The organism is Enterobacter nematophilus (assembly GCF_026344075.1).
GTDB classification, from domain to species: Bacteria; Pseudomonadota; Gammaproteobacteria; order Enterobacterales; family Enterobacteriaceae; genus Enterobacter; species Enterobacter nematophilus.
In genome coordinates this window covers 172579-287258 of record NZ_JAPKNE010000004.1, presented here as the reverse complement: position 1 = coordinate 287258, position 114680 = coordinate 172579, and the positions used below count along the sequence as shown (strand labels likewise).

The window sequence follows — 114680 nt, the reverse complement described above, 5'->3', positions numbered from 1 at the left end:
AACGCTCGCCCGCCGCGCGTTCTATGGCGGGCAGAGCGGCAACGTCGTCGCTGGTGGTAGGGCGGATGTAAATGTTCATGGCGGGAAGTATAGCCTGACCTCCCGGCATTATTCCGAACAGACCAGCACCGGCGAGTAAAAGTTGCTAATCACCAGCGCATCCTGCGGCGTGCGCTCTATCGTCAGGAGCCTTTTTTTCCCCAGCGTCAGGCCGGCCACGTATTTTTCAAATACGCCGGGCGGCATCGCGTCGTGGCTAAAACGCTCCACTTTTTGAATGACGATCTCATACAGTTCCCCCTCCACGTGCCGCCATTTAAACATCTCCTGCCGGGACACTTCCCATTTTTGCGGGGCGTTCTCGACGTTGCCGTTCAGCGTGATGTAACCGGTTTTGTCGGGGTGAAACCGCATGATGATCTCCCCATCAAAGGTGAAATCGTGATTGTCGCGCCTGTCGGAGAAGGTAAGGTTACCGTCGCACGCCACCGACAGCGGCGGCGTGTAGAAGTACCACGCCAGCGCGGCGCCGGCCAGCATCAGGTTAAAGATCAGAATGAGCCAAATTTTTATCTGTCGCATATCACCACTCGTAATAGTAAAGCGTACGACAGGCGCTCGCTTTGCCCTGCGTGAGGGAACACTGGGAAAGCACCAGCCGCCCTTCGTGGCCGTAGAAAAGTGTTCTCTGGATGTGCATATAGAAAATGGAATTTTTCAGACACGGGAGATGACCGTCCTGCTGAAGGGTTTGCGCCAGGGTAATCGCCTTTTCATGAAACACATCCGCCAGCGGCGTAAAGGTGTAGACCGGACAGGTGCCGATATGGGTCAGCAGATGGATTTCCCGCTGCGGGTTTTCCGGCTTGATCGCCGTTATCCAGAGGCACAGCGTCACTATCGCCAGGGTAAGCGCGCCGCAGAACAGCAGTTCCGATCGAACGCGCCATGCCGGTTTCGCCGTTTTGGCGGCCGGGGGCGATTCCTCCAGAGGAGTTACCGTGACGTCGGCGCTGAGCATAAAGCCCGTCTTAGGGACGGTAACGATAAACAGCGCGTCGGGAAGCAGGCTTGCCAGCATTTTGCGCAAAATACTGATGTACTGGTTTAACGAATTGTTCGAACCCTGGAGCCCACGCCGATCCCAGACCTCATGGAGAAAGGTGTCCCGTTCAACCACGTTCCCATGATGCTGGACCAGCAGCTTTAAGAGGGTATTGGCCGTACAGGTGAGGATCTGCGCATCCTCATCCGGCGCATTGATAAGTGAAACAGAACCGTCCTCGTCGTTGTAGACGATGGCGTCAGCAAGCAGGTATTTCATAAGTTGTTGTAAAACAGACAGAGATAATGAAAAAAGAGAAGGTGTTTACATCTTCTAAGCAGAGCTGCTGGCTATTTTAACGCCATTGTTACCGATAACATTGATCCAGACGGGATTTTGAGTGGTTTAATAAGTCAGCGTAATTATCACGTCGTCAATAAATTCCCCGGTTCCACTCAGCGGCTGCGCCGGGACTTCTCCGTAAACGGTGAAGCTCTGAGTGCCGCCTGTGGGGTTGGTGACGTGCAGCGAATCGCCGCTGCGCCAGTCGCCCCAGCGTTGCGTGGCAGCGGCATCCTGCCAGAGCCCGTAGCGCAGGCACTGGCCTTCATCGTTGCAAAGCTGCCGCTGAGTGCCGCTGGCATGGTTGCCGTTGCCCATGGCAAGGGTAAACGCCGTGCCGGCCGGACAGCGCGTGGTGAGCGTTGCCGTGGAACGCGTCGGGCGCAGCGTGGCGGTGCTGTTCAGCGTGCCAAAGTTAAGCGGGGTGACGCGTTCTATGAAGCAACCCTGGCCGATCTCGGCCTGCGCATTGGTGCCACCCTGCACCTGCTCGCCCTCCGCGGATCCGTCCGAGCAGTTTTGCAGCGCCTCCTGACGGGTGGCGCTGTGCCAGGCAATGCGCAGATTCATGTTGTAGTTGTAGTAGTGGTACGCCGGCAGCTGGTTTTGCCCTGCCGGGAGGATGGCGATAAGCGGAAAGCTACCGCTGACGCTGGCATTGCTTTCCGCAGTCAGGGTCTGCTGGATGAGGTCCCCTCTGCTGGCGGGGCCCAGCTCCTGAGAACGCGCGACGCCGTTAAGCAGGCGAAAGAGCAGGGTGTACTGTTTCCCCTCCTGGTCCCCGTTCGAGAGCATCTGAAAGGGCGGCGTATCTATGCTGCTCAGGCAGACGTTGAGATATTCCATCGTGCCGTTATTGTCGGCCTGACAGCTAAATTTTACCTCGGTGTTGGTCGAGGCGGCATTGCCCGCCACGACGCTGCCAAAATTGATAACGGCGGGTGAGGTTATCCAGCATGCTGCCGCCATCGCCTTCATGGACAGCACGAGCAGCAGCAATAACGGTGCTCTTAATGACACAGTTGTTCTCCGATATTCTGAATTGATGACGCGGTGCGCGGGGCCGGAAGCGTGACCCGGCACTCCCCCTCGCCGGTTTTTACCACCAGCTCACCCGGCAGGGGCGGATCTTCAAGCCAGATAAAGCCGTCGCGTCCGACGATGGTCGCGCCGCGTGGCGTTGAAACGATGCTGCCCAGCGGGAGCGGCTTGTGGCGGCTGTCGACCAGCCGGGCCTGAACCGTCACGGCGTGATGGACGTTAAAATCGACCTTTACCGCGCTGCCGTTGCCCGGTCTGGCATTCATGTCGGTGACGGGGGCCATCACGTCGGCCGGAAGATCCAGCGGATTGATGCTGACTTTGCTGCTGTGGTATTGCGGCAGGTCGGTCAGCAGCAGATAACCGTTTTCATCGGTTTCGCCTGCCGGGCGGTTTTCCAGCATCACCGGCACGTGTCCAATGCCTTGAGTGGAGACCAGCGCCAGCCCCTGCTGGCTATAGCGGAGGGCGTGAAGGCTGCCGTCCAGCAGCGTCAGGCTGCCTTCGGCGGAGGCGTACTGGTTGCCCAGCTTAGCGCCTTGCTCCAGCCCGACGTGCCACTCGCCTGCATGGCCCAGATAGCCCACGTCCGCATAGGTATCCCGGCGCTCGCCAACGCTTTGCCCCAGCTGCCATGACCAGCCGCCGAGCCGATCGTCCGGCTGGTGGCGATAATCCATGCGCGACGTCTCGCGGCTGGTCTGAACGGAGAGGGTATCCGCACGACCTAACGGGACCGAGAGCATAAGCTGAACGTTACTCGACGAATCCGTAAACGAACGGGTATAGCTCAGCGTGGTGGAGAGGTGGGCCGGCAGCGAGACGGACCAGGAGGCGTTGAGGTAGCGCTGCCTGCTGCCCTGAATGTTTTGCTGCACCCAGCCTGCGCCTACGGTACCGAAATGGGGAACGGAGCGGCTTAGCCAGACGCTATCGCTGCGTCTGACCGGCAGGGCACCGATCGTGCGGGCGTTATCGGCAAAGTCGGCATCGGTACGGACGGTGCTGGCAGAGATGCCCGTTCCGCCGCCGTTCCATTGCCAGCCAAGGCCCCACTGTTTTCCCAGACCGTAGGGGCTGTCGCTGAAAGCGACATGCTGGCTAACAATCCCTATGTCGGGCGAGATCAGCCAGTCGACGCCTGTCCCGACATTGTGCAGTTTGCTCTGCTGTTCCGTATGCAGCGTCAGCGTCAGCCGGTTATTCACCCCATAGCGCCAGCCCGCGTCGAGCACGGGCGAGGGTGCATAGTCATTGGAGCGCAGGGCGTAGTTTTGCCGCATCCAGCCGATATCCAGCGAGCCGCTGCTGAGCCCTTCCGCCAGCATCCCCGGCGCGCCGTAGAGATCGAGCTGTACGGTACGACGCTGACCGTTGATGTCGGTAATGACTACCTGCGCCTGTCCGCTTCCGGTGAAGGAGGGCAGGGTATCCAGCAGAAAATCCCCCGGCGTCACGCGCTGGCTGCTCTGCTTCAGCCCGTCGATGTAAAGATCGACCGTTGAAGGCAGGACGGCAGTGTCGCTGTAGCGGCTGCGCGGTTCGGTGTTGAGCTGCGGGTTAAGCTCAAAATTCCGCGCCCAGTGCAGGCCGCCAAAACGTACCTGCCGGCTCCAGCGGGTGCCCGTGGTGATGCTGTCGCCCAGCGCCAGGCTGGTCAGCGAGTCTACGTTGTCCCACTGCCAGCGGGTTTCAAGACGCGTGTGGCTGGGGCGACCCGCGCTGTTTTCCTCTCCGACATGGCTTGAAAAGCTGCTGCTGAAGGTGCCGGGAAGCGCCCCGGATGCGGTCAGCGAGGTCTGCGCGTTAAGCTGGCGGTTTCCCTGGGAATTGCTGGCATAGAGGGCATACCCGAGCGTAAACGCGCTGATGGGCTGCGCCTCGGGATAGCGGTACTGCGCGGTCGGCCTCTCAATAGTCAGGTGCTGCTGGCCGTCGAGCGCCTTTGCGTCGGCGGTCAGGGAGACCTGCTGGGCATGTAAATCAAGACTAACCTTCAGGCCCGGCAGGGACGTCAGCTCAACCCACTCGCTGTGGTCATCCGGGGCGTGAAGCCCCAGCTTTTTGAGATCGCCCCGGTCAATCCACAGCGCCTCACCCACTACCCGGCAGGCCCACAGCTCTCCTCGGGGAGCGTGATTCACCGTGATGGCCAGCCATTGTACGGTGTCTGCGGCGGGTTCAGCCCGGGCTGACAGCATGAGCGGTAGCCAAAGCAGGAGCGCGAGTAGCGAGCGGGCGCAGGGGGATCTGGCTGGCATGGTGGTCATCATTGAGAAAGGCGCGCAGCGCGCTGAGCGTGTGGTGTGAGGCCTGCTTAAGTGTCACAAGCGCGGTCTGTCCCGGCAGCACGTAGCCCGCCAGCCCTTTCACCGATCCCACAACCTGCCCGCTGGCCGTCAGGGCCTGCAGGTGGCTCAGGCGAATATGGCTGTTTCCGGCGTTAAAGCAGCGGATCGTTCCCGGGGTTTCCGCCTGTTCGCAGTTCAGGGCATCGCGGCTGACGGGCGTATTCTGGTTTCCGGCAATAAAGACGGGAATCGAGTAGCGCAGCAGAAAGTGCACCCCGTTGGGATTGGCCGCACGGGCCGCTGCATCCGGCAGCTCATCAATGACCAGCCGGTAACTTTGCTCCTGTTCACGGATGCCGGGCTCCATAACGATGATGCGCACCAGCTGCTGCTGGCCCGGCGCCAGGGAGGTCATCGCCGGGCTGCTGACCACCTCGTCGGTGGTCGTTAACACATCTTTGCCGTTTTGCTGGGTCCATTCGTAAACCCGAATCTGGGCATGGATGGCCGCTTTACCGCTGTTAGTGAGGTAGACCGCGGATGCTCTTTGGCCGCTCTGGAGATCGAGCGTCACGGGGGCCACCTGAAGCGTGGCGGCCAGCGCGTAGCGCGACAGCAGCGTTAGCATCAGGAGCCACAGAATGAAGCAGGGAAGACAGCGTCGCATGATCAATACACCAGATTTAAGGTGACATCATCGCTGTAGGCGCCCGCCTGCGCGGTCGTCAGCGCCCCTGCGTCAATCACGCCATACAGCGTCTCTTCCTGCTCCATACCGTTGCCGGTATCGGTCAGCCCATCGGTGCTGGTGATCTGCGTCTGTTTGCCCTCATCGGCGAAAAGTTTCCACGCAATCTTCTGTGCGCCCGTTTCACCGTTTTCAGGCTTCAGCCAGAAGGTGCCGTTTTCGCTGCTATCGTTGCTGGTGGCGGAGAGGGTGAACGGCGTACCGTTGGTACAGACAATATCGACCTGCGTTTTGGCCTGAATTTCGCTTGATTCATCCGAGCCGTGGCGTGAGAAATTAAGGTCGTTGGCTTTGAGGGTGCAGGATTTTACCACCTCAAGTGAAACGTGCATCGTCGCGCTTGCGGTGCTGTCTGCGGCGATCGCAGCGGCAGGAAGCAGGAGAGCGGAGCAACATACGATAGTTGAGATAATTTTCATAAGCTTATTTCCTGACGTGAATAACAGTGCAATTACAAAGAAGTGGCCAGAGCGTCCAGCAGGCAGAGTTTTCGATGGAATTCCGCAAGGCTATGGCAGCAAAATTTGTTCATCGCGTTACGCTTGTGGGTGTAGATCGTTTTCGGTGACTTATTGAGGATTTGTGCGATACGCACCGGGCTGAAACCTTTGTGAAACAGCATGCAAACCCGCATTTCCTGGTACGTGAGCGTGGCGGTATTGTCGAAAGAGAAGGTCATGTCGCTAAAGCAGTGGCTCAGCTGGGAGAGGGAAACATTGCCCGGGACCACTCTGACCCGCTCACTGCCCGGCAAGGCGTTAACGTCGTTGACCCAGGCGGTGTCCGTAAATAGCAGCCAGCTCTGCCCGACGTGCGCGTTGAGCAGCTCCTGCAGGCGCAGCAGCCCTTCTGGCGTGACGTTGTTGATCCAGTACGCTTCAGGACGTGGGGACACGGCCGTCGCTATTATCGAATGGAGGCCGAGCCACAAAAACGCGTTGCTGCTCAGGACGATGACCTGATAGCCCGCATTCCGGATGAAAGGCGTCATTTCATACCCCACAGATAACCCTGGCCGTAGTCGGCCACGCTGGCGCGGGCCAGCGCGAAATCGCCCGCGGTTTCGATGCCCTCTATGAGTACCTTACTGGCGACACGCTTGTACTGACGGGTGAGGTGCAGGAACTTCGCCTGCTCGGTACGTCCGCTCCAGAAGGTATGTTTGTCTATCTTGACGCCGCAGAAGCGGATCTGGCTGGCAAGCAGCTCGGGGAGAATATCTTCGCAGACGTCGTCGGCCCACACTTCTATGCCCCACTGATGGAGCATCGCGATGCTTGTTCGCAGGGATCGGCTTTGCATATCGTCGAGTTGTACCATCGTATGGAGATCGGTAACTTCGATAGCCAGCCTCTCCGGGCAGGAGGTTTCTTCTTTCAGCCTGTCGAGGAAGTCCGGTTCCTGCAGTAAATCCGATGTCGCGTTGAGGTAATACTTGTCGCCTTCTTCGCAAGACAGGGTATGACGAAGCTGCGCAAAGAAGTGTTCTTTACGCTGCGTAGAGGGCATTGAGCTAAAGTAGTCTTCAAGATTGACGTGGGGCTTTGCCGTGGACAATACCTCCCAGGCAATCACATTTTCACTGCGCAATGCCCGGATGGACTCGAACTTATAGCCGGTTAGCATGATAAAAGTGTGTAACGCTCCGTGGTGATTTCAGGAGCTGTGAATTTTATATGGTGGGCTTTTGGCGGAATATTTATAAATAAAAATGCATGATATAAAGCGTTTTTATCTAATTTATAATCTTTATATAGCATTTTTTATTTTCATAACCGCCCGGCAGAACGCCGGGCGGGAAATGCGTCAGCCTTGTTTGCCGACGATTTTAATTTCAACCATACCTATCCCGAGCTGGCGCGGTGAATGGCCGAGAATATTTCCTTCATTGGTGGACTGCGGGTCAGGCGGCACAATCACCAGGGTATTGCTGCGCGATGGATTGGTGAAATGCAGCGTGTGAGTGCTTACGTCATTTCCAAGCGTCAGCGTCTGCTCCTCATCGCCCACGCGTACCGGCACGGGCTTATTCGCGTTGGGTCCGTATGCTCTTGCTGTGATTACCAGATCAAATTGCTCTGGCAGCGGATGGGTGTACTCAATTTTCACCTCGTTGCCCAGCTGCGCGTTTGACCAGCGTCCCCAGGACTCCGGACGGGAGATGCCGCTAAACTGCTTCACTTCTTCAGGCGCGCCGGCCACGTTAAAGATGAAGCTGTCCGCTTTATAGCGAATGTCGTTGTCGACGACTTTCAGCATGTCGATGTTGTGCTGATAGCGAGCCGTATCAATCACCGTATCTTTAAAGGCGGTTTTGCCTTTCCACTGGGCTTTGTCGACATGCTGCACGGTTTGCTCCCCGCCAAGCTGTCCCTGAGAGACGCACCAGTCTGTAGAGAGCGCCAGCGGCTGCGACCAGAGTTGACCCATTTTGTAACACCGGTCAATCCAGACGAAGTTATCGCGAGGGGCGAAATCGGCCAGCTGGAAGCGCAGCGGCGCGGAATATTCGCTCTCCGGCAGCGGTTCGACGCGGCTATCCGACACCCGCACCAGCAGCGGCAGGCGGAAGTTGCTGCCGGAGAAGGCAACGGTGTTTTTATCCCGATCGACGGTGAAGTCTTTCATCTCTTTCGGGAAGTTCCACAGGCGGATGATGTCGGGCTTCCAGGCGAGGATTTTCTCCTTCATGTTGAGGAACACTTCCGACAGGGATTGCCCGGACAGCGTGCTGCGCCCCAGGCCAATAAAGTTGTCGCCGCCCAGAATATCCAGCACGGTTGCACCGTTATCCATGGAGTTGCGTTTGGTGGCGATTAACTCCTGCTGCGGCTGGTCGCCGCGCAGAACGAAGAACAGATTGCTGCGGTCCTGCTTGTTGAGCCGATCCCACGCGCTGTTTTTCATCGCCAGGTGATCGGACGAGACCACGATGACGGTGTTTTTAAACCAGGGCGAGGCTTTGATTTTTTCGACCAGCGCGGCGATATGCTCCTGGCTACAGGTTACGGCGCTGAAAGACTTGTTGTTTTTGCCGTCCACGTCATAGCTTTTGCGCTTACAGGTGCGCGAGACGAACCCGTCCGGATGGTGCGTATCTACCGTCAGCGCAAAGAGAGAAAAACGCTTCCCGGCGCGGGAAAGCTCCTCGAATTTCTTCCAGGTTTCGTCCAGCACAGTATCGTCATAGAAGCCCCAGTCGTTGCGGTAGGTCGGATCGGCAACCGTGGTTTTTAACTCTTCCGAGCCGTACAGGTGGTCAAAACCGTGGGATTTCAGGAACACGTCTTTTCCGGCAAAGCGCAGGTTTGCTCCCTGCATAAAGTAGTTTTCATAGCCGGAGTTTTTCAGGATATCGCCCAGGCAAATATTCTGCGGGAAGAACGTCGACATCGAGGCGGAGGCGTTGCCCTCAAAAGGCGCAAACAGCGGGATACCGCACTGGGAGGCCACCATTCCGGCGATAGTGTAATCCGTGCCGGGCAGCTGCATGGTGTGGCTGAAATCGAGACCTTCGTTTTTCAGCGCGCCCAGTTCCGGCGTGAGGTCCGGAAACGCATCGTTATCAAAGTAGGTGCGCTCCAGGCTTTCACCGTAAATGTAGACAAGATTGAGCTTCGGGTTGGCGATCGTTTTCGACGGCTCTTTGTAGTAGGCCACGAAGTCCGGATCGCCGTCGCGCGACTGGGATTTTACAAGCTCGGTGATCTGATGAAACGCGGGGCTGGCGTCGACGGAGGCCAGCGCCAGGAAAAGCGCCAGCAGGCTGTAGCCATGATGGTGAGGAAGATGTCGGCGGCGGCGCAGCACCCAGGCGAGCGCGCCGAAAATCGTCACCAGCGCCACGATCAGTCCCAGCCCCGGCAGGATGTATTTACCCACCCCCGCGCCCGTCAGGCTGTTCGTCAGGGTGTAGAGCACAGCATCGTTAATGCCGTCGCCGGTGAAGTAATCGCTGGCGTATAAGGTAATGTTTAAAATGATAAAAATGCCGAGTACCACCAGCGTGGCGATAAACCACCAGGTGTTGCGGCCGGCTTTCCAGGCATAAACGCCGATGGAAGCCAGAAAAAGGATAAGAGAGATGAATTCTGACAACAGCATATCCTCATGACGCCAGGTGCTTCGCTGGCTAACTGTTTATTTTTGGTAAGACAATGTAATGGCGATGTCGTTTAGCTGCAATTTTAGTGTCACGAAAGTGTGCTGTTGTTAGGATTTGGTTTATAAAATCGTTTTTATGAGGGTGGTCGCATCCTGACAAACGGACGCTGAGACGGTGGCAGGTAGGAAAAACGCTCGTTTAACGCCGCGATGCAAGCCTATCGCATTAAACGCGGCGTGTTGTGGCAGAAAATGGGGCGGATCAGGAGATGAAATTAACGCCTTGTTTCAGCACCAGATCGCAGGCTTTGGTTTTCACCTGTTTTGCCAGAGAAGAGTTGCCGAGGGTGCTCAGGTTAAGCTGTTGGCCGTTTTGCGCGTTAAGCAGGCCCTGAATGCCGTCCATATAGCTGGTATCCGCTTTTTGCTCCTGCGTATCGAGTCCCAGTTTACCCAGCACCTGATTTTTCACGTTTTGCGCGTCGGTCACCGAGGCCAGCTTTTGCTTCGCGCAATATTCCAGAATCCCCGCCGCGTTGTTCATCGTGCCCGCGCTCAGGCTCTGGGAGCTGTTGCTCAGCAGGCTGGTGAGAGAAGAGGCCGAGAGCCCGCCCTGGGCGCTGCCGCTCTCTTTGGTCAGCTCATTTGCTGCGCTTGACAGGGACTCCTGCCACGAAGCCGCTTGCGCTGCGCCGGTAACCAGCAGCGCGCCTAAAAAGGTGCTGATAAGAATCTGTTTTTTCATAATGGCTTTCTCAAAAAGGTCCGTTTCGGGCCGGAAGGGGTTCCAGTATATACCTGCGCCCTGCTGGCGATTCCTGGAACTGTCTTAATACTCTTTGCCGGTAACGCGGCTGCGGTAACTGTCCCAGTCGAAGATGACATACAGACTGTTGCCCAGCTTCATGCGGTCCATGACGCGTTCGCCCAGTAGGCGGGTCATCTCGTCAATGTTGTGGTTCGTCAGCATGCCGGTGGGACGTTTGGACGAAGAGCGGCGATCGACAATCTGGTTAATGATGACCTTTTCATAACGGGATTCCGTCTGAACGCCAATCTCGTCGATGACCAGGAGATCTACATTGCTCAGATCGTTAAGCAGCTGCTCTTCGCTGGTTTCACGGTTGCTGAAGGTGTCTTTCATGGCGGACATGATGTCGGCCACGGTGATGATGAGAACTGATTTACCGCGCAGAAGCAGCTCGTTGCAGATGGCGGCTGCGAGGTGGTTTTTTCCGGTGCCGGGCTTGCCGCTAAAAATGAAGCTCGCGATATTGCCGTCGAATTCATCCACGTACTGACGCGCGGCGGCAAGCGCGTTCATCTGCCCGCTGGTCTCAATTTTATAGTTATCAAACGAGCAGTTCTGGTGCAGGGGACGAATACCGGAGCGGTTAAAGGTGCGCTGCATTTTCATCGCCCGGTTTTCGCGGGCGAGCGCGGCGGCACGAATTTCACCTTGCTCCTTTTGCCACGCCAGCAGCTCTGCACCCGTAGTGAAAGCGGGCTTCACGTTGGCTGGCATCATTTTTTGCAGACGTTTCATCAGGTCGCCGACGTTCTTCATTTCGCACCTCGGAATCCGCTGGGGATCTGTTTATCCGGTTCTGAAAACGCGTTGATGTCGCGCTTTGGCTGCCCATTGTTGCTGGCGCGGGTAATTTGAAGATGACGCGCGAGCTTTTGCTGCCACTGAACGTGGGTGAACACTTTGCCTTCCGCCTGCCACCAGGCGATAAACGCGGCGAGCTCTTCCGCGGTGGCTGGCTGGGTTAACGCAATGCCCCACAATGCAGCCTGCCGCTGGAAATCCACATCAGGCTGCCAGCCCGCGTAAAGGGCAAATTTGCCCATCGGAACGGTCAGTGGGGTATTAACCGGTTCTTCAAAGAACTGGTTATCCAGCGTGACGTCGCTTGCCGGGCGTGACAACTGCGCTTCGATCTCCAGAAGCTGCGCCAGACGTTCCGGCGTGATTGCGTAAAACGCCGGCGCGTTGTCGGCAAAAACCGCAACCGTGCCGCCTTCGGCGTGGGTCAACACACCGCGTGGGTCGCGCATAAAGGCATCAATGCCAGCAATGCTGGTGGTCAGAATTCTGGAGGACATAACGCTTACTCAACTGATTACTACGGGCGTGATATGGGCTTATGGTAGCACAGAGAGGGGGAGGGGATGGAGGGGATTTCCCCGGTGGCGCTGCGCTTACCGGGACTACAGTCGTAGACCTGAAAAGCGCAGCGCCATCAGGCAGTTATCACGCGATGATATTCAGGGTCACGTCGATGTTGCCGCGGGTCGCGTTAGAGTAAGGGCAAACGATATGCGCCGCGTCGACCAGCTTTTTGGCTTCCGCAGGATCCATACCTTCAACGTGGATATTCAGTTTTGCTTCGATACCAAAACCGGTTGGCAGCGGGCCGATACCCACTTCGCCTTCAATAAATGCCTCTTTTGGCAGGGTAAATTTGTCGCGCGCCGCCACAAATTTCATCGCGCCCAGGAAGCAGGCAGAGTAACCCGCAGCAAACAGCTGCTCAGGGTTCGTGACTTCTCCACCCATGCCGCCCATCTCTTTCGGCACGCCCAGTTTAACGTCCAGTACGCCATCGGAAGAGGTTGCGCGGCCGTCACGGCCTCCGGTGGCTTTTGCTTTGGCGGTATAAACAACTTTTTCTAAAGACATGGCAGGTTCCTCATCTTACTTTTGTATGTGCTATTAAATAGCGTGCGATATATATGGCTAAATAAAGACGCGTAAAGTATAGCCTTACGCGCGTTGAATCTGTTGTCGCAAAAGTTCCAGCTGCTGCTTGAGCGCCAGCATGGTGTCGGTGTCACACTGTGCGGCGCACCCCACCGCATGTGGGATACCCAACGCCTGCTGCTGAAGTTCACGTCCGGCTTCAGTCAGCGTGACGGCGACCTGACGTTCATCTTTACGCGAGCGGTGGCGGTTGATTAGCCCTGCGCTTTCCAGACGCTTCAGCAGCGGCGTCAGCGTTGCGGAGTCAAGGAAAAGCCGTTCACCGATGTCCGACACCGTCACGTCATCCTGCTCCCACAGCACCAGCATCACCAGATATTGCGGGTAAGTCAGGTTTAGCGGCGCCAGCAGTTGCCGGTACAGCTTATTAAGCGCCAGATTTGCCGAATAGAGGGCAAAACAGAGCTGGTTATCCAGCAGGAGCGCAGCGGTCGTGTCGTTCGTTTTTGCGTTCATGAAATGAATATAGATTGTGCGCTATTTAATTGCAAGCAATTTTATGGGCAGGTATAACGCAGCGCCACCTGAACGGCCATTTTACGGTAGTGCTGGCGCTGGGCCTGCTCGTCTGCACCCTCTTCAAACAGCAGGGTGAAGGTGTAGCTGTTGGCAACGTAGTGAAAGCTGAAGCTGCTGATCAGACGGTGAAGGTCGCGGGCGTCAACCGTCTGGCTGAATAGCTGTTTTTCTTTGCCCCGGCGCAGGATCCCTTCCAGCAGGTCGAGCGCGCTGCGGTTGACCTGACGCAGATAGTTTGACTGCTGCATAAAACGGCCGCGCTGCATGTTTTCCATGCAGATAATGCGGATGTAATCCGGGTGGTCGGCGTGATAGTCAAAGGTGGCTTCAACCAGATGGACCAGCGCTTCGACGGGAGGCATATCCGCCAGGCTAAGCGCCTTTTCACTGGCGCGAATTTGGGTGTAAACGTATTCCAGGACGAGCAGGTAGAGGTTTTCTTTGTTTTTAAAATGGTAAACCACCATGCGTTTGGTGGTACCCGCTTTCTCGGCGATCTGCTCCATGCGGGCGCCGTTCAGTCCAAATTCGGCAAACAGCGCGATAGCGCTCTGAAAAATTTTCTCCTTCAGGCTCGATTCTTCACTGTGTTCTGGGTTTTCGCTGCCAGGGTTAGCCACATCCTTTCCTTATTTTTACCAAACGGACCAGAAAGATTATCTCCACGGCAGCGAAATAACACAAATATCAAACGCGCGGGCGTTTGCGGTAGAGCCATAGCCCGGGTATCGACAGGCCGATAGAGAGCGCGCCGACGATTGAGGATGCCTTAAGAAAGTTGCTCAGAAGAAGAATCATCTGCGGCTCGGTGTAGCCAAAATGGCTGATTTTCACCGCGGAAATCATTGCCGTATAGGCAGATATGCCGGGGAACATCGGGATAACGGCGGCGACGGTGAAGACTTTCGGATGCGCCAGATACCAGCGCGACCACTGAATACCGATGCTGCCGACCAGCATAGAGGCCATAAACGTCGACCATTCGATGTTAAAGCCCGCCGTCATCATCACCATTCGCGAGCCGTGGCCAATTGCGCCCAGCAGCGCACACCACGGCAGAGCGCGTTGCGGAACGTTAAATACCATCGCAAAGCCGACGGCAGGAATGGCGGCCAGGAGCATGTCCTGTGCCAGCCCCAGCAGAAAATCTATCACGCCCATCCGCGTAGCCCCCATAGCGTCATCGCCATCACCACGCCGATGCAGGTCGCCAGCGTCAGCAGGCTGGCGATAGCCCAGCGTGCCAGCCCGGTATTGATGTGCCCTTTAAACATGTCTGCGACGGCGTTAATCAGCGGGAAGCCCGGCACCAGCAGAAGCACGCTGGCGGCCATCGCAATCGTCGGGGTCGCGGCAAACTGCGGCAGGCGCAGCAGCAGGCCGGACACCGTGGTGGCAACAAACGCGGTGATGCAGAAGTTAATTTGCGGGTGCAGCTGCCGGTGCGTCAGCAGCTGGCGCACGTACATGGCGATGCTGCTGGCGAAAAAGGTGACGATCGCGCCGTCCCAGCCGCCTTTATTGAGCTTACAAAAACAGGCGCACGACAGCCCCACCATGAGCACGACCAGCCAGCGTGGATAACGTAATGGCTTGATTTGGTTGAAACGTTTTTCAATCTCCTTGAGATCGAGAAGTTTATGCTCAGCCAGGATGACGATGTGCTGGACCTCGGTTACAACGTGCATGTTAATGCCTCGGTCGTGGTTTTTACGGGTGGACGTAAGACACTGCCCGTCTTTAATGGTGGTCAGCACAATGGCGTTGGATGAGATAGCGCTCTCAACGCTGTCCATCCCCAGCGCCAGCCCCAGCCGGGTTGAAAGCTCCTCGACCAGCGCGCTTTCCGCGCCGTGCTGGAGCAGGAAAAGACCGCACTGAATACAGAGCCGCGTGATAGCACGCTGCGTTGACCGATCTGACTGCATGTATTGTCCCGAAGATATGGTGGATGGTTGCCGGTTGGCCCGTAATGCCTACTTTTAGCACAAAGTGCGGTGACCTTTGCTGTGGACCAGATCAAGGTTTGTGCAAACAGTGGCAAACCCCGTCACGAAAGACTTTTGGTTTAATTTATTAATTCCGTGAATTATTAATCTAGAAATATAAAATATTTATATTAAGTTATTCTAACTTTATATTGTCGTTATTTTAATGGCTGCGGAATTAAATTTATTTGCGCTTTGTGAGATATTAGCGCTGTTTTAGGCGTTTCTTAAACTAAGAAAATATCTCATCTTCTGCTTGTATTAATCCGTTTTACACTCAGGGACGAAAATACTTCTACATTGATGCGTTTTAAGGTTACTCATCAAATGAAAAATGGACACGGAGGGTCTATGTTATCACTGCCTGGTAAGCATGGCGTTGTCATTAGCCGGATACCCGTAATGCAAAATGGGCTAGGGGACGTAATGGCACGTCATTTCCCCGATTTTGAATTGACCTACTGCCGCTCACTGCAGGAATTAACCCTGCTTCAGCTGCGCCGCGCAGACGTGATTATCGCTGATGTTTCAGGCGAATACAGAAACCCACGGGGTACGCTCGAAGAGTATTACCGCTTACTGAACCAATACCGGGATATCCACTGGATCTTTTTGGTTTCCCGGCCGTTTTACCCTATTGCCGTTGAGCTGCTTATGCGGCCGGAAAGCACGCTGCTTTCTGATATGGAACCTATCGAAGGTGTCGTTAACGCTATCCGGGCAGGGAGTGAACGCGCAGAGCGGATAAGCCAGACGTTATTAACCCCAGAACCCGAGGAAAGTGAGGATGACGACGAACACTTTATTGCGCTCACGCACTCAGAACGTAAGGTGCTTCGCCTGTTAGGCAAAGGGTGGGGGATTAACCAAATCGCTACGTTGCTTAAAAAGAGCAATAAAACGATCAGTGCGCAGAAAAACAGTGCGATGCGAAGGCTGTCATTGCGGAGTAATGCCGACATGTACGCCTGGATCAACAGTACACAGGGAATGAGAGAGCTGAGTTTAATGTCAGCCTATGGAGAGTTCGAGGAATGGAAAAAACCGATTCAACAAGACATATCGCCATCATCGAAAATTGCTCGATGAGTGCGGTCGGGCTGCAGCATCTTTTTACGCAGTCTGAACTCAGCCAATATCAACTGCACCTGTTTAATGATTTTGATGGCTTTAAGAAAGCTCTGCATCACGTGAATTTTTTCTCGCTGATCTATTCGCTTTCCGATGCGCGAGAAGAACGACGTAACTGCCTGGCGCATCTGCGGGATCTCGCGTTTACGCATAGCCATATTCAGCGCATTATCCTGGTCTCGGATGAGATGGAGGCGCGGTTGATTAGCCATCTTTCGCCTTCACGTCTCCATGGTGTGGTCAGTAAATCCGTGACCCTTGAACACCTGCTGAAGGAGCTAGTGGTATTGTTGAGCGAAACGCTGCGCATTAATGACAATATGCTTAACCACTGGTACTGCAGTCAGAACCGAATGTTAAGCCCAACGGAAAGAGCAATTTTACGTTATATGTCATGCGGATATTCCATCCCTGAAATCGCGGCGCAGCTCGAACGCAATATCAAGACTATTCGCGCGCATAAGTTTAATGCGATGGTGAAGCTGGGGGTGAATTCTGACGTAGGGTTGCTTGATGCAGCGGATATTCTTACCCATCTCCCGGTTAGAGAACCGCGAACTGCCGGGCTAAGCAAACCGACATTTTTGTAACCTGCCTTTTGCGCGCCAGATACGCTCTGGCGCATCATTCAGATGCACACATCAACCCACTTTGCGGATGTCAGCTCTGCCATTCTGTCTGGAGAAATACGTACGGCACTGTGGATTGCGCCAGCGGCGGGGAGCACTTCAGCGTATTGTTTTAACGAGATATCGCAGTAAACAGCAAGTGGGTTTTCAAGCCCAAACGGGCAGACGCCACCAACGGGATGACCAGTAACGGTAACCACTTCATCACTGCTGAGCATGCGTGCTTTCGCGCCAAACGTGTCTTTCAGTTTTTTGTTATCCAGGCGCGCATCACCCTTCGCCACGACCAGAATCACCTCATTTTTAACCTTCAACGATAGGGTTTTGGCGATTTGTCCCGGCTCTACGCGGTGGGCGGCAGCAGCCAGCGCAACGGTAGCCGTACTCTGGCTAAGCTCTATTACCTCTATCTCCGGCGCGTTGTCGGCAAAAAACTGCTGTACGGACTGCAAACTCATTGTTTCCTCCTGACAAATATCCTGCGTAATCTGTCATAAGAATTTATGCTCTGTAAATATCTCTTAAGTAACAAATATCCAGGATGGCTGATTTATGGATCCTCTTCACAATCACGGAAACCGGTTACAGTAACCGGTTGCAGAGCGTGATGCGTAGATTAATACTGAGTATGTAACGTCCCCTGTATCCAATAATAAGAGCCAATTATGAAACCATTTCGTCTGAGCAGTACCGCTGGTACGCAAGCCAGCAAGGTTGTGAAGCTGATTTATGGAACAACGTGCGGCGCGAGTGCGCCCGTAATAAACGTCTGACAGGAGATCAACCATGTCTGCCAACCATGCTGCGTTTAATCTGATATTCCGTTTCGTTGAAAATTACGTGAGCCCGATTGCCGGGCGGATCTCGTCCCAGCGTCATGTCATGGCTATCCGTGATGGGTTTATCTCCGCGATGCCGTTCATGATTGTGGGTTCATTTTTATTAGTGTTTGCTTACCCACCGTTTTCGCCAGATACCACCTGGGGTTTTGCGCGCGCCTGGCTGGATATGGCGAAGCAGTTTGAAGGCCAGATCCTGACGCCGTTTGATATGACCATGGGCATTATGTCCATTTATATCTGCGCGGCCATCGCCTATAACCTCGGCAAACATTATGTCAAAACGCACCAGCTGGATCCGTTCATGTGCGCCATGCTGTCGCTGATGGCGTTTCTGCTGGTTGCGGCCCCTAAAACTAAAGGCACGCTTCCCGTCGACAGCCTGGGTGGAACGGGTATTTTTACCGCCATTCTGGTGGCGATTTACTGCGTTGAGATGATGCGTTTCCTGAAAGCGCACAACATCGGTATTCGCCTGCCAGACCAGGTGCCGCCGATGATCAAAAACTCCTTTGACCTGCTGATCCCGGTGCTGGTGGTGGTGTTAACGCTTTATCCGCTGAGCCTGGTGATTCAGTCTCAGTTTGACATGCTGATCCCACAGGCAATTATGTCCATCTTCAAGCCCCTGGTTTCCGCGGCGGATTCACTGCCCGCGATTCTGCTGGCGGTGTTGATTGGGCATCTGCTGTGGTTCGCCGGGATCCACGGGGCGGCCATTGTCTCCGGCATGCTGCAGATGTTCTGGTTAACTAACCTTGGTGCTAACCAGACCGCGCTGGCCGCCGGTCAGCCTCTGCCACATATTTTTATGGAAGCCTTCTGGACGTTCTTTATCGTGATCGGCGGGTCGGGTGCGACGATGGGGCTGGTGATTTGCTATCTGCGCAGTCGCTCAGCGCATTTACGCTCTATCGGCCGGTTGAGCGTGGTGCCCAGCTTCTTCAACATCAACGAACCCGTTATCTTCGGTACGCCGATTGTGATGAACCCGGTGTTCTTTATTCCGTTCCTGCTGGCCCCGATGGTTAACGCCGTGCTGGCCTGGGCGGCGATGACGTTTGATCTGATTGGCCGTGTTATTTCCGTCGTACCCTGGACGGCACCGGCGCCAATAGGCGCAGCATGGGCCCTGGGCTGGGATTTCCGCGCCGCTATTCTGGTGGTCGTTCTGGCCTGCGTATCGGCAATCATCTACTTCCCGTTCTTTAAAGTGTACGAGAAACAGCTGCTGGAGCAGGAAGCGGAAGAAGCGCAGCGTAACGCGGAAGAGGACAATCAGCAGGTGGCCTAGGTAAAAGCAAAACGGCAACTTTCAGGTTGCCGTTTTTAGTGTTTGTTCCCTCTCCCCGTGGGAGAGGGGCAGGGTGAGGGCATCGGGCCGCACCCTACTACTTCAGCGTGCAATCCCCGCACTGCTTAACGTCCGGCAGGCGATAGCGCTGGCAGCAGGTGCGACGCACCAGAAGCCCGTCACGGAGCACAACGGTACGGAATAATGGGTTATCGCGGCCATCGGAAAGCTGTTTGGCAAAGAAGCAGGACTGGCGCAGGGCCTCCACTTTCTCATCGCCAAGCAGTGGCTTCATTTCCGTTAAATACCAGTGAATTAAATACCCGGTATTACTCCAGATAAGCTTCCCGTTGATCTCGCCCGTTGTTTCAAGTGCCTCTACCACTGGGATCAGGGCCTGGATGATAAGCTGTTCCAGACGTTCCTGAGCAGAGAACTGCTCTGCGCCGCGATCTTCGTGCAGATCAATCCAGAAACAGGCTGCTCGGCCGGTTTCGTGGAACTCGACGTGAAAATGATCTGGGGAGAGCGCCAGCATGCTCTTTTGGGTTAACACCGCCAGCATGAGCGGGGGAACCATCAGCCCGATATACCACTGTGCCCACAGGGAAAGCAGAGGTTTATTTTCCCGCGTTAGGGTCGGCTGATTGCGATAGATATGGTCGGAATAGGTTGCAAGCAGCGACTGCAGCGTAGAGGGCTGCTGCCACTCAGCGAGCGTCATGGCGTGGTGCGGGGGCGCTTCATCAAGCCTGATAAAGTCCAGCAGGTGGGCGCGCGTCTTAGCAATCTTATCCCGTATGGCATCCGCAAGCGACGCATTCCCGCTGGTGAGCGGCGCTCGCCAGAGGAGTGGTTCAACGATGTGTGCGGTATGCGTAGCCATAGTTGAGATAGAAATCTAAATGATAATGATTGCCAATCCTAACTATTGCTCATACCAATGGCAAGACTTTTGTCCTGATTAACCGACGACGCGCTTAAGCGGTTTGTAGCTCTTCACTCAGCAGAATGTTATTGCGACCTAAATGCTTTGCTTCATAGAGGGCTCTGTCCGCTCTCTCCAGCGCGCCTTCCACGTCCTCATTTTCAAAAATGGCAATACCGATGCTGATGGTGACATTGGTGGCGACGCTTTCGTTGAACAGATGGGGGATTTTCAAATCATAGACTTTCTGACGGATCCGCTCTGCCGTATGGCGGGCGTGTTCAAGTGAAATATTCGTCAGCAGCACCATGAACTCTTCCCCACCGAAACGCGCCACAATATCGCGCGAACGGACGGCATCACGAATTGCCGCAGAGACGCGTTTCAGAGCCTGGTCACCCATCATATGGCCGTAATGGTCGTTATAGGCTTTGAAGTGGTCGATATCCATCAAAAGGACAAAGTGTTCGCCGTTTTCTACCGCCGGCAGGTTTTCCAGACGGCTTTGCAGGCCGCGACGATTATAGAGCCCCGTTAGCGGGTCCATCATGCTGAGATCGGTCAACGTTTCCCGTTCTTCCAGCAGGCGAGAGAGCAGCTCCTGGGCGAAGCGATCGTTGCGCCGTTGCAAAATGTTATGAATGGCAATAGCCACCACAGGAAGTGCGAAAGAATAGGACATTCTTAGCCATATATCCTGGTCACTTAACCACAGGCAGACAATAAAGGCGGGGAGCGAGTGCAGCGTAAATGCTTTGATATTACTGGCGAAGGCCAGCGTTCCGATAAAAAGCACCGTGAGTAAAGCTATTATCAAATACATCGCCTGGTCATGGGTAATTAGCGAAAATTTCGAATCAATTTGCCAGGCCCACAAAATACCGAAGATTGCTGAAACGGCAGGAATATTTATCTTCCGCGCGCGCTTTTTCCAGTGCCAGACGAACAGGCCAGTACTGATCGCGAAAATAGCAATCAGAGGGGCAGAAAACACGCGTACAGAATAGAGCGGGTTTGTTACCGAGAACACGGCTGAAGTTGCGTTCAGAAATAAAAATAAACGTAACGATAATTGATATTTTCTTTGAACCAAAGACCGCCAGGATTGTGATGTCATAGTCGTGCGTTTTTATTAAAATTTAATTAAAACAGATGAATAGGTGTGGTTTCGCACTAAAATATGCAAAAAACTCAAAGCGTAATTATAAGAAAAACTTTATGTGTAGTTAACAGGTGAGCAATTTATCACCTTAGGAAATTTCTGTCATTCTACATAAGGGTAAAGGGCGATCTTTTTTGCTTCACTGCGCTGACAAATGATAATTTTTATCATATGATATTGTTTATCATTATCGTTATGAAAGGGCGATGTATGTTGAACAGGGCGCTGGGAAGTGCATGGGGAGTATTGCTGCCGGGCATAATCCTGGGCGGTTTGATGTTTGCCGATCTCTCCATCGAAAGCTGGAAGGCCATCATTGTGTCAGGGCTGCTGATGACGTCAGGCATGATCTGGCATAAGCACCTGCGCCACTATGTTTTACTGCCATCATGCGTCGCATTAGTCAGCGCAATTCTGGTGATAATGATGAGTTTGAAATAACAGGGAAAATAAGAGGCATTACAGAAGGGAAGCAAGATAATTGGTGCGAGGGGGGGGACTCGAACCCCCACATCCGTAAGGACACTAACACCTGAAGCTAGCGCGTCTACCAATTCCGCCACCTTCGCACAGTCATCTTACTAATTTTGATATCGCCTCGTTGGTGCGAGGGGGGGGACTCGAACCCCCACATCCGTAAGGACACTAACACCTGAAGCTAGCGCGTCTACCAATTCCGCCACCTTCGCCCAGTGCGAGCAATATCAACGTGATTTATGGTGCGAGGGGGGGGACTCGAACCCCCACATCCGTAAGGACACTAACACCTGAAGCTAGCGCGTCTACCAATTCCGCCACCTTCGCATACCATCGATACTGTAAAAGTATCGTAACCACGGAGGCGCATTCTAGATGTTTTCAGCTTTACGTCAACAGAAAAGTGCGCGCCTTTTATTGATTGCTGCAAAAATGGACGGAATTGAGACGCCTGCTTGCCGGATGGCGCTGGCGCTTATCCGGCCTGGATTGTATAGCGAATTATTTCTTTGCCTGACGCGTCATCACGGTGCGGTAGACCTTAAAGCGTCCCGTCTGGGCGATCACCTCGTGGAAGCCGAAGGTTTCGTCCAGCACTTTCGGGTACGACAGGAAGGCGTTCGCGACGATGCGCAGCTCGCCGCCGCTGTTGAGGTGGCGAGTCGCGCCACGGATCAGGGTTTGCGCAGCTTCGAGGCTGGTTTCCATCCCGTCGTGGAACGGCGGGTTGGAGATAATCATGTCAAAGCGGCCGGTGACGTCAGAGAAGACGTTGCTGGCAATCACCTCGCCTTCAATGCCGTTGGCCGCAAGCGTTGCGCGGCTGGCTTCTACCGCCGGGGCGCTCACGTCGCACAGGGTTAAACGCACTTTTGGTGAATGGCTGGCAAGCACCGTTGAAAGCACGCCCGCGCCGCAGCCCACGTCCAGCACTTTGCCTTTGGTGTGCGGCGTCAGGGTGGAGAGCAGCAGCTTGCTGCCCGTATCCAGCGCGTCACGGCTGAAGACGCCCGGCAGGGTTTTGATGGTCAGGCCGTCAAGCTGATATTCGTCCCAGTAAGCCTGAGCATCAAAGGTTGTCTGCTTTTCCAGACGGCCATGATACAGGCCGCAGCGACGCGCGCTGTCAACTTTGGTCAGCGGCGCGTAGGCTTCCAGCATCTGTTCGGCGCTACGGACACCGCTGCGGTTTTCACCGACCACGAAAATATCGCAGCCAACCGGCAGCAGGGAGAGCAGGTTCATCAGCTGGAACTGGGCTTCCGGCTTGTTCTTCGGCCAGTAGTAGATCAGGGTATCGCAGTCGGCAATATCGCTCTGCTCCGCCACCAGGCTGAAGCGCGCGCGCTCGCCCATCTGGCGGCTCAGCACCTGCCAGTGGTGGTAGTATTGGGTGTGGGCACGGCTTTCAGCACAGTCGAAACGCGCGGGCAGGTCATCCTGCATATCTCCGGCAAACAGAATACGGCTTTCTTCGAAATCATCACTGTGACGCAGCAAGACTTCACTTGCCGGGGTAAATGCAGACATGAATTGTTCCTCAATAAACTCAGGCGGGGATTATAGTAGGTAGATGGCGCAGTTTCGACACATTTGCTATATTTGCGCGCCTGAGAGACAGGAGTTATCCCTATGACATCCCGACGAGACTGGCAGTTGCAGCAGCTGGGCATTACCCAGTGGGCTTTGCGTCGCCCGACGGCGTTGCAGGGCGAAATCGCCATCTCCATCCCTGCCCACGTTCGGCTGGTGATGGTGGCGGAAGAACTGCCTGCCCTGAATGAACCCCTGATCGGTGATGTCCTTCGCAGCCTGAAGCTGACGCCCGACCAGGTCTTACAGCTGACGCCAGAGCGTGTCGCGATGCTTCCTCCTGATAGCCGTTGTAACAGCTGGCGCATCGGAGAGACAAACGACCTCTCTCTTCAGGGGAGTCAAATCAGCTCGCCAGCGCTGGACGAGCTGAAAGCCAATCCGAAGGCGCGCAGCACGCTATGGCAACAAATCTGCGAATATGAACACGATTTCTTCCCTCACGACGCCTGACCTGACCGCAGCGTTCGCGATTGAAACACGCGCCCACGCCTTTCCGTGGAGCGAAAAAACGTTTGCCAGCAATCAGGGCGAGCGCTATCTGAACTACCGTCTGGACGTTGACGGCACCATGGCCGCGTTTGCCATCACGCAGGTGGTTCTTGACGAGGCGACGCTGTTTAACATCGCCGTCGACCCGGCGTTTCAGCGCCGTGGGCTGGGCAGAGAACTGCTTGAGCATCTCATTCGTGAGCTCGAAACCCGTGACGTTTTCACCCTGTGGCTGGAGGTGCGCGCGTCGAATGTCGCCGCCATCGCGCTCTATGAAAGCTTAGGCTTTAACGAGGCGACAGTCCGCCGTAACTACTACCCCACCGCAGAGGGACGTGAAGACGCCATTATCATGGCTCTGCCGATTGGATAACGAATATAAGGTTGTAACGATGAAATGGGACTGGATTTTCTTTGATGCCGACGAAACGCTGTTTACGTTTGACTCGTTCGGCGGCCTACAGCGGATGTTTCTCGACTATAGCGTGACCTTCACCGCTGAAGATTTTCAGGACTATCAGGCGGTGAATAAGCCGCTGTGGGTGGATTACCAGAACGGTGCCATCACTGCGTTACAGCTTCAGCACCAGCGATTTGACGTCTGGGCGGAGCGCTTAAACGTGAGCCCAGGCTTGCTGAACGAGGCTTTTCTCAATGCGATGGCGGATATTTGCGCGCCGCTGCCGGGTGCGGTTTCTCTGTTGAATGCGTTGAAAGGGAAAGTGAAACTGGGAATCATCACTAACGGCTTCACCGCGCTACAGCAAATCCGCCTGGAGCGCACTGGCCTGCGCGATCATTTCGACGCGCTGGTGATCTCCGAAGAGGTTGGGGTGCCGAAACCGGATCCGCGAATCTTCGATTATGCGCTGGCGCAGGCCGGTAATCCCGACCGCGATCGCGTGCTGATGGTGGGTGATACCGCAGAGTCTGATATTCTTGGCGGTATGAAGTCTGGTTTGTCGACCGTCTGGCTGAATGCGCATGGCCGCGTGAAGCCTGAAGGCATCGAGCCAACCTGGACCGTCACGTCATTGACCGAACTGGAGCAACTCCTGTGTAAACAATGATTGCCTGCCCCCCGTTGATGGGTAAAATAGCCGCAATTTTGTATTCCATGATGCGTGGCGTGCTGCCGCGCTTATAAAAGAAGATTTAATTATGACGTTGTCTCCTTATCTGCAAGAGGTGGCCAAGCGCCGTACTTTTGCCATTATCTCGCACCCGGATGCCGGTAAAACGACCATCACCGAGAAGGTGTTGCTGTTCGGACAGGCGATCCAGACTGCGGGTACCGTGAAAGGCCGTGGCTCCAGCCAGCATGCAAAATCTGACTGGATGGAGATGGAAAAGCAGCGTGGTATTTCGATTACCACTTCCGTGATGCAGTTCCCGTATCACGACTGCCTGGTGAACCTGCTGGACACCCCGGGCCACGAAGATTTCTCCGAAGATACCTACCGTACCCTGACGGCGGTGGACTGCTGTCTGATGGTGATCGACGCCGCGAAAGGTGTAGAAGATCGTACCCGCAAGCTGATGGAAGTTACCCGCCTGCGCGATACGCCGATCCTCACCTTTATGAACAAACTCGACCGTGACATCCGTGACCCGATGGAGCTGATGGATGAAGTGGAAAACGAGCTGAAGATCGCCTGTGCGCCAATCACCTGGCCAATTGGCTGCGGTAAGCTGTTCAAAGGCGTTTACCACCTCTATAAAGACGAAACCTATCTGTACCAGACCGGTAAAGGCCACACCATTCAGGAAGTGCGCATTGTCAAAGGTCTGGACAACCCGGATCTGGACGCCGCAGTTGGCGAAGAGCTGGCCGCGCAGCTGCGCGACGAGCTGGAGCTGGTGAAGGGGGCGTCTCACGAGTTCGACAAAGAGCTGTTCCTGAGCGGCGAAATTACTCCGGTCTTCTTCGGTACCGCGCTGGGTAACTTCGGCGTAGACCACATGCTGGACGGTCTGGTGGAGTGGGCTCCGCAGCCGATGCCGCGCAAAACCGACACCCGCGAAGTGGAAGCAAAAGAAGAGAAGTTCACCGGCTTCGTCTTTAAAATTCAGGCCAACATGGACCCGAAACACCGCGACCGCGTGGCCTTCATGCGCGTGGTGTCCGGTAAGTATGAGAAGGGCATGAAGCTGCGCCAGGTGCGTATCGGCAAAGACGTGGTGATCTCCGACGCGCTGACCTTTATGGCGGGCGATCGCTCGCACGTTGAGGAAGCGTATCCGGGCGACATCATCGGCCTGCACAACCACGGTACGATCCAGATTGGCGATACCTTCACCCAGGGCGAGATGATGAAGTTCACGGGTATTCCGAACTTCGCACCGGAGCTGTTCCGTCGCATTCGCCTGCGCGATCCGCTTAAGCAGAAACAGCTGCTGAAAGGCCTGGTCCAGCTCTCCGAAGAGGGCGCCGTGCAGGTGTTCCGTCCAATCGCCAACAACGATCTGATCGTCGGCGCGGTGGGCGTGCTGCAGTTCGACGTGGTGGTTGCGCGCCTGAAGAGCGAGTACAACGTGGAAGCGATTTACGAATCGGTCAACGTGGCGACCGCGCGCTGGGTTGAGTGTTCTGACGTGAAGAAATTCGAAGAATTTAAGCGTAAGAACGAAATTCAGCTGGCGCTGGATGGCGGCGACAACCTGACCTATATCGCGCCAACGATGGTCAACCTGAACCTGACGCAGGAACGTTATCCAGACGTTCAGTTCCGCAAAACGCGCGAACACTAATCCCCTCTCAGAGCACGGCAATCGCCGTGCTCTTTTTTTATTCCTGTCTTATTAGTCCCTTGCGGAATGTTCTTAATTCACCGCAAATTCACGCTATTCGCGCGTTTTTTACTCAATTCTGAAAGCGGCATTGTGAGAGTGATCTATATTTAACTCAGTGTTTAGCACCGGGCGTGGATGAATTAACTGTTCAATGCATGTCGATTGGTTCTCCATTTCACCCGTGTGTTTATTCGCGATATATAAAACTACTAAGGAAGTATTTAGCCCGAATAACGGGTAAAACACAGGAATACATCGATGAATATGACAAGACTGAAGATTTCTAAAACTCTGCTGGCTGTAACACTGGGTAGCGTTCTGGTTAGCGGTTCCGCCCTGGCGGAAAGCAGCACCATGGATAAAGCACAGTCCACGGCCGATACCGCAGGGCAAAAAATCGATAGCTCTATGAATAAAGTCGGTAATTTCATGGACGACAGCTCTATCACAGCAAAAGTGAAAGCCGCACTGGTGGATGATGAAGCCATCAAGAGCACCGATATTTCCGTTAAGACCGACAAAAAGGTCGTTACCCTGAGTGGCTTCGTTGAAAGCCAGGCCCAGGCCGAACAGGCCGTGAAGGTGGCGAAGGGTGTCGAGGGTGTCGCATCCGTGAGCGATAAACTCCACGTTCGCGACGGTAAAAACGCGTCGGTGAAAGGTTATGCCGGTGATGCCGCTACTACCAGCGAAATCAAAGCTAAACTTTTAGCAGATGACATCGTGCCGTCTCGTAAGGTGAAAGTGGAAACCACCGATGGCGTGGTTCAGCTTTCCGGTACGGTTGATTCACAGGCGCAAAGTGAACGTGCCGAGTCAATTGCGAAAGCCATTGATGGTGTGAAAAGCGTTAAAAACGATCTGAAAACGAAGTAATTCTGGACCATTCGCCCGACAGGCTAAATCCTGCGGGCGAAATAAGAACGACTCTGGAAAAACGCCGGTGAGTGACCTGAGCGCTCACGTTTAGCGGCCGACATTAACTATGGTAAAGGAGAAGCTTATGTTTCGTTGGGGCATTATATTTCTGGTTATCGCGTTAATTGCCGCCGCATTGGGCTTTGGTGGACTGGCAGGTACAGCGGCATGGGCAGCTAAAATTGTCTTCGTCGTCGGTATTATTCTGTTCCTGGTCAGCCTGTTTACGGGTCGTAGACGTCCGTAGCAAACGCAATATTCCTTCAACAAAATAAAGCCAGTCACTGCGACTGGCTTTTTCTTATTTGCGTTACAGGTCGGGTGCGTTACTGTGGAGTGATAAAATAATCAAAACAGGAAAGCAGAGGTGGGGCAACGAATTCCCGTTACGCTCGGCAATATTGCGCCGCTGACGTTAAAACCGTTTCGCGCGGGTCAACTCGCACTGGTCTGCGAGGGGGGTGGGCAGCGCGGCATTTTCACCGCCGGCGTGCTGGATGAATTTATGCGCGCGCAGTTCAACCCGTTTGACCTCTACTTCGGCACGTCCGCCGGGGCGCAGAATCTCTCTGCCTACGTCTGTAACCAGCCCGGCTACGCGCGAAAAGTGATCATGCGCTACACCACGGCGAAAGAATTTTTTAACCCGGTGCGCTTCGTGCGCGGCGGCAACCTGATCGATCTCGACTGGCTGCTGGAGTCGACCTCCAGCCAGATGCCGCTGGCCATGGATACTGCCGCCCGCCTGTTTGATAGCGGCAAAGAATTCTGGATGTGCGCCAGCCGGGGCGATGACTATTCGCCGGGCTATTTCTCACCGCAGAAGGAGAACTGGCTGGACATCATCCGCGCCTCCAGCGCCATTCCCGGTTTTTATCGTACCGGCGCGCTGCTGGATGGCATCAGCTATCTGGACGGCGGCATCAGCGACGCGGTGCCGGTGCAGGAAGCCGCGCTTCGCGGGGCGAAAACCATCGTGGTGATCCGTACCGTTCCGTCGCAAATGTATTACACCCCCCAGTGGTTTAAGCGGATGGAGCGCTGGCTGGGCGACAGCAGCCTGCAGCCGCTGGTGAACATCGCGAAGCAGCATGAAACCACCTACGGCGCGATGCAGCGTTTCATTGAGAAACCGCCGGGTAAGCTGCGTATTTTCGAGATCTACCCGCCTAAGCCGCTGGTCAGCATGGCGCTGGGCAGCCGCGTCCCTGCGCTGCGCATGGATTACAAAACGGGTCGGCTGTGCGGGCGTTACTTCCTGGCGACGGTCGGCAAAATGCTGGCGGAGCAACCGCCTCTGTATCGGCATAAACGCATTATTACGCCACCTGCGATTGTCGCCAACGACGCCCTGACCATGCCGCTGGTGGATATCCCACAGGCGAATGACGCTTTACTGGATAACGAGGATCTGGCGTGACGCACCGCTTTGTTGATACCCATTGCCACTTTGATTTTCCGCCGTTTACGGGGGATGAAGCGCAAAGCATTGCGAAAGCTGCTGAAGCCGGCGTGCAGTCCATCATTGTGCCGTCGGTTGAGGCGGCCTATTTTTCCCGCGTGCTGGATCTTTCCACGCGATACCCCGCGCTTTATGCCGCGCTCGGCCTGCATCCGATTGTCATTGAGCGCCATCGTGATGAGCATCTTGAAGAGCTGGATCGGGCGCTGCAAAGTGCGGGAGAGAAACTTGTCGCCATCGGCGAGATCGGCCTCGATCTCTATCGCGAAGATCCGCAGTTTGAACGCCAGCAGACGATCCTCGACGCACAGCTTCGGCTGGCAAAGCGCCACGATCTGCCGGTGATCCTCCACTCCCGACGCACCCACGACAAACTGGCGATGCACCTGAAGCGCATCGACCTGCCGCGAAGAGGCGTAGTGCACGGTTTTTCCGGCAGCCTGCAGCAGGCGCAGCGTTTTATTGAGCTGGGCTATAAAATTGGCGTCGGTGGTACCATCACCTATCCACGCGCCAGTAAAACCCGTGACGTGATGGCGCAGCTGCCGCTGTCGGCGCTCCTGCTGGAAACCGATGCGCCGGATATGCCGCTGAATGGTTTTCAGGGGCAGCCGAATCGCCCGGAACAGGCGGTACGGGTGTTTGACGTACTGTGCGAACTGCGTCAGGAACCTGAAGAGGTCATTGCCGGCGCGCTGCTCGAAAATACCCGTTCGGTTTTTGGCATCACGCTATAGATAAAGCGCCGGACGAATCACCGTTATCTTCTGTTTTTCCAGCGCCCGCGCCAGCGGCTCAATATCCTCCGGCGTGGCGCTGCGCCATGACGCCGCCTCGCCGTAAACCCCGTGCGCATGAAACGCATTCCCCAGCCCGTGGATGAACGCGATCAACGGTTTGATATGTTCCAGATAATCACACTGTTCCGGGATGACCAACAGGCGGAGCTCCGTCAAACGGTGACGGTCTGCCAGCCAGCGAATGCTCTCCTTAATCTGCGGGTTATCGCGTCCGGTCAGAAAGCGGTGATGTTCATTCCCCCACGCTTTGAGATCCAGCATTGCGCCATCCAGCACCGGCAGCAGTTTTTGCCAGCCGGTTGCGCTTAGCAGACCGTTGCTGTCTACCAGGCAGGTGAGGTGACGCAAGGAGGGATCGGCTTTAATCGCGGTGAACAGGGCGATCAAAAACGGCAGCTGCGTGGTGGCCTCGCCGCCGCTCACGGTGATCCCTTCGATAAAGGGCGCGGATTTACGGACCTGAACGAGGATCTCGTCGACGCTCAGTCGGTGCGCCATGGGCGTGGCCTGCTGCTGGCACAGGCGCAGGCAGGTGTCGCACTGCCGGCAGTGACTCTCCTGCCACCAGACGCGCCCGGCCTGAATGGTCAGCGCGTCGTGCGGGCAGCGGGGGACGCAGTCCCCGCAGTCGTTGCAGCGCCCGATGGTCCACGGGTTGTGGCAGGTTTTGCAGCGCAGGTTGCAGCCCTGAAGAAACAGCGCCAGGCGGCTGCCCGGCCCGTCTACGCAGGAAAAAGGGATGACCTGACTAACTAAAGCGCATCTGCTGTTCATGGCTTATCACGCGCGGCTGACGTTCCAGAATACGGGTATTGCGCGCGGCCTCTTCCCCCAGCCACGTGGTGTTCGTTCTCGAACCCGCTTCCCGGTATTTCTCCAGATCCGACAAGCGAACCATATACCCGGTCACGCGCACCAGATCGTTACCTGCCACATTCGCGGTGAATTCACGCATACCGGCCCTGAACGCGCCCAGGCAAAGCTGAACCACCGCCTGCGGATTGCGTTTTACCGTCTCATCCAGCGTTAAAATATCGCTGATCCCGGAGTGATAGTGTTTATGGTGCGGCGCTACGGCCAGCAGATGACTGATGGGATCCGGCTCGTCGCCGTAGGGAAGGCGAGCGCCCGGCGTGGTGCCCGAATCGGAGCTGATGCCTGACTGGGCGTGCAGCATCGCGCGATGCTTCCAGCCGTGCTTCACCGGCGTATTTTCAACAAACGCCGCAAGCTGTTCGCTGATGCGATAGCCCAGCGCGTTGGCCTGCTCGTATTTACCGTAACGCCCCGCGATGCCTGCTTTCTCACACAGTATGTTCACCGCTTCGGCAAGACCGTACATGCCAAACATGGGCACAAACCGATCGGCATCAATCAGCCCCTCTTTCACCAGGAAGCTATTCTCAAAGAAGCCGGATTGCTCATACAGGAACTCACAGCGGGCATCGATGATGGCGATTTGCTGCTGGCAGTAGTGCGGAAGCGTGCGGGTAAAGAAATCGTCAATGGATGTGCTGTGTTCGGCGATTGCCTTGAGGTTAAGGCGCACCAGGGTGCTGCCACCGCCCGCCAGCGGCAGAGAGTTGTAACAGCTCACCACCCCAAAACGGCCTTTTGTGAAAATTTTATCATTCACCGGACCGTTTGAAATATGCGGCTTGCTGCATTCACAAATATTTTTTGCCACCTCAAGCAGCAGATCGTCCGGGGTGATCTCAGGATCGTAGATAAAGGTCAGATTGGGCGCAACCTGCTTCAGTTCGGCATCTGCACGCAGAATGGCACGGGTGACAGGGCCGTCGGCGGGCCCGATGTTGGCGTGCATAAACGCATCGGGCAGCGTTCTGTCGAGATAGCGCCAGAAACGTTTTATTCGGCTATCGATCTCTTCCTGTGTTAGAATTCTAACATACGGGTTCAGAATCGCGTCGAGCTGGCCGAGATAGACCGGCATTGATGTCACTGAAGGAACATGGTGGTAGAGAATGGTTAACAGCGAGAGGGCGTTATCAAGATCTTTCGCGCCTTCCAGCTCCAGCCATTCCGAACCGTTAGCCAGGAATTTTTCATAATCCGGCAGCACGTAGCGCGGTTTGTAGGGTGCATGGCCTTCGAACATGTCGCAGATAAACCCCTCGTCCAGCGCGGCGCGTGCCGACTCTGGCAGAGCGGGATAGGGCAGATTGTTTTCCGCCTCCAGCGCCAGAAAATGACGTTTTTGCTCCGGGGTTAACACCGGGCTTGTCACAATATGCTGGCAACGTTGTTGCAGGGCGTCGGGCATGTTCACTTCCTTGAATGTTCTGCGGATGATGAACGAATTGTAGAAAGCCAGCCTGCCGGCGCTTTTGATCCAACAAGGGGTATCGCTGCTTTAGCCAGCAATTTGCACGCTAAAGTTTGAAGAAGATCTCATTACAGTAATGCAAATTTGTACGCAGTTTTCATTAACTGTGATGAATGTCGAAGTGTGGATGCGGGTGAATGTTAGAATACTCACAGACCCGCAAGTTAAAATTGATACGGCACTGCCGTTGGAGAATGTTATGACCGATTTAACTGCAAGCAGCCTGCGCGCGTTGAAGCTGATGGACCTGACCACCCTGAACGATGACGACACCAATGAAAAAGTCATCGCCCTGTGCCATCAGGCGAAAACGCCAGTGGGCAACACCGCCGCTGTCTGCATCTACCCGCGCTTTATCCCGATTGCCCGCAAGACTCTGAAAGAGCAGGGCACCCCGGACGTGCGCATTGCAACCGTCACTAACTTCCCGCACGGCAACGACGATATCGAGATCGCGCTGGCTGAAACCCGCGCGGCCATTGCCTACGGTGCAGACGAAGTTGACGTGGTGTTCCCTTACCGCGCGCTGATCGCCGGCAACGAGCAGGTCGGTTTTGACCTGGTGAAAGCCTGTAAAGACGCGTGTGCGGCGGCAAACGTTTGGCTTAAAGTGATCATCGAAACCGGCGAGCTGAAAGAAGAGGCGCTGATTCGTAAGGCGTCTGAAATCTCCATCAAAGCCGGTGCGGATTTCATCAAAACCTCTACCGGTAAAGTGCCGGTCAATGCGACCCCGGAAAGCGCGCGCATCATGATGGAAGTTATCCGCGATATGGGCGTGTCCAAAACCGTTGGCTTCAAGCCTGCGGGCGGCGTGCGTACCGCGGAAGACGCGCAGCAGTTCCTGGCGATTGCCGACGAGCTGTTTGGCGCAGAGTGGGCGGACTCCCGCCACTACCGCTTCGGTGCGTCCAGCCTGCTGGCAAGCCTGCTGAAGGCGCTGGGTCACGGCGACGGTAAGAGCGCAAGCAGCTACTGATGGCCAGACAATGCCGGATGACGCTTCGCTTATTCGGCCTACAGGATCGCAGGGCGGGTAAGCGTAGCGCCACCCGCCACAACTCCCCCGATTCCGCATGGAGGTTACCGTGTTTCTTGCACAAGAAATTATTCGTAAAAAACGTGATGGTCATGCATTAAGCGACGAAGAAATTCGCTTCTTTATCAATGGTATTCGTGATAACACCATCTCTGAAGGGCAGATTGCGGCTCTGGCGATGACCATTTTCTTCCACGATATGTCGATGCCCGAGCGCGTGTCGCTGACCATGGCGATGCGAGATTCAGGAACCGTTCTGGACTGGAAAAGCCTCAACCTCAACGGCCCGATCGTTGACAAACACTCCACCGGCGGCGTGGGCGACGTGACCTCCCTGATGCTTGGCCCAATGGTGGCAGCCTGCGGCGGCTACATTCCAATGATCTCCGGGCGCGGACTGGGGCACACCGGCGGTACGCTCGACAAACTGGAAGCCATTCCGGGCTTCGATATCTTCCCGGATGACAACCGCTTCCGTGACATTATTAAAGACGTTGGCGTGGCGATTATCGGCCAGACCAGCTCTCTTGCGCCGGCCGACAAGCGTTTTTACGCGACGCGCGATATCACCGCAACCGTCGATTCTATCCCACTGATCACCGCCTCGATCCTCGCTAAAAAGCTGGCAGAAGGGCTGGACGCGCTGGTGATGGATGTGAAGGTAGGCAGCGGCGCGTTTATGCCGACCTATGAACTCTCTGCTCAGCTTGCCGAAGCGATCGTTGGCGTCTCCAACGGCGCGGGCGTGCGCACCACCGCGCTGCTGACCGACATGAACCAGGTGCTGGCCTCCAGCGCCGGTAACGCGGTCGAAGTCCGCGAAGCCGTTCAGTTCCTCACGGGCGAATACCGCAACCCGCGTCTGTTCGACGTCACCATGGCGCTGTGCGTGGAGATGCTCATCTCCGGCAAGCTGGCCAAAGACGATGCGGAAGCCCGAGCGAAGCTGCAGGCGGTGCTGGACAACGGCAAAGCGGCGGAGATCTTTGGCCGCATGGTAGCGGCTCAGAAAGGCCCGACCGATTTCGTCGAAAATTACGCGAAGTACCTGCCAACCGCGATGCTCAGCAAAGCGGTCTATGCGGATAGCGAAGGCTTTGTCTCCGCCATGGACACCCGCGCGCTCGGCATGGCTGTCGTGTCTATGGGCGGCGGTCGTCGTCAGGCATCGGACACCATTGATTACAGCGTCGGCTTTACCGATATGGCCCGTCTGGGCGACAGCGTGGACGGACAACGTCCGCTGGCGGTGATCCACGCCAAAGATGAAGCCAGCTGGCAGGACGCGGCGAAAGCGGTGAAAGCAGCCATTACGCTTGATGATAAAGCGCCGGAAAGCACTCCAACGGTCTATCGCCGTATCACCGAATAGCGGTATACTGATCTGATCGCATTTTTATGAAGCACTAAGTACGGAGAACAATTATGAAACGTGCATTTATTATGGTGCTGGACTCATTCGGCATCGGCGCAACCGAAGATGCAGAACGTTTTGGTGACGTGGGTTCCGATACCATGGGTCACATCGCGGAAGCCTGTGCCAAAGGCGAAGCGGACAACGGTCGTAAAGGCCCTCTGACTCTGCCAAACCTGACCCGCCTCGGTCTGGTGAAAGCGCATGAAGGTTCTACCGGTAAAATCGCAGCCGGTATGGACGGCAACGCGGAAGTGGTAGGCGCCTATGCCTGGGCGCACGAGCTCTCTTCCGGTAAAGATACGCCGTCTGGCCACTGGGAAATTGCCGGCGTGCCGGTGCTGTTCGACTGGGGTTACTTCTCCGATCACGAGAACAGCTTCCCGCAGGAGCTGCTTGATAAGCTGGTGAAGCGTGCCAATCTGCCGGGCTACCTCGGTAACTGCCACTCTTCCGGGACCGTGATTCTGGATCAGCTCGGCGAAGAGCACATGAAAACCGGCAAGCCGATTTTCTACACCTCCGCTGACTCCGTGTTCCAGATTGCGTGCCACGAAGAGACGTTTGGTCTGGATAAACTCTACGAGCTGTGCGAAATCGCCCGTGAAGAGCTGACCGAAGGCGGCTATAACATTGGCCGCGTGATCGCGCGTCCGTTTATCGGCGACAAAGCGGGTAACTTCCAGCGTACCGGTAACCGTCACGACCTGGCCGTTGAGCCACCGGCGCCAACCGTGCTGCAGAAGCTGGTCGACGAGAAGGGCGGCCACGTGGTTTCCGTGGGCAAAATCGCGGATATCTACGCCAACTGCGGCATCACTAAAAAAGTGAAAGCCACCGGTCTGGATGCGCTGTTCGATGCAACCATCAAAGAGATGAAAGAAGCGGGCGACAAGACCATCGTCTTCACCAATTTCGTGGACTTCGACTCCTCCTGGGGCCACCGTCGCGACGTTGCGGGTTACGCGGCCGGTCTGGAACTGTTCGACCGCCGTCTGCCTGAGCTGATGGAGCTGGTGGGTGAAGATGACATTCTGATCCTGACCGCCGACCACGGCTGTGACCCAACCTGGACCGGTACCGACCACACCCGTGAGCACATTCCGGTGCTGGTGTACGGCCCGAAAGTGAAGCCGGGCTCGCTGGGACACCGTGAAACCTTCGCGGACATCGGCCAGACCATTGCGAAATACTTTGGCACGTCTGACATGGAATATGGCAAGGCTATGTTCTAAACGGATTGGGTGCGGCCTGATGCCCTCACCTCGGCCCTCTCCCACGAGAAACACGGGTGCGGCCTGATGCCCTCACCCCAACCCTCTCCCACAGGGAGAGGGAGAATTTAAATGAAAAGGAACTGAAGATGGCAACTCCTCACATTAACGCAGAAATGGGTGATTTCGCTGACGTCGTATTGATGCCGGGCGACCCGCTGCGCGCGAAGCACATTGCAGAAACCTTCCTCGAAGACGTGCGTGAAGTGAACAACGTTCGCGGCATGCTGGGCTTCACCGGTACCTATAAAGGCCGCAAAATCTCCGTCATGGGCCACGGCATGGGTATCCCATCCTGCTCCATCTACACCAAAGAGCTGATCACCGACTTCGGCGTGAAGAAAATCATCCGCGTGGGCTCATGCGGCGCGGTGCGTATGGACGTTAAGCTGCGCGATATCGTTATCGGCATGGGTGCCTGCACCGATTCCAAAGTTAACCGTATGCGTTTCAAAGACCACGACTTCGCGGCAATTGCTGACTTCGGCATGGTGCGTGACGCGGTTGACGCGGCAAAAGCGCTGGGCGTTGAAGCGCGCGTGGGTAACATCTTCTCTGCCGATCTGTTCTATGCACCGGACGGCGGCGAGATGTTCGACGTGATGGAAAAATACGGCATTCTGGGCGTGGAAATGGAAGCGGCGGGTATCTACGGCGTCGCGGCTGAGTTTGGTGCGAAAGCGCTGACCATCTGCACCGTTTCTGACCACATCCGTACCCACGAGCAGACCACCGCTGCCGAGCGTCAGACCACCTTCAACGACATGATCAAAATCGCGCTGGAATCCGTTCTGCTGGGCGATAAAGAGTAATGTTGTCTGCCGGGCTGAGTTCGCAGCCCGGCATTTCTTCCCTTACAGATACACCACGCTAATGGTCGCCTGACCATCAAACTCGGTATCTTCCGTCAGTGACAGGTTCTTCAGGTTTTCAACCGCCAGCGAGACGTTCAGCGGGAAAGAGACGCTGGTCACCGCCATTGGCTCCGTTTTGCCCGTGGACGCTACGCTCATCAGGCCCAGGTTTTTATTCGCGATGGTGCCACCATTGGCTTTCTGCCAGCGACTCATTCCCACGCCTGCGGTCACCGCGGTACGAATGGGCTCAACCGCGGACCCGTTGGCCGTTACCTCTCCCGTGCTGGTGTAAATGGAATAGGCACCGATGTTTTTGCCATCATGGGTTTTACCGAGGCCAAAGGTAGCCATGCTGCCCCGCAGTTCGCCGCCGTTTGACGTGGCGTTCATCACCTTCAGATTTGAGCTGCTGCCCGTGCTGGCGTTAGAGTCAGTGCGGTTATCCGCAATGCTCCAGCCCACTTTCGTTGGCGTTGGGCAGGTGATGGTTAACGTCAGCCCCTTTTCACCCAGCTGCGTTGTCTGAGTCTGAGAGAGATCGCCAACCTGCACGGTGCCAAAATCGATCGTCCCATCGTTGCTGAGTTCTGGGGTACAGGAGTTGCTGGTCAGCGAGGCTTTCACCTTCAGCACCGCCGTATCCCCCGCATGAGCGCAGGTCGTGACCAGCGCCAGTGCGGCGACCAGGAGATTTTTTTTCATGGTTAATCCTTAACATAGATAAAATGAATATTAAACTGCATGGACGGAACCACGCGTTTTAATGGTTATTTTTTCTTTCTATTCACCTGGATAATTAATCCAGCAATGAATTCTTTTAGTCTGCCGTTAATAATTCCCATGCAAGGATGCTCTCCAGCTCCGTATTATCGGAGACCCGGCGCAGCAAAGTATCATTAAGGACAGGGGTAATTTTTATCGTCACGCTCATCTGCTTGCCGCGCACCGGTGCGGCATTCTGCCGGGCTACCAGGCCTTCGTTGCTTTTCAAAAAGACCTTTTCTTTGGGACTATCCGTTGAGGTGAATCCCACCCGGTCAGTGGTTTTCACAACATCGTAGCGCTGACCATCAACCGTCATTTTGTCCGCCACAAGCGCCAGCCGGCCCTCATCACCAAACAGAACGCCGCCGTGGAGCCCTGACGTCGACTGCATGAAAAGCGCCATCACGCGGGGCCGTGGGCAAAACACGTTCACCATGACCTCCCTGGCGGGCATGCGGTTCCAGTTTTTCCGCGAGGCGGCAATATCATCCTGCTTAAACCGCCCAAACGAGACCGTAGGCTGGGAGAGGGCAATCTGGCATTCCTCGCTCAATGCTCCGGAGGAAAAGAGTAATGCCAGACCGCAGAGCATCACGTTGATTATTTTCACTGGCACGTTCCTTCTGCTTTTTCGTAATAGGCGTCTTTGTCTTTCTCTTCATTCAGTGAATAGCTGATTTGGCAGATTCGGGTCATATTGTCGTCCACGACATAGAGCGCGGGCGTCTCTGACGCATCGGGAATAAATACGCTGCCGTTATCCATTACGCTGACAATATAATTGCTCTCCTTATCCACGATACTCAGCCCTCTTTCGAGCCAGCTCCCGCCGGGACGTTTAACCTGCAGCATGACGCGACGGGTGTTCAGCACCTGGAAATCGACCTGCGCGAAGGAGCCATACGCCGCGGAAACGGTCTGAATGCCGTTGGATAAATCCATGCCCTGCGGCAGCGAGCTGGCGTTGATAACGATCTGCGATTTTTGCCACTCCCGCAGGCCGGGGACCACCGCCTGCCCCCAGTAGTTGGTCCAGACGGTACCGTCTGGCGTGGCGATCTCAATCCCGCTCTCCGGCTCGCTCAAACGCGCAATGCCGAAGGTCTCTTTGATCGGATAGGGCGCAAAGGTGACGCCATGACGATGCAGCGCGATACCGCCACTCAGGGAGGCGCTGTAGTTATGCTGATTTCCGTCGCTGAGACCGGCAGACAAGCCAAGCTGGGTGTAGTGCAGGTTGGTACTAATGTTGCCGTTGAAGGCGTTGCTCTTATCGTCGTTATCGCGATCGGCAGAGATGTTGTAATTGAAGTTCGAGCCGATGGCGCCGCTGTCCTGAACCCCATAGTTCTGTTTTTTGTCCTGCCTGCGCATATACGTGCTGACGCGATCTTCACCCAGCGGGACGATCAGGCTGACATAAAAGAGATCGTCATTATTGCCGGCGTTGTTCTCAGCATCGCTGCTGTTCATGGCGTGCTGCCAGTTTACGGACAGTGAGCTTCGCCCCAGGCTCTTACTCCACGAGGCCATCAGATAACGGGTGTCGCTGCTGCTTTCGTCACCCGAATTCGCGCTGTACTGCAACGATAAAGAACCGATGTACTCGTTATTCCAGCTCAGGCTCGCGTTCCAGGAATTCTCATAGCTTTGCGCCTCTTCATCCATGGCTTCAGTAAGCTCGCGAAAGCCGCCGTTGAACTGGGATGCACTCAGCCCCAGCGTAAGCTGTGCGGGGAGGAGAAGGTTGCTGCTGAGCTCAACCTTACTGCCCTTTTGCGGGTCGTAGAATTGGGACTGGCTCAGCAATACGCTCGGCGAAATAAGCCAATTTTCGTTTACCGTCCAGTCAATCTTTGCGCCTGTCGCCTGATATTTCTCAGCCAGAACGCCTGCGGCCAGCGCCGTCAGATAGGGGGTTATGCTCGTCCCGTCGGAAATATTGAACACCCACGGCGAGCTATTTTCATCACCGCTGTCGCGAACCTGCCCAAAGGACAGGCTTAACCCCTCGGCGCGGTTGCTGCCGGTGACGTTAAGCGAGGAGGAGGGCACGGTAAATTGCGTTGTCGTCCCATCGGTTTCAACGACGCTGACGTTCAGGTCAACGTTACCGCGCACAATGGGTACGTCCGAGAGGGTAAACGGCCCCGCGTTGACCAGCGACGAGTAGATCACCTGGCCCGACTGGCGCACCTCAACGCGGGCCTGATGCGTACGGGCAATGCCCGAAACCTGAGTAACCTGAAAATTAGGTTGAAGGCTCGTCTCCGGCATAAGCTGCGCCCCGGTGATTTGTGCGCCGCTAAAGAGTGCTGAACTGGCGTTAATTTGCCCTACCTGAACGCGCATCTTCCGCTCTTCAAAAACGTGCTCTGCGTAGGTATAGAGATTCTCGGCAGTGCGGGTGCCGTTATCATCCGTGAGGATGTAATTGCTGCGCAGCGTCCAGTTCGCAAGGTTGATGCCGGTGCCAATATTTCCCTGTGAAAAGGTACTGTTTGCGCCGCTACCGTATTCGTTGTAGTTGCTGAAAACGCTGTAGTTAATTAAGCCCGCGGTACCGCCGTGGGCGTAGTATTTGGCGGCATAGAATCCGGTATCCATCGCTTCCGCCGGGACAAAAATTTCCAGCGACTCGGTATTTGGTAATAAGGTGACCGTGGCGGTGGGGTAGTCCGTACGCAGATCGTGGCACTTTTCTTTTTCGCTGACGTTCAACGGTAAAAGACCCGCTGCGCTGGTGAAATCATTATCTACGCAAAGCTGCCCCTCGTCGCCAATCCGAACGGCCAGACTGCCTTTTTCAATACCGTTGATGCTGACCCGCACGGCATGTTTTCCCGGCAGATAGCGCTGAGCCTCAGAAAAATAGTGGGCGAGGTTGGTACTGATACCGCGCGTCGCCAGAATATCGGTATTGAAATCTAAATCGGACGCATAGAGCGCCGAAGACGGCAGTAATGCTGCTACGACTACCGTTTGGCGCATCCTGTTGCGCAAAGAGTGCTCCATCACTGCTGCATCCCTGACGTATCAGCGGGTGAGAGGGGCGGTGTAGTCGTCCACCTCAATCCCATAGCGGCTTGCAGGGCTGAACTTCACGGCGTTATCGGTACCTGCAATCGGCTTGTCCGTTTGCACTTTCATCGTTTCGCCCGGCAGGATAAAGGTCTTGTTGACCAGCCCCGCGGTTTGCGACGGCAGCAGCGTAATGGCGGTAGAGAAGCGCACCACGTAGGCCGAAGTATTACGCACCTGCACCTCTTTCCCTTCTACTTTCCAGGTCAGCAGTTTCCAGGCATCTGTGACAACCGGCAGGTTTTTCGGATGGATCAGTACCGGCAGGTCCTGACGGAGGTTAATACCAACTTTGACGTTTTTATCTTTGCTCCTGGGAGGAATACCCTCAAATACCACGCGCTTATAGTGCTCAACGGTAAGGGGTTCTGTGGTTTCAAGAATAAAACGGACCTGCTGTTCCTGACCCGGTTCAAGTCGTACAACAGGCTGCGTCACGTTGAGCTTCACCCCGTTGTCTCCTTCAATATCATTGATGGAGGTGTAGAGCAGCGCCGGAGTGGCGTCGGTATTTTTCACGCTCATTACGCCGCCGTGGTTTGCTTCATCAATCATCAGCAGGGTGGTTTCAGGCACCATGCCAGCAGCGAACAGTGTGGTTGGGACGGCGAGCGCAAGAATGGAAAAGAGAAAGGGGTTTTTCATTATTCTGGTCATGATTTTATATGCGTTATGAAAATGAATTAAAACTCTCCATTTCCATGGAGAGTTTCGGATGGGGCGTCTGAATTACAGATACACCAGCGTAATGGTGGACTGGCCGTCGAGGTCGGTCTTGTCAGTCAGCGTCAGGTTTTGGCTTGGCGCAATCGCCAGCGCGATTTTCAGCGGGAATGCCGCAGTGGTGAATGCCAGTGGAGCACGTTCACCGGTTTTAGACACGGTCATCACGTCGGTTCCATCATTCATGATGATGCCGCTAGTCCATAGGTTTACCCAACTTCTGCTGCTGATGGTGCCGCCAGTGTACATGGATGCTGCGATAGGCTGAGCAGTTGCACCGTCAGCGGTAACCGCATTCATATAAGTTGAGACGGAATAACCACCGATGTTTTCACCCGCGCTGGTTTTACCTACACCGTTAAGCTGATATGAACCATATGCCTGTGAGCCGCTGGCAGTGCCGTTGTCCACATGGAACTCGCTTGAAGACTTATTGGCACCTGCGTTGGAATCCGCGCGGTCGTCTTTGATGGTCCAGCCAACACGTGTAGCGGACTGGCATTTAATAGTCAGAGTGACATCTTTATGACCCGCCTGGTACGCCACGCTGGAAGAGAGAGAATCCAGACCCACTTCACCGAAATCTGCCAGTCCGCCATTGGTGATTTCCGGCACGCAGCCAGCGCTGGTCAGCGTACCCTGAACTTTCAGCATCGCGGTTGGTTCAGCATACACGGCGGTCACCGCCATGGATAAAACGGTAGCAAGAAGAAGCTTTTTCATTGTTTTTCCTTAACCATATAAAGAACGAAAAACGGAGATTTTTTTAATCTAATTACAGCTTGCTGATTGATAAGTATCAGATTTACAAGCGCTGCCGATTCTAGTAATGATTGATGTAATTAAATAATTAGTTTTTCTTACACCGATTTTGAGATTAATTCATGTTTGTATTAACGCTTCTGGCTACATGTAATAATAAAGAAACGGCGGAAAGATCCGCCGTTAAATACAATGCTTGTTACTCTTAGAGATAAACCAGAGTGATAGTTGTTTCACCGCTCAGCTGTGCTTCGTCGGTAGTGGTCAGACGGTCGGTATTGACGATTGCCAGCGAAACTTTGAATGGGAAGACCACGTTGGTGATGGCCAGCGGGGAGTTATAACCCGGTTTGGTGACGGTCTGAATTTCGGCGTTACCGTTAGCAATCACGCCTGAACTCAGGTTACGCCACATATATTCGCCGTTGCTGTTGGTGTAGGCCGGTGCATAAATAGCCTGAACCGGCATACCGTTGGCGGTGATGTCGTTGATGCGGGTGCTGATGGCATACGCTCCGATTTTATCGCCTGCCGCCGTGGTGCCCACGCCGTACGTTGTCCCTGCACCAAACACATCACCGCCGTTGTCTTTGGCATCGCGAATGTAAAACTCGCTAGAGCTCAGGTCGTTAGCCGCATTAGAGTCTTCTTTATTATCCGCAATACTCCACGCTACTTTTGTCGCTGACGGGCAGTTAATGGTCAGAGACATGTCTTTGTGGCCCATCTGGTTGGTCTGGGTAGGAGACAGCTGGTCGAGAGCAATCGTTCCGAAATCAATTGATCCGCCGTTGCTTAACTGCGGCGTACATGAGGGGTTGTTCATTTTGCCCTGAACTTTCATTACCACGCTGGAGTCTGCCAGGGCTGCCGACGAGGCCATGGCAATTAGCGTTGCGAGAAGAATTTTTTTCATTGTTATTCCTTAACCAATAATAGATAAATTGTATAAATTATCGAGAAGTCATTAACTTGCGTGTCTGCAAGTGCACGAATTCTATTAAGGGTTGTTGTTATTTCCGCAATGAGAATTTCTAATCTTTGTTTTGAGTTTTATTAAAGGCTGTAAATACATTTATGAATGTATTTACATTTTGAGCGGCGAAATGAAAAAAGGCGGTAGACTATTACCGCCTGCAAATATAATTACTTCACTGCCTGCGCAATCCACGCCGATAATTCCCGTAATTCTTTTTCCTGCCCGGGAAAATCGCCAATTAACGCGTCGCACTCCTGCTGCAGCATATCCGCCCGATACAAACAGCCCTGCAAGCGAGCCGCCAGCGCCTCTAACGGTGCCGGATTCAGGCTGTCCGTAAACACCTGCGTGCGGGTGATATGGCCTTTCTCGACGTCAAAATGCAGCTCCACGCCGCCCCAGGTAAAACGTTCGTCCAGCAGGTGAGAAAACGCCGGTGCCTGGCCGAAGTTCCACTCCCAGCTGCTCTGGCGGGCAAAGGTTTCGGCGAAGTTGGGCAGATCCGGGGTCTTATCCGGCGAAATCACTTCCGCATCCACGCGCTCGCCGTAATGTTCAAAGAACGCTACACGGATCGCCTCGCAAATCTGCTCGTGCGTAATCCCCGGCAGCAGCTCCACCAGATTCGCCACGCGTCCACGCACGGAGGTGATCCCTTTGGCCTGCAGCTTTTTCTTGTCCGGGTTCAGGTAGTTAGCGAGACGGCTGAGATCGGCGTTCAGCAGCAGGGTGCCGTGGTGGAACCCGCGATCCATGGTTTCGCGGTAGGCGGAGCCGGAGACCTTTCGGTCGCCCTCGGGGGTTTTCACCACCAGGTCGTTCCGTCCGGACGCCTCCGCCGTTACGCCGAGCGAATTCAGCGCGTTGAGCACAATCGAGGTGGAGATGGTTTTGTCGTATTCAGGTTTGCCCGCCATAAAGGTAAAGCAGGTATTGCCCAGATCGTGAAACACCGCGCCGCCGCCGCTGCTGCGGCGCGCCAGACGGACGTTGTCCTCTTCCATACGCCGCGTATTGCACTCTTTCCACGGGTTTTGCGCGCGGCCAATGACCACCGTATCGGCGTTGCGCCAGAGAAACAGCACGCGCTGGGTGGCGGGCATCTGGCGGAAGATGCACTCTTCCACCGCGAGATTAAACCAGGGATCGTAGGAGTCAGAGATAAGCAGGCGTAACGTCGTCATGGCAGAGTTCCTTTTCCGAATCGTTCGCCTACTTTATCACTATTCCTTCTTCTCGCTCTCTTCGTCTTCGGGAACCGACCTGCTGGCGGTCAGCAGGAACGGCGACTGCTGCCAGCGGGTGCGCTTGCCCTGCAGCAACGTGCGCGCCAGCACGACGCCAATCGCCAGCGAGAGCAACAGCATCAGGCGCAGAATATTGGTGGTGTTATCCACCTGCTTGGCTTCGGTCGGCAGGGTGTGAGTATCCAGCGTCAGGCGCAGATAGCCCAGCGGGCCGTTTTTGCCCTGAACAGGTTCGACGATCTGCTGGTTGAAGTAGCCACCGGCTTTTTTGCCGTCCAGCGCCAGCCTGTCGCGCACGTCGACGTGCTCACCGGCGCGGGCAATCAGGTCACCTTTTTCATCGTACACGCCCGCATCCAGAATGCGGCTGTTTTCCGTGAGCTGACGTAAGACCTGGCCTATCCGCTTATCGTCCGGCGTCTCGGTGCGCATCAGGGGCGCAACGTTAAGCGTCACCTGACGCGCCAGCGTGCGGGCCAGCTCTTCAAACTGCGGGTTGCGCTGCCGCTGATGGTTCTGACTAAACCACGATGCCCCCTGCATCAACGCCACTAACAGTGCGAGACAGGAAAGGACAATCACGGCGCGATGAAGCCGGAATTTCAGTTTTGCGCGAGCCATATTCCACCTGCTGAAAATTTAGGGCTTAATGTTGCCAGAAGTGATGGTTACAGGGTAGCCTCATGCGTTATTTTCCCTCTGGAACCTTCCGGCGCGAACGAATTTACAGGAGCTTTAATGCCGAACATTACCTGGTGTGACCTGCCAACGGATGTCTCTTTATGGCCAGGATTGCCGCTCTCGTTAAGTGGCGATGAGGTGATGCCTCTGGATTACCACGCTGGCCGTAGCGGCTGGCTGCTGTACGGACGCGGCCTGGATAAGCAACGCCTGACCCAGTATCAAGCGCGGCTGGGGGCGGCGATGGTCATCGTCGCGGCCTGGTGCGTGGAAGATTACCAGGTCATCCGCCTGGCGGGTTCCCTGACGCAGCGCGCAATGCGTCTGGCGCATGACGCCGGGCTGGACGTTGCGCCTCTCGGCAAAATTCCGCACCTGAAAACGCCTGGTCTGCTGGTGATGGACATGGACTCCACCGCTATCCAGATCGAATGTATTGACGAGATTGCTAAACTGGCAGGCAGCGGCGAGCTGGTGGCGGAAGTCACCGAGCGCGCGATGCGCGGCGAGCTGGACTTCACCGCCAGCCTGCGCCAGCGCGTGGCGACCCTGAAAGGGGCTGATGCCAACATCCTGCGCCAGGTGCGCGACGTGCTGCCGCTGATGCCGGGGCTGACGCAGCTGGTGCTGAAGCTCCAGTCCCTCGGCTGGAAAGTGGCAATCGCCTCCGGCGGCTTCACCTTCTTCGCGGATTATCTGCGCGAGAAACTGCATCTGACCACAGTGGTGGCTAACGAGCTGGAAATCATGGACGGCAAGCTGACCGGCCAGGTCATAGGCGACATCGTGGATGCCCAGTACAAAGCCAACACCCTGACACGCCTGGCGGAAAAGTATGAGATCCCGGTCGAACAGACCGTCGGCATTGGCGATGGCGCAAACGATCTGCCGATGATCAAAGTTGCTGGCCTTGGCATTGCCTACCATGCCAAACCAAAAGTGAATGAAAAGACGGAAGTCACTATCCGTCACGCTGACCTGATGGGGGTGTTCTGCATTCTCTCCGGCAGCCTTAATCAGAAATAACGAGGTAAACCGTGGCGAAAGCTCCAAAACGCGCATTTGTCTGTAATGAATGTGGTGCGGATTATCCGCGCTGGCAGGGGCAATGCAGCGCCTGTCATGCATGGAACACCATCACCGAAGTGCGTGGTGTGGCGGCTTCGCCGAGCGTGGCCCGCAATGAGCGCCTGAGTGGCTATGCGGGCAATGCAGGCGTGTCGAAGGTCCAAAAACTTTCTGATATCAGCCTGGAAGCGCTGCCGCGCTTTTCCACCGGCTTCAAGGAGTTTGACCGCGTGCTCGGCGGCGGCGTGGTGCCGGGCAGCGCGATCCTGATCGGCGGTAACCCCGGCGCGGGGAAATCGACCCTGCTGCTGCAAACGCTTTGCAAGCTCGCCGAGCAGATGAAAACCCTCTACGTCACGGGGGAAGAGTCACTCCAGCAGGTGGCGATGCGCGCGCACCGTCTTGGCCTGCCGACGGGCAACCTGAACATGCTGTCGGAAACCAGCATCGAGCAGATCTGCATGATCGCCGAAGAAGAGCAGCCGAAGCTGATGGTGATCGACTCCATCCAGGTGATGCACATGGCGGACATTCAGTCCTCGCCGGGCAGCGTGGCGCAGGTGCGTGAAACCGCCGCTTACCTGACGCGCTTTGCCAAAACGCGCGGCGTGGCGATTGTGATGGTCGGCCACGTGACCAAAGACGGCTCGCTGGCGGGACCGAAGGTGCTCGAACACTGTATCGACTGCTCCGTGATGCTCGACGGCGACGCGGATTCCCGCTTCCGCACCCTGCGCAGCCACAAGAACCGCTTTGGGGCGGTGAACGAACTGGGCGTGTTTGCCATGACCGAGCAGGGGCTGCGCGAGGTCAGCAACCCGTCGGCCATCTTCCTGAGCCGCGGCGATGAGATCACCTCCGGCAGTTCGGTAATGGTACTGTGGGAAGGGACGCGTCCGCTGCTCGTCGAAATTCAGGCGCTGGTGGATCACTCGATGATGGGCAACCCGCGGCGCGTGGCGGTCGGTCTGGAGCAGAACCGACTGGCGATCCTGCTGGCGGTGCTGCACCGTCACGGCGGCCTGCAGATGGCGGATCAGGATGTGTTCGTCAACGTGGTTGGCGGGGTGAAAGTCACTGAGACCAGCGCAGACCTGGCGCTGCTGCTGGCGATGGTCTCCAGCCTGCGCGACAGGCCGCTGCCGCAGGATCTGGTTGTGTTTGGCGAAGTGGGTCTGGCCGGGGAAATCCGTCCGGTGCCGAGCGGCCAGGAGCGCATCTCCGAGGCGGCAAAACACGGCTTCCGCCGGGCTATCGTTCCGGCAGCTAACGTGCCGAAAAAAATCCCGGAAGGGATGCAGGTCTTTGGCGTTAAGAAACTCGCAGATGCGTTAAATGTCTTTGACGACTTATAATTACGTATTCGATTTTGCAGGAGGCACCGTAATTTATGTCATCATTTGACTACATCAAAACCGCCATTCGTCAGAAGGGCTGCACGCTGCAGCAGGTGGCTGACGCCAGCGGCATGACCAAAGGCTACCTGAGCCAACTGCTGAACGCCAAAATCAAAAGCCCCAGCGCGCAGAAGCTCGAAGCGCTGCACCGTTTTCTGGGGCTCGAATTCCCGCGTATGCAAAAGAACATCGGCGTGGTGTTCGGCAAGTTTTACCCGCTGCATACCGGGCATATCTATCTTATTCAGCGCGCCTGTAGCCAGGTGGACGAACTGCACATCATCATGGGTTACGATGAAACCCGCGATCGCCAGCTGTTTGAAGACAGCGCCATGTCGCAGCAGCCCACCGTGCCGGACCGCCTGCGCTGGCTGCTGCAGACCTTTAAGTACCAGAAAAACATTCGCATTCATGCCTTTAACGAAGAGGGTATGGAGCCGTACCCGCACGGCTGGGACGTGTGGAGCAACGGCATCAAAGCGTTTATGGAAGAGAAGGGCATTACCCCTAACTGGATCTACACCTCTGAAGAGTCCGACGCGCCGCAGTTCCGCGAGCATCTGGGCATCGAGACGGTGCTGATCGATCCGAAACGCACCTTCATGAACATCAGCGGGGCGCAGATCCGCGAGAACCCGTTCCGCTACTGGGATTATATCCCGACCGAAGTGAAGCCGTTCTTCGTGCGCACGGTGGCTATTCTGGGCGGCGAGTCGAGCGGTAAATCAACGCTGGTCAACAAGCTGGCGAACATCTTCAACACCACCAGCGCGTGGGAGTATGGACGCGATTACGTCTTCTCTCACCTCGGCGGCGACGAGATGGCGTTGCAGTATTCTGACTACGATAAAATTGCCCTCGGACACGCCCAGTATATTGATTTTGCGGTGAAATATGCCAACAAAGTGGCGTTTATCGATACCGATTTCGTCACCACCCAGGCGTTCTGTAAAAAGTACGAGGGGCGCGAGCACCCTTTCGTGCAGGCGCTGATTGACGAATACCGCTTTGACCTGGTGATCCTGCTGGAAAACAACACGCCGTGGGTAGCGGACGGCATGCGCAGCCTCGGCAGCTCGGTGGACAGGAGAGAGTTCCAGACCATGCTGGTGGAGATGCTCAATGAGAACAACGTTGAGTTTGTGCATGTGGAAGAGTCGGATTACGACACCCGCTTCCTGCGCTGCGTCGAGCTGGTGAAGGAGATGATGGGGGAGCAGGGTTAACACTTGCCCCTCACCCTAACCCTCTCCCCAGAGGGGAGAGGGAACGATTACACCCTCGCCCCTTTGGGGAGAGGGCCGGGGTGAGGGGGAACAAACCACTCAAAACTCAACCACCAGTTTCCCTCGCATATGCCCCTCCAGCACTTTACGGTGCGCCTCGGTAATGCTTTCCACACTCAGTCCGTGTAGCGTTTCGCTAAGCGAGCTTTCGACCACGCCGTTATCTATTAGCTTCGCCACCTCGTCTAAGATCTCACCCTGACGCGCCATATCCGCCGTCTGGTACATGCTGCGGGTGTACATAAATTCCCAGTGCAGGGCGGCAGATTTCGATTTCAGCTTGTCCTGGTTCAATGGATGTTCATTCTCAACGATGGAACAGATATGCCCCTGCGGCGCAATCAGTTCGCTGACCGCATCCCAGTGCCCGTCGGTGTCGTTGAGGATGAAAATGTAATCCACAAAGGTGATGTCCTGTTTTGCCAGCTCGCCTTTCAGATCGCGGTAGTTCACCACCGCGTCAGCCCCACGATCGCGGCACCACCGGGCGGAATCTTCTCGTGAAGCGGTTGCAATAATCTTCACCTTGCTCTTGTGCTTCGCAAAGGGGATCGCCAGCGATCCCACGCCGCCCGCGCCGCCTATGATCAGCAGCGTTTTGTCCGCGTCGGCATTCTGAATGTTCAGCCTTTCAAACAGGCCTTCCCACGCGGTGAGCGCGGTTAAGGGCAATGCAGCGGCAGCCGCCCAGCCGAGGCTGGCAGGCTTGTGCCCGACAATGCGCGCATCTATAAGCTGATGCGTGGTATTGCTGCCCGGGCGGGTGATGTCGCCCGCGTACCACACCTCGTCACCCGGTTTGAAGCCGGTCACGCCAGCCCCCACGGCTTTGACGACCCCGCTGGCATCCCACCCCAGAATTCGCGGCTCGTTCAGCCCATTTTTGGCGATGCCTGCATGCACTTTGGTATCAACCGGGTTAATAGATACGGCTTTCACCTCTACCAGCAGATCGTGTTCACCAGGGGTCGGCATCGGCGGGGTGATTTCAATGAAGCTGGAAGGATTTTCTGGGTTAACGGCAATGGCTTTAACAGACATGGTGTGCTCCTCATGGAATGCGTTTTGTTGAGGCTAGTCTATAAAGTGGCCAGCTGCATGATAAGATGGACAATCATGAACTCAGCGTTCGTAAAGGGTGAACAATCATGTTTAAGCAGCTTCAGGATATGGCGCTGTTCGCGCTGGTGGCGGAGATGGGCAGCTTTACCGCGGCGGCGCAGAAGGCCGAACTGCCGAAATCCAGCGTTAGCCAGCGAATTAGCCAGCTGGAGCAGCAGGTGGGGATCCGCCTGCTAAACCGCACCACGCGCAGGATCAGCCTGACGTTTGCGGGCGAGCACTATCTGGTGCACTGTCGCGAGATGCTGGCGGCCAGCGAGCGTGCAGAGTATGCCATTCAGCGGCTGCGCGAAAACCCGAGCGGGCGTCTGCGGATAACCTGTCCAGCGGGCATTGGCGCGACGCTGCTGGCGCATATGAACGCCGAGTTCCAGCTTCGCTATCCAGACGTTTCGCTGGACGTGTCAATCTCTGACGACGTGGTGGATCTGGTTGAGTCCGGTTTTGACGTGGCGCTGCGCACCGGCAAGCCGCAGGACTCCTCTCTGATTGGCAGAATGATCGGACACTGCCCGCGCTACATGCTGGCCTCGCCGGACTATCTGGCGCGTCGGGAGCCGTTAATCCATCCCCGTCAGCTGGTGGATCACCGCTGCATTACGCACCGGGCGTGGTCGGAGTGGCTGCTGCGAAGCGAGGGTGAGGATTACCGCTACTTGCCGGATAACGCCCATATGACCGATAACCTGGTGTACGCCCGCGAATGCGCGATTGCCGGGGCGGGGATCACGCTGTTACCCGCATTTCTGCTGGAAGATAAGATCGAAAAAGGGGCGCTGGTTCAGGTGCTGCCGGAGTGGAGCGTTGAAGGTAACGATCTCTGGCTGGCCTATCCGAGCCGTAAGCTGAATTCGCCTGCGCTGATGAGCTATATCGAGTTTGCGATGCAGTTTGATGAGGGGAAGCGGTATTACGTGGGAGGGTGATTATGTGCGGCCTGATGCCCTCACCCTGGCCCTCTCCCACGGGGAGAGAGGACAAACATAAAACACGGCAACCGAGGTTGCCGTTTTGCTTTTATTTCGCAATACGCTTGTACTTAATACGCTTCGGCTCCAGCGCGTCTGCGCCCAGCGTGCGTTTTTTGTACTCTTCGTATTCGGTGAAGTTACCTTCGAAGAACTCCACTTTACCTTCGTCCTGGTAGTCCAGGATGTGGGTCGCGATACGGTCCAGGAACCAGCGGTCGTGCGAGATAACCATCGCGCAGCCCGGGAACTCCAGCAGGGCGTTTTCCAGCGCGCGCAGGGTTTCAATGTCCAGGTCGTTGGTTGGTTCATCGAGCAGCAGAACGTTACCGCCCACCTGCAGCAGCTTCGCCAGGTGCAGACGACCGCGCTCGCCGCCGGACAGCTCGCCCACGCGTTTGCCCTGGTCGGTGCCCTTGAAGTTAAAGCGGCCAACGTAGGCGCGGCTTGGCATCTCGGTGTTGCCGATACGCATGATATCCAGGCCGCCGGAGACTTCTTCCCACACGGTTTTGCTGTTGTCCATCGCATCACGGAACTGGTCAACGGACGCCAGCTTCACGGTCTCACCCAGGGTGATAGAGCCGCTGTCAGGCTGCTCCTGACCGGACATCATGCGGAACAGGGTGGATTTACCCGCGCCGTTCGGACCGATGATGCCGACGATAGCGCCTTTCGGTACGGAGAAGCTCAGGTCGTCGATCAGCACACGGTCGCCGTAGGACTTACGCAGGTTGCTGACTTCAACCACTTTATCCCCCAGACGCGCTCCAGGTGGAATAAACAGTTCGTTGGTTTCGTTACGTTTCTGGTATTCGGTGTTGTTCAGCTCTTCAAAGCGTACCAGACGGGCTTTGCCCTTGGACTGACGGCCTTTCGCGCCCTGACGCACCCACTCCAGCTCTTTCTCGATAGACTTACGGCGGGCCGCTTCCTGAGAAGCTTCCTGCGCCAGACGCTGATCTTTCTGCTCCAGCCAGGAGGAGTAGTTACCTTCCCACGGAATACCTTCACCGCGGTCCAGCTCCAGGATCCAGCCTGCGACGTTGTCGAGGAAGTAACGGTCGTGGGTAATTGCCACCACGGTGCCTTCGAAGTCGTGCAGGAAGCGCTCCAGCCAAGCCACGGATTCCGCATCCAGGTGGTTGGTAGGTTCGTCGAGCAGCAGCATGTCTGGCTTTTCCAGCAGCAGGCGGCACAGCGCCACGCGGCGGCGCTCACCACCGGAGAGATTCGCGATTTTCGCATCCCAGTCCGGCAGACGCAGGGCATCCGCCGCGCGCTCCAGCTGCACGTTCAGGTTGTGACCGTCGTGCGCCTGGATAATCTCTTCATATTTGCCCTGCTGAGCGGCCAGTTTGTCGAAGTCCGCATCCGGCTCGGCGTATTTGGCATACACTTCATCCAGACCTTTCAGCGCGTTAACCACTTCGGATACCGCTTCTTCAACGGATTCACGCACGGTGTGTTCCGGGTTCAGCTGAGGTTCCTGCGGCAGGTAGCCGATCTTGATGCCTGGCTGCGGACGGGCTTCACCTTCGATGTCTGTATCGATGCCGGCCATGATGCGCAGCAGGGTGGACTTACCGGCACCGTTGAGACCCAGGACACCGATTTTTGCGCCCGGGAAGAAGCTCAGCGAGATATTTTTAAGAATATGACGTTTCGGCGGGACAACTTTGCCGACACGATGCATGGTATAAACGAATTGAGCCACGTGGACTTCGCCTCTTTTATCGTAATGAGAAGGAATTTCAGCCTCGAAGTGTAGCCTTTTTCACGCCCTAATCCCAGCCAGGAACATCGGGAGTGTTAAAACGCGCAAGAAAGGTAAAAAAGTGTCCATGACGTGGCGCGTTGCAGGATGCCTGGTTAGCATAAGTTGTTGTGACTTTGACGTGGCAAGACGCTGCAATTGACGAAAAAACAATGAGGAAGAGCTTGTGGAAAAAGCCAAACGGGTGGTCTGGCGTCTGCTGGCTGCCAGCGTATGCGTAATGGCGGTAAGCCAGGCGGTGCATGCCGATTCACTGGATGAACAACGTAACCGCTACGCCCAGATTAAACAGGCGTGGGACAACAAGCAGATGGATACCGTCCAGGCGCTGATGCCGACGCTGAAGGATTATCCGCTGTATCCGTACCTGGAGTATCGCCAGATTACCGACGATCTGATGAACCAGCCGACCGTCACCGTGAATAATTTCATTCAGGCGAACCCGACCCTGCCGCCTGCCCGAAATCTCCAGTCTCGTTTTGTGAATGAGCTGGCGCGGCGTGAAGACTGGCGCGGTCTGCTGGCGTTTAGCCCCGACAAGCCGAATACCACCGAAGCGCAGTGTAATTACTACTATGCGAAATGGGCGACCGGACAGCAGGAAGAGGCCTGGGCCGGAGCGAAAGATCTGTGGCTGACCGGCAAAAGCCAGCCGAACGCCTGTGATTCCCTGTTCGGCGCATGGCGCGCTTCCGGCAAGCAGGATCCGCTGGCCTACCTTGAGCGCATCCGCCTGGCAATGAAAGCCGGCAACACGCGTCTGGTGACCGCGCTGGCAGGGCAGATGCCGTCCGATTACCAGACGATCTCCTCGGCGGTTATCGCGCTGGCAAACGATCCGAACAGCGTCCTGACCTTTGCCCGCAGCACGGGCTCGACCGATTTTACCCGCCAGATGGCGGCGGTGGCTTTTGCCAGCGTGGCGCGTGACGATGTCGAAAACGCGCGGCTGATGATCCCGCAGCTGGTGCAGGCGCAGCAGCTGAATGAAGATCAAACCCAGGAGCTGCGCGACATCGTGGCCTGGCGACTGATGGGCACGGACGTGACCGACGAACAGGCCCGCTGGCGAGACGATGCCATTATGCGTTCGAACTCCACGTCGCTGGTGGAACGCCGCGTGCGCATGGCGCTGGGCACCGGCGACCGCCGTGGCCTCAACACCTGGCTCGCGCGTTTGCCAATGGATGCCAAAGAGAAAGACGAATGGCGCTACTGGCAGGCGGATCTGCTGCTGGAGCGCGGTCGTGAAGACGAAGCCAAAGATATTCTTCACTCGCTGATGCAGCAGCGTGGGTTCTACCCGATGGCGGCGGCGCAACGGCTGGGCGAGGAGTACACGCTCAGGATAGACAAAGCGCCCGCTAATGCGAACCCGGCGCTGACGCAGGGGCCAGAGATGGCGCGCGTTCGCGAGCTGATGTACTGGAACATGGATAACACCGCGCGCAGCGAGTGGGCCAACCTGGTGACCAGCCGCACCACGGATGAAAAAGCGCAGCTTGCCCGCTATGCGTTTGATAATCGCTGGTGGGATCTGAGCGTGCAGGCGACGATTTCAGGGAAGCTGTGGGACCATCTCGAAGAGCGTTTCCCGCTGGCGTATAAAGATCTGTTTGACCGCTACACCAGCGGCAAAGATATCCCGCAAAGCTACGCCATGGCGATTGCTCGTCAGGAGAGCGCCTGGAACCCGAAAGTTCGTTCCCCGGTGGGGGCCAGCGGTCTGATGCAGATTATGCCGGGCACGGCTACGCACACGGTGAAGATGTTTAACATCCCTGGGTACAGCAGCCCGTCACAGCTGTTGGATCCGGATACCAACATCAACATCGGTACCAGCTACCTGCAGTACGTCTATCAGCAGTTCGGCAATAACCGCATCTTCGCGTCGGCGGCGTATAACGCCGGTCCGGGCCGCGTGCGCACCTGGCTTGGCAACAGCGCTGGACGCATTGACGCGGTGGCGTTCGTTGAGAGCATTCCGTTCTCGGAAACGCGCGGCTACGTGAAGAACGTGCTGGCCTATGACGCCTACTATCGCTACTTCATGGGGCAGAAAGATACCCTGATGAGCGATGCCGAGTGGCAGAGACGTTACTGATCTGCGTGGGTTGTGTTATGCTGTACTCGCTAATGAGTACAAGAGGCAGCATAACATGACCCAGCATTCCCCGTATTCCTCGGCAATGGCCGAACAGCGTCACCAGGAGTGGCTTCGTTTTGTGGAGCTGCTTCGCCAGTCTTACGAGCAGGATTTGCACCTGCCCCTGATGCAGCTGATGCTCACGCCGGACGAGCGAGAGGCGCTGGGCACGCGCGTGCGGATCATTGAAGAGCTATTACGCGGTGAGATGAGCCAGCGCGAGCTGAAAAACGAGCTGGGCGCGGGCATCGCGACGATCACCCGTGGATCGAACAGCCTGAAGTCTGCGCCGGTTGAGCTGCGCCAGTGGCTCGAGTCAGTCTTATTGGGCGATCAACGATAAATCGCGTTATGAAACGGGCTCAGCGCCAGGATCACCGCCTGATGGTAAACCCCTGAACGCGTGAGCTTACCCGCCGTAAAGACGCCAATCGCCCCTTCTTTACGCCCAATCTCATCAATGCCGGTGTACTGTGACATCACCGGCCCGAGCGCTTCACCTGCGCGGACTTTTTCCAGAATGATTTCCGGCAGCGGCAGGGTGGCTGAGCGCGCTTCGCCGCGCTGCTCGCGGCTTTCAATCACCACCCAGCTAAAGGTTGCGCCTTCGTCGATGCCTGCTTCAATGGCGACCCAGAAGTCAGCCTTCGGGGCCGCGGCTTTGGCATTTGCCACGCGATTTCGTGCGCCAGCGCGCGTTTCCTCGCTGCCAAACGGCTGTTCAGGTACGCCACTCTCGACGCCGATGGCCTCAATATGGCAGGATCCTTCGCCGAAAATCTCTTCAAAAGCCTTTAGAATTGCCTGAATTTTGGCAGGATTGGTGGTAGCAGAGACAACATGGTGCATAATTAAGCTCGATTCAAAAAAACTCATCGCAGTATAACGGAAAAAAAGCATGTTACAGGTATACCTTGTTCGCCACGGTGAAACGCAGTGGAACGCCGAGCGACGTATTCAAGGACAGTCAGACAGTCCTCTCACCGAGAAGGGTGTGCAGCAAGCGTGGCAGGTGGCAGAGCGTGCCAGAACGCTGGGCATTACCCACGTTATCACCAGCGATTTAGGCCGCACACAGCAGACGGCGCGCATCATCGCAGACGCCTGCGGCTGCGACGTGATGCTTGAGCCGCGCCTGCGCGAGCTGGATATGGGCGTGCTGGAAAAGCGCCATATTGACACGCTAACGGAAACGGAAGAGGGCTGGCGCCGCACGCTGGTGAACGGTACCGAAGATGGCCGTATCCCTGAAGGGGAATCCATGCAGGAGCTGAGCGTCCGTATGCATGCCGCACTGGCGGAATGCCTCAAGCTTCCGGCAGGCAGCCGTCCGCTGCTGGTGAGTCACGGTATCGCCCTGGGCTGCCTGGTGAGCACCATTCTGGGGTTACCGGCTTACGCCGAGCGTCGGTTGCGCCTGCGCAACTGCTCCATTTCCCGGATTGATTACCAGGAAAGCGCATGGCTGGCGTCGGGTTGGGTCGTGGAGATGGCAGGGGACATTTCGCATCTCGATGCCCCTGCGCTTGATGAACTGCAGCGTTAGCGACGGATCGGAATCAAGAATTCCATACGCAGATTGATTGGGCCTTCTTCCGGTTTGGCATCCTGCGCCGGGTAGTAGCGCTCGATATCCTGACCTTTACGGCGATTCAGATTCAGCATTGGCATGCAGGTCCCGTAAACGGTCAGGATAAACTCCTGGACGCCCGTTCCTAAACCCTCGTATGAGAACATCACATACTCGCCGCCTTCCAGTACGACAGATTTAGAGCCCTGAATGTAGCCGTTGGCCATGTCTGGAGTGAGGGCGGTGGTGTAAAACACCTCCTGCTCGTCGTCTTTTTCCTGGCTTGGATGCGTTTCGTTGAGGCCATACAGGATCGGCGGGATGGCCGGCGCATGGCTCAGGAAATCGCGCCAGAACTGGACGCGCATCTGATGACGGAACTCAGAAATCTGCTCCAGAGAGCAGGAGTAGCTCTGGGTTGTACCGATCAGATGGGTTTCTGGCAGAGTGACCATTTCGTATTTCGGCATCGCGAACTCGCCCAGACGCAGCGGCGGACGCATACCAAACGAGCTCCAGTCAGGCGAGCGGCGATAGAGCGCTGGCGTCAACGAGAACTGTTTTTTAAAGGCGCGGGTGAAGGTCTGCTGCGAATCAAAACGGTACTGCAGGGCAATATCCAGAATTGGCCGCGCGGTCAGGCGCAATGCCACCGCAGATTTTGATAAACGACGTGCGCGAATATAGGCCCCGATAGCATGACCGGTGACATCCTTGAACATCCTTTGCAGATGCCACTTGGAATAGCCCGCTTTAGCCGCCACATTATCCAGTGACAAAGGCTGGTCGAGATGACCTTCCAGCCAGGTGAGCAGGTCGCGAATAATTCCAGCCTGATCCATATACTATCCTCATCCTTAAAACAGCAGGTGCCTGATAACAGGTTAGCGGATAATAGCATTTTTTGATGTTTTAGCATTCAGTGTTTTTTTTGCGCATTAATGCCTTTTCTCCCTCGTTTTGGGTGAATATATTCTAATCCTGTGATCTTGCTACATTTTTGACTAACGTGTTGAATAATTGCTCAATGCAATTTTAAAGAATGGTAACAATATGAAATACAAGACTTTGCTTCTTACTGCCCTGTTGTTGGTAGCGGGCCGTGCGGCGCAGGCGGAACAGATTGGTTCTGTCGATACCGTGTTCAAAATGTTCGGTCCGGACCACAAAATCGTGGTAGAGGCGTTTGACGACCCGGACGTGAAAAACGTCACCTGCTACGTCAGCCGCGCGAAGACGGGCGGTATTAAAGGCGGCCTGGGGCTGGCGGAAGACACTTCCGATGCGGCAATCTCCTGTCAGCAGGTGGGGCCGGTTGAGCTGAGCGATAAAATCAAAAACGGCAAAGCGCAGGGCGACGTGGTATTCCAGAAACGGACCTCGCTGGTATTTAAAAAGCTGCAGGTGGTGCGTTTCTATGATGCCAAACGCAATACCCTGGCCTACCTGGCGTATTCCGACAAAATGGTGGAAGGGTCACCGAAAAACGCGATCAGCGCGGTGCCGATTATGCCGTGGCATTAATAAAAAAACGGCGCAAATGCGCCGTTTTTTCATGCGTTAACTGCGGGATTACTCCTGCAGATCACCGCAGAAACGGTACCCTTCGCCGTGGATAGTGGCGATGATTTCCGGCGTATCAGGCGTCGATTCGAAATGCTTACGAATGCGACGGATGGTCACGTCTACGGTACGGTCATGAGGCTTCAGCTCACGGCCGGTCATTTTCTTCAGCAGCTCTGCACGGGACTGAATTTTGCCCGGGTTTTCGCAGAAGTGCAGCATCGCGCGGAATTCACTGCGCGGCAGTTTATACTGCTCACCGTTCGGGCTAATCAGCGAACGGCTATTGATATCAAGTTCCCAGCCGTTGAATTTGTAGCTGTCGACGCTACGACGCTCTTCGCTGACCGTGCCCAGGTTCATGGTGCGGGACAGCAGGTTGCGTGCACGAATGGTTAACTCGCGAGGGTTGAACGGTTTGGTGATGTAGTCATCCGCACCGATTTCCAGGCCAAGAATTTTATCAACTTCGTTATCACGGCCCGTCAGGAACATTAACGCGACGTTCGCCTGTTCACGCAGTTCGCGCGCCAGCAGAAGACCGTTTTTGCCCGGCAGGTTGATATCCATGATCACCAGGTTGATATCATTTTCAGAAAGGATCTGATGCATCTCTGCGCCATCGGTCGCTTCAAAGACATCGTAGCCTTCTGCTTCGAAAATGCTCTTTAACGTGTTGCGTGTTACCAACTCGTCTTCAACGATAAGAATGTGCGGGGTCTGCATGTTTGCTACCTAAATTGCCAACTAAATCGAAACAGGAAGTACAAAAGTCCCTGACCTGCCTGATACATGTCGCAAATTAACATGATCGGCTTAACGTGACTAAAGTACGTAATTGCGTTCTTGATGCACTTTCCATCAACGTCAACAACATCATTAGCTTGGTCTTGGGTACTTTCCCTTTGGACCCGACAGTGTCAAAAACGGCTGTCATCCTAACCATTTTAACAGCAACATAACAGGCTAAGTGACACCAGACACCCAATAAAACTACGCTTCGTTGACATATATCAAGTTCAATTGTAGCACGTTAACAGTTTGATGAAATCATCGTAGCCGAATGCTAGCCTTTGTCACAATTTTTCAATAAACCAACTAGTTGCGGAGATTGATTTATAAACGAAGCGAATCCAATCAGAATAGGGTATTCATGTTGCCATTATCATTATAAAACATAGGGATAATAGGCTTCTGTTAACATTCTAACTGATTGTTCAGACACAAAATAGTTTAGCGTCTTTAATTTGTTATGAAACGCTATTTCGGTGATTTGTGTTGCAAATTTGTAAATTCGTGCCGCGTAATATGTTGAAGTGCATCACATTTTTACCCGCTAACTGATTAAAAAGAGAGCATAAATGCATCTGTCGATTGTACTGGTCGCCCCAGCCAGAGCCGAAAATATAGGCGCTGCGGCGCGTGCCATGAAGACCATGGGTTTTACCGATTTACGTATTGTGGACAGCACTGCGCACCTGGAGCCTGCCGCCCGCTGGGTGGCGCACGGTTCGGGGGATATTCTCGATAATATAACGACTTACGCTACGCTTGCCGACGCGCTGCACGACATTTCATTTACCGTTGCCACCACAGCACGCAGCCGGGCGAAGTTCCACTACTACGCCACGCCTGCTGAACTGGTGCCCATGCTGGAAGAGAAAAGCCAGTGGCTGGAGAAAGCCGCGCTGGTATTTGGTCGCGAAGATTCCGGGCTCACCAACGAAGAGCTTGAGCTGGCGGACGTACTTACCGGGGCGCCGATGGTAGCCGATTATCCTTCCCTGAATTTAGGCCAGGCGGTCATGGTCTATTGCTATCAATTAGCTTCCCTAATGCAAATCCCCCAACCCCAGGCTGAAGCCGCCAATGAAAATCAGCTGGCCGCGCTTCGTGCTCGCGTGGAGAGTCTGTTATCGAGCCTTGGCGTTGCGGACGATCAAAAAATGGCCGACTGGCTTCAGCAGCGCCTTGGACGTCTTGAGCAGCGGGATACCGCCATGTTGCACCGTTTGCTGCACGATCTTGAAAAAAAATTGGCCGAGTAAAATGCTGTCATAAGTTTTTACTATGGCGAAATGGTCTGTCGTGGAGGGTTGCAGTTGGGGGATTCGGATGAAAATAAAACGGCACGCAGCGTGACGTGAACGTCCGCGGAATTGTGATCAAATTAAAAATTCATTGACTTAAGGTGCCCGATCCTTTAACCCTAAAAGAATACAGCACAGACAGATAATAATGACAGAGTACACAACATCCATGAAACGCATCAGCATCACCACCATTACCACAACCATCATCATTACCACAGGTAACGATGCGGGCTGACGCGTACAGGAAAAACAGAAAAAAGCCCGCACCTGAACAGTGCGGGCTTTTTTTTCGGCTAAAGGAAACGAGGTAGAACCATGCGAGTGTTGAAGTTCGGCGGTACATCAGTGGCAAATGCAGAACGTTTTCTGCGTGTTGCCGATATCCTGGAGAGCAACGCCAGGCAGGGGCAGGTTGCGACCGTGCTCTCTGCCCCGGCAAAAATCACAAACCATCTGGTGGCGATGATTGAAAAGACCATCGGTGGCCAGGATGCACTCCCGAACATCAGCGATGCCGAGCGTATCTTCGCCGAGCTGCTGCAGGGGCTGGCAGAGGCGCAGCTTGGTTTCCCGCTCGCGCAGCTGAAGTCCTTCGTTGAGCAGGAATTTGCTCAAATTAAACATGTGCTGCACGGCATCAGCCTGCTGGGCCAGTGCCCGGACAGCGTCAACGCGGCGCTGATCTGCCGGGGCGAAAAACTCTCCATCGCCATCATGGCGGGCGTGCTGGAAGCGCGCGGCCATAGCGTGACCGTTATCAACCCGGTTGAGAAACTGCTGGCGGTGGGCCACTACCTCGAATCTACCGTTGATATTGCCGAATCAACCCGCCGTATTGCCGCGAGCAAAATCCCCTCTGACCATATGATCCTGATGGCGGGCTTTACCGCCGGAAATGAGAAGGGTGAACTGGTGGTGCTGGGCCGTAACGGCTCCGACTACTCTGCCGCCGTGCTGGCCGCCTGTTTACGCGCGGACTGTTGTGAGATCTGGACTGACGTCGACGGCGTCTATACCTGTGACCCGCGCCAGGTGCCGGACGCCAGGCTGCTGAAGTCGATGTCGTATCAGGAGGCGATGGAGCTTTCCTACTTCGGTGCCAAAGTGCTTCACCCGCGTACCATCTCCCCAATTGCCCAGTTCCAGATCCCTTGCCTGATTAAAAACACCGGTAACCCGCAGGCGCCGGGCACGCTGATTGGCGCCAGCAGCGATGAAGATGGCCTGCCGGTGAAAGGCATTTCCAACCTGAACAACATGGCGATGTTCAGCGTCTCCGGTCCGGGGATGAAGGGGATGGTCGGCATGGCGGCGCGCGTTTTTGCGGCCATGTCACGCAACGGTATCTCGGTGGTGCTGATCACCCAGTCCTCTTCCGAGTACAGCATCAGCTTCTGCGTGCCGCAGATCGACTGCCTGCGCGCCCGCCGCGCGCTGGAAGAAGAGTTCTATCTGGAGTTGAAAGAGGAACTGCTGGAGCCGCTCTCCATTCAGGAGCGCCTGGCCGTGATCTCCGTGGTCGGCGACGGTATGCGCACCCTGCGCGGTATCTCCGCCAAATTCTTTGCCGCGCTGGCGCGGGCCAATATCAATATCGTGGCGATTGCCCAGGGCTCGTCCGAGCGTTCAATCTCCGTGGTGGTGGACAACGATGACGCCACTACCGGCGTGCGCGTGGTTCACCAGATGCTGTTCAACACCGATCAGGTCATCGAGCTGTTCCTGATTGGCGTGGGCGGCGTCGGTGGCGCATTGCTGGAGCAGGTGAAGCGCCAGCAGGAGTGGCTTAAGAAAAAGCATATCGACCTGCGCGTCTGCGGGATTGCCAACTCCAGAGCGCTGCTGACCAACGTTCACGGCCTTAACCTGGAGAACTGGCAGGCAGAGCTGGAAGAGGCGAAAGAGCCGTTCAACCTGGGGCGCCTGATCCGCCTGGTGAAAGAGTATCACCTGCTTAACCCGGTGATCGTCGACTGTACCTCGAACCAAGCGGTGGCTGACCAGTACGCCGATTTCCTGCGCGAAGGCTTCCACGTGGTGACGCCGAACAAAAAGGCTAATACCTCGTCGATGGATTACTATCACCAGCTGCGCCTGGCGGCGAGCAAGTCGCGCCGCAAGTTCCTGTACGACACTAACGTCGGCGCCGGCCTGCCGGTTATCGAAAACCTGCAAAACCTGCTGAACGCGGGTGACGAACTGCAGCGTTTCTCCGGCATTCTCTCCGGCTCCCTGTCGTTTATCTTTGGCAAGCTGGATGAGGGCATGAGCCTCTCGGAAGCCACCCGCGCCGCGCGCGAGCTGGGCTACACCGAGCCGGACCCGCGTGACGATCTCTCCGGTATGGACGTGGCGCGTAAGCTGCTGATCCTGGTGCGTGAGACGGGGCGCGAGCTGGAGCTTTCCGACATCGTGATTGAACCCGTGCTGCCAGCCGAATTTGACAGCAGCGGCGATGTCAGCACCTTTATGGCGAATTTGCCCCAGCTTGACGATGCCTTTGCCGCACGCGTTGCGAAAGCCCGTGATGAAGGTAAGGTATTGCGCTATGTTGGCAACATTGAAGAAGATGGCGTGTGCCGGGTGAAGATTGCCGAAGTGGATGGCAACGACCCGCTGTACAAAGTCAAAAACGGTGAAAACGCCCTCGCGTTTTACAGCCACTATTATCAGCCATTGCCGCTGGTGCTTCGCGGCTATGGCGCAGGGAACGATGTTACGGCGGCGGGCGTGTTTGCCGATCTGCTGCGTACCCTGTCATGGAAGTTAGGAGTCTAACATGGTCAAAGTTTATGCCCCGGCTTCCAGCGCCAATATGAGCGTCGGATTTGACGTGCTGGGTGCGGCGGTGACGCCGGTGGACGGTTCACTATTGGGCGATACGGTCACGGTGGAAGCGGCAGAGAGCTTCAGCCTGAATAACGTGGGCCGCTTCGCCAGCAAGCTGCCGTCCGACCCGCGCGAGAATATCGTCTATCAGTGCTGGGAACGCTTCTGTCAGGAGATCGGCAAAAAGGTGCCGGTTTCTATGACGCTGAAAAAAAGTATGCCGATTGGCTCGGGGCTGGGCTCCAGCGCCTGCTCGGTGGTCGCCGCGCTGGTGGCGATGAACGAACACTGCGGCAAGCCGCTGAACAACAGCCGCCTGCTGGGGCTGATGGGCGAGCTGGAAGGGCGCATCTCCGGCAGTATTCATTACGATAACGTGGCGCCGTGCTTCCTTGGCGGTATGCAGCTGATGATCGAAGAAAATGGCATCATCAGCCAGCAGGTGCCAGGGTTTGACGAGTGGCTGTGGGTGCTGGCGTATCCGGGCATCAAGGTTTCTACCGCGGAAGCGCGTGCGATCCTGCCTGCGCAGTATCGTCGCCAGGACTGTATCGCCCACGGGCGTCATCTGGCGGGCTTTATCCACGCCTGCTATACCCGTCAGCCGCAGCTGGCGGCGAAACTGATGAAAGACGTCATTGCCGAGCCGTACCGCACGAAGCTGCTGCCCGGCTTCAACGAGGCGCGACAGGCTTCAATGGATATCGGCGCGCAGGCGTGCGGCATCTCCGGCTCCGGCCCGACGCTGTTCGCCCTGTGCGATAAGCCAGACACCGCGAAGCGCGTGGCGGACTGGCTCTCTAAACACTACCTGCAAAATCAGGAAGGCTTTGTTCATATTTGCCGTCTGGACACGGCTGGCGCACGAGTACTGGGATAATTAATGAAACTCTACAACCTTAAAGATCATAACGAGCAGGTCAGCTTCGCGCAGGCGGTAACTCAGGGGCTGGGAAAAAACCAGGGGCTGTTTTTCCCGCATGACCTGCCGGAATTTCAGCTGACCGAAATTGATGAACTGCTGAAGCAGGATTTTGTCACCCGCAGCACCAAAATTCTTTCTGCATTTATCGGCGACGAAATCCCGCAGGAGCTGCTGGAAGAGCGCGTGCGCGCGGCGTTTGCTTTCCCGGCTCCGGTTAAGCAGGTGGAGCCTGACGTCGGCTGTCTGGAACTGTTCCACGGCCCGACCCTGGCGTTTAAAGATTTCGGCGGCCGCTTTATGGCGCAGATGCTGACCCACATCAGCGGCGACAAGCCGGTAACCATCCTGACCGCCACCTCCGGCGATACCGGCGCGGCGGTGGCCCACGCGTTCTACGGCCTGAAAAACGTCCGCGTGGTGATCCTCTATCCGAAAGGCAAGATCAGCCCGCTGCAGGAAAAACTGTTCTGCACCCTCGGCGGCAACATTGAAACCGTGGCGATCGACGGCGATTTCGATGCCTGCCAGGCGCTGGTCAAGCAGGCGTTCGATGATGAGGAGCTGAAGGCTGCGCTGGGGCTGAACTCGGCGAACTCCATCAACATCAGCCGCCTGCTGGCGCAGATTTGCTACTACTTCGAAGCGGTGGCTCAGCTGCCGCAGGAAGCGCGCAATCAGCTGGTGGTTTCCGTACCAAGCGGTAACTTTGGCGACCTGACGGCGGGCCTGCTGGCGAAATCTCTCGGTCTGCCGGTAAAACGCTTTATCGCCGCCACCAACGCCAACGACACCGTGCCGCGCTTCCTGAAAGACGGCAAATGGGCACCTAACGCCACGCAGGCGACGCTGTCCAATGCCATGGACGTGTCACAGCCGAACAACTGGCCGCGCGTGGAAGAGCTGTTCCGCCGCAAGGTGTGGCGTCTGGGTGACCTGGGCTACGCTGCGGTGACGGACGAAACCACCAAAGCCACCATGCGCGAGCTGAAAGCGGTGGGCTACACCTCTGAGCCGCACGCGGCAATTGCGTACCGCGCGCTGCGCGACCAGCTTAACCCGGGTGAATATGGCCTGTTCCTGGGCACCGCGCATCCGGCGAAGTTCAAAGAGAGCGTGGAAGAGATTCTGGGCGAAACGCTGCCGTTGCCAAAAGAGCTGGCCGAGCGCGCCGACCTGCCGCTGCTGTCTCATGAGCTGCCGGCGGATTTTGCCGCGCTGCGTAAGCTGATGATGACCCGCGCGTGATTGTGTTGCCCGGTGGCGGCTTCGCCTTACCGGGCCTACAACGACGAACTTATCGTAAGCCGGATAAGCGCAGCGCCACCCGGCTTTTTTTGTGAAGAAATTAAGGAGAAAAATAGCAGGTAAAAAGCAGAAATTCCCAATAAATGCGGTCACTTAGCGTTTAGGATTGCAGAGAATAACATCCCCGGTTCCCCTCGCGTAATCTCCTTACATCGGCCCACGTTGGGCAAGAATCATAAGGAGTCACCGATGTCTAAACTGAAACCTGCGCTGATTGCGCTTTCACTGATGCTGGTCGCTCCCATGGCGGTACAGGCATCTGAAATTACTCTCGTACCTGCGGTCAAGCTGCAGATTGGCGATCGGGATAATAATGGACATTACTGGGACGGCGGCCGCTGGCGCGACCACGACTGGTGGAAGGCACATTATGACTGGCGCGATAACCACTGGCGCCCGCACGATGAACGTCGCGATCGTGATGACCGACACGACCATCATCACGACGACCACCGTCCGGGACCGGACTGGAAGCACCATTAACGCAAAACCCCGCCAGCAGGCGGGGTTGTGTTTTACTGCTCGTGGCGCTTAAACACCAGCTCGCCTTTCCCCGACGCCTCTTCGTCAAAGAAATACCCTTCACTGTTAAACCCGGTCAGCTGCTCCGGCTTCGTCAGGCGGTTCTGTATGATGTAGCGGCTCATCAGGCCACGCGCTTTTTTAGCGTAGAAGCTGATGACCTTGAACTTGCCGTTCTTCTCATCAAGGAAGACCGGCTTAACGATCTCCGCGTTCAACTTTTTCGGCTTCACCGACTTGTAGTACTCATCGGATGCCAGGTTAACCACCACGTTATCGCCCTGAGCATGCAGCGCCGCGTTCAGCTTGTCGGTAATGATATCGCCCCAGAAATGGTACAGGTCTTTGCCTTTGGCGTTTTCCAGGCGAATCCCCATCTCCAGACGATATGGCTGCATCAGATCCAGCGGGCGCAGCACGCCATACAGGCCCGACAGCATGCGCAGGTGCTGCTGGGCAAAATCAAAGTCGGCTTCGCTAAAATCTTCCGCCTGCAGGCCGGTGTAGACGTCGCCCTTAAACGCCAGGATCGCCTGGCGCGCGTTGGCGGGGGTGAAATCCGGGTGCCACTCGTGGAACCGGGTCGCGTTCAGGTCCGCCAGCTTGTCGCTGATGCTCATCAGCGAGGCGATTTGCGGCGCAGAGAGCTTGCGCGCTTCGCGGATCAGCTGTTGCGAATAGTCCAGCAGTTCTGGCTGGGTATAACGCTCGGTGGCGAGCGGGCTCTGGTAGTCGAGCGTCTTTGCAGGTGAAATCAGAATCAGCATATCCAGTCCTTGCAGGAAATTTAGAGCGACTTTAACAAAAAATCGCCCTGAATTGATCGATAGCTGTTATCGCCGGGGCAAATCATCCCAGGTGCCGGGGGCAAGCTGGGACTGAATTTCGGGATAGCGTGCGGCATCAAATACCGGAGGAACGCCCAGCTTGCGCTGGCGAAGATAATCCCTGGCAATCAGGTTAACAACGGGCGAGAGCAGCAGGATCGCCGTCAGGTTCGTGATTGCCATTAGCGCCATAATGACATCCGCCAGCTGCCAGACCAGCGGCATATTCAGAAGGGAGCCCGCGATCACCATCAGTATCACGCCCAGGCGAAGCAAAAGGATGGCCGGACGAGAGTCGAATTTCAGAAAGATAAGGTTATTTTCGGCGTACAGATAATTCACCACAATCGAACTGAAGGCGAACAGCATCAGAATGAGCGAGACAAATCCCGCCCCCCAGCCACCGGTAAGGTTCACCAGCGCCTGCTGGAGAAATTGGATCCCGACGGCGTCCGAGGCATGAGGCACCGGGCCGGCCAGCAGAAGGATCATGGCGCTGGCGGAACAGATAATAACGGTGTCCATAAAAACGCCTATCATCTGCACGATACCCTGCGCTGCGGGGTGCGGTGGCCAGGAAGAGGCGGCCGCGGCGGCGTTGGGAGTGGAGCCCATCCCGGCTTCATTGGAGAACATGCCTCGCTGAAAACCTGCCATCAGCGCCTGGCTCACGGTGTAGCCCAGCGCGCCTGACGCTACCTCACGCCAGCCAAAGGCGCTTTTAAAGATGGTCGCAATCACGCCCGGAACCTGGTCGACATGCAGCGCAGCGACGACCAGGCTCGCGGCAACCCAGAGCAGCGCCATGATGGGAACCAGCCACTGCATCAGGCGGGCAACGCCTTTCAGGCCGGCAGAAATGGTGAACAAAACAAAGAGGGCTAAAACGATGCCGGTGATCCACTCCGGGCAGGAGAAGGTATAGCGCAGGGCGTGGGCGACGGAGTTTGACTGCACGGTATTAAAGATAAGACCGTACGCGAGCAGTAAAAAAAGCGAGAAGAGAACGCCCATCCAGCGCATTCCTAAGCCACGCGCCATATACCAGGCCGGACCGCCGCGGAACTGCCCGTTTCTGTCTTTCTCTTTATAGAGCTGTGCCAGCGAACTTTCGGCAAAAGAGGTCGCCATTCCGAGAAGCGCCGTGACCCACATCCAGAACACCGCGCCTGGCCCACCGGCGCTGATGGCCAGCGCAACGCCCGCCAGGTTTCCGCTACCGAGGCGGGCAGCCAGGCTGGTACACAGCGCCTGAAACGACGTTAATCCGCCCGGCTGGGGCGTGACGCTGTTTTTCAGACTTCTGCCAAATTTGCGAATATAGCGAAACTGGATAAACCCACTGCGTAGCGTAAACCAGATACCTGCTCCCAGAAGCAGGTAGATCATAATCGAACCCCAGAGGACTTCGTTTATAAAGAAAAAGAAATCAGGCATTAACGTCCCTCTTGTTGATGCCAACGTGAATATGTAAGCGCTACCACTGATTGGGCATGCTGTTGCTTAGCAGCCTGTTAATATTCTGAGTTTATCATACTCTGCCTAAGCGCACTGTCTGCGGTTGCGCTACCCCTCCGTCGTGTTATCATCAGGGCAGACCGGTTACATCCCCCTAACAAGTAAACCTGTCATTTTTCCGCTGCAGGCATGCTGTCGGTAGCGTGAATTATCCAGGGCACGTTAAAAGAGAAACACTATCATGACGGATAAATTGACCTCCCTTCGTCAGTTCACCACTGTCGTAGCTGACACCGGAGATATCGCGGCAATGAAGCTGTACCAGCCGCAGGATGCCACAACTAACCCTTCTCTGATCCTTAACGCCGCACAGATCCCTGAGTATCGCAAAGTGATTGACGAGGCTGTGACCTGGGCGAAAGCGCAGAGCAATGACCGCGCGCAGCAGGTTGTGGATGCTACCGATAAACTGGCAGTGAACATCGGTCTGGAAATTCTGAAACTGGTTCCGGGCCGCATCTCTACCGAAGTGGATGCTCGTCTCTCCTACGACACCGAAGCGTCAATCGCGAAAGCAAAACGCCTGATCAAACTGTATAACGACGCGGGCATCAGCAACGACCGTATCCTGATCAAACTGGCGTCGACCTGGCAGGGCATTCGCGCTGCAGAGCAGCTGGAAAAAGAAGGCATCAACTGTAACCTGACCCTGCTGTTCTCCTTCGCGCAGGCGCGTGCGTGTGCGGAAGCAGGCGTGTACCTGATTTCTCCGTTCGTGGGCCGTATTCTGGACTGGTACAAAGCCAACACCGACAAGAAAGAGTACGCGGCGTCTGAAGATCCAGGCGTGATTTCCGTGACTGAAATCTACGAATACTACAAACAGCACGGCTATGAGACCGTGGTTATGGGCGCAAGCTTCCGTAACGTGGGTGAAATCATCGAGCTGGCCGGCTGTGACCGTCTGACCATCGCCCCTGCGCTGCTGAAAGAGCTGGCAGAAAGCGAAGGTGCTATCGAGCGTAAGCTGTCTTACACCGGCGAAGTGAAGGCGCGCCCGGAGCGCATCACCGAATCCGAGTTCCTGTGGCAGCACAACCAGGATCCAATGGCTGTAGACAAACTGGCGGACGGTATCCGTAAGTTTGCTATCGACCAGGAAAAACTGGAAAAAATGATCGGCGACCTGCTGTAATCATTCTGCGTGACCGGGCTCCCGGTCACGCGTCTTCTTCTGATCTCTGTCTGAATTTTCCCTCTGCGTGTATCATTCCCTTTAATCAGTACTTTTTGAATGGAATGGATATGAATACCTTACGCATCGGCTTAGTGTCGATTTCTGACCGCGCCTCCAGCGGCGTTTACCAGGATAAAGGCATCCCCGCTCTGGAAGCGTGGCTGGCAAGCGCGCTGACCACCCCGTTTGAGATCCAGACTCGCCTGATCCCGGACGAGCAGCCGATCATCGAGCAGACCCTGTGTGAGCTGGTGGATGAGATGAGCTGTCACCTTGTGCTGACCACGGGCGGAACCGGCCCCGCGCGCCGCGACGTGACGCCGGACGCGACGCTGGCTATTGCCGATCGTGAAATGCCGGGCTTCGGCGAACAGATGCGCCAGATCAGTCTACACTTTGTCCCGACGGCAATCCTTTCCCGCCAGGTGGGAGTGATCCGCAAACAGGCGCTAATACTGAACCTGCCGGGGCAGCCAAAGTCGATCAAAGAGACGCTGGAAGGATTAAAAGCCGAGGACGGCAGCGTCATCGTGCACGGCATATTTGCAAGTGTACCGTATTGTATACAGTTGCTTGACGGGCCGTACGTGGAAACTGACGACAAAGTGGTAGCAGCATTTCGTCCTAAAAGCGCACGTCGCGAGACAATCTCCTGAAATTAACTAAAATGTGACATTAGCGCCAGCCGCAGTAGCGTGTAAATGGATTTACGATATAGTAATTTTTTCTTTACGATTGATGTAAAAAATAATCCACAACACATGCACAATGGTTCGCTATGTCACATAACACCCGACCTCTGAATCGACAGGACTACAAAACGCTTACGCTCGCCGCCTTAGGCGGCGCGCTGGAGTTTTACGACTTCATCATCTTTGTCTTCTTCGCCGCCGTAGTGGGGGCGCTCTTCTTCCCGGCGGATATTCCGGAATGGCTGCGTCAGGTGCAAACCTTCGGCATCTTTGCTGCCGGGTATCTGGCGCGTCCGCTGGGCGGCATCGTCATGGCCCACTTTGGCGATCTTGTCGGGCGTAAGAAGATGTTTACCCTGAGCATTCTGCTGATGGCCGTGCCGACGCTGGCCATCGGCCTGCTGCCCACCTATGCCTCCATGGGCATTCTCGCCCCGCTATTGCTACTGCTGATGCGCATTCTTCAGGGCGCGGCCATCGGCGGGGAAGTGCCGGGGGCCTGGGTGTTTGTGGCGGAGCACGTTCCTGCCCGCCGCATCGGGATCGCCTGCGGAACGTTAACGGCGGGGCTGACCGTCGGGATCCTGTTGGGGTCGGTGGTGGCGACGATAGTCAACACCAGCATGACGCAGCAGGCCGTGCACGACTGGGGCTGGCGTATTCCGTTCCTGCTGGGCGGGGCGTTTGGTCTGGTGGCAATGTACCTGCGCCGCTGGCTGCAGGAGACGCCGATTTTCCTCGAAATGCAGCAGCGTAAAGCGCTGGCGCAAGAGCTGCCGGTCAAAGCCGTTGTGGTGCGTCATAAAAAAGCGGTGGTGGTGTCGATGCTGCTCACCTGGCTGCTGTCGGCGGGCATCGTGGTGGTGATTTTGATGTCGCCGGTGTGGCTGCAGAAGCAGTACGGTTTCGCCCCTGCCGTAACCTTACAGGCAAACAGTATCGCGACAATCATGCTCTGCTTTGGCTGTCTGGCCGCCGGGCTGGCGGCGGATCGTTTCGGTGCCAGCCTGACCTTCATCGTCGGCAGCCTGCTGCTGGCCGCGTCGAGCTGGGCGTTCTACCATCTGGCGGGCACGCATCCTGAACAGCTGTTCCTGCTGTACGGCATCGTGGGGCTGTGCGTGGGCGTAGTGGGTGCCGTGCCTTACGTCATGGTGCGCGCCTTTCCGCCGGAGGTTCGCTTCACCGGGATCTCGTTCTCTTATAACGTCGCGTATGCCATTTTCGGCGGGCTGACGCCGATTGTGGTCACGGTGATGATGGGGGTGTCGCCGATGGCGCCTGCCTGGTATGTACTCGCGCTCTCGCTGATGGGGCTGGGATTAGGCGTTTGGCTTCGTCAGGCGGGGGAATATCGTGCCCGCGAGGCGGGCACGACAGAGGGATCAGTGTTTTTCACCAATAGGTAAAATGGTGCGGTCAAACTGTTCGTTCAGCACTTCACCCATTGCCAGGTAGATAGCGCTTGCGCCGCACACCAGACCAATCCAGCCTGCGACGTGAACAATGCCTTCGTTATCCGCCAGGTGGCCAATCGCCAGCAGGGCGAACAGCACGGTCAGGCTCAGGAAGACGAACTGCAGCGCGCGGTTGCCTTTCAGGGTGCCGAAGAACATGAACAGGGTGAAGATGCCCCACAGGCCCAGGTAGACGCCCAGGAAGTGGGCGTTTGCCGCGTCTGCCAGGCCCATTTTCGGCATCAGCAGGATGGCGACCAGGGTAAGCCAGAACGAGCCGTAAGAGGTGAAGGCGGTTAAGCCGAAGGTGTTGCCTTTCTTATATTCCAGCAGGCCCGCGAAGATTTGCGCGATACCGCCGTAAAAAATGCCCATCGCCAGGATAATGCCGTCCATCGGGAACATCCCGATGTTGTGTAGGTTCAGCAGAATGGTGGTCATGCCAAAACCCATCAGGCCCAGCGGAGCCGGATTAGCCAACTTAGTGTTGCCCATAAGTCCTCAAAAAAATCATCATTAATATGGTGAAATGGTTAAACCCGCGTCAATTCTCCCTGACGGGGCGCGGCATCATAATGGGCGGCATCGACGCCGTCTATGATCTCATCAGGGTGAAATTAAAATTTTTTTTATGCTTGCCCCTTGATGGATGCCGTCGCGACCCCATCTTGTAGTCAACCGCAGTGTGTGGACCTGAAAAAAATCAAATCTGGGCAGTTGAAAAAGCACGTTCTGCCCTTATTACAGGTACACAACCACATGTTGACTGAATTTTTAGTGGAGACGTTTAGATGGGTAAAATTATTGGTATCGACCTGGGTACTACCAACTCTTGTGTAGCGATTATGGACGGCACTACTGCACGCGTGCTGGAGAACGCCGAGGGCGATCGCACCACGCCTTCTATCATTGCTTATACCCAGGATGGTGAAACTCTGGTTGGTCAGCCGGCTAAACGTCAGGCAGTGACAAACCCGCAAAACACCCTGTTTGCGATCAAACGCCTGATTGGCCGCCGCTTCCAGGACGAAGAAGTTCAGCGTGACGTTTCTATCATGCCTTACAAAATCATCGCGGCAGATAACGGCGATGCGTGGCTTGATGTGAAAGGCACCAAAACGGCACCGCCGCAGATCTCTGCTGAAGTGCTGAAAAAAATGAAGAAAACCGCTGAAGATTATCTGGGTGAGCCGGTAACTGAAGCTGTTATCACCGTACCTGCCTACTTCAACGATGCTCAGCGTCAGGCAACCAAAGATGCTGGCCGTATCGCAGGTCTGGAAGTAAAACGTATCATCAACGAACCAACCGCAGCGGCGCTGGCTTACGGTCTGGATAAAGAAGTTGGCAACCGTACTATCGCGGTTTACGACCTGGGTGGTGGTACCTTCGATATCTCTATTATCGAAATCGACGAAGTTGACGGCGAAAAAACCTTCGAAGTTCTGGCAACCAACGGTGATACCCACCTGGGTGGTGAAGACTTCGATACCCGTCTGATCAACTACCTCGTTGACGAGTTCAAGAAAGATCAGGGCATTGACCTGCGTAACGACCCGCTGGCGATGCAGCGCCTGAAAGAAGCCGCTGAGAAAGCGAAGATCGAACTGTCTTCCGCTCAGCAGACCGACGTGAACCTGCCGTACATCACCGCAGACGCGACCGGTCCTAAACACATGAACATCAAAGTGACCCGTGCGAAACTGGAAAGCCTGGTAGAAGACCTGGTGAACCGTTCTATCGAGCCGCTGAAGGTTGCACTGCAGGATGCTGGCCTGTCCGTATCTGACATTCAGGACGTTATCCTGGTAGGTGGTCAGACTCGTATGCCAATGGTTCAGAAGAAAGTGGCTGAATTCTTTGGTAAAGAGCCACGTAAAGACGTGAACCCGGACGAAGCTGTGGCAATCGGTGCGGCGGTTCAGGGCGGCGTTCTGACCGGTGAAGTGAAAGACGTACTGCTGCTGGACGTTACCCCGCTGTCTCTGGGTATCGAAACCATGGGTGGTGTGATGACTGCGCTCATCAACAAAAACACCACCATCCCAACCAAGCACAGCCAGGTGTTCTCTACCGCTGAAGACAACCAGTCTGCGGTAACCATCCATGTGCTGCAGGGTGAGCGTAAGCGTGCGTCTGATAACAAGTCTCTGGGTCAGTTTAACCTGGACGGCATCAACCCGGCACCGCGCGGCATGCCGCAGATCGAAGTCACCTTCGACATCGATGCTGACGGTATCCTGCACGTGTCTGCGAAAGATAAAAACAGCGGTAAAGAGCAGAAGATCACCATCAAGGCATCTTCTGGCCTGAACGAAGCGGAAATCGAAAAAATGGTTCGCGATGCCGAAGCTAACGCGGAATCCGACCGTAAGTTCGAAGAGCTGGTTCAGACCCGTAACCAGGGTGACCATCTGCTGCACAGCACCCGTAAGCAGGTTGAAGAAGCGGGCGATAAACTGCCAGCGGAAGACAAAACTGCTATCGAAGCTGCACTGACCGCGCTGGAAACGTCTCTGAAAGGCGAAGACAAAGCGGATATCGAAGCGAAGATGCAGGAGCTGGCACAGGCTTCCCAGAAGCTGATGGAAATCGCTCAGCAGCAGCACGCACAGCAGCAGGCGGGCGCTGACGCTTCTGCGAACAACGCGAAAGACGACGACGTTGTCGACGCTGAGTTCGAAGAAGTTAAAGACAAAAAATAATCGCCCTGATGCAGGGTAATTAATCGGCACGGGCGTAGGAGAACTCTCCACGCCCGTGCTCGCATGTTAAGGGGCTTAAAAAAACCAATGGCAAAGCAAGACTATTACGAGATTTTAGGCGTTCCGAAAACTGCGGAAGAGCGTGAAATCAAAAAGGCGTATAAGCGCCTGGCCATGAAATTCCACCCGGACCGTAACCAGGGTGACAAAGAGGCTGAAGCAAAATTTAAAGAGATCAAAGAAGCCTACGAAGTCCTGACCGATTCACAAAAACGTGCGGCCTACGACCAGTACGGCCACGCAGCCTTTGAACAGGGCGGCATGGGTGGCGGTGGATTCGGTGGCGGCGGCTTTGGCGGCGGTGCGGATTTCAGCGACATCTTTGGCGACGTGTTCGGCGATATCTTCGGCGGCGGTCGTGGTCGTCAGCGCGCGGCGCGCGGCGCAGACCTGCGCTACAACATGGATCTCACTCTTGAAGAGGCCGTTCGTGGCGTCACCAAAGAGATCCGTATCCCGACGCTGGAAGAGTGTGACGTTTGCCACGGCAGCGGCGCGAAAGCGGGTACGCAGCCACAGACCTGTCCAACCTGTCACGGCTCTGGTCAGGTACAGATGCGTCAGGGCTTCTTCGCGGTACAGCAGGCCTGTCCGCACTGTCACGGTCGCGGAACGCTGATTAAAGATCCGTGCACCAAGTGTCACGGCCACGGTCGCGTTGAAAAAACCAAGACCCTGTCCGTTAAGATCCCGGCTGGCGTTGATACGGGCGATCGCATCCGTCTGGCGGGTGAGGGCGAAGCAGGCGAGCACGGCGCGCCGGCAGGCGATCTGTACGTTCAGGTTCAGGTGAAGCAGCACGCCATCTTCGAGCGTGAAGGCAATAACCTGTACTGTGAAGTGCCGATCAACTTCGCGATGGCGGCTCTTGGCGGTGAAATCGAAGTGCCGACGCTGGACGGTCGCGTTAATCTGAAAATTCCTGGCGAAACCCAGACCGGTAAGCTGTTCCGCATGCGCGGCAAAGGCGTGAAATCCGTTCGCGGTGGTGCGCAGGGCGACCTGCTGTGCCGCGTCGTCGTGGAAACGCCGGTTGGCCTGAACGACAAGCAGAAACAGCTGTTGAAAGAGCTTCAGGAGAGCTTTGGCGGCCCAACGGGTGAGAAAAATAGCCCGCGCTCCAAAAGCTTCTTTGATGGCGTCAAAAAATTCTTCGATGATTTGACCCGCTAATTCGTTAGCAGGTACCTATCTTCAAAAAGCCCGGAAGCGATTCCGGGCTTTTTTTATTTGCGGTTATAGATCGGTAAAACTGAGTCTATACTCAATATTAATCTGTTTTTGCCGAGCTATTTGGCTTGGTATTATGGTTTTATCGAGGTATCGTTGTAAAAGAGAGAACATAAATGAAATTACTACACCGTTTCTTTAGCAGTGAGGCGTCCGGTGGTGTGATCCTGATTATTGCCGCTGCGGCCGCGATGGGGCTGGCTAACCTGGGCATGACCCGCGATCTCTATCACGCATTTCTGGAAACACCCGTCGAGCTGAAGGTCGGGGCGCTGGAAATCAACAAGAACATGCTGCTGTGGATCAACGATGCGCTGATGGCGGTGTTCTTCCTGCTGGTGGGGCTTGAGGTCAAGCGGGAACTGGTGCTCGGTTCGCTTGCCAGCCGTCAGCGCGCGGCGTTTCCGGTGATCGCTGCCATTGGCGGGATGGTCGTTCCGGCGCTGCTCTTCCTCGCATTTACCTGGCAGGATCCTGTCGCGCGTGACGGCTGGGCTATCCCGGCCGCAACGGATATCGCCTTTGCGCTAGGTGTCTTAGCCCTGCTCGGCAGCCGCGTGCCGGTTGCGCTGAAAATCTTCCTGATGGCGCTGGCGATTATCGATGACCTGGGCGCTATCGTGATTATCGCGCTGTTTTACACCAGCGATCTGTCGATCCTCTCCCTGAGCGTAGCCGCCGGGGCGATTGCGGTGCTGGCGCTGCTGAACATCTTCAACGTCCGTCGCATCGGCATTTATATCCTGGTGGGGATGGTGCTGTGGACGGCGGTACTGAAATCCGGCGTGCACGCCACGCTGGCCGGGGTAATTGTCGGCTTCTTCGTGCCGCTTAAGCCGCAGGACGGTAAGTCACCCGCTAAACAGCTGGAACACGTGCTGCATCCGTGGGTCGCCTTTATGATCCTGCCGCTGTTTGCGTTTGCCAACGCGGGCGTTTCCCTGCAGGGCGTTACGCTGGACGGGCTGACGTCTGTCCTGCCGCTGGGCATTATTGCCGGGCTGTTTATCGGTAAGCCGCTTGGGATCAGCCTCTTCTGCTGGCTGGCGCTGAAGATGAAGCTGGCGTCGTTGCCGAACGGCACAACCTTTGGTCAGATTATGGCCGTCGGCATACTGTGCGGTATTGGATTTACCATGTCGATCTTTATCTCGACGCTGGCGTTTGGTGCAAACGCGCCGGAGCTCATCGTCTGGGCGAAGCTCGGCATTCTCATCGGGTCATTACTGGCCGCAGTGATTGGGTATACCTTGTTGAAGGTGAAGTTGTCCGGACAGGCCGTCCAGGCATAACGGAAAACCGGGAGAAGGTCACTCTTCTCCCGATACACACTCAGGGAGCGAAGACGCGATGCCTCATTTAAATTACAACCATCTTTACTACTTCTGGCACGTTTACAAACAGGGCTCGGTCGTGGGGGCGGCAGAGGCGCTTTACCTGACGCCGCAAACCATCACCGGGCAAATTAAGGCTCTGGAAGAACGGCTGCAGGGAAAGCTCTTTAAGCGCAAGGGGCGTGGGATTGAGCCGAGCGAGCTGGGTGAGCTGGTTTTCCGCTATGCGGACAAAATGTTCACCCTGAGCCAGGAGATGCTGGATATCGTCAACTACCGCAAAGAGTCGAACCTGCTCTTTGACGTGGGGGTGGCGGATGCGCTGTCCAAACGGCTGGTGAGCGGCGTGCTGGATGCCGCCGTGGTAGAAGATGAACAAATTCATCTGCGCTGCTTTGAATCCACCCACGAGATGCTGCTGGAGCAGCTGAGCCAGCACAAGCTGGACATGATTATCTCGGATTGCCCCATCGACTCCACGCAGCAGGAGGGACTGTTCTCGGTGAAGATTGGCGAATGTGGCGTCAGCTTCTGGTGCATCAATCCGCCGCCGGAGAAACCTTTCCCGGCCTGTCTGGAAGAGCGTCGCCTGCTGGTGCCGGGAAGGCGTTCCATGCTCGGACGCAAGCTGCTGAACTGGTTTAACTCACAGGGGCTGAACGTGGAGATCCTCGGCGAGTTCGACGATGCGGCGCTGATGAAAGCCTTTGGCGAAGCGCATAATGCGATCTTCGTGGCGCCAACGCTCTATGCGCACGATCTCTATTCAGACGATAAGATTACGGAGATTGGCAGGGTAGATAACGTGATGGAGGAGTACCACGCCATATTCGCCGAAAGGATGATTCAGCACCCGGCGGTGCAGCGAATCTGCAACCGTGACTACTCGGCGCTGTTTACGCCACCGGCATCCTGAAGACATAAAAAAACCCGCGTTAAGCGGGTTCTTTAAACAAGCAACAACAGGTGGCGATTAAGCCAGTTTGTTGATCTGCGCGGTCAGGTTTGCTTTATGACGCGCTGCTTTGTTTTTGTGGATCAGACCTTTAGCAGCCTGACGATCCACGATTGGTTGCATTTCGTTAAATGCGTTCTGCGCTGCAGCTTTGTCGCCAGCTTCGATTGCTGCGTATACTTTCTTGATGAAAGTACGCATCATAGAGCGACGGCTTGCGTTGTGCTTACGAGCCTTTTCAGACTGAACGGCACGTTTCTTAGCTGATTTGATATTAGCCAAGTCCAACTCCCAAATATGTTCTATGTGGACAATTCAAAGGCCGAGGAATATGCCCTCTTTGCCTTCTTTTGTCAATGGATTTGTGCAAATAAGCGCCGTTAATTAGCGACGCTACGTTACGTAGTGATGGCGCAGGATTCTACCAGCTTGTCTTTCGTGAATACAGCCTTTCGGCGTAAAAATCGCAGTTCACGGGCAGATTTTTTCGCTGTGAAAGGTCAGCCTGATGAAATCATTACGGCTTTCTGTTTTGCGCGAACAATCGCCGGTTAACCTTAACCGCTGTACAAGGTATACTTTGGCGATTTTCACTGTTTTGAGCCAGACATGAAGCTGATACGCGGCATACATAATCTCAGCAGAGCGCCACACGGGTGCGTGCTGACTATTGGTAATTTCGACGGCGTGCATCGTGGTCATCAGGCGCTGTTGCAGGGATTGCGTAAAGAAGGGGAGGCCCGAGGCCTGCCCGTTGTGGTAATGATTTTCGAGCCACAGCCGCTGGAGCTGTTCGCGGGCGATAAATCTCCCGCTCGCCTTACTCGCCTGCGCGAAAAGTTGCGCTACCTGGCAGAGTCCGGCGTGGACTACGTATTGTGCGTGCGTTTCGATCGCCGCTTTGCCGCACTGACAGCACAAAATTTCGTCAGCGACCTGCTGGTCAAGCGTCTTGGCGTTCAGTTTCTCGCCGTGGGGGATGATTTCCGCTTTGGCGCTGGTCGTCAGGGCGATTTCTTGCTATTACAGAAGGCTGGTCTGGAGTACGGTTTTGACGTCACCAGCGCGATGACCTTCTGTGAAGGCGGCGTGCGCGTCAGCAGTACGGCGGTGCGTCAGGCGCTGGCTAATGATGAACTGGACACGGCAGAAAACTTGCTGGGGCATCCGTTCACTATCTCTGGCCGCGTGGTCCATGGCGATGCGCTGGGCCGCACGATTGGTTTCCCGACGGCGAATATACCGCTGCGTCGTCAGGTTTCCCCGGTTAAAGGGGTCTATGCGGTGGAAGTGGCAGGACTGGGCGATCGGCCGTTTTACGGCGTTGCCAACATTGGCACGCGTCCTACCGTTGCCGGTGTGCGTCAACAGCTAGAAGTGCACCTGCTGGACGTTGTAATGGACCTTTATGGTCGCCATATAGATGTAATACTGCGTAAAAAAATACGCAACGAGCAGCGATTTGCTTCGCTGGATGAACTTAAGGCGCAAATCGCGCGAGATGAATTAACGGCCCGCGAGTTTTTTGGGCTTTAGAACCGGCTTAACTGCCTACGTGATAAATACGGAACCGAGAATCTGATGAGTGACTATAAATCAACCCTGAATTTGCCGGAAACAGGGTTCCCGATGCGCGGCGATCTCGCCAAGCGTGAACCGGGAATGCTGGCGCGTTGGACCGATGATGACCTGTACGGCATCATTCGTGCAGCCAAAAAAGGCAAAAAAACCTTCATTCTGCATGATGGCCCTCCATATGCGAATGGCAGCATTCATATTGGTCACTCTGTAAACAAGATTCTGAAAGACATTATCGTGAAGTCCAAAGGACTCGCGGGATTTGACTCGCCTTACGTTCCGGGCTGGGACTGCCACGGTCTGCCGATCGAGCTGAAAGTAGAGCAAGAGTTTGGTAAGCCAGGCGAGAAGTTCACTGCCGCGGAATTCCGCGCAAAATGCCGTGAATACGCAGCCACCCAGGTTGAAGGCCAGCGCGCTGACTTCATCCGTCTGGGCGTGCTGGGCGACTGGTCGCACCCGTACCTGACCATGGACTTCAAAACCGAAGCCAACATCATCCGTGCGCTGGGCAAAATCATCGGTAACGGCCACCTGCACAAGGGCGCGAAGCCGGTGCACTGGTGCGTGGACTGCCGTTCTGCGCTGGCAGAAGCGGAAGTGGAATATTACGACAAAACGTCACCTTCTATCGACGTGGCCTTCGAAGCGGTCGATCAGGATGCCATCAAAGGCAAATTCGGTCTGCCTGGCGTTAGCGGCCCGATCTCTCTGGTGATCTGGACCACTACCCCGTGGACGCTGCCAGCCAACCGCGCAATCTCTCTCTCCGGCGAGTTCGAATACGCGCTGGTGCAGATTGATGGCCGCGCGGTTATCCTGGCGAAAGATCTGGTTGAAAGCGTGCTGAAACGCGCGAATATCACCGACTACACCGTGCTGGGTACCGTAAAAGGCGACGCGCTGGAGCTGATGCGCTTCAAACACCCGTTCCTGGACTTCGACGTTCCGGCGATCCTGGGCGACCACGTGACGCTGGACGCGGGTACCGGTGCGGTACATACCGCCGGTGGCCACGGTCCTGACGACTACAACATCAGCCTGAAATACGGTCTGGAAATCGCCAACCCGGTTGGCCCGGACGGCTCTTACCTGCCTGGCACTTACCCGGCGCTGGACGGCATCAACGTCTTTAAAGCCAACGACATCATCGTTGACATGCTGCGCACCAGCGGCGCGCTGCTGCACGTTGAGAAAATGCAGCACAGCTATCCGTGCTGCTGGCGCCACAAGACGCCAATCATCTTCCGTGCGACCCCGCAGTGGTTCGTTAGCATGGATCAGAAAGGCCTGCGCGAGCAGTCTCTGAAAGAGATCAAAGGCGTGCAGTGGATCCCTGACTGGGGCCAGGCGCGTATCGAATCCATGGTGGCTAACCGTCCTGACTGGTGTATCTCCCGCCAGCGTACCTGGGGCGTGCCGATGTCTCTGTTCGTGCATAAAGAGACGCAGGAACTGCATCCGAACACCCTGGAACTGATGGAAGAAGTGGCGAAGCGCGTCGAAGTTGACGGCATTCAGGCGTGGTGGGATCTCGACGCTCGCGACATCCTGGGCGCGGACGCGGACAGCTACGAGAAAGTGCCGGACACCCTGGACGTGTGGTTCGACTCCGGGTCTACTCACGCCTCCGTGGTTGACGTGCGCCCTGAGTTTGCCGGTCACGCTGCCGACATGTATCTGGAAGGTTCCGACCAACACCGCGGCTGGTTCATGTCATCCCTGATGATCTCCACCGCGATGAAGGGCAAAGCACCTTACCGTCAGGTACTGACCCACGGCTTCACCGTGGATGGTCAGGGCCGTAAGATGTCCAAATCCATCGGTAACACCGTTTCTCCGCAGGACGTGATGAACAAGCTGGGCGCGGACATCCTGCGTCTGTGGGTGGCCTCTACCGACTACACCGGCGAAATGGCGGTGTCTGACGAGATCCTGAAGCGTGCTGCCGACAGCTATCGTCGTATCCGTAACACCGCGCGCTTCCTGCTGGCGAACCTGAACGGTTTTGATCCAGTGAAAGACATGGTGAAACCGGAAGAGATGGTCGTGCTGGACCGCTGGGCTGTAGGCTGCGCGAAAGCGGCGCAGGAAGACATCGTTAAGGCATATGAGTCTTACGACTTCCACGAAGTGGTGCAGCGCCTGATGCGCTTCTGCTCCATCGAGATGGGCTCGTTCTACCTCGACATCATCAAAGATCGCCAGTACACCGCGAAAGCGGACAGCGTGGCGCGCCGTAGCTGCCAGTCCGCGCTGTTCCACATCGCAGAAGCGCTGGTGCGCTGGATGGCGCCGATCATGTCCTTCACCGCAGATGAAATCTGGGGCTATCTGCCGGGCGACCGTGAGAAGTATGTCTTCACCGGCGAGTGGTACGAAGGTCTGTTCGATCTCTCCAGCACCGAAGCAATGAACGACGCCTTCTGGGACGAGCTGCTGAAAGTGCGTGGCGAAGTGAACAAGGTGATCGAGCAGGCGCGTGCTGACAAGAAAGTTGGCGGCTCTCTGGAAGCGGCAGTGACCCTGTACGCCGAACCTGAGCTGGCAGCGAAGCTGACCGCGCTGGGCGATGAATTGCGATTTGTCCTGTTGACCTCCGGTGCAAAAGTTGCGGATTATGCCGAGGCTTCTGCTGACGCCCAGCAGAGCGAGTTGCTCAAAGGCCTGAAAATCGCACTGAGCAAAGCCGAAGGTGAGAAGTGCCCGCGCTGCTGGCATTACACGACCGATATCGGCCAGGTGGCGGAACACGCAGACATCTGCGGACGCTGTGTAAGCAACGTCGCCGGTGACGGCGAAAAACGTAAGTTTGCCTGATGAGTAAAACTCTCTGTTCAACAGGACTGCGCTGGCTGTGGCTGGTTGTGGTGGTGCTGATCATCGATCTGGGCAGTAAGTTCCTGATCCTCCAGAATTTCGCTCTGGGGGAGACGGTTCCGCTGTTCCCGTCGCTTAACCTGCACTATGCGCGCAACTACGGCGCGGCGTTTAGCTTCCTTGCCGACAGCGGTGGCTGGCAGCGCTGGTTCTTTGCGGGTATCGCTCTTGGTATCTGCGTGGTGCTGGCCGTGCTGATGTACCGCTCGAAGGCCACGCAAAAGCTGAATAACATCGCCTACGCGCTGATCATTGGCGGCGCGCTGGGCAACCTGTTTGACCGCCTGTGGCACGGCTTTGTGGTCGATATGATCGACTTCTACGTCGGCGACTGGCACTTCGCGACCTTTAACCTGGCCGACACCGCAATTTGCATCGGTGCGGCGTTAATCGTGCTGGAAGGCTTCTTGCCTAAACCGGCGGCGAAAGAGCAGGCGTAATTGTCAATGCCGGGTGACGCGCTGCGCCACCCGGCACAACATTAAAGAGCAATGTGTATGTCTAAATCCGTACAGAGCAACAGCGCGGTTCTCGTTCACTTCACGCTGAAGCTGGATGACGGCTCCACGGCTGAATCCACCCGCAATAACGGCAAACCTGCCCTGTTTCGTCTCGGCGATACCTCCCTGTCTGAAGGTCTTGAGCAGCAGCTTCTGGGCCTGAAAGAGGGGGAGAAAAAAGCGTTTTCGCTGGAGCCGGATGCCGCGTTTGGCGTGCCGAGCCCGGACCTGATCCAGTATTTCTCGCGCCGCGAGTTTATGGACGCGGGCGAACCGGAGATCGGGGCGATTATGCTCTTTACCGCTATGGACGGCAGCGAAATGCCTGGCGTGATCCGCGAGATTAACGGCGACTCTATCACCGTTGACTTCAACCATCCGCTTGCCGGGCGTACCGTTCATTTTGATGTTGAAGTGCTGGAGATCGATCCGGCACTGGAGGCCTGAAATGCAGATCCTGTTGGCTAACCCGCGCGGCTTCTGCGCCGGTGTAGACCGCGCTATCAGCATTGTTGAAAACGCGCTGGAGATTTACGGCGCGCCGATTTACGTGCGTCACGAAGTGGTGCATAACCGCTACGTGGTGGACAGCCTGCGCGAGCGCGGCGCTATTTTCATCGAGCAGATCAGCGAAGTGCCGGACGGTGCGATCCTGATCTTCTCCGCGCACGGCGTCTCTCAGGCGGTCCGTAACGAAGCGAAAAGCCGCGATTTAACCGTTTTCGACGCAACCTGCCCATTAGTGACGAAAGTGCATATGGAAGTGGCGCGCGCAAGCCGTCGCGGTGAAGAGTCGATTCTGATTGGCCACGCCGGCCATCCGGAAGTCGAAGGCACCATGGGTCAGTACAGCAACCCGGAAGGGGGAATGTATCTGGTTGAATCGCCGGATGATGTCTTTACGCTGAACGTGAAAAACGAAGCGCGTCTGTCGTTTATGACCCAGACCACGCTCTCCGTGGACGATACGTCAGACGTGATTGACGCCCTGCGCCAGCGCTTCCCGAAAATCGTCGGGCCGCGTAAGGATGACATCTGCTATGCAACCACCAACCGTCAGGAAGCGGTGCGCGCGCTGGCTGAACAGGCGGACGTGGTGCTGGTGGTCGGCTCTAAAAACTCCTCTAACTCCAACCGTCTGGCCGAACTGGCGCAGCGCATGGGGAAAGCGGCGTTCCTGATCGACGACGCGACGGACATCCAGGAAGCGTGGGTTAAAAATGCGGCCTGCGTTGGCGTTACCGCAGGCGCTTCCGCGCCGGATATCCTGGTACAGAACGTGATTGCGCGTCTGCAGGAGCTGGGCGGTGGCGAAGCGGTTCCGCTGGAAGGACGCGAAGAGAACATCGTCTTCGAAGTGCCGAAAGAGCTGCGCATCGACGCCCGCGAAGTGGAATAATCTCCTCTCTGATTTGAAAAATGCCGGTGGCGAAAGCTTCCGGCATTTTTGTTTCTGGTTAACTGTGATTAACCATCAGCATTAATGCCTTTATCGGAAGGTTAATCGTTTAATCTGCCAGAATGAAGTGGCTGTTCTCCTCGGGCCGGAGACTAAAAATGAACTCAGATATCTTTCTGCCATCTCAGGTGGCATGGGCTACCGGCGCGCTAGCCGGTGGGCCTCTTATCCGTAAAACGACCCGCCTTACCGATCTCCCCGGCATCTTCGCGGACGGTGAGGCGTGGAGGCGTGGTAATCCTCAACAAAGCGTGTATGACGTGGATGTCCTGGGTTCCCCCGCGGGCGAGGGGGCGCTTTGCGTCGGTGTGACTCACCTGCATACGGGGAACGTGGGCGATGAGTTCTTTATGACGCGCGGCCATTTTCACGCGCGCCGTGAACAGGGGGAAGTCTATTTTGGTCTGCGCGGCGTTGGGTTGCTGCTGCTGCAAACAGAGGCGGGGGACGCGCGGCTGGAGGAGGTGACGGCAGGCTCCGTGCATATTATTCCGCCTTTTACGGCGCATCGCTTGATTAACACGGGCAAGGAGACGCTATCTTCGCTTGCCGTCTGGCCAGTCATCGCGGGACACGACTATGCGGCGCTGGCAGAAGGTTTTGCCCTGCGGGTCTTTACCTCGGGGCAGGGCTTCGAGGTGCGCCATGGCTAACTATGGGCTTGATATGACCATTACCCATCAGCCGCTCGGTTTTAGCTACGGAGATGACGTGACTGGACCGATGCCGGAGATCAGGACCCTCGATCAAATCCGCCCGTCGCTGCGCAACCCGGATTGCGAAGGGCCAGAGCAGGTGTACGCCATCGCGATGGACGTGGCGCGCCTGTCGGACAGGCAAGAGCTTGAAAAGCGGATGCTGCTTTTTGGCGTGGTGACCTACGCCGCCGGTACGCTCGGCGATGAGCCGGTCCGTAGCCAGGGTCATATCCACCGCATCAGCCAGCACAGCGGATGGTCGCCGCCCGAGCTGTATGAAATCTGGCAGGGTAAAGCGATTATCTACATGCAGGAGTATGTTGACGACGATCCGGGCCGCTGTTTTGCGGTGCTCGCGGGGCCGGGTGAAAAGGTACTGGTCCCTCCGGGATGGGGACACGCGACGATTTCCGCCTCGCCCAGCGAGCCGCTGACGTTTGGGGCATGGTGCGATCGGGAATACGGCTTTGAGTATGACGCCGTTCGCGCGCGAAAAGGGTTGGCCTGGTACCCGTTAGTTCAGGGCGATCATATTATCTGGCAGCACAACGGTCACTACAGACCGGGGCGATTGCAGATAATTACGCCGCGTAGTTATCCGGAGTTCGGCATTACCGATGCGCCTGTTTATCAGCAGTTTATCGACGATCCGGCGCGGTTCCAGTTTATTTCGCGTCCGGATAAAGCGGCGGAACTGTGGGATAACTTCCATCCATAGAGAAACCGGGGCAACGCCCCGGCTTTCTTATCCTGCAAACAATCCAGACGCCACGCCAAGCGCGGCGAGGATCAGCAGCAATATCATGGCTTTTACCGGCGACACGCCGCGCTTCGCCATCAGATACCATGTCCCCAGCACCACGGCCAGAGGAAGCAGCTGCGGGAAAATACCGTCCAGCATCTGCTGCACGTGGATGTTAACCCCATCCCGGGTGATGAACTCCAGCCCGGTCCCCAGCTTAACGTAGCTGGCCGCCACGCCCCCCATGACGAAAACGCCCAGCAGCGAAAGCGCTTCCCGCAGTCGGGTGGACTTGCTGCTGACCAGCATCTCAACGGAGCCTGAACCCATCTGGTAGCCTTTAAGAAACAGGAACCAGGAGCCCGGAATAATAATGGCCAGCCAGGCGACGGTGTAAAACAGCGGGCCCAGGAAATTCCCGCCTGCCGCCAGCGCCATACCGATACTGAGGAGGATCGGGATCAGCATGCCGGGGATCATCGAATCCCCGATCCCGGCGATCGGCCCCATCAGGCCCACCTTCAGGGTGTTTATGGTTTCACCATCGATCGGCTCGCCGTTGGCTTTCTTCTCCTCCAGGCCCAGCGCCATGCCGTTAACGATCGCGCCAATCTGTGGCTCAGTATTGTAGAACGACGCGTGACGGCGCAGCATCTCGGTGCGCTGAACCGCGTCGGGGTAGAGCTTTTTCGCCACCGGCAGCATGCTCAGGCAAAAGCCGAAGGATTCCAGACGCTCAAAGCTCATTGAGGAGAGGTTGTGCATCATCCACGCCCGCCAGCAGCGGCGCAGATCCTTGCGGGTAAGTTTACGTTCTTCCATCAGAATTCATCCTCGTCGTCGGGTACTGGGGCTGAAGTCGCGGCCTGCGGTGCTTCGGGTTTATAGTTGTAATGAATCAGCGCCAGCAGGGCACCCACGATCACCAGCGCAACCATATTGAGCTTCAGGAACACGATGCAGACGAAGCCCACCAGGAAGTAGATGAGCATGGTATAGCTTTTGATGATCTGCTTAAGCAGGATGGCAATACCGACGGCGGGCAGGATGCCGCCCAGCACGTTCATGGTGGAGAGCACGATACGCGGCAGGCTGTCCATAAAGCCGCTGATGTACTGCGCGCCGAAAAAGACGGCGATAAAGGTAGGCACAAAGCGCAGAACAAAGTTCATCGCCTGCGGCCAGATGGCGCTGTTGAGGTAGATCCCGCGCTCGTCGCCGTTTTCCAGCGCCACATCCGCACGATGGTTCCAGAATGAGTTCAGTACCATCATCGCATTAAAGAGAATGGTTCCGGCAATACCAATGGTTGCTGCCAGCGCGACGGCGACTTCAGGTCCTTTACCGGAAAGTATCCCGAGCGCAATGGCCGGATACGCCACAAAGTTTAAATCTGCCGGCATCGAGCCGCCAGGGGTCACCATCGCGATATACACCGCCTGCACCGCTACGCCAATCATAATCCCGGTTTTGATATCGCCCAGTATCAGGCCAACCAGCATTCCTGAGATGAGCGGGCGGGAAATAAGATACCATCCGCCAGTCAGCCCTAAGAGCCACGGGCTGCTGAGGGCGCCCAGGTAGCAGAGCAGGCCAATTAAAGCCGCTTCGATAATCATGGTCTGCTCCTTATTTCAGCTTCTGTCTGGCGTCCTGCCAGCTATAAAAACTGGCATCGGGAACCAGGCGAAATTCAATCGCGTGCCCCTGCCCGGTTAGCCACTCGAAGGCCGAGGCTTCCTCGGCCGTTACTGACTGATTCGGGCCTATGGTGACCGTGTTCGCCCGGGCGCTCATCGGCCCTACGTTTATTTTCCCGTTGCTGTTTTTCAGGCTAATGCCTGCCTGCTCTATGCGCTGCAGCGTGACGGGCGATTTGCCAATTACAAAATAGCGCTTTTCGCTGGCAATCACTTTTGGCAGTTTTTCAATGGCCGTTGCCGTATCGAACAGCCACACTCTGGTGTCAGAAACAGCGCCTTTCATGACCGACGACAGCAGCGGATCGGCCGCGACGGCATCGTCAATGGCAACGATACCGTCACAGGGCAACTCCCTGGCCCAGCGCGTGATGAGCTGCCCGTGGATCACGCGGTCGTCAATGCGTACAAAAGAAATACTCATATGCGGCTCCTTAAAAATCGTCTGTCTGTGCGGTATCTACCGGTTTCGCCTGTACCAGCGTCGGCAGGGTGAGATTGATAAGCTTTGCGGCAGCATGATGAACGTCGCATGCCGTCATTACCTCGTCGGTTTGCAGCAGCATCGGGAAATTGACGCCCGCCACCGCGGCGACCGGCGGCTGCGTGAGTGGATTAAATGCAGACTCGCAGGCCACGTTCCACGGCGTGCCGCTTTGCATATCGCACAGCACCAGCACGCCGTCGGCATCCACGCTTGCGGCTTCCAGCGCGGCGCTGAAGTCGCGCCGGAAGCCCTCAATCCCCGCCTGCTCGGTCAGACACACGGCCTGTACGCCGGGAAGGTCGCCGTACACCATCCGGCCGCTTTCCAGCAGCGCGGCGGCAAGCGGGCCGTGGGTCGCGACAATAAAATGAATCATCGTTAGCTCCTTACCCAGGCTTTGATGGTCGCCAGCGCCTGCCCGGAAGCATTGGTTGAGGGGGAAATACGGTATTTCCCCACGTTTGCCGGAATGATGCAGGTTTCGGCGTAATGGACGACAAATGGTTCGAAAGCGCCGGTAGGGCTGTCGACGATCGCTTCGTCGCCCTCTACCAGATTCAGCACGTTCACGCCGCCATTGGTGTGATGCACAACGGGCTCGCTAAACCAGTGGCGGCGGGTTTCGATAAATTCACGCTCGTGCAGGCCGGTGCGTTCTTCACGCCAGCCGTTTCCTTCCGCGATAGGTTCGAACTGATTCACCAGATGTTGATGGACCCACTGCGTGTCTCGTTGCCAGTCGATCACCTTCTCGCCATGGTTCAGATGGACCGGACGCGGCAGGCCATCCAGCCCCAGACGGCCCCAGTCCCAAAGCTTGAAGGTGAAGATATACGGCGTGGCGCTGATCTCCAGCACCATGGTGCCCGCGCCAGAACAGTGCACCGTACCGGCGGGGATCAGGAAATGGTCGTGTTTTTTCGCCGGGATCTGATTAACGAAGCGGGCGTCATCAAAGTTTTTTTCACCACGGCCCGCGCGCCTGAGATCGCCCATCATGGCCTCCGGTTCGGTGCCGGTTTTGGTGCCCAGATAGACCACGGCGCCCGGCTCGGCTTCCAGAATGTAATAGCTCTCATCCTGGGTGTAGTGCATCCCGAACTGCTGCTGGATGTATTCCGTAACCGGATGGACCTGGAAACTCAGGTTCTGGCCGCCAATGGTATCGAGGAAATCAAAACGGATCGGGAACTCCGCGCCGAAACGCGCGTGAACCTTCTCGCCCAGCAGAGCGCGAGGCTCAAGCAAGACCAGATCCTGAGAGGGGATCTCGATCCGCACTGCGCCAAAACGCAATAACAGGCTGTTCTCCTCGGGCACGCAGTCAAAACACCATGCGTAATTGGGTGCAGAGGGATCGAGATCGAATTGCTGTTTCATCCACTGGCCGCCCCAGACGCCGGGATCGAAAAATGGCGCTACGCGAAAAGGCTGAGTGGTGGTCTGCTTAAGCCCGGCACGAAGGGCCTCGCCGCTGACCATCGCGGGCTGGTTTGCCTGTGTCGTATCCAGTAAAAAGTCGGTGCGCCTGAGCAGCGGTGTTTTGTGACGGTCGAAGACGCGCCATTCAACAAAAAAAGCCCGCTTGTAGCGACGAAGCATATCCTCATGCTGATTCTCTGCACCCCAGTTCCCCATCTCACCGCTGCGCATACGCTGTTGGATCTCCCAGCGCGGAAGATCGGCGTATACCAGAACATCACCAGGGTGAATAAGCGCCGCGCCGGGGCCGTAAATCACAATCAGCCCCTCGGCACACTGGCTTACCTGAGTTTGCTGTGCCTCCAGACGCGCGGGGTCAAAAAATTCAGCGAGCTGGTGGCAGGAGAGTACGCCAAAAACGCGATCGTCGGTGAGGTTGCGCGCCAGCATTTCATGGATGGCGGGCTCATCCTGTCGCGCCTGCCCGGCATTGACCGTTAGCGCCGGGCGTAACCGCGGCAGCACATTCTCTTCAAGCTCGTTCAGGCGCACGCCCGGATAGCAGTCAATCACCAGGACAGTGCGGCTTCGCTGCTGGGTTTTGGCGGCAAGAACGCGGGTAATATCCTCCCAACCTTGCCAGGCGCTGTCGTCATAACCCTCTATCGTCACCGTGGGGAATTTGTCGTAAGTTGTCATTTCATCCTCCAGAATCGTTATTTAAGGTTATTCGATTAACCGTGTTTGAGAAGTGTGGTTAACGCGATTAACCCGCCATAAATAGCAATGCAATCCCGATCGGTGGCGGTAATGTGAAGAGACTCACAGGGAAAAATGCAAAAAACAGGTTATTCGATTAATCTGTAATGAAATGGAAGGAGACAGCATGACGGGAATTACACTCGCAGACGTCGCGAAACGCGCTGGCGTGTCAACGGCAACGGTCTCAATGGTGCTGTGTAATAAAGGCCGCATTTCGCAAAATACGCGTGCGCGCGTGCTAAAGGCGCTGGATGAAACGGGCTATGTCTATAACCAGACGGCAGCCAATTTGCGTAACCGCAGAAGCAATCAGGTCGGACTGCTATTGCACGATATCACCAACCCTTTTTACGGGGAGATGACGGCAGGGCTCAGTCATGAAATGGAGCGCCACGAGCTGATGCTTTTTCTGGCGAACAGTGAGGAGTCCGCAGAGCGACAGCAAAAATTTGTCGATTCGCTGATGCGCAATAACGTTGGCGGCATGGTGCTTTGTGCGGCTCGTGAAACGCCACAGGCTTTTTTTGATGGGCTTAAGCGGCGCAATATTCCGGCGATCATGGTTGTGCGCCCGCTGGACGATGCGGATTTTGATTTTGTCGGCACGGACAACTTTTTAGGTACGCAGACGGCGACAGAACACCTGCTCAGAATGGGGCATCGGAATATTGCGTTTATCGGAGGTAGCCAGAACTCGGGTTCGCGGGCGCAGCGTATCGGTGGCTTTACCAGCAAGCTGCTGGAATACGGCGTGACGCCGAATCCTGCCTGGATCAGGACTTCGCAGGCCAGCCAAAGCGACGGCGCTCGCGTCGCGGAGATGTTACTGCTTGAGCATCCAAACATCAGCGCTGCGATTTGCTATCAGGATATTGTGGCACTTGGGGTGATGCAGAGTTTACGCAAGATGGGGCGCGAACCGGGGCATGATTTCGCGCTGGTCGGCTTCGATGATATTACCGAAGCGGCTCTGGTGCAGCCGGCGCTGACCACCGTATCGGTGGCGGCTAAAGAGATTGGCCGTAAAGCGGGGGAGTTACTGTACAGCCGCATACAGGGCAATGACGAGCCCGCCAAACGGATCATCCTGCCGCCTGCGCTGGTGGTGCGGGAATCATGCGGTTTTCGCTGACGATCATGTCTTTAACTGATATCTCTCCCTGTTTATCATTAAATTCTAATTATTGGCGTTTTCTGTGGCAGCCTTCGCAAAGGCTGGTTAATCTGAAAACGATTTACATCATTTTAACGTAAGAGAATAACTATGCATGATGCACAGATCCGTGTCGCCATTGCGGGCGCGGGTGGACGTATGGGCCGCCAGCTGATTCAGGCGGCACTTCAGATGGATGGCGTGGCGCTGGGCGCGGCGCTGGAGCGTGAAGGCTCATCGCTTTTGGGGGCCGACGCAGGTGAGCTGGCGGGCGCGGGAAAGACGGGCGTTACCGTTCAGAGCAGCCTTGACGCGGTTAAAGATGACTTCGATGTGTTTATCGACTTTACCCGCCCGGAAGGAACGCTGACGCATCTGGCATTTTGCCGCCAGCACGGCAAGGGAATGGTCATCGGCACCACCGGTTTTGACGACGCGGGCAAGCAGGCCATCCAGGATGCATCAAAAGAGATCGCGATTGTCTTCGCGGCGAACTTTAGCGTGGGCGTTAACGTCATGCTCAAGCTGCTAGAGAAAGCAGCGAAGGTGATGGGCGACTATACCGACATTGAAATTGTCGAGGCCCACCACCGCTATAAGGTTGATGCGCCATCAGGCACGGCGCTGGCAATGGGCGAAGCGATTGCTCATGCACTCGATAAAGATTTAAAAGACTGCGCGGTCTATGCCCGCGAAGGTCACACCGGCGAACGCGTGCCGGGCACCATTGGTTTCGCGACGGTGCGTGCGGGTGACATCGTCGGCGAACATACGGCGATGTTCGCCGATATTGGCGAACGCGTTGAGATTACACATAAAGCCTCAAGCCGAATGACGTTCGCCAACGGTGCCGTGCGCTCCGCTTTGTGGTTAAAAAACAAGGAAAACGGTCTTTTTGATATGCGAGATGTGCTGGATCTCAACAATTTGTAAGCATTATTACCCATCGTGATGTGGTTATTGCAGTCGTAATTGTTTGATTGCATAGGGCAATATTTTATTGCCCTCTTATTTTAGCTTCTTTATTGTGTTTTTAATATAAAGAAGTTTAAAACTTCACTCTTGTCACGATTATCCGTTGCCGAAATGTAAATTTTGACCATACGGTCCACTTTTTAAAGCTCCTGCGCCGTATTTACCATTAAACCAGGCGCGCAAGCGTTTTCTGCAGTGATTTACCTGATCTTTTTGTCGGTTAAGCTTCATTCTTCTCGCCAGACTTGCAAAAGACTAAACAAAATATCCGTTTTAAGTTGACTTTTACCCACCAAATCTCCAGAATGCCGCCGTTTGCCAAAAATCCGCTGGCAACACATTTGCATTGATCTATGACATAGTCATGAATTAATATGCAAATAAAGTGAGTGAATATTCTCTGGAGGGTGTTTTGATTAAGTCAGCGCTATTGGTTCTGGAAGACGGAACCCAGTTTATCGGTCGGGCCATAGGGGCAACGGGTTCGGCGGTTGGGGAAGTCGTTTTCAATACTTCAATGACCGGTTATCAAGAAATCCTCACTGATCCTTCCTATTCTCGCCAAATCGTTACTCTTACTTATCCTCATATCGGCAATGTCGGCACCAACGCGGCTGACGAAGAGTCTTCTCAGGTACATGCGCAAGGCCTGGTCATTCGCGACCTGCCGCTGATTGCCAGCAACTTCCGCAATACTGAAGACCTCTCTTCTTACCTGAAGCGCCATAACATCGTGGCGATTGCCGATATCGATACCCGTAAGCTGACGCGTCTGCTGCGCGAGAAGGGTGCACAGAACGGCTGCATCATCGCGGGTGATAACCTCGATGCGACGCTGGCGCTGGAAAAAGCGAAAGCCTTCCCGGGCCTGAACGGCATGGACCTGGCGAAAGAAGTGACGACCGCGGAAGCCTACAGCTGGACGCAGGGGAGCTGGACGCTGGAAGGCGACCTGCCGGAAGCGAAAACAGAGAGCGAGCTGCCGTTCCACGTGGTGGCCTACGATTTCGGCGCCAAGCGCAACATTCTGCGCATGCTGGTTGACCGCGGCTGCCGCCTGACGGTGGTACCGGCGAAAACCTCCGCTGAAGAGGTGCTGAAGATGAACCCGGACGGCATCTTCCTCTCTAACGGCCCAGGCGACCCGGCACCGTGCGATTACGCCATCGCCGCCATCAAGTCCTTCCTGGAAACCGACATCCCGGTATTCGGCATCTGCCTCGGCCATCAGCTGCTGGCGCTGGCGAGCGGTGCGAACACCGTGAAGATGAAGTTCGGCCACCACGGTGGGAACCACCCGGTGAAAGACATCGATAACAACACGGTGATGATTACCGCGCAGAACCACGGCTTTGCCGTCGATGAAGCCTCTATGCCGGCTAACCTGCGCGTGACGCACAAATCACTGTTCGATGGCACCCTGCAGGGTATCCACCGTACCGATAAGCCAGCGTTCAGCTTCCAGGGACACCCGGAAGCCAGCCCGGGCCCGCACGACGCCGCGCCACTGTTCGATCACTTCATCGAACTTATCGAGCAATACCGTAAGACCGCAAAATAATCAGGAGCCGAGAAGACCATGCCAAAACGTACAGACATAAAAAGCATCCTGATCCTTGGCGCTGGCCCGATCGTCATCGGCCAGGCCTGCGAATTCGACTACTCCGGCGCGCAGGCGTGTAAAGCCCTGCGCGAAGAGGGTTACCGCGTTATCCTGGTAAACTCTAACCCGGCAACCATCATGACCGACCCGGAAATGGCCGATGCGACCTACATCGAGCCGATTCACTGGGAAGTGGTGCGTAAAATCATCGAGAAAGAGCGCCCGGATGCGGTACTGCCGACCATGGGCGGCCAGACGGCGCTGAACTGTGCGCTGGAACTGGAGCGTCAGGGCGTACTGGCCGAGTTCGGCGTGACCATGATTGGTGCGACCGCCGACGCGATTGATAAAGCAGAAGACCGTCGCCGCTTTGACGTGGCGATGAAGAAAATCGGCCTCGACACCGCGCGTTCCGGTATCGCGCACAACATGGAAGAGGCGCTGGCCGTTGCGGCTGAAGTGGGTTATCCGTGCATCATCCGTCCATCGTTCACCATGGGCGGCACCGGTGGCGGTATCGCCTACAACCGCGAAGAGTTCGAAGAAATTTGCGAGCGCGGTCTGGATCTCTCCCCAACCAAAGAGCTGCTGATTGATGAATCGCTGATTGGCTGGAAAGAGTACGAGATGGAAGTGGTGCGTGATAAAAACGACAACTGCATCATCGTTTGCTCCATCGAAAACTTCGATGCGATGGGTATCCACACCGGCGACTCCATCACCGTTGCGCCAGCCCAGACGCTGACCGACAAAGAGTATCAAATCATGCGTAACGCCTCGATGGCGGTACTGCGTGAAATCGGCGTGGAAACCGGCGGTTCTAACGTGCAGTTCTCCGTGAACCCGAAAACCGGCCGCCTGATTGTTATCGAAATGAACCCGCGCGTGTCCCGTTCCTCCGCGCTGGCCTCTAAAGCGACCGGCTTCCCGATTGCGAAAGTGGCGGCGAAGCTGGCGGTGGGTTATACCCTCGACGAGCTGATGAACGATATCACCGGCGGGCGCACCCCTGCGTCCTTCGAGCCGTCCATCGACTACGTTGTGACCAAAATTCCTCGCTTTAACTTCGAGAAATTCGCCGGCGCGAACGACCGTCTGACCACCCAGATGAAATCCGTCGGGGAAGTGATGGCGATTGGCCGCACCCAGCAGGAATCCCTGCAGAAAGCGCTGCGCGGGCTGGAAGTGGGCGCGACCGGCTTCGACCCGAAAGTGAGTCTGGACGACCCGGAAGCGCTGACCAAAATCCGCCGCGAGCTGAAAGACGCGGGCGCAGAGCGCATCTGGTACATCGCCGATGCCTTCCGTGCTGGCCTGTCCGTCGACGGCGTGTTCAACCTGACCAACATCGACCGCTGGTTCCTGGTGCAGATTGAAGAGCTGGTGCGTCTGGAAGAGAAAGTGGCAGAACTGGGCATCAACGGCCTGGACGCAGACTTCCTGCGCATGCTGAAGCGCAAAGGCTTTGCCGATGCACGTCTGGCTAAGCTGGCGGGCGTTCGCGAAGCGGAAATCCGCAAGCTGCGCGACCAGTATGACCTGCACCCGGTTTACAAGCGCGTGGACACCTGTGCGGCAGAGTTCTCGACCGACACCGCGTACATGTACTCCACCTATGAAGACGAGTGCGAAGCGAACCCGTCCGTCGACCGCGACAAGATTATGGTGCTGGGCGGCGGTCCAAACCGTATCGGCCAGGGCATCGAGTTCGACTACTGCTGCGTGCACGCTTCGCTGGCGCTGCGCGAAGACGGGTACGAGACCATCATGGTCAACTGTAACCCGGAAACCGTTTCTACCGACTACGACACCTCTGACCGTCTCTACTTCGAGCCGGTTACCCTGGAAGACGTGCTGGAAATCGTGCGCATCGAGAAGCCAAAAGGCGTTATCGTGCAGTACGGCGGCCAGACCCCGCTGAAGCTGGCGCGCGCGCTGGAAGCGGCAGGCGTGCCGGTTATCGGCACCAGCCCGGATGCGATTGACCGTGCGGAAGACCGCGAGCGTTTCCAGCAGGCGGTTGACCGTCTGAAGCTGAAACAGCCGGCGAACGCCACCGTGACTGCCATCGAACAGGCTGTCGAGAAGGCGAAAGAGATTGGCTATCCGCTGGTGGTGCGTCCATCCTACGTGCTGGGCGGCCGCGCGATGGAAATCGTCTATGACGAAGCCGACCTGCGTCGCTACTTCCAGACCGCGGTGAGCGTCTCCAACGATGCGCCAGTGCTGCTCGACCGCTTCCTCGATGACGCGGTAGAAGTGGACGTAGACGCCATCTGCGACGGCGAAATGGTGCTGATTGGCGGCATCATGGAGCACATCGAGCAGGCGGGCGTTCACTCCGGTGACTCCGCGTGTTCTCTGCCAGCGTACACCCTGAGCCAGGAAATTCAGGACGTGATGCGCCAGCAGGTGCAGAAGCTGGCCTTCGAGCTGCAGGTTCGCGGCCTGATGAACGTCCAGTTCGCGGTGAAAGATAACGAAGTCTACCTGATTGAGGTGAACCCGCGTGCGGCGCGTACCGTACCGTTCGTCTCTAAAGCGACCGGTATTCCGCTGGCGAAAGTGGCTGCGCGCGTGATGGCAGGCCAGACGCTGGCTCAGCAGGGCGTGACAAAAGAGATCATCCCGCCGTACTACTCGGTGAAAGAAGTGGTGCTGCCGTTCAACAAATTCCCGGGCGTTGACCCGCTGTTAGGGCCTGAAATGCGCTCTACAGGGGAAGTGATGGGCGTAGGCCGCACCTTCGCAGAAGCGTTTGCGAAGGCGCAGCTGGGCAGCAGCTCTACCATGAGAAAATCAGGCCGGGCGCTGCTCTCCGTTCGTGAAGGCGACAAAGAGCGCGTGGTTGACCTGGCCGCTAAGCTGCTGAAACAGGGCTTCGAGCTGGACGCAACCCACGGTACGGCGATTGTGCTGGGTGAAGCGGGTATTAACCCGCGCCTGGTGAACAAAGTGCATGAAGGTCGTCCGCACATTCAGGACCGCATCAAGAATGGCGAGTACACCTACATCATCAACACCACCGCAGGCCGCCAGGCGATTGAAGACTCCAAGCTGATTCGCCGCAGCGCGCTGCAGTACAAAGTGCACTACGACACCACCCTGAACGGCGGTTTCGCGACGGCTATGGCGCTGAACGCGGACGCCACCGAGAAGGTGATTTCAGTGCAGGAAATGCACGCGCAGATTAGCAAGTAAGACAAATTGCCCGGTGCCGTTCGGTTGCCGGGCATTTTCCCCATCTTCAGAACCTTCTGGTTTTTCATCCGCTTTCAGTCAGTTAGCCTAAAATGGTTAGGTCGATAACGAAATTCATCTGAGTGCAGGGGAAAACACCATGCAAAATAAATTACTGATCGCTTCCGTTCTGGCTGCCACTGCAATGTTTACCGTCGCAGGCTGTTCGTCCAATCAGGCCGTTAAAACCACCGATGGCAAAACCATCGTGACTGACGGGAAACCGCAGGTGGATGACGATACCGGCCTGGTGTCGTACAAAAACGCCGAAACCGGCCAAACTGAACAGATTAACCGTGACCAGGTTAAATCGATGGGCGAACTGGATAACTAAAAAAAGCAGTGGCAACAGCCACTGCTTTTTTGCTTCGCGCTGACATTTTACCAGCGGTGATTCAGCAGGATATGACCGCCGTAAGCGGCATAGCTGTTTTCACCCCATTCGCCGCTGGCACGCAGGGAGATCGTCGTGGTTTCGTTCAGATTGCCGGTGACGCCCAGCTCTAACTGACCGCGATCTTCAGGCGTATCGTTGCTGACGGTTTCGTCGTTGAATGCCAGATCGTTTTGACCAGCACCTTTCAGCCAGTTAACCGCAACGTACGGCTGCCATGCGGTGACGTCTTTCTGCTGGAAGTAGCTGGATTTCACGCCCAGACGACCGAAGAGGCTGTCATTGTCCAGCGTGGTGATGCGTACGCCGTCGCGATCGGTATGATTTTCCTGATCGAGATAGCTGTAGATTACCTGCGCCTGTGGCTCGATCTTCCAGGTACGTTCGTTTTCAGACTGGATGACCCACGCGTGACCGACTTCAACAGACGCGGCAAAGCCTTCGCTATCGTAGTCTTCATCGTTGCGGTTGCTGGTGACTTTGTTGTTGTACCAGCTATAGGCGGCCCAGGTATCAATGTAGCTGCCCAGACGTAATTTCTGATCTTCCTGCCAGGTGGCGTACATCCCAACGTTGAAACCATCTACCTTGCCCTGCGCATCACGCACGTTGTGCTTTGCATCAGAGTGGGTTTTCGCCTGGCCAGCACCGAACATGCCGCCGGCACGCAGAATACCGTTGTCCATCGGCTTGCTCATGAAATCGCTGCCGACCTGCAGAACGGTAGTGGTGGTGTCGTAGCTGACTTTATCCCCGCCAGCATCGTTCTCATGATAACGACCTTTAACGTACATCCAGGTATTCAGATCGTCTTCATTGCGGAAGGTAATTTGGTCACGGTCATCGCGCTTATGCAGGAACATACCCTGGGCGGCAAGATAGTTGCCTAAATAAGCACCCACTTCAGGCGCCATGACTTCAGGCGCATTGTTGCTGCCGTTGTCGGTATTATCGGTATTGTCGGTATTATCACCGCTGTCGGTATTACCGTCAGTATCGGTGTTGCCGCCATCCGTGTTGCCACCTTCATCGGTATCATCTGCCGGCACATCAGAAGGGGTCGCTTTTGATTCCAGATACCAGTTGCCGTCGCCATGCTGATAGAGGTTGTATTCATAAGCCCCGGCAACAACCGGTGCAGCCAGCGTCAGCTGGGCTTCAGAACTGCCGCCGACGCTCACAATTTCCATACCGTTTACCGTCTGCGCACCCAGACCACCTATATTCGTGACACTAACACCGGACTGACCGAAGCTGCTGCCCGTAATGGTGAGATGGTCGGTTGGGGCATTATCTTCACCAACGCTGCTGTTCAATACAATCTGACTACCAGAAGAGCCGGTGTAGTCACCGTTAATCGTAAAATTGTTGCCGACGCTATTGTCAGCCGCACTGAGCAACAGCGTGCCGCTATTTGTGACGTTGCCGTTTACGGTATCGATCCCGGCAACGCTCAACGTTGAGTTACCCTGAACGGCATTCCATGCTGCCAGCGTACCGCCGGTAAGAATCGCGATATTGTCGTTAACTTCGCCTGCGGTGGCAAAAGTCGCACCATTTTCAACGGTGACGGTGGCGTTACTGCCTTTGACGCCGAGCGTGGCTCCGGAAGCAACCAGCGTGGTTCCGCTGTGCAGGACCGTATTTCCTGTATAGCTATTTTGACCGGTCAGCGTCAGGGTGTTGGAATCCACTTTTTCTACGTTACCGCTACCCGTCATGCTGGTAGAGAAAGTTGAATTGCTGCCCTGGTTAAAAATGACGGTACCGTTGTTAGTAAGGCCACCGCTGAGCGTCGCGGTTTTTTGACCATCGCCCAACTGCAGCGATGCGTCTTTTGCAACAAGTGTATTACCCGTATTGGATACCGCACCCGAAAGGGTCAATGCACCGGTCTCTACCAGCAGGGAATCGCCAGAACCGATAATGTCGAGGCTACCCGCCAGCGCCCAGCTTTCACCTTCCATTTTTACGCTGGCAAAGCCGTCGCCCTCATTCAGGCCAACGAAGTTGCTGTCTTCCGTGCCGGTGCCGACCAGTGTGAGGGTATTTCCTTTTGAACCAGTGGAAATAACGTCACCCTCCAGAGTGGAACCCGTGTCGAGAACCAGTGTGTTATTTTTATCGCTGGCAAACGTAATTGCGTTGGTATCACCGCCGATCGTTCCGCTATTCGTAATATCTACTTTTGCAGTATCTTTAACGTTAATACCGTTTTGGGTGCCCTTCACGGTAGCGCTGTTTAAAACCTTGGTATTGCCATCACTTAACGTAATAGCATCGCCGCTTGTACCGATTATTGTGCCACTGTTATTAATACCAATGCCAATCTGAGACGTCAGGCCTGTTTTACCTTTGATCGTTGCCGTGCTGGTATTGGTTATGTTAACTGCTGAGGAGTTCTCGCTGACAAATATGCCGTTTTCCGCGCCGGTAATACTGCCATCATTATTAAAATCACCGAGTATTGACTGAACGTTTACCGCATTCCCGTTGGTAGAGGAAATGGTTGCGCCACTCTCATTGTTAATAACGACACGTTGTGCGCCAGTGTTAATATTCAGACCATTACCGGTGCCGGAAATATTGCCGTTGTTTGTGACAGTAGTGACATTAAATCCGGTGACTGACACGCCCGATTCATTACCAGCGGAGGAAATCGTGACGTCTTTACTAATCACATATTCTGAATCGGCTGAAAAATCTTGAGGTACAGAAGTTGATTGGTCAATTGTTGCAGAAAACGCAACGACAGGAGTACACATTAATAAGGCAGGAAATAGCTTACCCAGAGTTTTGGTTGTATTGTTCAATTTAAAAAATTTGTTGCTCATGTACACATCCATTTGATTGAGAAGTAACATCAGGTAACGTATGTAAGAACGTATATTGGTTTGGAAATAATGAGCTCACAGAAAAGAGCGTAAAATTATTATTTTTTCAATGAGTTATGTACAGGTTGATTTATTAAATAGTAATTTAAGGTGCTCTAAAAATATCCGTAGCCACTATGGTTAAGTGTTATTATTTTGTTGGGTGAATTTGTCGTAGCGGCATCTTAGTGCCAGTAACGCTCGCAAGGCGGCGTCGGTTGCCAATACTTGCGTTTTACTTTGGGGTCTTAGTTTGCCCCTTTCAGTCGGGAAGGTAACTGTCTACACTCACTGCTACAGAAAAGAAGAAGACAGGCATATTCATGATTCTGATAATTTATGCGCATCCCTATCCGCACCATTCGCATGCGAATAAGCGGATGCTTGAGCAGGTAAGGACGCTTGATAACGTAGAGATACGTTCCCTCTATGAACTCTATCCCGATTTTAATCTCGATATCGCCGCCGAACAGGAGGCGCTCACCCGTGCCGATCTGATTATCTGGCAACATCCTATGCAGTGGTACAGCACGCCCCCGCTCCTGAAACTGTGGATCGATAAGGTCTTTTCTCACGGCTGGGCGTATGGCCACAACGGCCATGCGCTAAAAGGCAAAAGCCTGATGTGGGCGGTTACCACCGGCGGTGGGGAAAGCCACTTTGATATTGGTGCCTTCCCGGGTTTTGACGTGCTGGCGCAGCCGCTGCAGGCCACGGCGCTTTACTGCGGGCTGAACTGGCTTCCGCCTTTTGCGATGCACTGCACCTTTGTTTGCGACGATGAAACGCTGCAGGCGCAGGCTCGCCATTATAAACAACGCTTGCTTGAGTGGCAGGAGACGCATCATGGATAGCCATACGCTGATACAGGCGCTGATTTATCTCGGCGCGGCGGCACTGATTGTGCCCGTGGCGGTACGTCTGGGGCTGGGCTCTGTTCTCGGCTACCTGATTGCGGGCTGCGTCATTGGGCCGTGGGGCTTTCGACTGGTGACGGATGCGGAGGCGATACTCCATTTCGCTGAAATTGGCGTTGTGCTGATGCTGTTTGTGATTGGCCTGGAGCTGGATCCGCAAAGGTTATGGAAGCTTCGCGCCTCGGTATTTGGCGGAGGCGCGCTGCAGATGGTGGCCTGCGGCCTGCTGCTCGGTGGGTTCTGCATCCTGCTGGGCATGGACTGGAAAGTGGCAGAGCTTATCGGCATGACGCTGGCGCTCTCCTCGACGGCGATTGCCATGCAGGCGATGAACGAGCGTAACCTGACGGTCTCTCAGATGGGGCGCAGCGCGTTCTCGGTGCTGCTGTTCCAGGATATCGCTGCTATTCCGCTGGTGGCGATGATCCCGCTGCTGGCGGCAAGCGGCTCGTCCACGACGCTGGGGGCGTTCGCGCTATCGGCATTAAAAGTCGTGGGAGCGCTGGCGCTGGTGGTCCTGCTTGGCCGCTACGTGACCCGTCCGCTGCTGCGGTTTGTGGCCCGCTCAGGCCTGCGCGAAGTGTTCAGCGCCGTGGCGCTGTTCCTGGTGTTTGGCTTTGGTTTGCTGCTGGAGGAAGCCGGGCTGTCGTTGGCGATGGGGGCATTCCTCGCAGGTGTTCTGCTGGCGAGCTCTGAATATCGTCACGCGCTGGAAAGCGACATCGAACCGTTTAAAGGACTACTGCTGGGGCTGTTTTTCATCGGGGTGGGGATGTCCGTCGACTTCGGCACGCTGGTCACGCACCCGCTGCGGATCGTCATCCTGCTCGTCGGTTTCCTGGTCATTAAAATGGCGATGCTGTGGCTGATTGCGCGCCCATTGAAGGTGCCGAACAAGCAGCGCCGCTGGTTTGCCGTGCTGCTGGGTCAGGGAAGCGAATTTGCCTTCGTGGTCTTTGGCGCCGCGCAGATGGCAAACGTGCTCGATCCCGAGTGGGCGAAAGCGCTGACGCTGGCGGTCGCGCTGTCGATGGCGGCAACGCCTGTTCTGCTGGTGGTGCTGACGCGTCTCGAAAAATCAGGCAGCGAGCAGGAGCGCGAAGCCGACGAGATCGACGAGGAGCAGCCGCGCGTTATCATCGCCGGGTTTGGCCGCTACGGGCAGATCGTGGGGCGTTTACTGCTGTCGAGCGGGGTGAAAATGGTCATCCTCGATCACGACCCCGACCACGTCGATACCCTGCGTAAATTTGATATGAAGGTGTTTTACGGCGATGCGACTCGCGTCGATCTGCTGGAATCCGCCGGGGCGGCAAAAGCCGAAGTGTTGATTAACGCCATTGACGATCCTGAGACCAGCATGCAGATGGTGGAGCTGGTAAAAGAGCATTTCCCTGGGCTGACCATTATCTCCCGCGCGCGCGATGTGGATCATTACATCCGGCTGCGTCAGGCGGGCGTAGAGGCACCGGAGCGTGAAACGTTCGAAGGTGCGCTGAAGTCTGGCCGCATGGCGCTGGAAAATCTGGGGCTCGGTGCGTATGAAGCGCGCGAACGTGCGGACCTGTTCCGCCGCTTTAACACCGGTATGGTGGAAGAGATGGTGGCGATGGCTGGCAGCACGGCCACGGAGCGTGCGGCGGTGTTTAAACGCACCAGCGCGATGCTTACAGAAATCATTAATGAGGACCGTAATCACCTGTCGCTGATCCAGCGTCATGGCTGGCAGGGCACGGAAGAGGGCAAGCATACCGGCGATCCGGCTGACGAGCCTGAGAGTAAACCTTCCGCGTGAAGTGGAGTTGCCAGCAATAATAAAAAATTTCTGTATCTTTACTCTGCCGCCAGTCGACGAAAGATTAAGCTTTCCGTATAGTGGCGGCAATTTTTTGCATCCGGGAAATTTTCAATGATCAGTCTGATTGCAGCGCTGGCGGTGGACCGCGTTATCGGTATGGAAAATGCCATGCCGTGGAACCTGCCTGCCGATCTTGCATGGTTTAAACGTACTACGTTAAACAAGCCGGTAGTGATGGGCCGCCTGACCTGGGAGTCGATTGGTCGTCCATTGCCGGGCCGTAAGAATATCGTTATCAGTAGCCAGCCGGGTACTGACGATCGCGTCGAATGGGTTAAGTCGGTTGATGAAGCGATTGCCGCCTGCGGTGACGCCGAAGAGATCATGGTGATCGGCGGCGGTCGCGTGTATGAGCAGTTCCTGCCTAAAGCGCAGAAGCTGTATCTGACCCACATTGATGCAGAAGTGGAAGGGGACACCCATTTCCCGGATTACGATCCGGACGAGTGGGAGTCCGTGTTCAGTGAATTCCACGATGCGGATGCGCAGAACTCACACAGCTACTGCTTCGAAATTCTGGAACGTCGTTAAGTGATTTTCCTAACCTTCTCCCCAAAGGGGAGAGGGGACTGTTCGGTGCGGTTTAATAGTCAGGAGGCGACGGCCTCATTTTCTCCTAAGTCCAGCTGTCGGTTGGACGGCTGCACAAAGTAAGCTTTATCTTCCCAGCGTAAGCAGGTTAACTCTCCGCCCCAGCAGCATCCGGTATCCAGAGCGTAGATCCCGTCCGGCGTGCCTTTTCCTTCCAGCGCAGCCCAGTGGCCAAAGACGACGCTGTACTCGCTTGTCACTGGTCCAGGAATGGCAAACCACGGTTTGAGCGGGGTAGGTGCGCTTTCCGGCGTCTCTTTGGAATACATGTCCAGCTGCCCGTTCGGGAAGCAGAAACGCATGCGGGTGAAAGCGTTGGTGATAAAGCGCAGGCGGGCCAGACCGCTGAGATCCTCGCTCCAGTGGTTCGGCATATCGCCGTACATGGCATCAAGGAAGAAAGGGTAGGAGTCGCTCGCCAGCACCGCCTCAACGTCACGCGCGCAGGTTTTAGCCGTCTCAAGATCCCATTGCGGGGTGATCCCGGCATGGGCCATGACCAGCTTTTTCTCCTCATCGACCTGCAGTAAAGGCTGACGGCGCAGCCAGTTAATCAGTTCGTCCGCGTCTGGCGCATCCAGCAGGGGAGAGAGGCGATCTTTAGGTTTGTTGCGGCTGATCCCGGCAAATACGGCCAGCAGGTGAAGATCGTGATTGCCCAGCACCATGCGAACGCTGTCGCCCAGCGATTTGACGAAACGTAAAACCTCAAGCGAGCCCGGGCCACGCGCGACTAAATCGCCCGTCAGCCAGAGCGTGTCCTGTCCTGGCGTAAAGTCGACCTGTTTTAACAATGCGATCAGTTCATCGTAGCAACCGTGAACGTCGCCAATCAGATATGTAGACATTAGATTAATGAATGAGTGTGGTTACGGCGAGACGGAACACAGGAATAGCAACGCGGAACACGTTGCCATCGACGTCGACCATTTCGTAATGGCCTTGCATGGTACCCAGCGGCGTTTCAATTACCGCGCCGCTGGTATACTGATACTCTTCGCCAGGGGCGATGTGGGGCTGTTCACCGACCACACCTTCACCCTGAACTTCAATTTCGCGGCCATTGCCGTTGGTGATAAGCCAGTAGCGCCCGCGCAGCTGCACGGGCATCCGCCCCAGATTGCGAATGGTCACGGTGTAAGCAAAGACAAAACGCTCTTCATCCGGTGAGGATTGCGATTCAACATAGACGCTTTGTACATGGACACATACGCGGGGCGAATCAATCATGGCTTAACTCTCCTTCGGCGGCGCATTTTCGCTGATGTAATTAGCCAGCTTGCAGTACTGCTCTACGGAAATGTTTTCCGCACGCATTGCCGGGTCGATCCCCAGCTCTGCTAACACCTCAACGGTAAACGAATTGCTCAGGCTGTTACGGATCGTTTTACGGCGCTGGTTAAAGGCTTCCGTGGTGATGCGGCTCAGTACGCGCAGATCTTTAACCGGATACGGTTTTGTTTTGTGCGGCACCAGGCGCACAACCGCAGAATCCACTTTCGGTGGCGGCGTGAACGCTGATGGCGGTACTTCGAGTACCGGGATCACGTTGCAGTAATATTGTGCCATCACGCTTAAACGACCATACGCTTTACTGTTCGGCCCTGCAACCAGACGGTTAACAACCTCTTTTTGCAACATGAAGTGCATGTCAGCAATGGCATCAGTATAGCTAAAGAGGTGGAACATTAGCGGCGTGGAGATGTTATATGGCAGGTTGCCGAACACGCGCAGCGGCTGGCCCATTTTTTCCGACAGTTCGCCAAAGTTCATGGTCATGGCATCCTGCTGATAGATGGTCAGCTTTGGCCCGAGGAACGGGTGCGTTTGCAGGCGTGCGGCCAGATCGCGGTCCAGTTCGATAACGGTCAGCTCGTCAAGGCGTTCGCCTACCGGCTCGGTCAGTGCGGCAAGGCCCGGGCCGATTTCGACCATAGCCTGACCCTTCTGCGGGTTAATAGCAGACACGATGCTGTCGATCACGAATTGATCGTTGAGAAAGTTTTGCCCGAAGCGTTTACGGGCTAAGTGGCCCTGATGGACTCGATTAGTCATTGAGTATTAACAATCATTTTGATGGCGAGATTAAGCGCCGTAATAAAACTGCCGACATCCGCTTTCCCCTGGCCTGCCAGATCCAGCGCAGTGCCGTGGTCAACGGACGTTCGAATAAAGGGTAAACCGAGGGTGATATTCACCCCGCGGCCAAAGCCCTGGTATTTTAGCACGGGCAGGCCCTGATCGTGGTACATCGCGAGGACGGCGTCGGCATTATCCAGGTATTTCGGCTGGAAAAGGGTGTCCGCAGGCAGCGGCCCGCTGAGATTCATCCCTTTGGCGCGCATTTCTTCAAGCACCGGAATAATGGTGTCGATCTCCTCGGTGCCCATATGACCGCCTTCACCCGCGTGCGGATTCAGGCCGCAGACCAGAACGTGCGGCTGCTTGATGCCGAACTTCGTTTGCAGGTCGTGATGCAGGATCCCGATGATCTCCCGCAGCAGTTCCGGGGTGATGGCATCAGGAATGGCCTTGATCGGCAGATGGGTGGTCACGAGAGCAACGCGCATCGCTTCCGTTGCCAGCATCATCACCACTTTCGGGCTATGCGAGCGCTCTTCAAAGAACTCAGTATGCCCGGTAAAGGGGATGCCCGCTTCGTTGATGACGCCCTTATGCACGGGGCCGGTGATCAGAGCGGCAAATTCGCCCTTCAGACAACCGTCGCAGGCGAGGGCAAGGGTTTCCACGACGTAATGGCCGTTTTCCGTGCTGAGCTGGCCTGGAACAACCGGTGTACGAAGGGGAACAGAAAGAAGAGTGAGCGTACCGGCCTGCTGTGGTGCGGGCTGTTGGCCTTCAACGTAGGGGATGAGCGTTAAAGGCAGACCGAGCAGATTCGCCCGGTCCTGTAACAGTGTTGCATCCGCGCAGACAACCAGTTCTACCGGCCAGCTGCGTTGGGCGAGCTGGACGACGAGGTCAGGCCCAATCCCGGCGGGTTCGCCGGGCGTGATAACAACACGATGCGGTTTCATTAGTTGCTCAGGACTTTCACGTAAGCACTGGCGCGCTGTTCCTGCATCCAGGTTGCCGCTTCTTCAGAGAACTTACGGTTAAACAGCATACGATAGGCTCTGTCTTTCTGCGCCGCATCCGTTTTGTCCACGTTGCGGGTGTCCATCAGTTCGATCAGATGCCAGCCAAATGAAGAGTGAACCGGAGCACTGATCTGGCCTTTATTCAGCTTCATCAGCGCATCGCGGAAGGCAGGATCGTAAATGTCCGCAGCCGCCCAGCCCAAATCGCCGCCCTGGTTCGCAGAGCCTGGATCCTGAGAGAACTCTTTCGCTGCATTGGCAAACGAGGTTTTACCGTTCTTAATGTCCGCGGCAATCTGCTCCAGCTTCGCACGCGCCTGATCGTCAGTCATGATCGGTGACGGCTTCAGCAGAATGTGGCGAGCGTGAACTTCAGTCACGGAGATGTTCTGGCTCTGACCGCGCAGATCGTTCACTTTCAGAATGTGGAAGCCCACGCCTGAACGAATTGGACCCACGATATCGCCTTTCTTAGCCGTGCTCAGCGCCTGAGCAAAGATGGACGGCAGCTCCTGAATACGTCCCCAGCCCATCTGGCCACCTTTCAGCGCCTGTTGGTCAGCAGAGTAGGTGATAGCCAGCTTGCCAAAATCGCCGCCGTTACGCGCCTGGTCGACAATTGAACGTGCCTGACTTTCTGCTTCCGCAGCCTGATCGGACGTTGGGTTCTCTGGCAGCGGGATCAGAATGTGGCTCAGGTTCAGCTCTGTGCTCGCATCGTTCTGGTTGCCCACCTGTTTTGCCAGCGCATCCACTTCCTGCGGCAGGATCGTGACGCGACGACGCACTTCATTGTTACGCACTTCCGAAATCAGCATCTCTTTACGGATCTGGTTGCGGTAGGTAGCGTAGCTGATACCGTCATAGGCCAGACGACTGCGCATCTGGTCCGGCGTCATGTTGTTCTGTTTTGCAATGTTAGCGATAGCCTGATCGAGCTGCTCGTCAGTCACCTTCACGCCCATTTTCTGACCCATCTGCAGGATAATCTGATCCATGATCAGACGCTCCAGGATCTGGTGGCGCAGCGTGGCGTCATCCGGAAGCTGCTGACCCGCTTCGCCCGAATTGAGCTTCACGGATTTCATCAGACCATCAACGTCACTTTCGAGCACGACGCCGTTGTTAACGACAGCGGCGACCTTATCAACAACCTGGGGGGCCGCGAAGCTGGTATTCGCAACCATAGCGACACCAAGCAGCAGCGTTTTCCAGTTCTTCATACTTTTTCCATTTCAATTAACCGCAAAGCGGATTACGTTGTAAATCAAGCACATTACAAAGAACTACTGTAAGGCAGAATGTTCGAACGCAGCATCTGATGCGTGCCAAGGCCGTAGTTGGAGCTCAGGCCGCGCAGTTCGACATTAAAGCCAATCACGTTATCGTATTTGCCCTGATTGTTTTCACTGTCCCAGCCGTTAAGCTTACGCTCGTAACCGACGCGCAGCGCGTAACAGCAGGAGTTATATTGCAGACCCACCATCTGGTCAGCTGGCTTGTTCGCGTTTGTGTCAAAGTAGTAAGCGCCTACGATTGACCAGCGGTCGGCGATAGGCCAGCTTGCTACCGCACCAACCTGAGAAATTCCGTCTGAATATTGCGGTAGTTTCCAGTAATTAATGCTGTTCTGATCGTTGCTCTTCGGAAGCGTCGCCTGTATGTATTCCGGACTAGCGTAGCGATAGCTTAGCTGAATCATACGATCTTCATCACGACGATACTCTATGGCCGCGCTACTATTAGCAATATTGTCGAGACGAGTATCATATTGCACTCCGCCACGCAGACCCCAGCGATCGGTCATACGCCAGTAGGTATCTCCCGCCCATACCAGCGATCCCGTTTTGTTGTCTTTCTCCCACTGAATGTTGTCATCGCCGGTGCGAGACTCGGTGAAATAGTAGATTTGACCAACAGAAACGTTAAAACGTTCAACGGAGGCATCATCATAAACGCGCGTTGTGACGCCGGTCGTTAACTGGTTAGCGGATGCGATGCGGTCCAGACCGCCGTAAGTACGGTCACGGAACAGGCCGCTGTAGTCAGACTGCAGTAAAGAAGAGTCGTAGTTTTGAATATTGCTCTGATCGCGATACGGCACGTACAAATACTGCATACGCGGTTCAAGCGTCTGGGTATAACCATCCGCCAGAAGGCCCATATCACGCTCGAAGATCAGCTTGCCGTCCATTTTGAACTGTGGAAGCGTTCGGTTGACCGACTCTTCCAGATGCGCATTGTTAGCTGTGTTGTAATTATCAACATTTTTTTGCTGATAGTGAGTCGCCATCAGCTTGGCTTCGGTATTTAGGCTTGCCCAGTCATTAGACCACGGTAGATTGATCGTCGGCTCTATATGAACACGCGTGGCTTCAGGCATGTCCGAATCCGTGTTCACGAAATGCACCGCCTGAGCGTAAACCCGGGTGTCGAATGGACCTACGTTATTCTGATACCAGTTAACGTCCAGCTGCGGCTCTGCGCCATAGGTAGGGGTGGACTGGTCAGAGAATACCTGGAACTGCTTGGTTGAGACGGTTGCATCAAAGTTCTGCACCGCATAGCCTACGCTGAACTTCTGCGTGGCATAGCCATCCGTGCTCGAACCGTATTTAGACGAGAAGTCGTTAAAATAAGATGAGTCGCTAACTTTGGTGTAGTCAATATTAAAGCGCCACACCTGATCCATCACCCCGGCATGCTGCCAGTAGAATAACCAGCGGTGTTTATCGCCTTCTGTAGGATGCTCATCCTGGAAGACCTTATCCGACGGCAGGTAATCCAGCTCCATCAGGCCAGCACCGGCCTGAGTCAGATAGCGGAACTCATTCTCCCACATGATATTGCCGCGCTTGTGGATATAGTGCGGCGTGATCGTGGCGTCCATGTTGGGCGCGATGTTCCAGTAATACGGCAGGTAGAACTCAAAGTAGTTCGAGGTGCTGTATTTGGCATTCGGGATCAGGAAGCCCGAGCGACGCTTGTCACCCACGGGAAGCTGAAGATAAGGGCTGTAGAATACCGGCACCGGACCCAGCTTAAAGCGGGCGTTCCAGATCTCCGCAACCTGCTCTTCGCGGTCATGGATAACTTCGCTCCCGACCACGCTCCAGGTATTTGAACCCGGCAGACAGGATGTAAAGGAGCCATTCTCCAGAATCGTATAGCGGTTTTCACCGCGCTGTTTCATCAGGTCCGCTTTACCGCGTCCCTGGCGACCTACCATCTGGTAATCGCCTTCCCAGACGTTAGTGTCTTTGGTATTCAGGTTTGCCCAGCCTTTCGGACCTTTCAGGATGACCTGATTGTCGTCATAGTGCACATTACCCAGCGCATCCACCGTTCGTACCGGCTCGGCCGCGCCTTCCGGCTGTTTCTGGTGCAACTGCACTTCATCCGCCTGCAGGCGGCTATTGCCCTGGTTAATATCCACATTGCCCGTAAACGTGGCATTGTCAGGATAAGTACCTTTGGAGCTATCGGCAGTAATGGTTACCGGCAAGCTATTTGTATCGCCCTCCACCAGTGGGCGATTATAACTTGGGACGCCAAGCATACACTGCGAGGCGAGATCGGCCGCCAGCCCCTGTTGACTGTACAGGGCGGAGCCAATCATTGTGGCCAGGAGGGTGGGGATACGTTTTTTCATACGTTATATTTTATTGTTCCGTCATCAGTGGCTACGGCTTACAAACGCTCAGAGACTATCTTACTCATCAGCGCAGTACCAGCGTTAATCCTGCCCGTTTGCGCGCCAGAGTGTTAGGCTCGCTATCGAATGACGAGTATGATAAAGCAAATTATAGGCGATGTCCTTCAATTGACCGTGGCTTGAACACTGTGATGATGACGTTGCGTCGGCAAGGAATATGACTATCCGGGGAGTATATGCAGTATTGGGGTAAAATAATCGGCGTTGCGTTCGCCATCATCATGGGTGCCGGGTTCTGGGGAATTGTGCTTGGGCTTATCATTGGCCATATGTTTGATAAGGCACGCAGCCGCAAAATGGCCTGGTTTGCCAACCAGCGCGAGCGCCAGTCGCTCTTTTTCTCCACCACCTTTGAGGTGATGGGGCACTTAACCAAATCCAAAGGCCGCGTGACCGAAGCGGATATTCAGGTTGCCAGCGTTTTTATGGATCGCATGAACCTGCACGGTGAGTCCCGCCTGGCGGCGCAGAATGCATTTCGCATCGGTAAATCCGACAATTATCCGCTGCGTGAAAAGATGCGCCAGTTCCGCAGCATCTGCTTCGGACGTTTTGATTTAATTCGGATGTTTCTGGAAATCCAAATCCAGGCGGCGTTTGCCGACGGCTCGCTTCACCCGAATGAACGTGATGTCCTGTACGTCATCGCGGAAGAGCTGGGCATCTCTCGTATGCAGTTCGACCAGTTCCTGCGCATGATGCAGGGCGGCGCCCAGTTTGGCGGCGGCTATCACCAGCAGTCGTCCGGCGGTGCCTGGCAGCAGGCGCAGCGTGGTCCGACGCTGGAAGATGCCTGCAACGTGCTGGGCGTGAAGCCCACGGACGATCAAACCACGATTAAACGTGCCTACCGTAAGCTGATGAGCGAGCACCATCCTGACAAGCTGGTGGCGAAAGGCTTACCGCCGGAAATGATGGAGATGGCGAAGCAAAAAGCGCAGGAAATCCAGAAGGCGTACGAGCTCATTAAAGAGAAGAAAGGTTTCAAATAAGAAAAAGCCCGACGATGTCGGGCTTTTTCTTTAGAAGTCCACCGGGGCTTTAAACGTCATCGCGTTACCGAAGGCCGGATGGGTGATAGTGAGCGTCTGCGCATGGAGCTGCAGGCGTGGCGCTAACGCCAGCGCTTCCGGCGGGGCGTAGAAGCGGTCGCCCAGAATCGGATGGCCCAGCGCAAGCAAATGCACGCGCAGTTGATGAGAGCGCCCGGTAATCGGCTTAAGCAGGACGCGCGCGGTGTTATCCGGCGCGTACTCCAGCACTTCATACTCGGTCTGCGCGGCCTTGCCGGTTTCATAGCACACCTTCTGCTTTGGCCGGTTCGGCCAGTCGCAGATCAGCGGCAAATCCACCAATCCTTCCGCCTGCGCCGGGTGGCCCCAGACGCGGGCCACATACTGCTTTTTCGGCTCACGCTCGCGGAACTGGCGCTTTAACTCGCGCTCCGCCGCTTTATTCAGCGCCACCACAATCACGCCGCTGGTGGCCATGTCCAGGCGATGGACGGACTCGGCCTGCGGATAATCGCGCTGAATGCGCGTCATCACGCTGTCCTTGTGCTCATCCAGACGGCCCGGCACGGACAACAGGCCGCTCGGCTTGTTGACCACCATAATGTGTTCATCCTGATACAGAATGACCAGCCAGGGATCCTGCGGCGGATTATACGGCTCCATCACCATTTTGCGCTCCGTTTACTGATGCGTCACAACGATAAGACGCAGGGCATCCAGACGCCAGCCCGCCTGATTCAGGCTTTCCAGCACCTGATGACGGTTGCTTTCAATCGCCGCCAGTTCGTCGTCGCGAATGTTCGGGTTGACCGCTTTTAACGCTTCCAGACGGGACAGCTCGGCAGACAGTTTCTCGTCGGCTTCATTGCGCGCGGCGTCAATCAGGTCTCGGGCCGCTTTTTCAATCTGGATTTCGCCCTGCTGGAGAATGGCGTGCACGTCCTGCTGCACCGCATTCACCAGCTTGCTGCCGGTATGGCGGTTCACCGCACTCAGCTGACGGTTGAAGCTTTCGAACTCCACCTGTCCGGCCAGGTTCGTACCGTTTTTATCCAGCAGCAAACGCACCGGCGTTGGCGGCAGGAAGCGGTTGAGCTGCAGCTGTTTCGGCGCCTGCGCTTCCACAACGTAGATCAGCTCCAGCAGCAGCGTACCCACCGGCAACGCTTTGTTTTTCAACAGGGAGATGGTGCTGCTGCCGGTATCGCCGGAGAGGATCAGGTCCAGCCCGTTACGGATCAGCGGGTGTTCCCAGGTGATGAACTGGGCATCTTCGCGGGACAGCGCCACATCACGCTCGAAGGTGATGGTGCAGCCATCTTCCGGCAGGCCCGGGAAATCGGGCACCAGCATGTGGTCTGACGGGGTTAACACGATCAGGTTCTCGCCACGATCGTCCTGGTTAATCCCGACAATGTCGAACAGGTTCATGGAGAAGCTGATCAGACTGGTGTCGTCATCTTGTTCTTCAATGCTCTCGGCAAGCGCCTGCGCTTTTTCGCCGCCGTTGGAGTGGATCTCAAGCAGGCGATCGCGACCCTGTTCAAGCTGCGCCTTCAGCGCTTCATGTTTCTCGCGGCAGGATTTAATCAGATCGTCAAAACCGTCGGTATTTTCCGGCGCGGCCAGATAACCGATCAGATCGCCATGTACCTGGTCATAAATGGTGCGACCCGTCGGGCAGGTATGCTCAAACGCATCCAGACCTTCGTGGAACCAGCGCACCAGCACGGACTGGGCAGTTTTTTCCAGGTACGGCACGTGGATCTGAATATCATGCGCCTGGCCGATACGATCCAGACGGCCGATACGCTGCTCCAGCAGATCCGGGTTGAACGGCAGATCGAACATCACCAGATTGCTGGCGAACTGGAAGTTACGCCCTTCAGAACCGATTTCGGAGCACAGCATCACCTGCGCGCCGCTGTCCTCTTCACCGAACCACGCCGCCGCGCGGTCGCGCTCGACGATGGACATGCCTTCGTGGAACACGGCGGCACGAATGCCTTCGCGCTCGCGCAGAACCTGCTCCAGCTGCAGCGCGGTGGCGGCTTTGGCGCAGATCACCAGCACTTTCTGGGAGCGGTGCGCGGTCAGGTAGCCCATCAGCCACTCCACGCGCGGGTCGAAGTTCCACCAGGTGCCGGTATCGCCTTCAAATTCCTGATAAATCTGTTCCGGGTAGAGCATGTCACGCGCGCGCTCTTCCTGAGTTTTGCGCGCGCCCATAATGCCGGAGACTTTAATCGCCGTCTGATACTGCGTCGGCAGCGGGAGCTTGATGGTGTGCAGCTCGCGTTTCGGGAACCCTTTCACGCCGTTACGGGTGTTACGGAACAGCACGCGGCTTGTGCCGTGGCGGTCCATCAGCATGTCGATCAGCTCTTTACGTGCGGATTCCGCATTCTCGCTGTCGCTGTTAGCGGCCTGCAGCAGCGGTTCGATATCCTGCTCGCCAATCAGATCGCTCAGGGTGTTGAGCTCGTCGTTTGAGAGACGTTTACCCGCCAGCAGCAGCGCGACGGCATCCGCAACCGGACGATAGTTGTTCTGCTCTTCCACAAACTGCGCGAAGTCGTGGAAACGGTTTGGATCGAGCAGGCGCAGACGGGCGAAGTGGCTTTCCAGGCCGAGCTGCTCCGGCGTTGCGGTCAGCAGCAGGACGCCGGGCACGCGCTCGGCAAGCTGTTCAATCGCCATATATTCCCGGCTTGGGGCATCTTCGCTCCAGACCAGATGGTGCGCTTCATCGACCACCATCAGATCCCACTCGGCGTCACACAGGTTCTCAAGGCGCTGCTTGCTGCGGCGCACGAAGTCCAGGGAGCAGATCACCAGCTGTTCGGTTTCAAACGGGTTGTCCGCGTCGTGCTGGGCTTCGGCATAGCGCTCGTCGTCGAACAGGGAGAAGCGCAGGTTAAAGCGGCGCAGCATCTCGACCAGCCACTGATGCTGCAGGGTTTCAGGCACCACAATCAGCACGCGCTCGGCAGCGCCGGAGAGCAGCTGCTGGTGCAGGATCATACCCGCTTCAATGGTTTTACCCAGGCCCACTTCATCCGCCAGCAGCACGCGAGGCGCGTGGCGACGGCCCACGTCATGGGCGATATTCAGCTGGTGGGGGATCAGGCTGGTGCGCTGGCCGCGCAGTCCGCTCCACGGCATGCGGTACTGTTCGCTCTGGAACTTACGCGCGCGGTAGCGCAGGGAGAAGCGATCCATACGGTCGATTTGCCCGGCAAACAGGCGGTCCTGCGGCTTGCTGAACACCAGTTTACTGTCGAGCAGGACTTCACGCAGGATGACGTTCGTCTCGTCGGTATCAAGACGCGTCCCGATGTAGGCGAGCAGTCCATTCTCTTCTTTTACGTCTTCAATCTTGAGCTGCCAGCCGTCGTGGCTGGTCACGGTGTCACCCGGATTGAACATTACGCGGGTCACAGGGGAGTCATTGCGAGCGTACAGACGGTTTTCACCGGTGGCAGGGAAGAGGAGGGTAACCATGCGCGCATCGACGGCAACGACGGTTCCTAATCCAAGTTCGCTTTCTGTATCGCTGATCCAGCGTTGACCAAGTGTAAAAGGCATAGTTGTTCGGCTCTAATCTTTAATTGCAGGCAATAGTTCGACCCCCGTCAAAAAAGACGGTCATCGAAAAATGGGTCCGGGAATGGAAAGGGCGCTATGGTACTGGATGGCAGCCATTTCGTCACGCGTCAAAATAGGCCAAGTTGCCCTGTCACTAGTGTAGCAAAATCGTCGTCGATGAAGGGCAAAATTCCGTCGGCGACGGGCTGAAGCTGGCGCGTAAGATAGTGATCGTAATCGAGCGGAGACTGCTGGTAATCAACGGGTTCCGGGCCGTTAATTGTCCAGACGTATTTGATCGTTCCCCGGTTCTGATACTGCGGGGCACGTCCGCGGCGTACGTTTTCTTCATCCGCCAGACGCGCGGCGCGCA

The 114680-nt window shown here is 55.9% G+C and carries 110 protein-coding genes, 3 tRNA genes, 1 pseudogene and 1 other annotated feature (2 of these 115 only partly in view); of the genes and pseudogenes, 55 read left to right on the top strand and 59 right to left on the bottom strand.

Annotated features, from left to right (window positions below; genetic code table 11):
- From OSH03_RS13895 to OSH03_RS13810, 18 genes are all read right to left on the bottom strand, one after another.
- Nucleotides 1-79 carry the beginning of a GNAT family N-acetyltransferase gene (locus OSH03_RS13895; protein WP_266179335.1) on the bottom strand. It extends 449 nt beyond the left edge of the window, so only the first 79 of its 528 coding nucleotides appear in the window; the start codon lies at nt 77-79; the stop codon falls past the left edge of the window.
- Nucleotides 80-108: 29 nt separating this feature from the next.
- On the bottom strand, nt 109-582 hold the full coding sequence (locus OSH03_RS13890) for a hypothetical protein (protein WP_061099332.1): 474 nt from the start codon (nt 580-582) through the stop codon (nt 109-111).
- A 1-nt stretch (nt 583) separates the two neighbouring features.
- Nucleotides 584-1324: a winged helix-turn-helix domain-containing protein gene (locus OSH03_RS13885; protein WP_253540588.1), complete on the bottom strand. Its 741-nt coding sequence runs from the start codon at nt 1322-1324 to the stop codon at nt 584-586.
- 126 nt (nt 1325-1450) lie between these two features.
- Nucleotides 1451-2407: a Csu type fimbrial protein gene (locus OSH03_RS13880; protein ID WP_266179334.1), complete on the bottom strand. Its 957-nt coding sequence runs from the start codon at nt 2405-2407 to the stop codon at nt 1451-1453.
- Entirely contained in the window at nt 2398-4689 is a 2292-nt protein-coding gene (locus tag OSH03_RS13875) for a fimbria/pilus outer membrane usher protein (RefSeq protein ID WP_266179333.1), read from the bottom strand. The genes OSH03_RS13880 and OSH03_RS13875 overlap by 10 nt, the downstream gene beginning before the upstream one ends.
- Nucleotides 4610-5386: a fimbrial biogenesis chaperone gene (locus tag OSH03_RS13870; RefSeq protein ID WP_266179332.1), complete on the bottom strand. Its 777-nt coding sequence runs from the start codon at nt 5384-5386 to the stop codon at nt 4610-4612. Before OSH03_RS13870 ends, OSH03_RS13875 begins: the two co-directional genes overlap by 80 nt.
- 2 nt (nt 5387-5388) lie before the next feature.
- Complete coding sequence (locus OSH03_RS13865; RefSeq protein ID WP_061099327.1) at nt 5389-5886, bottom strand: Csu type fimbrial protein; 498 nt, start codon at nt 5884-5886, stop codon at nt 5389-5391.
- Between the two features lie 32 nt (nt 5887-5918).
- On the bottom strand, nt 5919-6458 hold the full coding sequence (locus tag OSH03_RS13860; protein WP_266179331.1) for a helix-turn-helix transcriptional regulator: 540 nt from the start codon (nt 6456-6458) through the stop codon (nt 5919-5921).
- Nucleotides 6455-7093 carry an EAL domain-containing protein gene (locus tag OSH03_RS13855; RefSeq protein ID WP_266179330.1) on the bottom strand — a complete coding sequence of 213 codons (639 nt, stop codon included), beginning with the start codon at nt 7091-7093 and terminating at the stop codon, nt 6455-6457. Before OSH03_RS13855 ends, OSH03_RS13860 begins: the two co-directional genes overlap by 4 nt.
- A 180-nt stretch (nt 7094-7273) precedes the next feature.
- Entirely contained in the window at nt 7274-9565 is a 2292-nt protein-coding gene (opgB, locus tag OSH03_RS13850; protein WP_266179329.1) for a phosphatidylglycerol--membrane-oligosaccharide glycerophosphotransferase, read from the bottom strand.
- Between the two features lie 268 nt (nt 9566-9833).
- Nucleotides 9834-10316 carry a YjjA family protein gene (locus OSH03_RS13845; RefSeq protein ID WP_061099324.1) on the bottom strand — a complete coding sequence of 161 codons (483 nt, stop codon included), beginning with the start codon at nt 10314-10316 and terminating at the stop codon, nt 9834-9836.
- 84 nt (nt 10317-10400) lie between these two features.
- The gene (gene dnaC, locus OSH03_RS13840) at nt 10401-11138 is read right to left on the bottom strand and encodes a replicative helicase loader DnaC (RefSeq protein ID WP_266179328.1); all 738 of its coding nucleotides are present in this window, start codon (nt 11136-11138) and stop codon (nt 10401-10403) included.
- The gene (gene dnaT / locus OSH03_RS13835) at nt 11135-11680 is read right to left on the bottom strand and encodes a primosomal protein DnaT (RefSeq protein ID WP_061099322.1); all 546 of its coding nucleotides are present in this window, start codon (nt 11678-11680) and stop codon (nt 11135-11137) included. Before dnaT ends, dnaC begins: the two co-directional genes overlap by 4 nt.
- 148 nt (nt 11681-11828) lie before the next feature.
- Nucleotides 11829-12257 carry an organic hydroperoxide resistance protein gene (locus OSH03_RS13830; RefSeq protein WP_013095463.1) on the bottom strand — a complete coding sequence of 143 codons (429 nt, stop codon included), beginning with the start codon at nt 12255-12257 and terminating at the stop codon, nt 11829-11831.
- Between the two features lie 84 nt (nt 12258-12341).
- The gene (locus OSH03_RS13825; protein WP_028015419.1) at nt 12342-12794 is read right to left on the bottom strand and encodes a MarR family winged helix-turn-helix transcriptional regulator; all 453 of its coding nucleotides are present in this window, start codon (nt 12792-12794) and stop codon (nt 12342-12344) included.
- Between the two features lie 41 nt (nt 12795-12835).
- Nucleotides 12836-13477, bottom strand: coding sequence for a TetR/AcrR family transcriptional regulator (locus tag OSH03_RS13820; RefSeq protein ID WP_266179327.1), 642 nt, complete (start codon nt 13475-13477; stop codon nt 12836-12838).
- Between the two features lie 67 nt (nt 13478-13544).
- The gene (locus OSH03_RS13815) at nt 13545-14018 is read right to left on the bottom strand and encodes a threonine/serine exporter (RefSeq protein WP_266179410.1); all 474 of its coding nucleotides are present in this window, start codon (nt 14016-14018) and stop codon (nt 13545-13547) included.
- The gene (locus tag OSH03_RS13810; protein ID WP_061099320.1) at nt 14009-14785 is read right to left on the bottom strand and encodes a threonine/serine exporter family protein; all 777 of its coding nucleotides are present in this window, start codon (nt 14783-14785) and stop codon (nt 14009-14011) included. Before OSH03_RS13810 ends, OSH03_RS13815 begins: the two co-directional genes overlap by 10 nt.
- Before the next feature lie 411 nt (nt 14786-15196).
- Here OSH03_RS13810 and OSH03_RS13805 point away from each other — a divergent pair, with 411 nt between their 5' ends.
- Both OSH03_RS13805 and bglJ read left to right on the top strand, forming a co-directional pair.
- On the top strand, nt 15197-15934 hold the full coding sequence (locus tag OSH03_RS13805; RefSeq protein WP_061099319.1) for a helix-turn-helix transcriptional regulator: 738 nt from the start codon (nt 15197-15199) through the stop codon (nt 15932-15934).
- Nucleotides 15931-16566: a DNA-binding transcriptional activator BglJ gene (gene bglJ / locus OSH03_RS13800; protein WP_061099318.1), complete on the top strand. Its 636-nt coding sequence runs from the start codon at nt 15931-15933 to the stop codon at nt 16564-16566. Before OSH03_RS13805 ends, bglJ begins: the two co-directional genes overlap by 4 nt.
- A 38-nt stretch (nt 16567-16604) precedes the next feature.
- Here bglJ and OSH03_RS13795 read toward each other — a convergent pair whose 3' ends face one another.
- Nucleotides 16605-17063 (bottom strand): YbaK/EbsC family protein, encoded by a 459-nt coding sequence (locus OSH03_RS13795; RefSeq protein WP_023331967.1) that lies wholly within the window; start codon nt 17061-17063, stop codon nt 16605-16607.
- A 328-nt stretch (nt 17064-17391) separates the two neighbouring features.
- Between OSH03_RS13795 and OSH03_RS13790 the strand changes: the two genes are divergently transcribed.
- Nucleotides 17392-18738, top strand: a complete 1347-nt coding sequence (locus OSH03_RS13790; RefSeq protein WP_266179326.1) for a PTS sugar transporter subunit IIC — start codon at nt 17392-17394, stop codon at nt 18736-18738.
- 97 nt (nt 18739-18835) lie between these two features.
- On the opposite strand, the gene fhuF is transcribed toward OSH03_RS13790, so the two are convergent.
- Both fhuF and OSH03_RS13780 read right to left on the bottom strand, forming a co-directional pair.
- Nucleotides 18836-19624 carry a siderophore-iron reductase FhuF gene (gene fhuF / locus OSH03_RS13785; RefSeq protein WP_266179325.1) on the bottom strand — a complete coding sequence of 263 codons (789 nt, stop codon included), beginning with the start codon at nt 19622-19624 and terminating at the stop codon, nt 18836-18838.
- Between the two features lie 94 nt (nt 19625-19718).
- Nucleotides 19719-20783 (bottom strand): GGDEF domain-containing protein, encoded by a 1065-nt coding sequence (locus OSH03_RS13780; protein WP_061099315.1) that lies wholly within the window; start codon nt 20781-20783, stop codon nt 19719-19721.
- Nucleotides 20784-20999: 216 nt separating this feature from the next.
- On the opposite strand from OSH03_RS13780, the gene OSH03_RS13775 reads away from it, so the two are divergent.
- The gene (locus OSH03_RS13775) at nt 21000-21269 is read left to right on the top strand and encodes a DUF1435 domain-containing protein (protein ID WP_266179324.1); all 270 of its coding nucleotides are present in this window, start codon (nt 21000-21002) and stop codon (nt 21267-21269) included.
- Nucleotides 21270-21310: 41 nt separating this feature from the next.
- Here OSH03_RS13775 and OSH03_RS13770 read toward each other — a convergent pair.
- The 4 genes from OSH03_RS13770 to rsmC all read right to left on the bottom strand — a co-directional run bounded on the left by OSH03_RS13770 (nt 21311) and on the right by rsmC (nt 22835).
- A tRNA-Leu gene (locus OSH03_RS13770) sits at nt 21311-21397 on the bottom strand.
- A 33-nt stretch (nt 21398-21430) separates the two neighbouring features.
- Nucleotides 21431-21517: transfer RNA gene (locus tag OSH03_RS13765), tRNA-Leu, on the bottom strand.
- A 28-nt stretch (nt 21518-21545) separates the two neighbouring features.
- Nucleotides 21546-21632 (bottom strand) — tRNA-Leu (locus OSH03_RS13760).
- Between the two features lie 174 nt (nt 21633-21806).
- Nucleotides 21807-22835, bottom strand: coding sequence for a 16S rRNA (guanine(1207)-N(2))-methyltransferase RsmC (gene rsmC, locus OSH03_RS13755; RefSeq protein ID WP_266179323.1), 1029 nt, complete (start codon nt 22833-22835; stop codon nt 21807-21809).
- 102 nt (nt 22836-22937) lie between these two features.
- Here rsmC and OSH03_RS13750 point away from each other — a divergent pair, with 102 nt between their 5' ends.
- The 8 genes from OSH03_RS13750 (at nt 22938) to OSH03_RS13715 (ending at nt 29300) form a co-directional block, all read left to right on the top strand.
- Entirely contained in the window at nt 22938-23351 is a 414-nt protein-coding gene (locus OSH03_RS13750) for a DNA polymerase III subunit psi (protein WP_266179322.1), read from the top strand.
- A complete protein-coding gene (gene rimI / locus OSH03_RS13745; protein ID WP_061099312.1) occupies nt 23320-23763 on the top strand; it encodes a ribosomal protein S18-alanine N-acetyltransferase in 444 nt (147 codons plus the stop codon). Before OSH03_RS13750 ends, rimI begins: the two co-directional genes overlap by 32 nt.
- A gap of 19 nt (nt 23764-23782) precedes the next feature.
- Nucleotides 23783-24460 carry a pyrimidine 5'-nucleotidase gene (gene yjjG / locus OSH03_RS13740; RefSeq protein WP_061099311.1) on the top strand — a complete coding sequence of 226 codons (678 nt, stop codon included), beginning with the start codon at nt 23783-23785 and terminating at the stop codon, nt 24458-24460.
- Between the two features lie 91 nt (nt 24461-24551).
- Nucleotides 24552-26141, top strand: a complete 1590-nt coding sequence (prfC, locus tag OSH03_RS13735; protein ID WP_028015433.1) for a peptide chain release factor 3 — start codon at nt 24552-24554, stop codon at nt 26139-26141.
- 300 nt (nt 26142-26441) lie between these two features.
- Nucleotides 26442-27059: a molecular chaperone OsmY gene (gene osmY / locus OSH03_RS13730; RefSeq protein ID WP_028015434.1), complete on the top strand. Its 618-nt coding sequence runs from the start codon at nt 26442-26444 to the stop codon at nt 27057-27059.
- Nucleotides 27060-27186: 127 nt separating this feature from the next.
- The gene (locus OSH03_RS13725) at nt 27187-27348 is read left to right on the top strand and encodes a DUF1328 domain-containing protein (protein WP_003856556.1); all 162 of its coding nucleotides are present in this window, start codon (nt 27187-27189) and stop codon (nt 27346-27348) included.
- Nucleotides 27349-27468: 120 nt separating this feature from the next.
- Nucleotides 27469-28521: a patatin-like phospholipase family protein gene (locus tag OSH03_RS13720; RefSeq protein WP_266179321.1), complete on the top strand. Its 1053-nt coding sequence runs from the start codon at nt 27469-27471 to the stop codon at nt 28519-28521.
- Nucleotides 28518-29300 carry a TatD family hydrolase gene (locus tag OSH03_RS13715; RefSeq protein WP_266179320.1) on the top strand — a complete coding sequence of 261 codons (783 nt, stop codon included), beginning with the start codon at nt 28518-28520 and terminating at the stop codon, nt 29298-29300. The genes OSH03_RS13720 and OSH03_RS13715 overlap by 4 nt, the downstream gene beginning before the upstream one ends.
- On the opposite strand, the gene OSH03_RS13710 is transcribed toward OSH03_RS13715, so the two are convergent.
- Both OSH03_RS13710 and OSH03_RS13705 read right to left on the bottom strand, forming a co-directional pair.
- On the bottom strand, nt 29295-30137 hold the full coding sequence (locus OSH03_RS13710; protein ID WP_266179319.1) for a YjjW family glycine radical enzyme activase: 843 nt from the start codon (nt 30135-30137) through the stop codon (nt 29295-29297). The two genes, OSH03_RS13715 and OSH03_RS13710, sit on opposite strands and share 6 nt — an antisense overlap.
- Nucleotides 30112-31647 carry a YjjI family glycine radical enzyme gene (locus OSH03_RS13705; RefSeq protein WP_266179318.1) on the bottom strand — a complete coding sequence of 512 codons (1536 nt, stop codon included), beginning with the start codon at nt 31645-31647 and terminating at the stop codon, nt 30112-30114. The genes OSH03_RS13710 and OSH03_RS13705 overlap by 26 nt, the downstream gene beginning before the upstream one ends.
- Nucleotides 31648-31909: 262 nt before the next feature.
- On the opposite strand from OSH03_RS13705, the gene deoC reads away from it, so the two are divergent.
- From deoC to deoD, 4 genes are all read left to right on the top strand, one after another.
- On the top strand, nt 31910-32689 hold the full coding sequence (deoC, locus tag OSH03_RS13700) for a deoxyribose-phosphate aldolase (protein WP_061099306.1): 780 nt from the start codon (nt 31910-31912) through the stop codon (nt 32687-32689).
- Nucleotides 32690-32798: 109 nt separating this feature from the next.
- Nucleotides 32799-34121, top strand: coding sequence for a thymidine phosphorylase (gene deoA, locus OSH03_RS13695; protein WP_061099305.1), 1323 nt, complete (start codon nt 32799-32801; stop codon nt 34119-34121).
- 53 nt (nt 34122-34174) lie between these two features.
- Nucleotides 34175-35398, top strand: a complete 1224-nt coding sequence (gene deoB, locus OSH03_RS13690) for a phosphopentomutase (protein ID WP_028015441.1) — start codon at nt 34175-34177, stop codon at nt 35396-35398.
- Nucleotides 35399-35526: 128 nt separating this feature from the next.
- A complete protein-coding gene (gene deoD, locus OSH03_RS13685) occupies nt 35527-36249 on the top strand; it encodes a purine-nucleoside phosphorylase (protein ID WP_010427122.1) in 723 nt (240 codons plus the stop codon).
- A gap of 42 nt (nt 36250-36291) precedes the next feature.
- Here the strand turns inward: deoD and OSH03_RS13680 are convergent, their stop codons facing one another.
- The 8 genes from OSH03_RS13680 to OSH03_RS13645 form a co-directional block, all read right to left on the bottom strand.
- Nucleotides 36292-36996 (bottom strand): DUF1120 domain-containing protein, encoded by a 705-nt coding sequence (locus OSH03_RS13680; protein ID WP_266179317.1) that lies wholly within the window; start codon nt 36994-36996, stop codon nt 36292-36294.
- Between the two features lie 115 nt (nt 36997-37111).
- Nucleotides 37112-37669, bottom strand: coding sequence for a DUF1120 domain-containing protein (locus OSH03_RS13675; protein WP_266179316.1), 558 nt, complete (start codon nt 37667-37669; stop codon nt 37112-37114).
- Nucleotides 37666-40062 carry a fimbrial biogenesis usher protein gene (locus OSH03_RS13670; RefSeq protein WP_420909759.1) on the bottom strand — a complete coding sequence of 799 codons (2397 nt, stop codon included), beginning with the start codon at nt 40060-40062 and terminating at the stop codon, nt 37666-37668. The genes OSH03_RS13675 and OSH03_RS13670 overlap by 4 nt, the downstream gene beginning before the upstream one ends.
- A gap of 33 nt (nt 40063-40095) precedes the next feature.
- Nucleotides 40096-40785, bottom strand: a complete 690-nt coding sequence (locus OSH03_RS13665) for a fimbria/pilus chaperone family protein (protein ID WP_266179315.1) — start codon at nt 40783-40785, stop codon at nt 40096-40098.
- 84 nt (nt 40786-40869) lie between these two features.
- Entirely contained in the window at nt 40870-41586 is a 717-nt protein-coding gene (locus OSH03_RS13660; protein ID WP_266179314.1) for a DUF1120 domain-containing protein, read from the bottom strand.
- Between the two features lie 244 nt (nt 41587-41830).
- Complete coding sequence (locus tag OSH03_RS13655) at nt 41831-42541, bottom strand: DUF1120 domain-containing protein (protein ID WP_253540638.1); 711 nt, start codon at nt 42539-42541, stop codon at nt 41831-41833.
- A gap of 230 nt (nt 42542-42771) precedes the next feature.
- Nucleotides 42772-43788: a lipoate--protein ligase gene (gene lplA / locus OSH03_RS13650; RefSeq protein WP_266179313.1), complete on the bottom strand. Its 1017-nt coding sequence runs from the start codon at nt 43786-43788 to the stop codon at nt 42772-42774.
- A gap of 39 nt (nt 43789-43827) precedes the next feature.
- Nucleotides 43828-44472: a YtjB family periplasmic protein gene (locus OSH03_RS13645; protein WP_061099298.1), complete on the bottom strand. Its 645-nt coding sequence runs from the start codon at nt 44470-44472 to the stop codon at nt 43828-43830.
- A gap of 117 nt (nt 44473-44589) precedes the next feature.
- Between OSH03_RS13645 and serB the strand changes: the two genes are divergently transcribed.
- Genes serB through nadR form a run of 3 tightly spaced genes read left to right on the top strand, consistent with a single transcriptional unit; the run spans nt 44590 to nt 48223 of the window.
- Nucleotides 44590-45558: a phosphoserine phosphatase gene (gene serB, locus OSH03_RS13640; RefSeq protein WP_266179312.1), complete on the top strand. Its 969-nt coding sequence runs from the start codon at nt 44590-44592 to the stop codon at nt 45556-45558.
- Nucleotides 45559-45569: 11 nt separating this feature from the next.
- A complete protein-coding gene (gene radA / locus OSH03_RS13635) occupies nt 45570-46955 on the top strand; it encodes a DNA repair protein RadA (RefSeq protein ID WP_003856523.1) in 1386 nt (461 codons plus the stop codon).
- 35 nt (nt 46956-46990) lie between these two features.
- The gene (nadR, locus tag OSH03_RS13630) at nt 46991-48223 is read left to right on the top strand and encodes a multifunctional transcriptional regulator/nicotinamide-nucleotide adenylyltransferase/ribosylnicotinamide kinase NadR (RefSeq protein WP_045259507.1); all 1233 of its coding nucleotides are present in this window, start codon (nt 46991-46993) and stop codon (nt 48221-48223) included.
- A gap of 99 nt (nt 48224-48322) precedes the next feature.
- On the opposite strand, the gene OSH03_RS13625 is transcribed toward nadR, so the two are convergent.
- Nucleotides 48323-49324 (bottom strand): zinc-binding alcohol dehydrogenase family protein, encoded by a 1002-nt coding sequence (locus OSH03_RS13625; RefSeq protein WP_266179311.1) that lies wholly within the window; start codon nt 49322-49324, stop codon nt 48323-48325.
- A gap of 107 nt (nt 49325-49431) precedes the next feature.
- On the opposite strand from OSH03_RS13625, the gene OSH03_RS13620 reads away from it, so the two are divergent.
- Nucleotides 49432-50331: a LysR family transcriptional regulator gene (locus OSH03_RS13620; RefSeq protein ID WP_266179310.1), complete on the top strand. Its 900-nt coding sequence runs from the start codon at nt 49432-49434 to the stop codon at nt 50329-50331.
- A 91-nt stretch (nt 50332-50422) separates the two neighbouring features.
- Here the strand turns inward: OSH03_RS13620 and ettA are convergent, their stop codons facing one another.
- Nucleotides 50423-52090 (bottom strand): energy-dependent translational throttle protein EttA, encoded by a 1668-nt coding sequence (gene ettA / locus OSH03_RS13615; RefSeq protein ID WP_266179308.1) that lies wholly within the window; start codon nt 52088-52090, stop codon nt 50423-50425.
- Between the two features lie 226 nt (nt 52091-52316).
- Here ettA and sltY point away from each other — a divergent pair, with 226 nt between their 5' ends.
- On the top strand, nt 52317-54254 hold the full coding sequence (sltY, locus tag OSH03_RS13610) for a murein transglycosylase (RefSeq protein WP_061099292.1): 1938 nt from the start codon (nt 52317-52319) through the stop codon (nt 54252-54254).
- A gap of 55 nt (nt 54255-54309) precedes the next feature.
- Nucleotides 54310-54639, top strand: a complete 330-nt coding sequence (gene trpR, locus OSH03_RS13605) for a trp operon repressor (protein ID WP_061099291.1) — start codon at nt 54310-54312, stop codon at nt 54637-54639.
- Here the strand turns inward: trpR and yjjX are convergent.
- Nucleotides 54630-55145 carry an inosine/xanthosine triphosphatase gene (gene yjjX, locus OSH03_RS13600; protein ID WP_041911281.1) on the bottom strand — a complete coding sequence of 172 codons (516 nt, stop codon included), beginning with the start codon at nt 55143-55145 and terminating at the stop codon, nt 54630-54632. The genes trpR and yjjX overlap by 10 nt on opposite strands.
- A 49-nt stretch (nt 55146-55194) precedes the next feature.
- Between yjjX and gpmB the strand changes: the two genes are divergently transcribed.
- A complete protein-coding gene (gene gpmB / locus OSH03_RS13595) occupies nt 55195-55842 on the top strand; it encodes a 2,3-diphosphoglycerate-dependent phosphoglycerate mutase GpmB (RefSeq protein WP_008502057.1) in 648 nt (215 codons plus the stop codon).
- On the opposite strand, the gene robA is transcribed toward gpmB, so the two are convergent.
- Entirely contained in the window at nt 55839-56708 is an 870-nt protein-coding gene (gene robA / locus OSH03_RS13590) for an MDR efflux pump AcrAB transcriptional activator RobA (RefSeq protein WP_061099290.1), read from the bottom strand. The genes gpmB and robA overlap by 4 nt on opposite strands.
- A 211-nt stretch (nt 56709-56919) precedes the next feature.
- On the opposite strand from robA, the gene creA reads away from it, so the two are divergent.
- Nucleotides 56920-57390, top strand: coding sequence for a protein CreA (creA, locus tag OSH03_RS13585; protein ID WP_266179307.1), 471 nt, complete (start codon nt 56920-56922; stop codon nt 57388-57390).
- A gap of 48 nt (nt 57391-57438) precedes the next feature.
- Here the strand turns inward: creA and arcA are convergent, their stop codons facing one another.
- Nucleotides 57439-58155, bottom strand: a complete 717-nt coding sequence (arcA, locus tag OSH03_RS13580) for a two-component system response regulator ArcA (protein WP_003856501.1) — start codon at nt 58153-58155, stop codon at nt 57439-57441.
- A 95-nt stretch (nt 58156-58250) separates the two neighbouring features.
- Between arcA and yjjY the strand changes: the two genes are divergently transcribed.
- The 7 genes from yjjY to OSH03_RS13545 all read left to right on the top strand — a co-directional run bounded on the left by yjjY (nt 58251) and on the right by OSH03_RS13545 (nt 65064).
- Nucleotides 58251-58391, top strand: a complete 141-nt coding sequence (yjjY, locus tag OSH03_RS13575) for a YjjY family protein (protein ID WP_085928893.1) — start codon at nt 58251-58253, stop codon at nt 58389-58391.
- A 399-nt stretch (nt 58392-58790) separates the two neighbouring features.
- On the top strand, nt 58791-59477 hold the full coding sequence (locus tag OSH03_RS13570) for a tRNA/rRNA methyltransferase (protein WP_266179306.1): 687 nt from the start codon (nt 58791-58793) through the stop codon (nt 59475-59477).
- 211 nt (nt 59478-59688) lie between these two features.
- Nucleotides 59689-59757: a thr operon leader peptide gene (thrL, locus tag OSH03_RS13565; RefSeq protein WP_015572623.1), complete on the top strand. Its 69-nt coding sequence runs from the start codon at nt 59689-59691 to the stop codon at nt 59755-59757.
- Nucleotides 59696-59813: a sequence feature (Thr leader region), on the top strand. (Overlaps the previous gene by 62 nt.)
- Nucleotides 59814-59837: 24 nt before the next feature.
- Nucleotides 59838-62300: a bifunctional aspartate kinase/homoserine dehydrogenase I gene (gene thrA, locus OSH03_RS13560; protein WP_266179305.1), complete on the top strand. Its 2463-nt coding sequence runs from the start codon at nt 59838-59840 to the stop codon at nt 62298-62300.
- A gap of 1 nt (nt 62301) precedes the next feature.
- Entirely contained in the window at nt 62302-63231 is a 930-nt protein-coding gene (gene thrB, locus OSH03_RS13555) for a homoserine kinase (RefSeq protein ID WP_266179304.1), read from the top strand.
- A 3-nt stretch (nt 63232-63234) separates the two neighbouring features.
- Nucleotides 63235-64521 (top strand): threonine synthase, encoded by a 1287-nt coding sequence (gene thrC, locus OSH03_RS13550; protein WP_266179303.1) that lies wholly within the window; start codon nt 63235-63237, stop codon nt 64519-64521.
- Nucleotides 64522-64770: 249 nt separating this feature from the next.
- A complete protein-coding gene (locus OSH03_RS13545; RefSeq protein ID WP_061099285.1) occupies nt 64771-65064 on the top strand; it encodes a DUF2502 domain-containing protein in 294 nt (97 codons plus the stop codon).
- Between the two features lie 32 nt (nt 65065-65096).
- On the opposite strand, the gene yaaA is transcribed toward OSH03_RS13545, so the two are convergent.
- Together yaaA and OSH03_RS13535 are read right to left on the bottom strand one after the other, a co-directional pair.
- On the bottom strand, nt 65097-65870 hold the full coding sequence (gene yaaA, locus OSH03_RS13540) for a peroxide stress protein YaaA (RefSeq protein ID WP_061099284.1): 774 nt from the start codon (nt 65868-65870) through the stop codon (nt 65097-65099).
- Between the two features lie 66 nt (nt 65871-65936).
- A complete protein-coding gene (locus tag OSH03_RS13535; RefSeq protein ID WP_266179302.1) occupies nt 65937-67367 on the bottom strand; it encodes an alanine/glycine:cation symporter family protein in 1431 nt (476 codons plus the stop codon).
- Between the two features lie 262 nt (nt 67368-67629).
- On the opposite strand from OSH03_RS13535, the gene tal reads away from it, so the two are divergent.
- The 3 genes from tal to OSH03_RS13520 all read left to right on the top strand — a co-directional run bounded on the left by tal (nt 67630) and on the right by OSH03_RS13520 (nt 70726).
- The gene (gene tal / locus OSH03_RS13530) at nt 67630-68583 is read left to right on the top strand and encodes a transaldolase (protein WP_266179301.1); all 954 of its coding nucleotides are present in this window, start codon (nt 67630-67632) and stop codon (nt 68581-68583) included.
- 110 nt (nt 68584-68693) lie between these two features.
- Nucleotides 68694-69281: a molybdopterin adenylyltransferase gene (gene mog, locus OSH03_RS13525; RefSeq protein WP_061099282.1), complete on the top strand. Its 588-nt coding sequence runs from the start codon at nt 68694-68696 to the stop codon at nt 69279-69281.
- Nucleotides 69282-69403: 122 nt separating this feature from the next.
- Entirely contained in the window at nt 69404-70726 is a 1323-nt protein-coding gene (locus tag OSH03_RS13520; RefSeq protein WP_266179300.1) for an MFS transporter, read from the top strand.
- Here the strand turns inward: OSH03_RS13520 and satP are convergent.
- A complete protein-coding gene (satP, locus tag OSH03_RS13515) occupies nt 70703-71269 on the bottom strand; it encodes an acetate uptake transporter (RefSeq protein ID WP_266179299.1) in 567 nt (188 codons plus the stop codon). The two genes, OSH03_RS13520 and satP, sit on opposite strands and share 24 nt — an antisense overlap.
- A 296-nt stretch (nt 71270-71565) precedes the next feature.
- Between satP and dnaK the strand changes: the two genes are divergently transcribed.
- The 4 genes from dnaK to nhaR all read left to right on the top strand — a co-directional run bounded on the left by dnaK (nt 71566) and on the right by nhaR (nt 77019).
- Nucleotides 71566-73479: a molecular chaperone DnaK gene (gene dnaK, locus OSH03_RS13510; RefSeq protein WP_028015465.1), complete on the top strand. Its 1914-nt coding sequence runs from the start codon at nt 71566-71568 to the stop codon at nt 73477-73479.
- Between the two features lie 87 nt (nt 73480-73566).
- Entirely contained in the window at nt 73567-74712 is a 1146-nt protein-coding gene (gene dnaJ, locus OSH03_RS13505) for a molecular chaperone DnaJ (RefSeq protein WP_061099278.1), read from the top strand.
- 173 nt (nt 74713-74885) lie between these two features.
- Complete coding sequence (nhaA, locus tag OSH03_RS13500) at nt 74886-76061, top strand: Na+/H+ antiporter NhaA (RefSeq protein ID WP_266179298.1); 1176 nt, start codon at nt 74886-74888, stop codon at nt 76059-76061.
- Nucleotides 76062-76119: 58 nt separating this feature from the next.
- Complete coding sequence (nhaR, locus tag OSH03_RS13495) at nt 76120-77019, top strand: transcriptional activator NhaR (RefSeq protein WP_266179297.1); 900 nt, start codon at nt 76120-76122, stop codon at nt 77017-77019.
- 57 nt (nt 77020-77076) lie between these two features.
- Here the strand turns inward: nhaR and rpsT are convergent, their stop codons facing one another.
- Nucleotides 77077-77340: a 30S ribosomal protein S20 gene (gene rpsT, locus OSH03_RS13490; RefSeq protein WP_003856458.1), complete on the bottom strand. Its 264-nt coding sequence runs from the start codon at nt 77338-77340 to the stop codon at nt 77077-77079.
- Nucleotides 77341-77441: 101 nt separating this feature from the next.
- Between rpsT and OSH03_RS13485 the strand changes: the two are divergent.
- The 8 genes and pseudogenes from OSH03_RS13485 (at nt 77442) to OSH03_RS13450 (ending at nt 84891) form a co-directional block, all read left to right on the top strand.
- Nucleotides 77442-77660, top strand: a pseudogene (locus OSH03_RS13485) (DUF2575 domain-containing protein).
- Between the two features lie 7 nt (nt 77661-77667).
- On the top strand, nt 77668-78594 hold the full coding sequence (ribF, locus tag OSH03_RS13480) for a bifunctional riboflavin kinase/FAD synthetase (RefSeq protein WP_266179296.1): 927 nt from the start codon (nt 77668-77670) through the stop codon (nt 78592-78594).
- A gap of 45 nt (nt 78595-78639) precedes the next feature.
- Nucleotides 78640-81456, top strand: coding sequence for an isoleucine--tRNA ligase (gene ileS, locus OSH03_RS13475; protein WP_266179295.1), 2817 nt, complete (start codon nt 78640-78642; stop codon nt 81454-81456).
- The gene (lspA, locus tag OSH03_RS13470) at nt 81456-81956 is read left to right on the top strand and encodes a signal peptidase II (RefSeq protein ID WP_061099274.1); all 501 of its coding nucleotides are present in this window, start codon (nt 81456-81458) and stop codon (nt 81954-81956) included. The genes ileS and lspA overlap by 1 nt, the downstream gene beginning before the upstream one ends.
- A gap of 57 nt (nt 81957-82013) precedes the next feature.
- Complete coding sequence (fkpB, locus tag OSH03_RS13465) at nt 82014-82463, top strand: FKBP-type peptidyl-prolyl cis-trans isomerase (RefSeq protein WP_003856450.1); 450 nt, start codon at nt 82014-82016, stop codon at nt 82461-82463.
- Nucleotide 82464: 1 nt separating this feature from the next.
- On the top strand, nt 82465-83415 hold the full coding sequence (ispH, locus tag OSH03_RS13460; RefSeq protein ID WP_061099273.1) for a 4-hydroxy-3-methylbut-2-enyl diphosphate reductase: 951 nt from the start codon (nt 82465-82467) through the stop codon (nt 83413-83415).
- 158 nt (nt 83416-83573) lie between these two features.
- Complete coding sequence (locus OSH03_RS13455; RefSeq protein ID WP_266179294.1) at nt 83574-84128, top strand: glucose-6-phosphate isomerase family protein; 555 nt, start codon at nt 83574-83576, stop codon at nt 84126-84128.
- Entirely contained in the window at nt 84121-84891 is a 771-nt protein-coding gene (locus OSH03_RS13450) for a glucose-6-phosphate isomerase family protein (RefSeq protein WP_061099271.1), read from the top strand. The genes OSH03_RS13455 and OSH03_RS13450 overlap by 8 nt, the downstream gene beginning before the upstream one ends.
- A gap of 27 nt (nt 84892-84918) precedes the next feature.
- Here OSH03_RS13450 and OSH03_RS13445 read toward each other — a convergent pair whose 3' ends face one another.
- From OSH03_RS13445 to OSH03_RS13425, 5 genes are read right to left on the bottom strand one after another with little or no spacing between them, the layout of a single operon-like run.
- A complete protein-coding gene (locus OSH03_RS13445) occupies nt 84919-85737 on the bottom strand; it encodes a PTS system mannose/fructose/sorbose family transporter subunit IID (protein WP_266179293.1) in 819 nt (272 codons plus the stop codon).
- Nucleotides 85737-86534, bottom strand: coding sequence for a PTS mannose/fructose/sorbose/N-acetylgalactosamine transporter subunit IIC (locus tag OSH03_RS13440; RefSeq protein ID WP_061099269.1), 798 nt, complete (start codon nt 86532-86534; stop codon nt 85737-85739). Before OSH03_RS13440 ends, OSH03_RS13445 begins: the two co-directional genes overlap by 1 nt.
- Before the next feature lie 10 nt (nt 86535-86544).
- Nucleotides 86545-87039, bottom strand: a complete 495-nt coding sequence (locus OSH03_RS13435; RefSeq protein ID WP_151413482.1) for a PTS sugar transporter subunit IIB — start codon at nt 87037-87039, stop codon at nt 86545-86547.
- A 10-nt stretch (nt 87040-87049) separates the two neighbouring features.
- Nucleotides 87050-87478, bottom strand: coding sequence for a PTS sugar transporter subunit IIA (locus OSH03_RS13430; protein WP_266179292.1), 429 nt, complete (start codon nt 87476-87478; stop codon nt 87050-87052).
- A 2-nt stretch (nt 87479-87480) separates the two neighbouring features.
- The gene (locus tag OSH03_RS13425) at nt 87481-89223 is read right to left on the bottom strand and encodes a class I mannose-6-phosphate isomerase (protein ID WP_266179291.1); all 1743 of its coding nucleotides are present in this window, start codon (nt 89221-89223) and stop codon (nt 87481-87483) included.
- Between the two features lie 187 nt (nt 89224-89410).
- Between OSH03_RS13425 and OSH03_RS13420 the strand changes: the two genes are divergently transcribed.
- The 5 genes from OSH03_RS13420 to OSH03_RS13400 all read left to right on the top strand — a co-directional run bounded on the left by OSH03_RS13420 (nt 89411) and on the right by OSH03_RS13400 (nt 96591).
- A complete protein-coding gene (locus OSH03_RS13420) occupies nt 89411-90418 on the top strand; it encodes a LacI family DNA-binding transcriptional regulator (protein WP_266179290.1) in 1008 nt (335 codons plus the stop codon).
- A 132-nt stretch (nt 90419-90550) separates the two neighbouring features.
- The gene (gene dapB / locus OSH03_RS13415; protein WP_266179289.1) at nt 90551-91372 is read left to right on the top strand and encodes a 4-hydroxy-tetrahydrodipicolinate reductase; all 822 of its coding nucleotides are present in this window, start codon (nt 90551-90553) and stop codon (nt 91370-91372) included.
- 454 nt (nt 91373-91826) lie between these two features.
- A complete protein-coding gene (gene carA, locus OSH03_RS13410; protein ID WP_253540659.1) occupies nt 91827-92975 on the top strand; it encodes a glutamine-hydrolyzing carbamoyl-phosphate synthase small subunit in 1149 nt (382 codons plus the stop codon).
- Nucleotides 92976-92993: 18 nt separating this feature from the next.
- Nucleotides 92994-96218, top strand: a complete 3225-nt coding sequence (carB, locus tag OSH03_RS13405; RefSeq protein ID WP_008502028.1) for a carbamoyl-phosphate synthase large subunit — start codon at nt 92994-92996, stop codon at nt 96216-96218.
- Nucleotides 96219-96357: 139 nt separating this feature from the next.
- The gene (locus OSH03_RS13400) at nt 96358-96591 is read left to right on the top strand and encodes a YgdI/YgdR family lipoprotein (protein ID WP_003856439.1); all 234 of its coding nucleotides are present in this window, start codon (nt 96358-96360) and stop codon (nt 96589-96591) included.
- Between the two features lie 47 nt (nt 96592-96638).
- On the opposite strand, the gene OSH03_RS13395 is transcribed toward OSH03_RS13400, so the two are convergent.
- Nucleotides 96639-99485, bottom strand: coding sequence for an autotransporter family protein (locus tag OSH03_RS13395; RefSeq protein ID WP_266179288.1), 2847 nt, complete (start codon nt 99483-99485; stop codon nt 96639-96641).
- Nucleotides 99486-99847: 362 nt separating this feature from the next.
- Here OSH03_RS13395 and kefF point away from each other — a divergent pair, with 362 nt between their 5' ends.
- From kefF to folA, 3 genes are all read left to right on the top strand, one after another.
- Nucleotides 99848-100378, top strand: a complete 531-nt coding sequence (gene kefF, locus OSH03_RS13390) for a glutathione-regulated potassium-efflux system oxidoreductase KefF (RefSeq protein WP_061099262.1) — start codon at nt 99848-99850, stop codon at nt 100376-100378.
- On the top strand, nt 100371-102236 hold the full coding sequence (kefC, locus tag OSH03_RS13385; protein ID WP_266179287.1) for a glutathione-regulated potassium-efflux system protein KefC: 1866 nt from the start codon (nt 100371-100373) through the stop codon (nt 102234-102236). The genes kefF and kefC overlap by 8 nt, the downstream gene beginning before the upstream one ends.
- A 114-nt stretch (nt 102237-102350) precedes the next feature.
- Nucleotides 102351-102830 (top strand): type 3 dihydrofolate reductase, encoded by a 480-nt coding sequence (gene folA / locus OSH03_RS13380; RefSeq protein ID WP_006173915.1) that lies wholly within the window; start codon nt 102351-102353, stop codon nt 102828-102830.
- A gap of 59 nt (nt 102831-102889) precedes the next feature.
- Here folA and apaH read toward each other — a convergent pair whose 3' ends face one another.
- Genes apaH through lptD form a run of 6 tightly spaced genes read right to left on the bottom strand, consistent with a single transcriptional unit; the run spans nt 102890 to nt 109643 of the window.
- Nucleotides 102890-103738 carry a bis(5'-nucleosyl)-tetraphosphatase (symmetrical) ApaH gene (gene apaH / locus OSH03_RS13375; protein WP_266179286.1) on the bottom strand — a complete coding sequence of 283 codons (849 nt, stop codon included), beginning with the start codon at nt 103736-103738 and terminating at the stop codon, nt 102890-102892.
- A gap of 4 nt (nt 103739-103742) precedes the next feature.
- Nucleotides 103743-104120 (bottom strand): Co2+/Mg2+ efflux protein ApaG, encoded by a 378-nt coding sequence (apaG, locus tag OSH03_RS13370; protein ID WP_014882505.1) that lies wholly within the window; start codon nt 104118-104120, stop codon nt 103743-103745.
- A 3-nt stretch (nt 104121-104123) separates the two neighbouring features.
- Nucleotides 104124-104945: a 16S rRNA (adenine(1518)-N(6)/adenine(1519)-N(6))-dimethyltransferase RsmA gene (rsmA, locus tag OSH03_RS13365; protein WP_028015479.1), complete on the bottom strand. Its 822-nt coding sequence runs from the start codon at nt 104943-104945 to the stop codon at nt 104124-104126.
- Nucleotides 104942-105928, bottom strand: a complete 987-nt coding sequence (pdxA, locus tag OSH03_RS13360) for a 4-hydroxythreonine-4-phosphate dehydrogenase PdxA (protein WP_266179285.1) — start codon at nt 105926-105928, stop codon at nt 104942-104944. Before pdxA ends, rsmA begins: the two co-directional genes overlap by 4 nt.
- On the bottom strand, nt 105928-107214 hold the full coding sequence (gene surA, locus OSH03_RS13355) for a peptidylprolyl isomerase SurA (protein ID WP_266179284.1): 1287 nt from the start codon (nt 107212-107214) through the stop codon (nt 105928-105930). Before surA ends, pdxA begins: the two co-directional genes overlap by 1 nt.
- Before the next feature lie 53 nt (nt 107215-107267).
- On the bottom strand, nt 107268-109643 hold the full coding sequence (gene lptD / locus OSH03_RS13350) for an LPS assembly protein LptD (RefSeq protein WP_266179283.1): 2376 nt from the start codon (nt 109641-109643) through the stop codon (nt 107268-107270).
- 239 nt (nt 109644-109882) lie between these two features.
- Between lptD and djlA the strand changes: the two genes are divergently transcribed.
- Nucleotides 109883-110698, top strand: a complete 816-nt coding sequence (gene djlA / locus OSH03_RS13345; protein ID WP_061099256.1) for a co-chaperone DjlA — start codon at nt 109883-109885, stop codon at nt 110696-110698.
- Nucleotides 110699-110728: 30 nt separating this feature from the next.
- Here djlA and rluA read toward each other — a convergent pair whose 3' ends face one another.
- The 3 genes from rluA to polB all read right to left on the bottom strand — a co-directional run.
- Complete coding sequence (gene rluA / locus OSH03_RS13340; RefSeq protein WP_266179282.1) at nt 110729-111388, bottom strand: bifunctional tRNA pseudouridine(32) synthase/23S rRNA pseudouridine(746) synthase RluA; 660 nt, start codon at nt 111386-111388, stop codon at nt 110729-110731.
- 12 nt (nt 111389-111400) lie between these two features.
- Entirely contained in the window at nt 111401-114307 is a 2907-nt protein-coding gene (rapA, locus tag OSH03_RS13335) for an RNA polymerase-associated protein RapA (protein ID WP_266179281.1), read from the bottom strand.
- 128 nt (nt 114308-114435) lie between these two features.
- Nucleotides 114436-114680 carry the final stretch of a DNA polymerase II gene (polB, locus tag OSH03_RS13330; RefSeq protein WP_266179280.1) on the bottom strand. The gene runs 2113 nt beyond the window's last position, so only the last 245 of its 2358 coding nucleotides appear in the window; its start codon lies off the right edge, out of view; its stop codon occupies nt 114436-114438.

Bases quoted from the DNA above. Each gene is read 5' to 3' on its own strand.
- fkpB (WP_003856450.1), top strand. From the start codon at position 82,014: ATGTCTAAATCCGTACAGAGCAACAGCGCGGTTCTCGTTCACTTCACG.
- OSH03_RS13655 (WP_253540638.1), bottom strand. From the start codon at position 42,541: ATGAAAAAAATTCTTCTCGCAACGCTAATTGCCATGGCCTCGTCGGCA.
- kefF (WP_061099262.1), top strand. From the start codon at position 99,848: ATGATTCTGATAATTTATGCGCATCCCTATCCGCACCATTCGCATGCG.
- OSH03_RS13805 (WP_061099319.1), top strand. From the start codon at position 15,197: ATGTTATCACTGCCTGGTAAGCATGGCGTTGTCATTAGCCGGATACCC.
- tal (WP_266179301.1), top strand. From the start codon at position 67,630: ATGACGGATAAATTGACCTCCCTTCGTCAGTTCACCACTGTCGTAGCT.
- OSH03_RS13870 (WP_266179332.1), bottom strand. From the start codon at position 5,386: ATGCGACGCTGTCTTCCCTGCTTCATTCTGTGGCTCCTGATGCTAACG.
- apaG (WP_014882505.1), bottom strand. From the start codon at position 104,120: ATGATTGATTCGCCCCGCGTATGTGTCCATGTACAAAGCGTCTATGTT.
- OSH03_RS13705 (WP_266179318.1), bottom strand. From the start codon at position 31,647: ATGCCCGACGCCCTGCAACAACGTTGCCAGCATATTGTGACAAGCCCG.
- osmY (WP_028015434.1), top strand. From the start codon at position 26,442: ATGAATATGACAAGACTGAAGATTTCTAAAACTCTGCTGGCTGTAACA.
- OSH03_RS13780 (WP_061099315.1), bottom strand. From the start codon at position 20,783: ATGACATCACAATCCTGGCGGTCTTTGGTTCAAAGAAAATATCAATTA.
- OSH03_RS13645 (WP_061099298.1), bottom strand. From the start codon at position 44,472: ATGGCTCGCGCAAAACTGAAATTCCGGCTTCATCGCGCCGTGATTGTC.
- lptD (WP_266179283.1), bottom strand. From the start codon at position 109,643: ATGAAAAAACGTATCCCCACCCTCCTGGCCACAATGATTGGCTCCGCC.
- nadR (WP_045259507.1), top strand. From the start codon at position 46,991: ATGTCATCATTTGACTACATCAAAACCGCCATTCGTCAGAAGGGCTGC.
- kefC (WP_266179287.1), top strand. From the start codon at position 100,371: ATGGATAGCCATACGCTGATACAGGCGCTGATTTATCTCGGCGCGGCG.
- OSH03_RS13420 (WP_266179290.1), top strand. From the start codon at position 89,411: ATGACGGGAATTACACTCGCAGACGTCGCGAAACGCGCTGGCGTGTCA.
- yjjX (WP_041911281.1), bottom strand. From the start codon at position 55,145: ATGCACCATGTTGTCTCTGCTACCACCAATCCTGCCAAAATTCAGGCA.
- OSH03_RS13865 (WP_061099327.1), bottom strand. From the start codon at position 5,886: ATGAAAATTATCTCAACTATCGTATGTTGCTCCGCTCTCCTGCTTCCT.
- OSH03_RS13790 (WP_266179326.1), top strand. From the start codon at position 17,392: ATGTCTGCCAACCATGCTGCGTTTAATCTGATATTCCGTTTCGTTGAA.
- ileS (WP_266179295.1), top strand. From the start codon at position 78,640: ATGAGTGACTATAAATCAACCCTGAATTTGCCGGAAACAGGGTTCCCG.
- ispH (WP_061099273.1), top strand. From the start codon at position 82,465: ATGCAGATCCTGTTGGCTAACCCGCGCGGCTTCTGCGCCGGTGTAGAC.
- OSH03_RS13725 (WP_003856556.1), top strand. From the start codon at position 27,187: ATGTTTCGTTGGGGCATTATATTTCTGGTTATCGCGTTAATTGCCGCC.
- fhuF (WP_266179325.1), bottom strand. From the start codon at position 19,624: ATGGCTACGCATACCGCACACATCGTTGAACCACTCCTCTGGCGAGCG.
- OSH03_RS13430 (WP_266179292.1), bottom strand. From the start codon at position 87,478: ATGATTCATTTTATTGTCGCGACCCACGGCCCGCTTGCCGCCGCGCTG.
- carB (WP_008502028.1), top strand. From the start codon at position 92,994: ATGCCAAAACGTACAGACATAAAAAGCATCCTGATCCTTGGCGCTGGC.
- folA (WP_006173915.1), top strand. From the start codon at position 102,351: ATGATCAGTCTGATTGCAGCGCTGGCGGTGGACCGCGTTATCGGTATG.
- nhaR (WP_266179297.1), top strand. From the start codon at position 76,120: ATGCCTCATTTAAATTACAACCATCTTTACTACTTCTGGCACGTTTAC.
- gpmB (WP_008502057.1), top strand. From the start codon at position 55,195: ATGTTACAGGTATACCTTGTTCGCCACGGTGAAACGCAGTGGAACGCC.
- prfC (WP_028015433.1), top strand. From the start codon at position 24,552: ATGACGTTGTCTCCTTATCTGCAAGAGGTGGCCAAGCGCCGTACTTTT.
- OSH03_RS13660 (WP_266179314.1), bottom strand. From the start codon at position 41,586: ATGAAAAAGCTTCTTCTTGCTACCGTTTTATCCATGGCGGTGACCGCC.
- surA (WP_266179284.1), bottom strand. From the start codon at position 107,214: ATGAAGAACTGGAAAACGCTGCTGCTTGGTGTCGCTATGGTTGCGAAT.
- rsmC (WP_266179323.1), bottom strand. From the start codon at position 22,835: ATGTCTGCATTTACCCCGGCAAGTGAAGTCTTGCTGCGTCACAGTGAT.
- dnaC (WP_266179328.1), bottom strand. From the start codon at position 11,138: ATGAAGAACGTCGGCGACCTGATGAAACGTCTGCAAAAAATGATGCCA.
- OSH03_RS13520 (WP_266179300.1), top strand. From the start codon at position 69,404: ATGTCACATAACACCCGACCTCTGAATCGACAGGACTACAAAACGCTT.
- OSH03_RS13665 (WP_266179315.1), bottom strand. From the start codon at position 40,785: ATGAAAAACCCCTTTCTCTTTTCCATTCTTGCGCTCGCCGTCCCAACC.
- OSH03_RS13445 (WP_266179293.1), bottom strand. From the start codon at position 85,737: ATGGAAGAACGTAAACTTACCCGCAAGGATCTGCGCCGCTGCTGGCGG.
- thrB (WP_266179304.1), top strand. From the start codon at position 62,302: ATGGTCAAAGTTTATGCCCCGGCTTCCAGCGCCAATATGAGCGTCGGA.
- rimI (WP_061099312.1), top strand. From the start codon at position 23,320: ATGAACACGATTTCTTCCCTCACGACGCCTGACCTGACCGCAGCGTTC.
- dnaT (WP_061099322.1), bottom strand. From the start codon at position 11,680: ATGTCCTCCAGAATTCTGACCACCAGCATTGCTGGCATTGATGCCTTT.
- OSH03_RS13775 (WP_266179324.1), top strand. From the start codon at position 21,000: ATGATATTGTTTATCATTATCGTTATGAAAGGGCGATGTATGTTGAAC.
- OSH03_RS13455 (WP_266179294.1), top strand. From the start codon at position 83,574: ATGAACTCAGATATCTTTCTGCCATCTCAGGTGGCATGGGCTACCGGC.
- thrC (WP_266179303.1), top strand. From the start codon at position 63,235: ATGAAACTCTACAACCTTAAAGATCATAACGAGCAGGTCAGCTTCGCG.
- OSH03_RS13570 (WP_266179306.1), top strand. From the start codon at position 58,791: ATGCATCTGTCGATTGTACTGGTCGCCCCAGCCAGAGCCGAAAATATA.
- OSH03_RS13815 (WP_266179410.1), bottom strand. From the start codon at position 14,018: ATGGGCGTGATAGATTTTCTGCTGGGGCTGGCACAGGACATGCTCCTG.
- OSH03_RS13680 (WP_266179317.1), bottom strand. From the start codon at position 36,996: ATGAAAAAAAATCTCCTGGTCGCCGCACTGGCGCTGGTCACGACCTGC.
- dnaK (WP_028015465.1), top strand. From the start codon at position 71,566: ATGGGTAAAATTATTGGTATCGACCTGGGTACTACCAACTCTTGTGTA.
- OSH03_RS13535 (WP_266179302.1), bottom strand. From the start codon at position 67,367: ATGCCTGATTTCTTTTTCTTTATAAACGAAGTCCTCTGGGGTTCGATT.
- dnaJ (WP_061099278.1), top strand. From the start codon at position 73,567: ATGGCAAAGCAAGACTATTACGAGATTTTAGGCGTTCCGAAAACTGCG.
- apaH (WP_266179286.1), bottom strand. From the start codon at position 103,738: ATGTCTACATATCTGATTGGCGACGTTCACGGTTGCTACGATGAACTG.
- OSH03_RS13830 (WP_013095463.1), bottom strand. From the start codon at position 12,257: ATGTCTTTAGAAAAAGTTGTTTATACCGCCAAAGCAAAAGCCACCGGA.
- OSH03_RS13810 (WP_061099320.1), bottom strand. From the start codon at position 14,785: ATGCAGTCAGATCGGTCAACGCAGCGTGCTATCACGCGGCTCTGTATT.
- ribF (WP_266179296.1), top strand. From the start codon at position 77,668: ATGAAGCTGATACGCGGCATACATAATCTCAGCAGAGCGCCACACGGG.
- mog (WP_061099282.1), top strand. From the start codon at position 68,694: ATGAATACCTTACGCATCGGCTTAGTGTCGATTTCTGACCGCGCCTCC.
- deoC (WP_061099306.1), top strand. From the start codon at position 31,910: ATGACCGATTTAACTGCAAGCAGCCTGCGCGCGTTGAAGCTGATGGAC.
- serB (WP_266179312.1), top strand. From the start codon at position 44,590: ATGCCGAACATTACCTGGTGTGACCTGCCAACGGATGTCTCTTTATGG.
- rsmA (WP_028015479.1), bottom strand. From the start codon at position 104,945: ATGACTAATCGAGTCCATCAGGGCCACTTAGCCCGTAAACGCTTCGGG.
- pdxA (WP_266179285.1), bottom strand. From the start codon at position 105,928: ATGAAACCGCATCGTGTTGTTATCACGCCCGGCGAACCCGCCGGGATT.
- yjjG (WP_061099311.1), top strand. From the start codon at position 23,783: ATGAAATGGGACTGGATTTTCTTTGATGCCGACGAAACGCTGTTTACG.
- yaaA (WP_061099284.1), bottom strand. From the start codon at position 65,870: ATGCTGATTCTGATTTCACCTGCAAAGACGCTCGACTACCAGAGCCCG.
- rluA (WP_266179282.1), bottom strand. From the start codon at position 111,388: ATGGTGATGGAGCCGTATAATCCGCCGCAGGATCCCTGGCTGGTCATT.
- OSH03_RS13885 (WP_253540588.1), bottom strand. From the start codon at position 1,324: ATGAAATACCTGCTTGCTGACGCCATCGTCTACAACGACGAGGACGGT.
- OSH03_RS13450 (WP_061099271.1), top strand. From the start codon at position 84,121: ATGGCTAACTATGGGCTTGATATGACCATTACCCATCAGCCGCTCGGT.
- OSH03_RS13875 (WP_266179333.1), bottom strand. From the start codon at position 4,689: ATGCCAGCCAGATCCCCCTGCGCCCGCTCGCTACTCGCGCTCCTGCTT.
- OSH03_RS13425 (WP_266179291.1), bottom strand. From the start codon at position 89,223: ATGACAACTTACGACAAATTCCCCACGGTGACGATAGAGGGTTATGAC.
- rapA (WP_266179281.1), bottom strand. From the start codon at position 114,307: ATGCCTTTTACACTTGGTCAACGCTGGATCAGCGATACAGAAAGCGAA.
- dapB (WP_266179289.1), top strand. From the start codon at position 90,551: ATGCATGATGCACAGATCCGTGTCGCCATTGCGGGCGCGGGTGGACGT.
- djlA (WP_061099256.1), top strand. From the start codon at position 109,883: ATGCAGTATTGGGGTAAAATAATCGGCGTTGCGTTCGCCATCATCATG.
- OSH03_RS13440 (WP_061099269.1), bottom strand. From the start codon at position 86,534: ATGATTATCGAAGCGGCTTTAATTGGCCTGCTCTGCTACCTGGGCGCC.
- deoB (WP_028015441.1), top strand. From the start codon at position 34,175: ATGAAACGTGCATTTATTATGGTGCTGGACTCATTCGGCATCGGCGCA.
- lspA (WP_061099274.1), top strand. From the start codon at position 81,456: ATGAGTAAAACTCTCTGTTCAACAGGACTGCGCTGGCTGTGGCTGGTT.
- OSH03_RS13750 (WP_266179322.1), top strand. From the start codon at position 22,938: ATGACATCCCGACGAGACTGGCAGTTGCAGCAGCTGGGCATTACCCAG.
- OSH03_RS13620 (WP_266179310.1), top strand. From the start codon at position 49,432: ATGTTTAAGCAGCTTCAGGATATGGCGCTGTTCGCGCTGGTGGCGGAG.
- OSH03_RS13825 (WP_028015419.1), bottom strand. From the start codon at position 12,794: ATGAACGCAAAAACGAACGACACGACCGCTGCGCTCCTGCTGGATAAC.
- robA (WP_061099290.1), bottom strand. From the start codon at position 56,708: ATGGATCAGGCTGGAATTATTCGCGACCTGCTCACCTGGCTGGAAGGT.
- OSH03_RS13400 (WP_003856439.1), top strand. From the start codon at position 96,358: ATGCAAAATAAATTACTGATCGCTTCCGTTCTGGCTGCCACTGCAATG.
- OSH03_RS13860 (WP_266179331.1), bottom strand. From the start codon at position 6,458: ATGACGCCTTTCATCCGGAATGCGGGCTATCAGGTCATCGTCCTGAGC.
- nhaA (WP_266179298.1), top strand. From the start codon at position 74,886: ATGAAATTACTACACCGTTTCTTTAGCAGTGAGGCGTCCGGTGGTGTG.
- trpR (WP_061099291.1), top strand. From the start codon at position 54,310: ATGACCCAGCATTCCCCGTATTCCTCGGCAATGGCCGAACAGCGTCAC.
- OSH03_RS13435 (WP_151413482.1), bottom strand. From the start codon at position 87,039: ATGAGTATTTCTTTTGTACGCATTGACGACCGCGTGATCCACGGGCAG.
- OSH03_RS13710 (WP_266179319.1), bottom strand. From the start codon at position 30,137: ATGAACAGCAGATGCGCTTTAGTTAGTCAGGTCATCCCTTTTTCCTGC.
- bglJ (WP_061099318.1), top strand. From the start codon at position 15,931: ATGAGTGCGGTCGGGCTGCAGCATCTTTTTACGCAGTCTGAACTCAGC.
- satP (WP_266179299.1), bottom strand. From the start codon at position 71,269: ATGGGCAACACTAAGTTGGCTAATCCGGCTCCGCTGGGCCTGATGGGT.
- arcA (WP_003856501.1), bottom strand. From the start codon at position 58,155: ATGCAGACCCCGCACATTCTTATCGTTGAAGACGAGTTGGTAACACGC.
- lplA (WP_266179313.1), bottom strand. From the start codon at position 43,788: ATGACGACGTTACGCCTGCTTATCTCTGACTCCTACGATCCCTGGTTT.
- OSH03_RS13795 (WP_023331967.1), bottom strand. From the start codon at position 17,063: ATGAGTTTGCAGTCCGTACAGCAGTTTTTTGCCGACAACGCGCCGGAG.
- OSH03_RS13855 (WP_266179330.1), bottom strand. From the start codon at position 7,093: ATGCTAACCGGCTATAAGTTCGAGTCCATCCGGGCATTGCGCAGTGAA.
- OSH03_RS13395 (WP_266179288.1), bottom strand. From the start codon at position 99,485: ATGAGCAACAAATTTTTTAAATTGAACAATACAACCAAAACTCTGGGT.
- creA (WP_266179307.1), top strand. From the start codon at position 56,920: ATGAAATACAAGACTTTGCTTCTTACTGCCCTGTTGTTGGTAGCGGGC.
- thrA (WP_266179305.1), top strand. From the start codon at position 59,838: ATGCGAGTGTTGAAGTTCGGCGGTACATCAGTGGCAAATGCAGAACGT.
- OSH03_RS13890 (WP_061099332.1), bottom strand. From the start codon at position 582: ATGCGACAGATAAAAATTTGGCTCATTCTGATCTTTAACCTGATGCTG.
- OSH03_RS13625 (WP_266179311.1), bottom strand. From the start codon at position 49,324: ATGTCTGTTAAAGCCATTGCCGTTAACCCAGAAAATCCTTCCAGCTTC.
- OSH03_RS13845 (WP_061099324.1), bottom strand. From the start codon at position 10,316: ATGAAAAAACAGATTCTTATCAGCACCTTTTTAGGCGCGCTGCTGGTT.
- OSH03_RS13545 (WP_061099285.1), top strand. From the start codon at position 64,771: ATGTCTAAACTGAAACCTGCGCTGATTGCGCTTTCACTGATGCTGGTC.
- deoD (WP_010427122.1), top strand. From the start codon at position 35,527: ATGGCAACTCCTCACATTAACGCAGAAATGGGTGATTTCGCTGACGTC.